At 67.9% G+C, this 112,001-nt stretch carries 115 protein-coding genes, 3 tRNA genes and 1 pseudogene (1 of these 119 running past the window's edge); 86 read left to right on the top strand and 33 right to left on the bottom strand.

Annotated elements, in window-relative coordinates; genetic code table 11:
* The 3 genes in view from hisD to ACFVWL_RS17735 are tightly spaced (at most 10 nt apart) and all read left to right on the top strand, a layout consistent with a single transcriptional unit that may run on beyond the window.
* Positions 1-24, top strand: partial view of a histidinol dehydrogenase gene (gene hisD / locus ACFVWL_RS17745; RefSeq protein WP_387185626.1) — the 3' portion only. The gene continues 1,281 nt to the left of window position 1, outside the view; only the last 24 of its 1,305 coding nucleotides appear in the window; its start codon lies beyond the left edge, outside the window; its stop codon occupies positions 22-24.
* Positions 25-34: 10 nt separating this feature from the next.
* Positions 35-505: a transcriptional regulator NrdR gene (nrdR, locus tag ACFVWL_RS17740; RefSeq protein ID WP_387185623.1), complete on the top strand. Its 471-nt coding sequence runs from the start codon at positions 35-37 to the stop codon at positions 503-505.
* Positions 506-515: 10 nt separating this feature from the next.
* Positions 516-1,553: a quinone-dependent dihydroorotate dehydrogenase gene (locus ACFVWL_RS17735; protein WP_387185621.1), complete on the top strand. Its 1,038-nt coding sequence runs from the start codon at positions 516-518 to the stop codon at positions 1,551-1,553.
* On the opposite strand, the gene ACFVWL_RS17730 is transcribed toward ACFVWL_RS17735, so the two are convergent.
* A complete protein-coding gene (locus tag ACFVWL_RS17730) occupies positions 1,528-2,100 on the bottom strand; it encodes a DUF3043 domain-containing protein (RefSeq protein WP_387185619.1) in 573 nt (190 codons plus the stop codon). The genes ACFVWL_RS17735 and ACFVWL_RS17730 overlap by 26 nt on opposite strands.
* 46 nt (positions 2,101-2,146) lie before the next feature.
* On the opposite strand from ACFVWL_RS17730, the gene ACFVWL_RS17725 reads away from it, so the two are divergent.
* The 5 genes from ACFVWL_RS17725 (at position 2,147) to ACFVWL_RS17705 (ending at position 7,201) form a co-directional block, all read left to right on the top strand.
* Entirely contained in the window at positions 2,147-3,550 is a 1,404-nt protein-coding gene (locus ACFVWL_RS17725) for a dipeptidase (RefSeq protein WP_387185617.1), read from the top strand.
* Positions 3,551-3,620: 70 nt separating this feature from the next.
* Entirely contained in the window at positions 3,621-3,983 is a 363-nt protein-coding gene (erpA, locus tag ACFVWL_RS17720) for an iron-sulfur cluster insertion protein ErpA (protein WP_017830247.1), read from the top strand.
* A gap of 140 nt (positions 3,984-4,123) precedes the next feature.
* A complete protein-coding gene (gene coxB, locus ACFVWL_RS17715) occupies positions 4,124-5,026 on the top strand; it encodes a cytochrome c oxidase subunit II (protein WP_387185613.1) in 903 nt (300 codons plus the stop codon).
* Between the two features lie 3 nt (positions 5,027-5,029).
* Positions 5,030-6,763 carry a cytochrome c oxidase subunit I gene (gene ctaD / locus ACFVWL_RS17710; RefSeq protein ID WP_387185611.1) on the top strand — a complete coding sequence of 578 codons (1,734 nt, stop codon included), beginning with the start codon at positions 5,030-5,032 and terminating at the stop codon, positions 6,761-6,763.
* 3 nt (positions 6,764-6,766) lie between these two features.
* On the top strand, positions 6,767-7,201 hold the full coding sequence (locus ACFVWL_RS17705; RefSeq protein WP_387185609.1) for a cytochrome c oxidase subunit 4: 435 nt from the start codon (positions 6,767-6,769) through the stop codon (positions 7,199-7,201).
* 69 nt (positions 7,202-7,270) lie between these two features.
* On the opposite strand, the gene ACFVWL_RS17700 is transcribed toward ACFVWL_RS17705, so the two are convergent.
* The 7 genes from ACFVWL_RS17700 to ACFVWL_RS17670 all read right to left on the bottom strand — a co-directional run bounded on the left by ACFVWL_RS17700 (position 7,271) and on the right by ACFVWL_RS17670 (position 13,108).
* Positions 7,271-7,690, bottom strand: coding sequence for a rhodanese-like domain-containing protein (locus ACFVWL_RS17700; RefSeq protein WP_387185607.1), 420 nt, complete (start codon positions 7,688-7,690; stop codon positions 7,271-7,273).
* Between the two features lie 112 nt (positions 7,691-7,802).
* Complete coding sequence (locus ACFVWL_RS17695; RefSeq protein ID WP_387185604.1) at positions 7,803-8,318, bottom strand: GNAT family N-acetyltransferase; 516 nt, start codon at positions 8,316-8,318, stop codon at positions 7,803-7,805.
* 2 nt (positions 8,319-8,320) lie between these two features.
* The gene (locus ACFVWL_RS17690) at positions 8,321-8,725 is read right to left on the bottom strand and encodes a RidA family protein (protein ID WP_387185602.1); all 405 of its coding nucleotides are present in this window, start codon (positions 8,723-8,725) and stop codon (positions 8,321-8,323) included.
* Positions 8,726-8,805: 80 nt separating this feature from the next.
* A complete protein-coding gene (locus ACFVWL_RS17685; protein ID WP_387185599.1) occupies positions 8,806-10,617 on the bottom strand; it encodes a cytochrome bc complex cytochrome b subunit in 1,812 nt (603 codons plus the stop codon).
* Complete coding sequence (locus ACFVWL_RS17680) at positions 10,614-11,690, bottom strand: ubiquinol-cytochrome c reductase iron-sulfur subunit (RefSeq protein WP_387185597.1); 1,077 nt, start codon at positions 11,688-11,690, stop codon at positions 10,614-10,616. Before ACFVWL_RS17680 ends, ACFVWL_RS17685 begins: the two co-directional genes overlap by 4 nt.
* Positions 11,691-11,726: 36 nt before the next feature.
* Positions 11,727-12,530 carry a c-type cytochrome gene (locus tag ACFVWL_RS17675; protein ID WP_387185595.1) on the bottom strand — a complete coding sequence of 268 codons (804 nt, stop codon included), beginning with the start codon at positions 12,528-12,530 and terminating at the stop codon, positions 11,727-11,729.
* 20 nt (positions 12,531-12,550) lie between these two features.
* On the bottom strand, positions 12,551-13,108 hold the full coding sequence (locus ACFVWL_RS17670; protein ID WP_205828862.1) for a heme-copper oxidase subunit III: 558 nt from the start codon (positions 13,106-13,108) through the stop codon (positions 12,551-12,553).
* Positions 13,109-13,396: 288 nt separating this feature from the next.
* Between ACFVWL_RS17670 and trpD the strand changes: the two genes are divergently transcribed.
* Together trpD and ACFVWL_RS17660 are read left to right on the top strand one after the other, a co-directional pair.
* Positions 13,397-14,467 (top strand): anthranilate phosphoribosyltransferase, encoded by a 1,071-nt coding sequence (gene trpD / locus ACFVWL_RS17665; protein WP_387185592.1) that lies wholly within the window; start codon positions 13,397-13,399, stop codon positions 14,465-14,467.
* 2 nt (positions 14,468-14,469) lie between these two features.
* Positions 14,470-15,456 (top strand): PHP domain-containing protein, encoded by a 987-nt coding sequence (locus ACFVWL_RS17660; protein ID WP_387185590.1) that lies wholly within the window; start codon positions 14,470-14,472, stop codon positions 15,454-15,456.
* Positions 15,457-15,476: 20 nt separating this feature from the next.
* Here the strand turns inward: ACFVWL_RS17660 and ACFVWL_RS17655 are convergent, their stop codons facing one another.
* Positions 15,477-16,415: a 5'-3' exonuclease H3TH domain-containing protein gene (locus ACFVWL_RS17655; RefSeq protein ID WP_387185587.1), complete on the bottom strand. Its 939-nt coding sequence runs from the start codon at positions 16,413-16,415 to the stop codon at positions 15,477-15,479.
* A gap of 89 nt (positions 16,416-16,504) precedes the next feature.
* On the opposite strand from ACFVWL_RS17655, the gene ACFVWL_RS17650 reads away from it, so the two are divergent.
* Positions 16,505-17,230: a hypothetical protein gene (locus ACFVWL_RS17650; protein ID WP_387185585.1), complete on the top strand. Its 726-nt coding sequence runs from the start codon at positions 16,505-16,507 to the stop codon at positions 17,228-17,230.
* Positions 17,231-17,248: 18 nt separating this feature from the next.
* Here the strand turns inward: ACFVWL_RS17650 and ACFVWL_RS17645 are convergent, their stop codons facing one another.
* Both ACFVWL_RS17645 and ACFVWL_RS17640 read right to left on the bottom strand, forming a co-directional pair.
* A complete protein-coding gene (locus ACFVWL_RS17645) occupies positions 17,249-18,040 on the bottom strand; it encodes a hypothetical protein (RefSeq protein WP_387185582.1) in 792 nt (263 codons plus the stop codon).
* 11 nt (positions 18,041-18,051) lie between these two features.
* Positions 18,052-18,552 carry a hypothetical protein gene (locus tag ACFVWL_RS17640; RefSeq protein ID WP_387185580.1) on the bottom strand — a complete coding sequence of 167 codons (501 nt, stop codon included), beginning with the start codon at positions 18,550-18,552 and terminating at the stop codon, positions 18,052-18,054.
* Positions 18,553-18,845: 293 nt separating this feature from the next.
* Here ACFVWL_RS17640 and rpsA point away from each other — a divergent pair, with 293 nt between their 5' ends.
* From rpsA to ACFVWL_RS17580, 12 genes are all read left to right on the top strand, one after another.
* On the top strand, positions 18,846-20,300 hold the full coding sequence (rpsA, locus tag ACFVWL_RS17635) for a 30S ribosomal protein S1 (RefSeq protein ID WP_105671380.1): 1,455 nt from the start codon (positions 18,846-18,848) through the stop codon (positions 20,298-20,300).
* A 142-nt stretch (positions 20,301-20,442) separates the two neighbouring features.
* Positions 20,443-21,291, top strand: coding sequence for an ABC transporter ATP-binding protein (locus ACFVWL_RS17630; protein WP_387185577.1), 849 nt, complete (start codon positions 20,443-20,445; stop codon positions 21,289-21,291).
* Positions 21,288-22,328 carry an aliphatic sulfonate ABC transporter substrate-binding protein gene (locus tag ACFVWL_RS17625; RefSeq protein ID WP_387185574.1) on the top strand — a complete coding sequence of 347 codons (1,041 nt, stop codon included), beginning with the start codon at positions 21,288-21,290 and terminating at the stop codon, positions 22,326-22,328. The genes ACFVWL_RS17630 and ACFVWL_RS17625 overlap by 4 nt, the downstream gene beginning before the upstream one ends.
* Positions 22,325-23,185, top strand: coding sequence for an ABC transporter permease (locus ACFVWL_RS17620; RefSeq protein WP_387185571.1), 861 nt, complete (start codon positions 22,325-22,327; stop codon positions 23,183-23,185). The genes ACFVWL_RS17625 and ACFVWL_RS17620 overlap by 4 nt, the downstream gene beginning before the upstream one ends.
* On the top strand, positions 23,176-25,191 hold the full coding sequence (acs, locus tag ACFVWL_RS17615; RefSeq protein ID WP_387185569.1) for an acetate--CoA ligase: 2,016 nt from the start codon (positions 23,176-23,178) through the stop codon (positions 25,189-25,191). The genes ACFVWL_RS17620 and acs overlap by 10 nt, the downstream gene beginning before the upstream one ends.
* 7 nt (positions 25,192-25,198) lie before the next feature.
* Complete coding sequence (locus tag ACFVWL_RS17610; protein WP_387185566.1) at positions 25,199-26,503, top strand: O-acetylhomoserine aminocarboxypropyltransferase/cysteine synthase family protein; 1,305 nt, start codon at positions 25,199-25,201, stop codon at positions 26,501-26,503.
* Positions 26,500-27,078 carry a CoA-binding protein gene (locus ACFVWL_RS17605; RefSeq protein WP_387185563.1) on the top strand — a complete coding sequence of 193 codons (579 nt, stop codon included), beginning with the start codon at positions 26,500-26,502 and terminating at the stop codon, positions 27,076-27,078. The genes ACFVWL_RS17610 and ACFVWL_RS17605 overlap by 4 nt, the downstream gene beginning before the upstream one ends.
* 32 nt (positions 27,079-27,110) lie before the next feature.
* Complete coding sequence (gene coaE, locus ACFVWL_RS17600; RefSeq protein WP_387185560.1) at positions 27,111-27,710, top strand: dephospho-CoA kinase; 600 nt, start codon at positions 27,111-27,113, stop codon at positions 27,708-27,710.
* Positions 27,707-28,924: an MFS transporter gene (locus tag ACFVWL_RS17595; RefSeq protein WP_387185557.1), complete on the top strand. Its 1,218-nt coding sequence runs from the start codon at positions 27,707-27,709 to the stop codon at positions 28,922-28,924. Before coaE ends, ACFVWL_RS17595 begins: the two co-directional genes overlap by 4 nt.
* A gap of 12 nt (positions 28,925-28,936) precedes the next feature.
* Entirely contained in the window at positions 28,937-29,728 is a 792-nt protein-coding gene (locus tag ACFVWL_RS17590; RefSeq protein WP_387185554.1) for a GNAT family N-acetyltransferase, read from the top strand.
* A 48-nt stretch (positions 29,729-29,776) separates the two neighbouring features.
* Complete coding sequence (uvrB, locus tag ACFVWL_RS17585; protein ID WP_387185551.1) at positions 29,777-31,849, top strand: excinuclease ABC subunit UvrB; 2,073 nt, start codon at positions 29,777-29,779, stop codon at positions 31,847-31,849.
* A gap of 14 nt (positions 31,850-31,863) precedes the next feature.
* The gene (locus tag ACFVWL_RS17580) at positions 31,864-32,214 is read left to right on the top strand and encodes a TfoX/Sxy family protein (RefSeq protein ID WP_387185548.1); all 351 of its coding nucleotides are present in this window, start codon (positions 31,864-31,866) and stop codon (positions 32,212-32,214) included.
* 2 nt (positions 32,215-32,216) lie between these two features.
* Here the strand turns inward: ACFVWL_RS17580 and ACFVWL_RS17575 are convergent, their stop codons facing one another.
* A complete protein-coding gene (locus ACFVWL_RS17575) occupies positions 32,217-32,459 on the bottom strand; it encodes a hypothetical protein (protein WP_387185545.1) in 243 nt (80 codons plus the stop codon).
* Between the two features lie 45 nt (positions 32,460-32,504).
* Between ACFVWL_RS17575 and ACFVWL_RS17570 the strand changes: the two genes are divergently transcribed.
* The 16 genes from ACFVWL_RS17570 (at position 32,505) to ACFVWL_RS17495 (ending at position 48,502) form a co-directional block, all read left to right on the top strand.
* The gene (locus ACFVWL_RS17570; RefSeq protein WP_387185542.1) at positions 32,505-32,948 is read left to right on the top strand and encodes a MarR family winged helix-turn-helix transcriptional regulator; all 444 of its coding nucleotides are present in this window, start codon (positions 32,505-32,507) and stop codon (positions 32,946-32,948) included.
* Between the two features lie 71 nt (positions 32,949-33,019).
* Complete coding sequence (locus tag ACFVWL_RS17565) at positions 33,020-33,778, top strand: DUF4129 domain-containing protein (RefSeq protein ID WP_387185539.1); 759 nt, start codon at positions 33,020-33,022, stop codon at positions 33,776-33,778.
* Positions 33,775-34,248 carry a hypothetical protein gene (locus ACFVWL_RS17560; protein WP_387185536.1) on the top strand — a complete coding sequence of 158 codons (474 nt, stop codon included), beginning with the start codon at positions 33,775-33,777 and terminating at the stop codon, positions 34,246-34,248. The genes ACFVWL_RS17565 and ACFVWL_RS17560 overlap by 4 nt, the downstream gene beginning before the upstream one ends.
* Positions 34,245-35,216 (top strand): AAA family ATPase, encoded by a 972-nt coding sequence (locus ACFVWL_RS17555; RefSeq protein WP_387185533.1) that lies wholly within the window; start codon positions 34,245-34,247, stop codon positions 35,214-35,216. The genes ACFVWL_RS17560 and ACFVWL_RS17555 overlap by 4 nt, the downstream gene beginning before the upstream one ends.
* On the top strand, positions 35,213-36,526 hold the full coding sequence (locus ACFVWL_RS17550; protein ID WP_387185531.1) for a DUF58 domain-containing protein: 1,314 nt from the start codon (positions 35,213-35,215) through the stop codon (positions 36,524-36,526). Before ACFVWL_RS17555 ends, ACFVWL_RS17550 begins: the two co-directional genes overlap by 4 nt.
* Positions 36,523-37,119, top strand: a complete 597-nt coding sequence (locus tag ACFVWL_RS17545; RefSeq protein ID WP_387185528.1) for a hypothetical protein — start codon at positions 36,523-36,525, stop codon at positions 37,117-37,119. Before ACFVWL_RS17550 ends, ACFVWL_RS17545 begins: the two co-directional genes overlap by 4 nt.
* A gap of 9 nt (positions 37,120-37,128) precedes the next feature.
* A complete protein-coding gene (gene uvrA / locus ACFVWL_RS17540; protein ID WP_387185525.1) occupies positions 37,129-40,017 on the top strand; it encodes an excinuclease ABC subunit UvrA in 2,889 nt (962 codons plus the stop codon).
* A complete protein-coding gene (gene uvrC / locus ACFVWL_RS17535; RefSeq protein WP_387185522.1) occupies positions 40,017-41,921 on the top strand; it encodes an excinuclease ABC subunit UvrC in 1,905 nt (634 codons plus the stop codon). The genes uvrA and uvrC overlap by 1 nt, the downstream gene beginning before the upstream one ends.
* Before the next feature lie 34 nt (positions 41,922-41,955).
* On the top strand, positions 41,956-42,828 hold the full coding sequence (rapZ, locus tag ACFVWL_RS17530) for an RNase adapter RapZ (RefSeq protein WP_387185519.1): 873 nt from the start codon (positions 41,956-41,958) through the stop codon (positions 42,826-42,828).
* A gap of 67 nt (positions 42,829-42,895) precedes the next feature.
* Positions 42,896-43,873, top strand: coding sequence for a DNA-binding protein WhiA (gene whiA / locus ACFVWL_RS17525; protein WP_017830285.1), 978 nt, complete (start codon positions 42,896-42,898; stop codon positions 43,871-43,873).
* Between the two features lie 186 nt (positions 43,874-44,059).
* Positions 44,060-44,686, top strand: a complete 627-nt coding sequence (locus tag ACFVWL_RS17520) for a superoxide dismutase (RefSeq protein ID WP_029261619.1) — start codon at positions 44,060-44,062, stop codon at positions 44,684-44,686.
* 115 nt (positions 44,687-44,801) lie between these two features.
* Positions 44,802-45,812, top strand: coding sequence for a type I glyceraldehyde-3-phosphate dehydrogenase (gene gap / locus ACFVWL_RS17515; RefSeq protein ID WP_105710159.1), 1,011 nt, complete (start codon positions 44,802-44,804; stop codon positions 45,810-45,812).
* Positions 45,813-45,822: 10 nt separating this feature from the next.
* A complete protein-coding gene (locus ACFVWL_RS17510) occupies positions 45,823-47,037 on the top strand; it encodes a phosphoglycerate kinase (protein ID WP_387185514.1) in 1,215 nt (404 codons plus the stop codon).
* Positions 47,028-47,819: a triose-phosphate isomerase gene (gene tpiA, locus ACFVWL_RS17505; RefSeq protein ID WP_387185511.1), complete on the top strand. Its 792-nt coding sequence runs from the start codon at positions 47,028-47,030 to the stop codon at positions 47,817-47,819. Before ACFVWL_RS17510 ends, tpiA begins: the two co-directional genes overlap by 10 nt.
* Positions 47,820-47,900: 81 nt before the next feature.
* Complete coding sequence (secG, locus tag ACFVWL_RS17500; RefSeq protein WP_017202783.1) at positions 47,901-48,149, top strand: preprotein translocase subunit SecG; 249 nt, start codon at positions 47,901-47,903, stop codon at positions 48,147-48,149.
* Complete coding sequence (locus ACFVWL_RS17495; protein WP_017830291.1) at positions 48,149-48,502, top strand: RNA polymerase-binding protein RbpA; 354 nt, start codon at positions 48,149-48,151, stop codon at positions 48,500-48,502. The genes secG and ACFVWL_RS17495 overlap by 1 nt, the downstream gene beginning before the upstream one ends.
* A 69-nt stretch (positions 48,503-48,571) precedes the next feature.
* Here the strand turns inward: ACFVWL_RS17495 and ACFVWL_RS17490 are convergent, their stop codons facing one another.
* Together ACFVWL_RS17490 and ACFVWL_RS17485 are read right to left on the bottom strand one after the other, a co-directional pair.
* Positions 48,572-49,771 carry a hypothetical protein gene (locus ACFVWL_RS17490; RefSeq protein WP_387185508.1) on the bottom strand — a complete coding sequence of 400 codons (1,200 nt, stop codon included), beginning with the start codon at positions 49,769-49,771 and terminating at the stop codon, positions 48,572-48,574.
* A 113-nt stretch (positions 49,772-49,884) separates the two neighbouring features.
* Positions 49,885-49,955 (bottom strand) — tRNA-Gly (locus ACFVWL_RS17485).
* 108 nt (positions 49,956-50,063) lie between these two features.
* Between ACFVWL_RS17485 and ACFVWL_RS17480 the strand changes: the two genes are divergently transcribed.
* From ACFVWL_RS17480 to ACFVWL_RS17415, 14 genes are all read left to right on the top strand, one after another.
* Positions 50,064-50,137 (top strand) — tRNA-Pro (locus tag ACFVWL_RS17480).
* Positions 50,138-50,200: 63 nt separating this feature from the next.
* Entirely contained in the window at positions 50,201-51,685 is a 1,485-nt protein-coding gene (gene tig / locus ACFVWL_RS17475) for a trigger factor (RefSeq protein WP_387185506.1), read from the top strand.
* Between the two features lie 70 nt (positions 51,686-51,755).
* Positions 51,756-52,250, top strand: coding sequence for a tetratricopeptide repeat protein (locus ACFVWL_RS17470; protein WP_387185504.1), 495 nt, complete (start codon positions 51,756-51,758; stop codon positions 52,248-52,250).
* A gap of 81 nt (positions 52,251-52,331) precedes the next feature.
* On the top strand, positions 52,332-52,928 hold the full coding sequence (locus ACFVWL_RS17465; RefSeq protein WP_017830295.1) for an ATP-dependent Clp protease proteolytic subunit: 597 nt from the start codon (positions 52,332-52,334) through the stop codon (positions 52,926-52,928).
* A 20-nt stretch (positions 52,929-52,948) separates the two neighbouring features.
* Positions 52,949-53,590 carry an ATP-dependent Clp protease proteolytic subunit gene (locus ACFVWL_RS17460; RefSeq protein WP_021201511.1) on the top strand — a complete coding sequence of 214 codons (642 nt, stop codon included), beginning with the start codon at positions 52,949-52,951 and terminating at the stop codon, positions 53,588-53,590.
* Between the two features lie 151 nt (positions 53,591-53,741).
* On the top strand, positions 53,742-54,677 hold the full coding sequence (locus tag ACFVWL_RS17455; RefSeq protein ID WP_387185501.1) for a sugar-binding transcriptional regulator: 936 nt from the start codon (positions 53,742-53,744) through the stop codon (positions 54,675-54,677).
* Positions 54,674-55,675 (top strand): deoxyribose-phosphate aldolase, encoded by a 1,002-nt coding sequence (gene deoC, locus ACFVWL_RS17450; protein WP_387185498.1) that lies wholly within the window; start codon positions 54,674-54,676, stop codon positions 55,673-55,675. The genes ACFVWL_RS17455 and deoC overlap by 4 nt, the downstream gene beginning before the upstream one ends.
* Before the next feature lie 13 nt (positions 55,676-55,688).
* The gene (locus ACFVWL_RS17445; RefSeq protein WP_387185496.1) at positions 55,689-57,131 is read left to right on the top strand and encodes an aldehyde dehydrogenase family protein; all 1,443 of its coding nucleotides are present in this window, start codon (positions 55,689-55,691) and stop codon (positions 57,129-57,131) included.
* The gene (locus ACFVWL_RS17440; RefSeq protein ID WP_387185493.1) at positions 57,128-57,979 is read left to right on the top strand and encodes an aldehyde dehydrogenase family protein; all 852 of its coding nucleotides are present in this window, start codon (positions 57,128-57,130) and stop codon (positions 57,977-57,979) included. The genes ACFVWL_RS17445 and ACFVWL_RS17440 overlap by 4 nt, the downstream gene beginning before the upstream one ends.
* Positions 57,980-57,995: 16 nt before the next feature.
* Positions 57,996-58,448 carry a DUF4304 domain-containing protein gene (locus ACFVWL_RS17435; RefSeq protein ID WP_387185490.1) on the top strand — a complete coding sequence of 151 codons (453 nt, stop codon included), beginning with the start codon at positions 57,996-57,998 and terminating at the stop codon, positions 58,446-58,448.
* Between the two features lie 157 nt (positions 58,449-58,605).
* The gene (locus ACFVWL_RS17430; RefSeq protein WP_387185487.1) at positions 58,606-58,875 is read left to right on the top strand and encodes a hypothetical protein; all 270 of its coding nucleotides are present in this window, start codon (positions 58,606-58,608) and stop codon (positions 58,873-58,875) included.
* A 370-nt stretch (positions 58,876-59,245) separates the two neighbouring features.
* Positions 59,246-59,533, top strand: a complete 288-nt coding sequence (locus ACFVWL_RS17425) for a hypothetical protein (protein WP_141386154.1) — start codon at positions 59,246-59,248, stop codon at positions 59,531-59,533.
* Positions 59,534-59,663: 130 nt separating this feature from the next.
* Positions 59,664-60,932: an ATP-dependent Clp protease ATP-binding subunit ClpX gene (gene clpX, locus ACFVWL_RS17420; RefSeq protein WP_017830302.1), complete on the top strand. Its 1,269-nt coding sequence runs from the start codon at positions 59,664-59,666 to the stop codon at positions 60,930-60,932.
* The gene (locus ACFVWL_RS17415; protein WP_387185483.1) at positions 60,929-61,465 is read left to right on the top strand and encodes an NUDIX hydrolase; all 537 of its coding nucleotides are present in this window, start codon (positions 60,929-60,931) and stop codon (positions 61,463-61,465) included. The genes clpX and ACFVWL_RS17415 overlap by 4 nt, the downstream gene beginning before the upstream one ends.
* A 71-nt stretch (positions 61,466-61,536) precedes the next feature.
* Here the strand turns inward: ACFVWL_RS17415 and ACFVWL_RS17410 are convergent, their stop codons facing one another.
* From ACFVWL_RS17410 to ACFVWL_RS17400, 3 genes are read right to left on the bottom strand one after another with little or no spacing between them, the layout of a single operon-like run.
* Positions 61,537-62,034, bottom strand: a complete 498-nt coding sequence (locus ACFVWL_RS17410) for a GyrI-like domain-containing protein (protein WP_387185481.1) — start codon at positions 62,032-62,034, stop codon at positions 61,537-61,539.
* Between the two features lie 4 nt (positions 62,035-62,038).
* Complete coding sequence (locus tag ACFVWL_RS17405) at positions 62,039-64,105, bottom strand: M3 family metallopeptidase (protein WP_387185478.1); 2,067 nt, start codon at positions 64,103-64,105, stop codon at positions 62,039-62,041.
* A 32-nt stretch (positions 64,106-64,137) separates the two neighbouring features.
* Complete coding sequence (locus ACFVWL_RS17400; RefSeq protein WP_387185475.1) at positions 64,138-65,055, bottom strand: LysR family transcriptional regulator; 918 nt, start codon at positions 65,053-65,055, stop codon at positions 64,138-64,140.
* 82 nt (positions 65,056-65,137) lie between these two features.
* On the opposite strand from ACFVWL_RS17400, the gene tdh reads away from it, so the two are divergent.
* Genes tdh through ACFVWL_RS17380 form a run of 4 tightly spaced genes read left to right on the top strand, consistent with a single transcriptional unit; the run spans position 65,138 to position 68,250 of the window.
* Positions 65,138-66,181, top strand: coding sequence for an L-threonine 3-dehydrogenase (tdh, locus tag ACFVWL_RS17395; protein ID WP_387185875.1), 1,044 nt, complete (start codon positions 65,138-65,140; stop codon positions 66,179-66,181).
* Complete coding sequence (locus tag ACFVWL_RS17390; RefSeq protein WP_387185473.1) at positions 66,181-67,359, top strand: glycine C-acetyltransferase; 1,179 nt, start codon at positions 66,181-66,183, stop codon at positions 67,357-67,359. The genes tdh and ACFVWL_RS17390 overlap by 1 nt, the downstream gene beginning before the upstream one ends.
* Positions 67,360-67,417: 58 nt before the next feature.
* Positions 67,418-68,035, top strand: coding sequence for an ArsR/SmtB family transcription factor (locus tag ACFVWL_RS17385; RefSeq protein WP_387185470.1), 618 nt, complete (start codon positions 67,418-67,420; stop codon positions 68,033-68,035).
* Entirely contained in the window at positions 68,032-68,250 is a 219-nt protein-coding gene (locus ACFVWL_RS17380) for a hypothetical protein (RefSeq protein ID WP_387185468.1), read from the top strand. Before ACFVWL_RS17385 ends, ACFVWL_RS17380 begins: the two co-directional genes overlap by 4 nt.
* A gap of 27 nt (positions 68,251-68,277) precedes the next feature.
* On the opposite strand, the gene ACFVWL_RS17375 is transcribed toward ACFVWL_RS17380, so the two are convergent.
* Both ACFVWL_RS17375 and valS read right to left on the bottom strand, forming a co-directional pair.
* Positions 68,278-68,493 (bottom strand): hypothetical protein, encoded by a 216-nt coding sequence (locus tag ACFVWL_RS17375; RefSeq protein ID WP_387185465.1) that lies wholly within the window; start codon positions 68,491-68,493, stop codon positions 68,278-68,280.
* Positions 68,493-71,108, bottom strand: coding sequence for a valine--tRNA ligase (gene valS / locus ACFVWL_RS17370; protein WP_387185463.1), 2,616 nt, complete (start codon positions 71,106-71,108; stop codon positions 68,493-68,495). The genes ACFVWL_RS17375 and valS overlap by 1 nt, the downstream gene beginning before the upstream one ends.
* Before the next feature lie 170 nt (positions 71,109-71,278).
* Between valS and ACFVWL_RS17365 the strand changes: the two genes are divergently transcribed.
* Genes ACFVWL_RS17365 through ACFVWL_RS17350 form a run of 4 tightly spaced genes read left to right on the top strand, consistent with a single transcriptional unit; the run spans position 71,279 to position 76,176 of the window.
* On the top strand, positions 71,279-72,889 hold the full coding sequence (locus ACFVWL_RS17365) for an ABC transporter substrate-binding protein (RefSeq protein WP_387185461.1): 1,611 nt from the start codon (positions 71,279-71,281) through the stop codon (positions 72,887-72,889).
* A 25-nt stretch (positions 72,890-72,914) separates the two neighbouring features.
* Positions 72,915-73,862 carry an ABC transporter permease gene (locus tag ACFVWL_RS17360; protein ID WP_387185459.1) on the top strand — a complete coding sequence of 316 codons (948 nt, stop codon included), beginning with the start codon at positions 72,915-72,917 and terminating at the stop codon, positions 73,860-73,862.
* Entirely contained in the window at positions 73,859-74,671 is an 813-nt protein-coding gene (locus tag ACFVWL_RS17355) for an ABC transporter permease (RefSeq protein ID WP_387185457.1), read from the top strand. The genes ACFVWL_RS17360 and ACFVWL_RS17355 overlap by 4 nt, the downstream gene beginning before the upstream one ends.
* Positions 74,668-76,176: a dipeptide ABC transporter ATP-binding protein gene (locus ACFVWL_RS17350; RefSeq protein ID WP_387185454.1), complete on the top strand. Its 1,509-nt coding sequence runs from the start codon at positions 74,668-74,670 to the stop codon at positions 76,174-76,176. The genes ACFVWL_RS17355 and ACFVWL_RS17350 overlap by 4 nt, the downstream gene beginning before the upstream one ends.
* Before the next feature lie 25 nt (positions 76,177-76,201).
* Here the strand turns inward: ACFVWL_RS17350 and ACFVWL_RS17345 are convergent, their stop codons facing one another.
* Positions 76,202-76,852, bottom strand: coding sequence for a pentapeptide repeat-containing protein (locus tag ACFVWL_RS17345; protein WP_387185452.1), 651 nt, complete (start codon positions 76,850-76,852; stop codon positions 76,202-76,204).
* A 313-nt stretch (positions 76,853-77,165) separates the two neighbouring features.
* Here ACFVWL_RS17345 and ileS point away from each other — a divergent pair, with 313 nt between their 5' ends.
* Genes ileS through ndk form a run of 4 tightly spaced genes read left to right on the top strand, consistent with a single transcriptional unit; the run spans position 77,166 to position 82,732 of the window.
* On the top strand, positions 77,166-80,555 hold the full coding sequence (gene ileS, locus ACFVWL_RS17340) for an isoleucine--tRNA ligase (RefSeq protein ID WP_387185449.1): 3,390 nt from the start codon (positions 77,166-77,168) through the stop codon (positions 80,553-80,555).
* A complete protein-coding gene (locus ACFVWL_RS17335; protein WP_387185446.1) occupies positions 80,552-81,904 on the top strand; it encodes a bifunctional folylpolyglutamate synthase/dihydrofolate synthase in 1,353 nt (450 codons plus the stop codon). The genes ileS and ACFVWL_RS17335 overlap by 4 nt, the downstream gene beginning before the upstream one ends.
* Complete coding sequence (locus tag ACFVWL_RS17330) at positions 81,892-82,314, top strand: DUF4233 domain-containing protein (RefSeq protein ID WP_387185444.1); 423 nt, start codon at positions 81,892-81,894, stop codon at positions 82,312-82,314. The genes ACFVWL_RS17335 and ACFVWL_RS17330 overlap by 13 nt, the downstream gene beginning before the upstream one ends.
* 1 nt (position 82,315) lies before the next feature.
* Positions 82,316-82,732 carry a nucleoside-diphosphate kinase gene (gene ndk / locus ACFVWL_RS17325; protein WP_387185442.1) on the top strand — a complete coding sequence of 139 codons (417 nt, stop codon included), beginning with the start codon at positions 82,316-82,318 and terminating at the stop codon, positions 82,730-82,732.
* Between the two features lie 74 nt (positions 82,733-82,806).
* Here ndk and ACFVWL_RS17320 read toward each other — a convergent pair whose 3' ends face one another.
* Positions 82,807-83,418 carry a vitamin K epoxide reductase family protein gene (locus ACFVWL_RS17320; protein ID WP_387185440.1) on the bottom strand — a complete coding sequence of 204 codons (612 nt, stop codon included), beginning with the start codon at positions 83,416-83,418 and terminating at the stop codon, positions 82,807-82,809.
* Between the two features lie 282 nt (positions 83,419-83,700).
* Here ACFVWL_RS17320 and ACFVWL_RS17315 point away from each other — a divergent pair, with 282 nt between their 5' ends.
* Positions 83,701-86,289 carry an Rne/Rng family ribonuclease gene (locus tag ACFVWL_RS17315; protein ID WP_387185439.1) on the top strand — a complete coding sequence of 863 codons (2,589 nt, stop codon included), beginning with the start codon at positions 83,701-83,703 and terminating at the stop codon, positions 86,287-86,289.
* Here the strand turns inward: ACFVWL_RS17315 and ACFVWL_RS17310 are convergent.
* Positions 86,254-86,520 carry a DUF4031 domain-containing protein gene (locus ACFVWL_RS17310; protein WP_387185437.1) on the bottom strand — a complete coding sequence of 89 codons (267 nt, stop codon included), beginning with the start codon at positions 86,518-86,520 and terminating at the stop codon, positions 86,254-86,256. The genes ACFVWL_RS17315 and ACFVWL_RS17310 overlap by 36 nt on opposite strands.
* 246 nt (positions 86,521-86,766) lie before the next feature.
* On the opposite strand from ACFVWL_RS17310, the gene rplU reads away from it, so the two are divergent.
* The 11 genes from rplU to ACFVWL_RS17255 all read left to right on the top strand — a co-directional run bounded on the left by rplU (position 86,767) and on the right by ACFVWL_RS17255 (position 94,576).
* The gene (rplU, locus tag ACFVWL_RS17305; protein WP_028501602.1) at positions 86,767-87,075 is read left to right on the top strand and encodes a 50S ribosomal protein L21; all 309 of its coding nucleotides are present in this window, start codon (positions 86,767-86,769) and stop codon (positions 87,073-87,075) included.
* 18 nt (positions 87,076-87,093) lie between these two features.
* Entirely contained in the window at positions 87,094-87,351 is a 258-nt protein-coding gene (gene rpmA, locus ACFVWL_RS17300; protein WP_028501603.1) for a 50S ribosomal protein L27, read from the top strand.
* Between the two features lie 100 nt (positions 87,352-87,451).
* Entirely contained in the window at positions 87,452-88,951 is a 1,500-nt protein-coding gene (gene obgE / locus ACFVWL_RS17295) for a GTPase ObgE (RefSeq protein ID WP_387185432.1), read from the top strand.
* Positions 88,948-89,733, top strand: a complete 786-nt coding sequence (gene proB, locus ACFVWL_RS17290; RefSeq protein WP_387185430.1) for a glutamate 5-kinase — start codon at positions 88,948-88,950, stop codon at positions 89,731-89,733. Before obgE ends, proB begins: the two co-directional genes overlap by 4 nt.
* Before the next feature lie 9 nt (positions 89,734-89,742).
* The gene (locus tag ACFVWL_RS17285) at positions 89,743-90,996 is read left to right on the top strand and encodes a glutamate-5-semialdehyde dehydrogenase (RefSeq protein WP_387185428.1); all 1,254 of its coding nucleotides are present in this window, start codon (positions 89,743-89,745) and stop codon (positions 90,994-90,996) included.
* A 65-nt stretch (positions 90,997-91,061) separates the two neighbouring features.
* Entirely contained in the window at positions 91,062-91,286 is a 225-nt protein-coding gene (locus ACFVWL_RS17280) for a hypothetical protein (RefSeq protein WP_021198522.1), read from the top strand.
* Positions 91,287-91,292: 6 nt separating this feature from the next.
* On the top strand, positions 91,293-91,898 hold the full coding sequence (gene nadD / locus ACFVWL_RS17275) for a nicotinate-nucleotide adenylyltransferase (RefSeq protein WP_387185425.1): 606 nt from the start codon (positions 91,293-91,295) through the stop codon (positions 91,896-91,898).
* Positions 91,895-93,076 (top strand): hypothetical protein, encoded by a 1,182-nt coding sequence (locus tag ACFVWL_RS17270; protein ID WP_387185423.1) that lies wholly within the window; start codon positions 91,895-91,897, stop codon positions 93,074-93,076. The genes nadD and ACFVWL_RS17270 overlap by 4 nt, the downstream gene beginning before the upstream one ends.
* Positions 93,076-93,459, top strand: coding sequence for a ribosome silencing factor (rsfS, locus tag ACFVWL_RS17265; protein ID WP_387185420.1), 384 nt, complete (start codon positions 93,076-93,078; stop codon positions 93,457-93,459). Before ACFVWL_RS17270 ends, rsfS begins: the two co-directional genes overlap by 1 nt.
* 1 nt (position 93,460) lies before the next feature.
* Entirely contained in the window at positions 93,461-94,150 is a 690-nt protein-coding gene (locus ACFVWL_RS17260) for an SDR family oxidoreductase (protein ID WP_387185417.1), read from the top strand.
* Positions 94,151-94,291: 141 nt separating this feature from the next.
* Positions 94,292-94,576 carry a hypothetical protein gene (locus ACFVWL_RS17255; protein WP_387185414.1) on the top strand — a complete coding sequence of 95 codons (285 nt, stop codon included), beginning with the start codon at positions 94,292-94,294 and terminating at the stop codon, positions 94,574-94,576.
* 141 nt (positions 94,577-94,717) lie between these two features.
* Here the strand turns inward: ACFVWL_RS17255 and ACFVWL_RS17250 are convergent, their stop codons facing one another.
* From ACFVWL_RS17250 to ACFVWL_RS17225, 6 genes are all read right to left on the bottom strand, one after another.
* Positions 94,718-95,356: a CueP family metal-binding protein gene (locus tag ACFVWL_RS17250; RefSeq protein ID WP_387185411.1), complete on the bottom strand. Its 639-nt coding sequence runs from the start codon at positions 95,354-95,356 to the stop codon at positions 94,718-94,720.
* A gap of 67 nt (positions 95,357-95,423) precedes the next feature.
* Entirely contained in the window at positions 95,424-96,014 is a 591-nt protein-coding gene (locus ACFVWL_RS17245) for a DUF305 domain-containing protein (RefSeq protein ID WP_387185408.1), read from the bottom strand.
* 102 nt (positions 96,015-96,116) lie between these two features.
* Positions 96,117-96,611, bottom strand: coding sequence for a hypothetical protein (locus ACFVWL_RS17240; RefSeq protein WP_387185405.1), 495 nt, complete (start codon positions 96,609-96,611; stop codon positions 96,117-96,119).
* 62 nt (positions 96,612-96,673) lie between these two features.
* Positions 96,674-96,859 carry a hypothetical protein gene (locus ACFVWL_RS17235; protein ID WP_387185403.1) on the bottom strand — a complete coding sequence of 62 codons (186 nt, stop codon included), beginning with the start codon at positions 96,857-96,859 and terminating at the stop codon, positions 96,674-96,676.
* 107 nt (positions 96,860-96,966) lie between these two features.
* Entirely contained in the window at positions 96,967-97,596 is a 630-nt protein-coding gene (locus tag ACFVWL_RS17230; RefSeq protein ID WP_387185400.1) for a hypothetical protein, read from the bottom strand.
* A gap of 101 nt (positions 97,597-97,697) precedes the next feature.
* Positions 97,698-97,770 (bottom strand) — tRNA-Ala (locus ACFVWL_RS17225).
* Positions 97,771-97,930: 160 nt separating this feature from the next.
* On the opposite strand from ACFVWL_RS17225, the gene ACFVWL_RS17220 reads away from it, so the two are divergent.
* Positions 97,931-98,998: an NAD(P)-binding domain-containing protein gene (locus tag ACFVWL_RS17220; protein WP_387185397.1), complete on the top strand. Its 1,068-nt coding sequence runs from the start codon at positions 97,931-97,933 to the stop codon at positions 98,996-98,998.
* Here the strand turns inward: ACFVWL_RS17220 and ACFVWL_RS17215 are convergent.
* Complete coding sequence (locus tag ACFVWL_RS17215; protein WP_387185394.1) at positions 98,985-100,007, bottom strand: DUF2804 domain-containing protein; 1,023 nt, start codon at positions 100,005-100,007, stop codon at positions 98,985-98,987. The genes ACFVWL_RS17220 and ACFVWL_RS17215 overlap by 14 nt on opposite strands.
* A 139-nt stretch (positions 100,008-100,146) precedes the next feature.
* On the opposite strand from ACFVWL_RS17215, the gene ACFVWL_RS17210 reads away from it, so the two are divergent.
* The 4 genes from ACFVWL_RS17210 to ACFVWL_RS17195 are packed head-to-tail and all read left to right on the top strand — an operon-like array spanning position 100,147 to position 103,405.
* Positions 100,147-100,938, top strand: a complete 792-nt coding sequence (locus ACFVWL_RS17210; protein ID WP_387185392.1) for a hypothetical protein — start codon at positions 100,147-100,149, stop codon at positions 100,936-100,938.
* Entirely contained in the window at positions 100,935-101,462 is a 528-nt protein-coding gene (locus ACFVWL_RS17205) for a hypothetical protein (protein ID WP_387185389.1), read from the top strand. Before ACFVWL_RS17210 ends, ACFVWL_RS17205 begins: the two co-directional genes overlap by 4 nt.
* A gap of 28 nt (positions 101,463-101,490) precedes the next feature.
* A complete protein-coding gene (locus ACFVWL_RS17200) occupies positions 101,491-102,165 on the top strand; it encodes an SDR family oxidoreductase (RefSeq protein WP_387185386.1) in 675 nt (224 codons plus the stop codon).
* A 25-nt stretch (positions 102,166-102,190) separates the two neighbouring features.
* Entirely contained in the window at positions 102,191-103,405 is a 1,215-nt protein-coding gene (locus ACFVWL_RS17195; protein ID WP_387185384.1) for a glycoside hydrolase family 3 N-terminal domain-containing protein, read from the top strand.
* Positions 103,406-103,408: 3 nt separating this feature from the next.
* Here ACFVWL_RS17195 and ACFVWL_RS17190 read toward each other — a convergent pair whose 3' ends face one another.
* Genes ACFVWL_RS17190 through ACFVWL_RS17180 form a run of 3 tightly spaced genes read right to left on the bottom strand, consistent with a single transcriptional unit; the run spans position 103,409 to position 105,975 of the window.
* On the bottom strand, positions 103,409-104,272 hold the full coding sequence (locus ACFVWL_RS17190; protein ID WP_387185381.1) for a 3-methyladenine DNA glycosylase: 864 nt from the start codon (positions 104,270-104,272) through the stop codon (positions 103,409-103,411).
* Between the two features lies 1 nt (position 104,273).
* On the bottom strand, positions 104,274-105,299 hold the full coding sequence (locus ACFVWL_RS17185) for an App1 family protein (RefSeq protein WP_387185378.1): 1,026 nt from the start codon (positions 105,297-105,299) through the stop codon (positions 104,274-104,276).
* A gap of 4 nt (positions 105,300-105,303) precedes the next feature.
* Complete coding sequence (locus tag ACFVWL_RS17180; RefSeq protein WP_387185376.1) at positions 105,304-105,975, bottom strand: DedA family protein; 672 nt, start codon at positions 105,973-105,975, stop codon at positions 105,304-105,306.
* A gap of 41 nt (positions 105,976-106,016) precedes the next feature.
* Between ACFVWL_RS17180 and ACFVWL_RS17175 the strand changes: the two genes are divergently transcribed.
* Together ACFVWL_RS17175 and leuS are read left to right on the top strand one after the other, a co-directional pair.
* A complete protein-coding gene (locus ACFVWL_RS17175) occupies positions 106,017-107,336 on the top strand; it encodes an anthranilate synthase component I family protein (RefSeq protein WP_387185374.1) in 1,320 nt (439 codons plus the stop codon).
* Positions 107,337-107,370: 34 nt separating this feature from the next.
* Positions 107,371-109,947 carry a leucine--tRNA ligase gene (gene leuS / locus ACFVWL_RS17170; RefSeq protein WP_387185872.1) on the top strand — a complete coding sequence of 859 codons (2,577 nt, stop codon included), beginning with the start codon at positions 107,371-107,373 and terminating at the stop codon, positions 109,945-109,947.
* Positions 109,948-110,009: 62 nt separating this feature from the next.
* On the opposite strand, the gene ACFVWL_RS17165 is transcribed toward leuS, so the two are convergent.
* The gene (locus tag ACFVWL_RS17165; RefSeq protein WP_387185371.1) at positions 110,010-110,648 is read right to left on the bottom strand and encodes a phosphatase PAP2 family protein; all 639 of its coding nucleotides are present in this window, start codon (positions 110,646-110,648) and stop codon (positions 110,010-110,012) included.
* Positions 110,649-110,833: 185 nt separating this feature from the next.
* On the opposite strand from ACFVWL_RS17165, the gene ACFVWL_RS17160 reads away from it, so the two are divergent.
* Both ACFVWL_RS17160 and ACFVWL_RS17155 read left to right on the top strand, forming a co-directional pair.
* A complete protein-coding gene (locus ACFVWL_RS17160; RefSeq protein ID WP_387185368.1) occupies positions 110,834-111,460 on the top strand; it encodes a ComEA family DNA-binding protein in 627 nt (208 codons plus the stop codon).
* Positions 111,461-111,708: 248 nt separating this feature from the next.
* Positions 111,709-112,001 (top strand): annotated as a pseudogene (locus tag ACFVWL_RS17155) (hypothetical protein); the annotation flags it as partial.

Raw genomic sequence — 112,001 nt, 5'->3', positions numbered from 1 at the left:
ATCGAGGCCCGTTTCACCGCGTAGGATCGGTCAGATGCACTGCCCCTTCTGCCGACACCCCGACTCCCGCGTCATCGATTCACGTACCAGCGACGACGGACTCTCGATCAGGCGTCGTCGACAGTGCCCCGAGTGCGGCGGCCGCTTCACCACGACCGAGACCGCGAGCCTCAACGTGATCAAGCGCTCCGGCGTGATGGAGCCGTTCAGCCGCGAGAAGGTCATCACGGGTGTACGGAAGGCCTGCCAGGGACGGCCGGTCACAGAGGGAGACCTCGCCGTGCTCGCGCAGCGCGTGGAAGAGGCGGTGCGCCAGACCGGCGTATCGCAGCTCGACACCAATGAGATCGGCCTCGCGATCCTCGGTCCGCTGCGTGATCTCGATGAGGTCGCTTTCCTGCGCTTCGCCAGTGTGTACCAGGCGTTCGATTCGCTCGAGGACTTCGAGGCCGCGATCACCGATCTGCGCGCCGACCACACGAAGCGGGAGTCCGAGGACCGGTAACCTGGCAGGGATGTATCCGCTGCTCTTCCGCGCTGTCCTCTCGCGCTTCGATCCCGAGTTCGCCCACCACGCCGGTATGGCGGTGATCCGCGTGCTCGGTGCGCCTCCGTTCTCGTGGGCCACGCATGCGATCACCCGTCCCGACCCGTCGCTCCGTGTCGAGGCGCTCGGACTCACCTTCCCGTCGCCGTTCGGCGTCGCTGCCGGTTTCGACAAGAACGCCGTGGGCGTGCGGGGACTCGCGGCTCTCGGCTTCGGGCATGTGGAAGTCGGTACCGTGACGGCCATTCCTCAGGGCGGGAACCCGAAGCCGCGGCTGTTTCGTCTCGTTGCAGACCGCGCCGTGATCAATCGCATGGGCTTCAACAACGCGGGAGCAGACGCCGCGGCGCGCAGGCTCGCACGTCTGCGTCGTGGCGCGCCCGACACGATCATCGGCGTCAACATCGGCAAGAGCCGGGTGGTCGAAGTCGAGGATGCGACGGCCGACTACGTGGCATCGGCGACCAGGCTCGCTCCGCTCGCCGACTACCTGGCCGTGAACGTCTCGTCGCCGAACACCCCGGGGCTGCGCGGACTGCAGGCCGTCGAGACGCTCGCGCCGCTGCTGCGGGCCGTCCGGGAGGCGTCGGGCGCCACCCCGCTGCTCGTCAAGATCGCACCGGACCTCTCCGATGAGGAGATCACGGCGATCGCGCAGATGGCTGTCGCCGAAGGGCTCGCAGGAATCATCGCGCACAACACCACGATCAGTCGAGACGGACTGATCACGGATGCGGCGACGGTCGAGGCCGCTGGAGCGGGAGGTCTGTCCGGCGCGCCGTTGAAGAAGCGCTCGCTCGAAGTGCTCCGCATCGTTCGGGAAGCCGTCCCCGCCGATTTCTGCGTGATCGCGGTCGGGGGAGTGGAGACTCCCACCGACGTGCAGGAACGCCTGGATGCGGGTGCCACCCTCGTGCAGGGCTACACCGCTTTCCTCTACCGCGGCCCGTTCTGGGGCCGCGAGATCAACAGAGGACTGATCAGTCGGGGTACTGGCCGCGCTTGACCTGCGGCTTCGGCAGGCGCATGAAGCGCATCTGGAGCGCGCGCATCGCGGCGTACCAGCCGAGGCCACGCTCGAGGCGCTCCTTGCCGAACTTCGCCGCGGCCTTGCGCTTGACCCGCATGCCGAGCAGGACCATGCCGCCGATGGCGATGACGAGGTAGCCCATCATCACGATGTAGGCGTAGAACGAGATGACGGTGTTCGCCGGCACGAGCGAGGCGAGGATGACCAGGACCATGACGCCCATCACGAACTCGGCCGGGTGCCAGCCCGCGTCGACGTAGTCGCGAACCCAGCGGCGCTGCGGGCCCTTGTCGCGGACCGGGAGGTACTTCTCCTCACCGGCGGCCATACCCGCCTGGGCGCGGGCGCGACGCTCGTTGAGGTCGGCCTTCGCTGCCGCCTTCGCCTCCTTGGTGTTGGCGACCAGGGGGCGGCGTCGAGCTGCCTCCTGCTCCGCACGGGTCGGCGTCGCGCGCCCCTTGCCGACGGCAGTCGTCTCGGAGGCGTCGTCGTTCGTGGAAGGGGAGGTAGGCGTAGTGGACACGGAGTTCCTCGGTTCGCTGGCGGGGGATCACCTTAAGATTACTCGCATGACCTCTCCTGTTCCTCCCCGTGAGTCCGACGCCGCCGTCCTCGAGGCCGTGGCGACCGGAATCCCTTCCGCGCTGTCGGATCTCGGCCACCTCGTGCGTATTCCGGGGATGGCCTGGCCCGCGTTCGATCAGACCCAGCTGGAACGCAGCGCGGAGGCCGTCGCCGCACTGGCAACGAACACCGGCGTGTTCGAGGAGGTGCGCATCCTCCGTGCCGCGATCCCGGGCACCGACGAGCAGGGGCAGCCGGCGGTGCTCGCCACGCGTGCGGCCCGCAACGGCAAGCCCACCATCCTGCTCTATGCGCACCACGACGTGCAGCCTCCCGGGGACGACGCTCTGTGGGAGACCCCGCCGTTCGAGCCGACGGTGCGCGACGGGCGGCTCTACGGACGCGGGGCTGCGGACGACAAGGCGGGGATCATGTCGCACATCGCCTCGATCCGCGCGGTGAGCGCGGTGCTCGGCGATGACCTCGACCTCGGCATCGCGATGTTCATCGAGGGGGAGGAGGAGTACGGGTCCCGATCGTTCGCCCAGTTCCTCTCCGACAACAAGGAAGCCCTCCGCGCCGACGCCATCGTGGTGGCGGACTCCGGCAACTGGGACTCGGTCACTCCCGGTCTCACCGTCTCCCTCCGCGGCAATGCGCGCTTCACGCTGCGCGTGCGCACTCTGGACCACGCCTCGCACTCGGGGATGTTCGGTGGCGCCGTGCCCGACGCGATGATGGCGACCGTCACGCTGCTGTCCACGCTGTGGAACGCCGACGGTTCGGTAGCGGTCGCAGGGATGACCGACCGCGATGCGCCCACCCCCGACTACACCGAGGAGACGCTCCGTGACGAGGCAGGGCTCCTGCCCGGCACCACGCCGATCGGCGACGGCACGATCCTCAGCCGCATCTGGAACAAGCCGTCGGTCACCGTGATCGGGATCGATGCCACGAGCGTGGCGGCGGCCTCCAACACTCTGCTGCCCGAGGTCACCGTCGTCATCAGCGCTCGCGTCGCTCCCGGGCAGACCGGCCAGGAGGCGTACGACGCCCTCGAGCGCCATCTCCGCGCCCACGCTCCGTTCGGTGCCGAGCTCACCTTCTCGGATGTCGACCTCGGCGACGGCTTCCTCGTGGACACCAGCGGCTGGGCTGTCGCGCTGACCCGCGACGCGATGCGCGACGGCTACGGAGTGCCCCCCGTCGATCTCGGCGTGGGCGGATCGATCCCGTTCATCGCCGATCTGGTGCGGGAGTTCCCGGCCGCGCAGATCCTGGTCACCGGCGTCGAGGACCCGCATTCCCGCGCGCACAGCCCGAACGAGTCGCTGCACCTCGACACCTTCCGCCATGCGGTCGCGACCGAGGCGCTGCTGTTGGCGCGAATGAATGAGACGCAACTCTGAGCCTCTCAGGATCAGCGGCGGTAGAATCGTCCGAGAAGCCGTGCACCTGCGGCCCGTCACAAGGAGCGACATGAGCGACACCACACTCTCCCCAGAGACCACCCGCGCACACGGCGTCACCCTGACCGACGCTGCCGCCACGAAGGTGAAGAACCTCCTCGAGCAGGAGGGCCGCGACGATCTGCGACTGCGTGTCGCCGTGCAGCCCGGCGGATGCTCGGGCCTGATTTACCAGCTCTACTTCGACGAGCGCTACCTCGAGGGCGACGAGACGGTCGACTTCGACGGCGTCGAGGTGATCATCGACAACATGAGCGTCCCGTACCTCGACGGTGCGGCGATCGACTTCAAGGACACGATCTCCGAGCAGGGGTTCACGATCGACAACCCCAACGCGGCAGGCAGCTGCGCCTGCGGAGACAGCTTCCACTGATCCTCGCTCTGCGGACTCGGCCACCGTCACCACTGGTGACGGTGGCCGTTCTGGTTCCGGAACCTGCGTGGATGGCATGAATCAGGTGTGAGGTTGCCCTAGACTTGGGTGTGCTCTGTTCGCGATCTGAAAGGTGCATCGTGCCCTCGAAACGCAGCCTTCGTTGGGCCGCCCTCCCTGTGGGAGTTGCGGCAGCCTTGGCCCTGGCGGGATGCTCTCCCACCGAGCTGAACGGCTTTCTTCCGGGCTTCGTGGAGGGTGGTCCCGCAGCCACCAACCAGACCGAGCGTGTCTCCTCACTCTGGGTCAACTCCTGGATCGTGCTTCTCGCTGTCGGCATCATCACCTGGGGTCTGATGGCCTGGGCCGCGATCGCCTACCGTCGTCGCAAGGGCCAGACCGGTCTTCCGGTGCAGATGCGGTACAACATGCCGATCGAGATCTTCTACACGATCGTGCCGCTCATCCTCGTGCTGGGCATGTTCTTCTTCACCGCCCGGGATCAGTCCGAGATCGAGGCCAAGTGGGACGAGCCCGACGTGGAGATCACCGCCATCGCGAAGCAGTGGGCGTGGGACTTCCAGTACGACGGCGATGAGAAGGACAAGTCCGACGCCGTGTGGACCATGGGCATCCAGGCCCAGCCCGACAAGGACGGCAACATCGACCAGGCGCAGCTGCCGACGCTGGTTCTGCCCGTCGACAAGAAGGTGACGATCAACCTTCAGTCGCGTGACGTCATCCACTCCTTCTGGATCATCGACTTCCTCTACAAGAAGGACATGTTCATCGGGAAGGACAACTCCTGGTCGTTCATCCCGACCCGTGAGGGCGAGTACGCCGGCAAGTGCGCCGAGCTGTGCGGTGAGTACCACTCGATGATGCTCTTCAACGTGAAGGTCGTCTCGCAGAGCGAGTACGACTCCTACCTCGCATCGCTCGAGGAGAAGGGCAACACCGGCGACATCACGAACGCCTACGACCGTCTCTCGAACTTCCCGGGGACCACCCCGAAGACCGACACAGAGGAAGGAGGGGAGTAAGTCATGTCGACCACAGAAGCTCCCCGTACCGACGAGACCCCCCGGTCGCGTCCGACCACTCTGCCCGCCCGTCAGGCCGCTCTCATGAGCTCCTCGCGAGTCGAGCAGAAGGGCAACATCGTCGTCAAGTGGATCACCTCCACCGACCACAAGACCATCGGGTACATGTACCTGATCGCCTCGGTGATGTTCTTCCTGCTCGGCGGCGTGATGGCACTCGTCATCCGTGCCGAACTGTTCGCGCCGGGAATGCAGATCATCCCGACCAAGGAGCAGTACAACCAGCTCTTCACGATGCACGGCACGATCATGCTGCTGATGTTCGCGACGCCGCTGTTCGCGGGCTTCGCCAACGCCATCCTGCCGCTGCAGATCGGTGCTCCCGACGTCGCCTTCCCGCGTCTGAACGCCTTCGCCTTCTGGCTCTTCCTCTTCGGCTCCACGATCGCTGTCGCCGGCTTCCTCACCCCGCAGGGTGCGGCATCGTTCGGATGGTTCGCCTATCAGCCGCTCGCGGGAGCATCGTTCTCGCCGGGTGCCGGTGGAAACCTCTGGATGGTCGGACTCGGCATCTCCGGTTTCGGAACGATCCTGGGTGCCGTCAACTTCATCACGACGATCATCACGATGCGCGCGCCCGGAATGACCATGTGGCGCATGCCGATCTTCTCGTGGAACACGCTCATCACGAGCCTGCTGATCCTGATGGCGTTCCCGGTGCTCGCCGCAGCCATCTTCGCCGCCGCCGCAGACCGCATCCTGGGTGCGCACATCTATGACCCGGCGAACGGTGGTGTCCTGCTCTGGCAGCACCTGTTCTGGTTCTTCGGTCACCCCGAGGTGTACATCATCGCGCTGCCGTTCTTCGGCATCGTCTCCGAGATCTTCCCGGTCTTCAGCCGCAAGCCGATCTTCGGATACAAGACCCTGGTCTACGCGACGATCGCCATCGCAGCGCTCTCGGTCGCGGTGTGGGCTCACCACATGTATGTGACGGGCTCGGTCCTGCTGCCGTTCTTCGCGCTGATGACGATGCTCATCGCTGTGCCGACGGGTGTGAAGATCTTCAACTGGATCGGCACGCTCTGGCGAGGGTCTGTGACCTTCGAGACCCCGATGGTCTTCGCCCTCGGCTTCCTCGTGTCGTTCGTCTTCGGCGGTCTGACCGGCGTCATCCTCGCGGCTCCGCCCCTGGACTTCGCCCTGTCCGACTCCTACTTCGTCGTCGCCCACTTCCACTACGTGGTGTTCGGTACCGTGGTGTTCGCCATGTTCGCGGGCTTCTACTTCTGGTGGCCGAAGTGGACCGGACGCATGCTGAACGAGCGCCTCGGGTACGTGCACTTCTGGTTGCTGTTCATCGGCTTCCACATGACGTTCCTCATCCAGCACTGGCTGGGCGTCGACGGCATGGTGCGCCGCTACGCGGACTACTCGGAGGCCGACGGCTGGACCTGGCAGAACCAGGTCTCGACGATCGGTGCGATCATCCTCGGCGCCTCGATGCTGCCGTTCTTCCTGAACGTGTGGATCACCGCACGCAAGGCTCCGAAGGTCACGGTCAACGACCCGTGGGGCTACGGCGGATCGCTCGAGTGGGCGACGTCGTGCCCGCCCCCGCGCCACAACTTCACATCGATCCCGCGCATCCGCAGCGAGCGTCCTGCGTTCGATCTGAATCACCCGGAGGCCGCGGAGTTCGCTACGACTGCTCCCGGCGAGCGAGAGGCCCACTAAGTCATGCGCGACAACGTCATTCTCTGGTGGATCCTGACGGCGTTCTTCGCCCTCGTCGGAGTCATCTACACCGGCTGGCACATCCTGGCCACTCCGAACGACAACTTCGCTATGCGGATCGAGTGGGTCGGCACGGTCGCTCTGTTCTTCGCAGCCTTCATGGCAGCGATGATCGCGTTCTACCTCGATCGCACGCACAAGGCGCAGCGGGGCGAGCTGCCGGAAGACATCCTGACCTCCGACATCGATGACGGTGACCCGGAGCTCGGCGAGTTCAGCCCGTGGTCCTGGTGGCCGATCGTTCTCGCGGCCTCGGCGGGAGTCTTCGTCGTCGGCCTCGCGGTCGGACACTTCCTCCTGCCGATCGGCCTCGCGATCTTCGTCGTCGCGATCGTCGGCTGGGTGTACGAGTACTACCGCGGCAACTTCGCCCGCTGACACACAGCGGCACTGAAGAAGGCCCCCGGATTCGTCCGGGGGCCTTCTTCGTGTGCTGACGAGCTGGACTCAGGCGCGTGTACGGATGCGTGCGATACCAGTCAGCGGATCCACGGGACGATGGTGGATGCCGTCGGCGTCTTCCACGGCGTATCCCTCCCTGACCCAGTACTCGAAGCCGCCGATCATCTCGCGGACCCTATATCCGAGGCGGGCGAACTCGAGTGCACCTTTTGCGCCGGCGTTGCACCCGGGGCTCCAGCAGTAGACGACGACGTCGGCGTTCTCCGGCACCTCGGACGGCGCGCGAGAAGCGATCTCGCTGTAATGCATGTGCACGGCACCAGCGACCCGGCCCTGGGCCCAGGCTTCGTCGGAGCGCACATCGACGACGATGATGTTCTCGCCGGCCTTGAGCGCGGCGTGAACGTCGCTGGGGTCCGTCTCGTAGGTCAGCTTGGCCGCGTAGAAGTCGGTGCGATCGATCATGCTCTCAGACTAGGCCGGGGCGCTGTCTCGTCCCCAGCGGATTCCTGTCGGTCAGCGTTCGATTGCCGTCGACGCGGAAGCACCGGACGCCCATCGCCGGCCTGGACGTCGGTCAGAGGACAGCCGTCATCTGCACGCGGGGGCCGTACTCGAAGAGTCCCAGAGCCGTTTCGACGTGCACGAGGCCTTTGAGTAGCGGTGTGTCCGGCTCGCTCGTCACGAAGCCGCACGAGCCGTAGAACGGGGCGTTCCACGGCACATCGACATAGGTGCGGAGCGTGATCTCAGGATGACCGCGACGACGCGCCTCAGCGAGCGCGGCCTCGACGAGTCCACGGCCGATGCCGCGGCGTCCGAACGCGGGAAGGACGGAGAGCTGCTCGAGATGAGCGTGGCCCTCCAGCTCAAGGACATGCACGAATCCGACGACGGCCGGGATCGTGCCGCCGTCGCTGCTGTGCTCGGCGACGAGGACGAATCCCGGAGCCGACGAGCGCTCCTGCGGGGGCGTCGGGGGAGGCCAATCGACGGCGCCGAAGCGTTCGATGAGCAGAGCGTCGGCGGCGACTTCGATCTGCTCGGTCGCCTCATCATCGGCCGGAGTGGCCGGACGTACGGAGGTCACCATGATCAGTCGGCGACGGCGGCGATCGCTTCGATCTCCACGAGTTGGTGGTCGTAGCCGAGGACAGTCACGCCCAGGAGCGTGCTGGGGGCGTCGTGCGAGCCGAAAGCGGCGTGGATGACATCCCAGGCCGTGACGAGGTCTGCCTGAGCGGAGGAGGCCACCAGTACCCTCGTGCTGATGACGTCGGTCAAGGTCGCGCCGGCGACGTGCAGAGCCTCTTCGAGCGTCTCCACGCATCTGGCAGCCTGCGCCGCGTAGTCGCCCGGTGCCGCGGTCGTCCCGTCGTCATTCAGAGGGCAGGCTCCGGCGAGGAAGATGAGTCGCGAACCCGCGGGTGCGGTCGCGGCATAGGCATAGGGAGCGTCGGCGAGGGACGTGGCGCGGATCAGCTGGACGGCGGATGACATGGTTGGATCCTCTCATTCGGGTACTAACGATGAAGGCCCCGTCCGCATGGACGAGGCCTTCATCAGTGGGGGAATGGCGACTACTCGCCCTCCTCCGACTTCTTGCGAGGCTTCTTCACCGGTTCGGTCGCGATGACCGTGCTCGGCGTGTTCGGCGTCTCGTCGACGTGGGTCTCATCGACTGTGAGCGGGGCATCAGGGAATCCCGCGCGCTCGTGGGCGCCCTGGATCTCTGCGGCCTCGGTCTCGTCGTTGTGAGCCGTGACGTGGTGCTGGTGAGCGTCTGCCGCCTCGACCTCGGCCTGCGTGAGCGGTGCGAGGCGGTCCTCGAAGAACCAACGGGAGATCGAGGAGCGGAGGTTCTCCGTCCACGGGATACGACCCTTGGCGTTCGGACGCACCACGAGGGGCTCGTAGGCATCGACATCGATGAGCTTCCAGCGGTCGTACTTGTCGACGGGCTGGTGCACCTCGATGAACTCGCCGCCCGGGAGCCGGACGATGCGGCCCGACTCGAAGCCGTGCAGCACGATCTCGCGGTCCTTCTTCTGCAGCGCGATGCAGATGCGCTTGGTGACGAAGTAACCGAGGATCGGTCCGAGGAAGAGCAGCGCCTGCAGCGTGTGGATGACACCTTCCATCGTGAGCATGAAGTGCGTCGCGATGAGGTCGGACGATGCCGCAGCCCACAGGACCGCGTAGAAGATGACACCGGCGACACCGATCGCCGTGCGCGTCGCCGCGTTGCGCGGACGCTGAGCGATGTGGTGCTCGCGCTTGTCGCCCGTGACCCACGCCTCGATGAAGGGGTAGATCGCGACGGCCACGATGAAGAGACCGAGAACCAGGACCGGCGCGATGATGCCGAACGACCAGGTGTGGTCGAGGAAGACGATGTCCCAGTTCGACGGTGCCAGACGCAGGGCACCGTCGGCGAAACCGATGTACCAGTCGGGCTGCGTGCCGGCGGAGACGGGGGACGGGTCGTACGGCCCGTAGTTCCAGATCGGGTTGATCTGGAAGAAGGTCGCGATCAGCACGATGGTGCCGAAGACGATGAACAGGTAGCCGCCCATCTTCGACATGTACACCGGCATCATCGGGTAGCCGACGACGTTGTCGTTCGTGCGGCCGGGGCCGGCGAACTGGGTGTGCTTGTTGATGATCATGAGCATCAGGTGCACCACGATCAGCGCGATCACGAGCATCGGCAGCAACAGGATGTGCAGCGTGTACAGGCGGCCGACGATGTCGGTACCGGGGAACTCTCCGCCGAAGAGGAGGAAAGAGGTCCAGGTGCCGATCAGGGGGAGACCCTTGATCATGCCGTCGATGATGCGCAGACCGTTGCCCGAGAGCAGGTCGTCGGGAAGCGAGTAGCCGGTGAAGCCCTCAGCCATCGCGAGGATGAAGAGGATGAACCCGATCACCCAGTTGAGCTCACGCGGCTTGCGGAATGCACCGGTGAAGAACACGCGGAGCATGTGCACGCCGATGCCGGCGATGAACACCAGCGCCGCCCAGTGGTGGATCTGGCGGACCAGGAGGCCACCACGCAGATCGAAGGAGATGTGCAGCGACGACTCGAGTGCCGCGGACATCTCGATACCACGCATCGGGGCGTATGCGCCGGTGTAGTGGGTCTCGACCATGGATGCCTGGAAGAAGAACGTCAGGAAGGTTCCGGAGAGGAACACGACCACGAAGCTCCACAGCGCGATCTCGCCGAGCATGAACGACCAGTGGTCGGGGAAGATCTTCCGTCCGAGCTCCTTGACGAAGCCGGAGAGGCTGGTGCGCTCATCGATGTAGTTCGACGCGGCACCGACGAAGCGACCGCCGAGGGGCGCCTTGGTGTCCTTGTCCTCTTTGGACAGCGTTGCGGTGCTCAATGGCGCTCCCAGAAGCTCGGGCCGACGGGTTCCTTGAAGTCGCTGCGTGCGACCAGGTAGCCCTCGTCATCGACGGTGATGGGCAGCTGCGGCAGCGGACGTGCCGCCGGGCCGAAGATGACCTTTGCGTGGTCCGTGACGTCGAACTGCGACTGGTGGCACGGGCACAGCAGGTGGTGGGTCTGCTGCTCGTACAGAGCCACAGGGCATCCGACGTGCGTGCAGACCTTGGAGTAGGCGACGATGCCGTCGTAGGACCAGTCCTTGCGGTCCTCGGCCTCGATCAGCTGCTCGGGGCGCAGGCGCATCATCAGAACGATGGCCTTGGCCTTCTCCTCGAGGTAGCCGTCGTGGTGGCTGAGTGTCGCGAGCTCTTCCGGGATCACGTGGAACGCGGAGCCGAGGGTGACGTCGGCGGCGCGGATCGGGGTGCCGTCGGGGTCGCGGACCAGTCGTGCGCCCTCTTCCCACATCGTGTGCTTGAGCAGCACGACCGGGTCGCCCGCGGTGGGGTCGTCCGGAGTCGAGTGCGGCGCCAGGCCACGGAAGAGCGTTACGCCGGGGATGATCGAGGCGACGATCGCGGCGAACAGCGAGTTGCGGATCATCGACCGACGTCCGAAGCCGGACTCCTCGTTCGCGTCGGAGAAGGCCTTGATGGCCGCTTCGCGCGTGGAGTCCTTGCCACGGGTGGGGTGACGGTGCTCGATGAACTCCTTGTCGGACATGAGCGCCTTGGACCAGTGGATCGCACCGATGCCGAGGGCCAGCAGCGCGAGGGCGATGCCGAGACCGATGAAGAGGTTGTTCTGTCGGATGTCGATGAGCGCGCCGCTCTCGATCGGGAACAGCATGTAGGCGGCGACCGCCCAGATGCTGCCGGCGAGCGAGAGGTAGAACAGCGTGTAGACAGTGCGGACAGCGGCCTTCTCAGCGCGCGGGTCCTTGTCGGTCATCCGCTCGCGATGCGGCGGAAGCCCGGGGTTCTGCACGGGATCGCTGACTGCGACACCCAGCCCCGGAGAGGGCTGGTAGGCCCTGTCAAGAGCCTGCGAGTCGTCGTCGTGTGCCATGGTGCTCCTCGTACGTTCCTCTTCGATGATTAAGCGTCAGTTGGACTTCGCTGTGATCCATACGGTCACGGCGACGAGCGCGCCGATACCGAAGATCCACACGAACAGGCCCTCGGAGACCGGTCCGAGCGAGCCCAGCGAGAATCCGCCGATCTGCACGGACTGCTGCTGGAAGAGCAGCGCCGAGATGATGTCTCGCTTGTCCTCGTCGGACAGGTTCATGTCGCCGAAGACCGGCATGTTCTGCGGGCCGGTGACCATGGCCGCGTACATGTGCAGCGCACTGGTCTCGCCGAGCCCCGGGGCGTACTTGCCCTCGGTGAGCGCTCCACCTGCGGCGGCTACGTTGTGGCACATCGCGCAGTTGACGCGGAACAGCTCCGCACCGTTGGACACATCGCCCTTGCCGTCGAGGATGTGGTCCGACGGGAAGGTCGGGCCGGGGGCCTCTGACTGCACGAACGACGAGATCGCGAGGATCTGGTCCTCGGTGAACTGCGGTGCCTTCTGCGGCGCCTGCGGTCCCTGCATCTGCAGCGGCATGCGGCCGGTCGACAGCTGGAACTCGGTCGCCAGCTCGCCCACGCCGTAGAGGCTGGGGCCGTTCGCGGTTCCCTGCAGGTCGAGGCCGTGGCAGGTGGCGCAGTTGGCCGTGAACAGCTTCTTGCCGTCTTCGACGGTCAGCTGCGAGGTCGCAGCCGACTGGGTGTCGGACGCAGCGAACGCGGCGGACGCTCCGGCGTACACAGCGCCGGTGATCATGAGGCCTGCTCCGATGAGCGCGGCCGCCGCCAAAGGGCTGCGACGACCGCTGGAACGGCGCTTCTTCTCTCGTGCCATCTCGGGGATCAGCTCCGCTCTTATTTCAGGAAGTAGATAACGAGGAACAGCACGATCCAGACGACGTCGACGAAGTGCCAGTAGTAGGACACCACGATCGAGGAAGTCGCCTCCTTGTGCCGGAAGTTCTTGACGGCGTATGCGCGGCCGATGACGAGCAGGAACGCGACCAGGCCACCCGTGACGTGAAGGGCGTGGAAGCCGGTCGTCAGGTAGAAGGCGGAAGCGTAGGAGTCGGCGTTGATCGGCATGCCTTCAGCGACGAGCTGTGCGTACTCCCAGACCTGACCCGAGACGAAGATCGCGCCGAGGGCGAAGGTGAGGAAGAACCACTCGACCATTCCCCAGCCGAACAGACGACGGCGTCCTGCGCCGTTCTTCTGTCCCTTGCCGATCTTGTAGGGCTGCAGGTCCTCCGCCGCGAACACGCCCATCTGGCACGTGAACGAGGAGAGCACGAGGATCGCAGTGTTCACTGCGGCGAACGGGACGTTCAGCAGCTCGGTCCGGTCTGCCCACAGCTCCGGAGAGGTGCTGCGGAGGGTGAAGTAGATCGCGAAGAGTCCCGCGAAGAACATCACCTCACTGCCGAGCCACACAATGGTGCCGACAGCTACCGGGTTGGGCCGCTTAATCGTTCTCGCCGCCGGGGCATACGTCGCTGAGGTCGTCACCCCTCCATTATGGCCGATCCGCGGGCGTGATTCTTGCACCGACGACCCTCAGATTGCCGGTCGGTGACTTAGGGGACCCTAAGAAAACACTGCGAATACCCGGTGAATCCGCGGGAAACAAGGGGTGGGGGCGAAGTGCACGTGTGTTCGGAAGCATCTGCATGTTTTCTCCGCGCCGATAGGATCGCACACATGGCTGATTCCCTGACCTGGTCCGACGTGCTCACCTCTCTGCTGGAGCGTCGCGATCTCAGCGTCTGGGAGTCGACATGGGCCATGCGGCAGATCATGCAGGGGAGCGTCACCGAGGCGCAGCTGGCCGGTTTCCTCGTCGCGCTCCGGGCCAAGGGAGAGACGATCGACGAGATCGTCGGCTTCCGGGATGCGATCCTCGAGGCCGCCGTTCCCCTCCCCGTCTCGCCTGATGTGCTCGACATCGTGGGAACAGGTGGAGACCGCGTCGGCACGGTGAACGTCTCGACCACGGCGGCGATCATCATCGGCGCCACGGGAGTCCCCGTCGTCAAGCACGGCAACCGGGCGGCGAGCTCTGCCTCCGGCTCCTCCGACGTCCTCGGAGCACTCGGCCTCGAGCTGTCGCTCGACCCCGCAGCCGTCGCGTCCATCCTCGACCGCACCGGCATCACGTTCGCATGGGCCGGCGCCTTCCACCCCGGCTTCAAGCATGCGGGTCCCGTCCGCGCCGAACTCGGGGTTCCCACCGTCTTCAACATGCTCGGACCGCTGTGCAACCCCGCCAGGGCCGAGGCCAACGCGGTCGGCGTCGCGCAGATCGAGCGCGTTCCGCTCATCACCGGTGTGTTCCGGACCCGCGGTGCGACGGCACTGGTCTTCCGTGGCGATGACGGACTCGACGAACTCACCACGACCGGGCACAGTCGCATCTGGGAAGTCACTAGAGGGGACATCCACGAGCATGACCTCGACCCCCGTGACCTCGACATCCCGATCGCCGACCTCGCCGACCTGATCGGCGGATCGCCGCAGCACAATGCGGAGGTGCTTCGGCGCACGCTGGCGGGGGAGACCGGAGCCGTGCGGGACATCGTGCTGCTCAACGCCGCGGCGGGCATCGTCGCGTTCGAGCTCTCCCAGGATGCCACCCAGGTGCAGCGTCCGATCCTGGAACGTCTGCGCGCAGGATACGACAAGGCGTCGGCGGCCGTGGACGACGGTCGTGCCCTGGCCAAGCTCGACCAATGGATCTCGGTCAGTCGCGAGCTGGCCACCCCGAAGGAGTAACCGTGGACCCCGTCGACGCGCTGCTGGAGATCGCCTCTCTGCTGGAGCGCGAGCGGGCGTCACGGTACCGAGCGAAGGCCTTTCGTCAGGCGGCGGCGACGCTGCAGGATCTTCCGGACGACGTCCGTGTCGATCCCACGCGACTGCGTGCGGCGAAGGGCATCGGCGAGTCGACGTTCACGGTGATCCGTCAGGCGCAGGCGGGACAGGTGCCGGACTACCTCGTCGAGCTGCGAGGCGACGTCGAACCCGAGCGGGTCTCGGAGCTCCGCTCGAAGCTCCGTGGCGACCTGCACGCGCACACCGACTGGTCGGACGGCACGACTCCCATCGCGGTCATGGCCGCGGCTGCCCGAGCTCTGGGCCATGAGTATCAGGCGATCACCGATCACTCGCCGCGTCTTCGAGTGGCCAGAGGGCTCTCCGCCGAGCGACTGCGGGAGCAGATGCCGTTGGTGCGTGCGGAGTCCGGCGACGGCTTCACCCTGCTGGCCGGGATCGAGGTCGACATCCTCGAAGACGGCGCCCTCGATCAGGAGGATGCCCTGCTGGGCGAACTCGACATCGTCGTCGCGTCGGTGCATTCGAAGCTGCGCATGGACTCGCGCCCGATGACCGCGCGGATGATCGCCGCGGTGTCGCACCCGAGGGTGAACGTACTCGGACACTGCACGGGTCGACTCGTTCAGGGTGAGCGCGGGACGCGTCCGCAGTCGGCATTCGATGCGGCAGCGGTCTTCGCCGCATGCGCGGACAACGGCGTGGCCGTCGAGATCAACTCACGCCCCGAGCGCCAGGATCCGCCGGATGACCTGATCGCGATCGCTCTCGAGGCAGGATGCCTGTTCTCCATCGATTCCGACGCGCACGCCCCTGGCCAGCTCTCGCTGCTCGATCACGGGGCCGAGCGTGCGGAGTGGGCGGGGATCCCGGCGTCGCGGATCGTCACGACGTGGGGGCTCTCCCGACTGCTCGCCTGGACCGAGTAGACGCCGCGGCGTCTGGCCGGTCAGCCGGCCGAGAGTGCAGCTTTCGACACCGCGGCGACCGCGCGCGTCATGGAGCCGCCGAGGTTCCACCTCTCGGAGAGAGCCGTCGCCGCGTCCACTTCGGAGGGGTCGAGCACCCGCAGCGGAATGTCGGGAGCGGTGATGGGGAGCGAAGTGGCGACCGCGACCACGGTCGGCGCGACATCGAGGTAGGCGGATGCGGCGAGCACCTTCGCCCGCACCCCCGCGCTCATGCCCTCTCCTGCTTCTGCGGCGGCGCGGATCCCCTCGAGATCGGCGTGGGTCTGCAGCAGCGTCGCAGCGGTCTTCTCGCCGACACCGGCCACACCGGGAAGGCCGTCGGAAGCATCGCCGCGCATCGTGGCGAAGTCGGCGTACTGCGAGGGGAGAACTCCGTACTTCGCCACCACCGTCGCATCGGTCACGACCTCGAGGTTGCTCATGCCGCGTGCGGTGTAGATCACGCGCACGTCGCGGGCGTCGTCGACGAGCTGGAACAGGTCGCGGTCTCCCGTGACGATGTCGACCGGCATCGTCGCATCGGTCGCAAGCGTGCCGATGACGTCGTCGGCCTCGTGCTCCGCCACTCCGATGATCGGGATCCCGATCGCGGCGAGAGTCTCCCGGATGAGCGGGATCTGCGCTTCGAGGGGGTCGGGGACCTCCTCGATGTCGGGTCCGCTCGCGATGACCTCGACCACGCGATGCGTCTTGTAGCTCGGGATGAGGTCGACGCGCCACTGCGGGCGCCAGTCGTCGTCCCAGCACGCGATCACGTGCGTGGGCTCATAGAGGGTGACGAGCTTGGCGATGATGTCGAGTAGACCGCGCGCCGCGTTGATCGGGGAGCCGTCGGGCGCCGTCACCTTGTCGGGGACGCCGTAGAAGGCGCGGAAGTAGAGGCTGGCAGTGTCGAGCAGCATGAGGCGATCGGTCACGAACGACAGTCTGGCATGGGCATGCGACGCCGGCCGGCGAGTCTCAGTCGGGTGCTGAGACGATCCGCCGGGTTGCGACACTCACGGGCATGAACGCTCCTCTTCGCATGTTCTCGTCCGTCCTCCTGGGCGGGGTGGTGCTCGTCACGGCGCTGACCGGATGCGCCATGTCGGCAGGAACGTCGCCGGTACCGGAATCGACGTCCGATCCGAACGCGTCCGATGCCACCGACGCTCCGACGGCGGCGTGGCTCGATGCGACGTCGTTGGTGGTGAAGACCTGGGGCGATGCCTGCGCGCCGCAGATCGGGGACATCGTCGCGGGGGAGCAGTCTCTCGAGATCGTGCTCGTCGCCGGGCAGGACGAGGTGTGTGCGGCAGTGCAGACGGCGCACGGGACCTACGTCGGGCTGCCGGCGGCGTTCGACTCGTCGCGCCCGGTCGAGCTGACGGTGACCGACGCCGGAGGCGAGAAGAGCGAGCTCACGCTGCCCGGACTCGACGACGGAGAGATCATCCCTGCCGATCGGATGTCGGCGCAGACTCCCGCGGCGGCATGGATCGACGACCGCGAACTCGCGATCCTCACCTGGGGGTCGTCGACGTGCATGCCGACATCCGGAACGTTCGAGGCCGTCAGCGCGACGGAGGGGGTCGTGCGGCTGGAAACGAACACGGACGGGGTCTGCACGATGGACCTGGTTCCGCAGATCACCTTCGTGCCCGCGGAGGGAGTCGATGAGGACGTGAAGCTGACGCTCGACGGCTACACCGATGCGGATGGCGCCCCGGTCATCGTGACCGTCCTGCGGTAGCTCCTCCGCAGGCGTCGCTCAGCAGCCCGGCGCCGATGGCCGCTGCTCGCAGGTGAAGGCCACGAGCGCCGTGTGAGCCTCGAAGACGCGTATCTCCCGAGCGGGGCCGGGGATCGTGAGCTCGCCGGCGATCGGGAACCAGCCGCCGCCGAGGTCGACCTCCGCGGCATAGCGGACGGTGACGTGCGCCTGGTACGTGCCGCGCTCCCGGTACACATGGCTCGTCGGGGTCGGTGTGAACGGGGCCTGGCCGAGTGTCGACCAGGTCTGTCCGCCGGTGCTCGAGGTCGCGGTCGTGCCGTCGCCGTGCACGAACTTGTAGCCGACAGGCGTGAAGCGCACGCTGAGCGGTGCGCCGAAGAGGGTTTCCGAGCGCGTATGCACGGATGCCGCTGCGACGAAGTTCGTCGGCATCCCGGCCACGCCGACATTGTCGGGCTCGCCCACGTTCGCGACCGGATCCGGCGCGAACTGCGCGAGGTCATCGATCGTGATCGCCGGAGCCACGGGGTCGTCCGTCCCCGGTGGCGGCGCTGGCGTCGGTTCCTCGTCGACCGCGGCGCGAAAGCAGCTTCGGGAGCTGTTCCAGTCGTCGAGACACGAATCGAAGTCGAACTCGTGCACGGGGAAGGCGGGTCCGGAGGGGGAAGAGGGGGTGTCTCGGCGCGGGGCGTCGTTGCGTGGGCCGCCGGAGGAAGGCTGGGTCTGTGTTCCGGTGATGACGACGGTCTGGCCGTCTGTACCGGTGAGTAGGTCACTTCCGCCATCGCTGGTACCGGAACTCGTCGTGGTGAATAGCACAAGGCTCACGCAGAGAGTGCTTAGTGGCCGGAGCATGTATCGCCTTCGACACGCTCTACTTCGTCCACGCGAAGACGGACACCATCCCATCGAAACGTCGTCTCGATCTCATAGACGTCAGGGCGGTCGGGATTGACAACGGAGGTGCCGCTTGCGTCGAGAACTGTGACACTACTCACGTCGACACAAACGATTGCGGTTACCAGTTCAGATGATTCCTTCGTCGTTTGCCCAACGAACCGAGTCACCACCGCACTACCGTCGATCGAGTACCCCTCGGCGTGCATCATCGAGAAGTTCTCTCGGTCAGCCTTCTGGACCCCTCCGCTTGAGAATGCATAAGTGCTTTCAAACGTCTCAGGGTTCGTCGGATCCACCGCGTTCAGTGCGTCGGTATAGGCCCGGTACGTCTCTTCTGCGGCGGCGAAGGCTTCTTCCTCGGAGGCGAAGGCCGCGGTCGGGGTGGGCGTCGGTGCGGGGGTCGGCGTGCAGCCCGCGAGCATCACGACGACGGCTGCCATCGTGAGGGCGCCGAAGCGACGGGATGAGGCAGGGAGACGAGTCGGCGAGATCACTCCGTCACGGTAGCCCGGAGTGCCCGGGAGCCGCCGGAGTTATCCACAGCTCGGTGCTCCGCTGAATCCGACTCCTGCAGTATCCGAACTTCTGATAGCCTTAACCGTCACTCGTGGCGTGCATGCGCGTGCCCTCGTGACGAGAAAACCAAAATCCAACTGCTGTGAAGCATGCAGTCGGCCGTGCGCGGCCGTTGCCTTGCAGCCCGAGTCTCCATTCAACAAGGACAACCCACTACATGACTACCGCAACGACCGCCCCGGCCACCAAGCAGGTCGCCATCAACGACATCGGATCTGCTGAGGACTTCCTGGCCGCGGTCGAGAAGACCCTGAAGTTCTTCAACGACGGCGACATCATCGAAGGCACGATCGTCAAGATCGACCGCGATGAGGTCCTCCTCGATGTCGGCTACAAGACCGAGGGTGTCATCCCCTCGCGCGAGCTCTCGATCAAGCACGACGTCGACCCCAACGAGGTCGTCGCTGTCGGCGATCTGGTCGAGGCCCTCGTTCTCCAGAAGGAGGACAAGGAAGGCCGTCTGATCCTCTCCAAGAAGCGCGCACAGTACGAGCGTGCCTGGGGAGACGTCGAGAAGATCAAGGAGAACGACGGCGTCGTCACCGGTACGGTCATCGAGGTCGTCAAGGGTGGACTCATCGTCGACATCGGCCTCCGTGGCTTCCTGCCGGCGTCGCTCATCGAGCTGCGTCGCGTCCGCGACCTCACGCCGTACCTCGGCCAGGAGATCGAGGCGAAGATCCTCGAGCTCGACAAGAACCGCAACAACGTCGTCCTGAGCCGCCGCGCGCTGCTCGAGCAGACGCAGTCGGAGTCGCGCACCACGTTCCTGAACAACCTGCACAAGGGTCAGGTCCGCAAGGGTGTCGTCTCGTCGATCGTCAACTTCGGTGCGTTCGTCGACCTGGGTGGCGTGGACGGCCTCGTGCACGTCTCCGAGCTGTCCTGGAAGCACATCGAGCACGCCTCCGAGGTCGTCGAGGTTGGCCAGGAGGTCACCGTCGAGATCCTCGAGGTCGACCTCGACCGCGAGCGCGTCTCCCTGTCGCTGAAGGCGACGCAGGAGGACCCGTGGCAGGTCTTCGCCCGTACCCACGCGATCGGTCAGGTCACGCCGGGTAAGGTCACCAAGCTCGTTCCGTTCGGTGCGTTCGTCCGCGTCGCAGACGGCATCGAGGGCCTCGTCCACATCTCCGAGCTCTCCAGCAAGCACGTCGAGCTGGCCGAGCAGGTCGTGTCGGTCGGCGAAGAGGTCTTCGTCAAGGTCATCGACATCGACCTCGAGCGTCGTCGCATCTCGCTGTCGCTGAAGCAGGCCAACGAGTCGGTCGACCCCAACGGCACCGAGTTCGACCCGGCTCTGTACGGCATGCTCGCCGAGTACGACGAGAACGGCGAGTACAAGTACCCGGAGGGCTTCGACGCCGAGACCGGTGCATGGAAGGAAGGCTTCGACGCCCAGCGCGAGGCATGGGAGCAGGAGTACGCTGCAGCCCAGGCTCGCTGGGAGGCGCACAAGGCTCAGGTCGTCAAGGCGGCCGAGGCCGAGGCTGCTGCCGGAGAAGACTTCGGTGGCCAGTCCTTCACCAGCGAGGTCGCCGGCGCCGGCACCCTCGCGGACGACGAGGCTCTTGCGGCTCTGCGCGAGAAGCTCTCGGGCGGCAACGCTTAGGCAGCATTCTGGAACGGGTCGTCACCTCGCCTTCGGGCGGGGGTGGCGGCCCGTTTCGCATGTCCGGACCGCGGATTCGCGCGCGTGACGCCACATTACGACCGTATTCGTAACAGTCGATCCGCTCGGCCAGCATGGGCGTATGACGACCCTCCTGCCCGCGCCGCGCACCACCGACGCGTCGACGGCGGCGGGAACCGCACAGGCGGTGCGGCTCGACGGCATCGACCGATCCTTCCCGCTGCCGAACGGACGCCGAGATGTGCTGCGCGGGGTGGACGTCGACATCGCAGCGGGCGAGATCGTGGCTGTGGTGGGGCCGTCCGGGTGCGGAAAGTCGACCCTGCTGCGCCTCGTCGGCGGTCTGGACGCGCCGACGAAAGGCACCATCCGTCTCGATGACACGGCTGTCGCCGACGTCGACGAGCGCACGGCCGTCGCATTCCAGGAGCCCCGGCTGCTCCCATGGCGCACGATCGCCCAGAACGTCGAACTCGGGCTGCCGCGGGGCACCGCTCGCCGCGCCGGACGCGAACGCGTGCGGGAACTGCTGCACCTGGTCGGCCTCGACCACGCGGCTGATCAGCGTCCCCGCGAGGTGTCCGGTGGCATGGCACAGCGCGCATCCCTCGCCAGAGCTCTCGCCCGGAACCCCGGTGTGCTCCTGCTCGACGAGCCCTTCGGAGCGCTCGACGCCCTCACGCGCCTGCGCATGCACGATCTGCTGCTGAAGATCCATGCCGCGGAGCCGACCACGGTGCTCCTCGTCACCCACGACGTCGAAGAGGCCCTCTACCTCGCCGACCGCGTCCTGCTGCTCCGCACGCTGTCGGAGCCCGGCGTCGACGAGTCCTCCATCGCCCGCACGATCTCCGTGCCGGGCCTCCGTCCCCGAGACCGCGCCGATCGTGGTCTCGCCGACCTGCGCGCCGACCTGCTCGAAGGTCTCGGCGTCGACACCCACCACCGCACCCCCGAGGAGACCCGATGAGCATCACCACCCGCCGAATCATCCCCGCGATCGCGATCGCCGGGACGATGATGCTCGTCGCCACGGGCTGCGTCGCCGGAGAGAACGCGGCGGCCACCGACGCGAAGCCCACGTCGGAGACGACCGAGTGGTCGTCCGACACGTTGTCGATCGACTTCGCGACCTACAACCCGCTGAGCCTCGTGATCCGCGACCAGGGCATCCTCGAAGACATCCTCGGTGACGACGTCACCGTCGAGTGGGTGCAGTCCGCCGGTTCCAACAAGGCGAACGAGCTGCTGCGCTCCGGGTCGGTCGACGTCGGGTCGACGGCGGGATCCGCAGCCCTCCTGGCGCGTGCGAACGGCTCGCCCATCCAGGTCATCGACATCTTCTCGCAGCCCGAATGGGCGGCGATCGTCGTCGGGCCCGACAGTGACATCTCGTCGATCGAAGACCTCAAAGGTGCCTCCGTCGCGGCGACCAAGGGCACCGATCCGTACTTCTTCCTGCTGCAGGCGCTCGAGGAGGGCGGTCTGTCGCTGTCGGACGTCGAGGTGCAGAACCTGCAGCACGCCGACGGCCGTGCGGCTCTCGACGGTGGTTCGGTCGACGCGTGGTCGGGCCTCGACCCGATCATGGCGGCGGCCGAGGCGGAATCGGGCGACAAGCTCATCTACCGCAACGTCGACTTCAACACCTACGGCTTCCTCAACGCGACCGAGGACTTCATCACGAACCACCCCGACCTCGCACAGGCCGTCGTCGACGCCTATGAGCAGGCACGGGAGTGGGCGCTGGAGAACCCCGACGAGACGGCAGCTCTTCTCGCCGAGGTGGCGGGCATCGACATCGGCGTCGCCACCACGGTGATCCAGGAGCGCTCGAACCTCGACGTGAGCGGCATCCCCGGCGACGACCAGATCGCCGTGCTCGAGAAGATCGCCCCCGTGCTCGTGGAGTCCGGCGATGTGCAAGGCGGTGAGGACTCCGTCGAGAAGGCGCTCTCCTCGATCGTGAACGCGACCTTCGCCGAGAAGGCGGTCGGCGGCGAGTGAGTGATCTCGACCAGCGAGTGACCGTCCCCGCGGATTCGCGGGACGCGCTCGACTTCGCCAAGGGCGAGCTCCGGCGCCCGGATGCCGCAGCCCGGCGCATGTGGGATCGACCGGTCGTTCGGATCGTCGCGGGACTTCTTCTTCCCGCGATCATCCTGATCGTGTGGCAGGTCGTCACGACGAACGGACTGGTCCCGCCGTACCGTCTTCCCACGCCGGCGTCGGTCTTCCAGGCGGGCGTCGAGCTGGCGGAGAACGGGCAGCTCTGGACGCACATCGCCATCTCCGTGCAGCGCGTGCTGCTCGGATTCGCGATCGGCTCCATCATCGGGCTCGCCGCAGCCGGCGTGGTGGGACTGTCCCGCCTGGGCGACGTGCTGCTCAGCCCGACGCTCGCCGCCGTCCGCGCCGTGCCGTCGCTCGCCTGGGTGCCGCTCCTGATCCTCTGGATGCAGATCGGCGAGGAGTCCAAGGTCACGCTGATCGCGATCGGGGCGTTCTTCCCCGTCTACACGACGGTCGCCTCGGCTCTTCGGCACGTCGATCCGCATCTCGTCGAAGCCGGACGCTCGTTCAGCCTGCGCGGATGGTCGCTGTTCCGCATCGTGCAGCTGCCCGCGGTCGTGCCGTCCGTCATCTCCGGACTCCGGCTCGCGCTGGCACAGGCCTGGCTGTTCCTGGTCGCCGCCGAACTCATCGCCTCATCCATGGGGCTCGGCTTCCTGCTCACCGACTCCCAGAACAGCGGGCGGGTCGACCGCATCCTGCTCTCCATCGTGCTGCTGGCGCTGCTCGGCACCCTCACCAACGGCGTCCTCGTCCTGGTGGAGAAGTACCTTCTGAGGCGATGGGTGTGAGCGTGACGGAGGCACGGTTGCAGGAGACGCGCATCTACGAACCGTCGAGCGGCTTCCCGCACCCGAACGTCACCGGGGAGGCGTATGCACGCGCCGCGGTGGATCCCGTCGCCTTCTGGCAAGATGCCGCCCGTCGCCTCGACTGGTCGGAGCCCTGGCACACCGCGCACGAGTGGGAGCCTCCGAGCGGGGACGCGGTCCCGGCGGCGCGCTGGTTCATCGGCGGCACTCTCAACGTGGCCGTCAACTGCGTCGACCGGCACGTCGAGGCCGGTCGTGGAGACAAGGTGGCCCTGCACTTCGAGGGGGAGCCGGGGGACCGGATCGCGGTCACCTACTCCGATCTGCAGCAGCGGGTCGCGCGGGCCGCCAACGCCCTCACCGCGCTCGGCATCGAGCCGGGAGACCGCGTCGTGATCTACCTGCCCGTGCTCGTGGAGACGATCGTGATCACGCTCGCCTGCGCGCGGATCGGCGCGGTGCACTCGCTCGTGTTCGGCGGATTCTCGGCGGAGGCCGTGCGCTTCCGTCTCGAGGACACCGGCGCGAAGCTGCTGGTGACGAGCGACGGCCAGTACCGTCGCGGCACCGCCACCGAGGTCAAGTCGACGGCCGATGGCGCCGCTGCCGGCCTCCGCGATCTCGAGCACGTGCTCGTGCTCCGTCGCACCGGCCAGGACGTCCCGTGGACCGAGGGGCGTGATGTCTGGTGGCACGACGTCGTCGACACGGCGTCATCCGTCCACGATGCACTGCCGTTCGAGGCCGAGCATCCGCTCTTCATCATCTACACGTCGGGCACCACCGGGAAGCCGAAGGGACTCGTGCACACCTCGGGCGGCTATCTCACACAGGCGAGCTGGGCGCACTGGGCGCACTTCGACGCGAAGCCCGACGACGTGCACTGGTGCACGGCAGACCTCGCCTGGGTGACAGCGCATACCTACGAGATCTACGGTCCGCTGTCGAACGGCCTCACGCAGGTCATCTACGAGGGGACGCCGGATTCGCCCCACAGAGAGCGGCATCTCGAGATCATCGAGCGCTATGGGGTGACCGTCTACTACACGGCGCCCACGCTGATCCGCACGTTCATGACGTGGTTCGGCGCTGCGCTGCCGGCCGGCCATGACCTCTCGACGCTTCGGCTGCTCGGTACCGTCGGTGAGGCGATCAACCCCGAGGCCTGGGTGTGGTTCCGGCGGAACTTCGGCCGCGACGAGCTTCCGGTGATCGATACGTGGTGGCAGTCCGAGACCGGCGCCGCGATGATCGCTCCGCTGCCCGGTGTCACACCCCTCAAGCCGGGCTCGGCGTCCGTCCCGCTGCCGGGGATCGACGCCGCGGTGGTCGACGCGGACGGAGACGAGGTCGAACCCGGCCGCTCGGGAACGCTCGTCATCCGCCGGCCGTGGCCCGGTATGGCCCGCACCGTCTGGGGTGATCCGGAGCGATACCGCGATGCGTACTGGTCGACGTATGCCGGGCACGGCGAGTTCGGCGGCTTCTATGTCGCCGGGGACGGCGCGACCAGGGACGCCGACGGTTACATCTGGATCCTCGGTCGCCTCGACGACGTCGTCAACGTCTCCGGCCACCGACTCTCCACGATCGAGATCGAGTCGGCTCTCGTCGCGCATGAGACGGTCGGTGAGGCGGGCTCGGCCGGGGTGTCCGATCCCGTGACCGGTCAGGCCGTCGTGGCCTTCGTGACGCCGTCCGGCCTCGCCGACGTGGCTCCGGCCGACCTGCGCGCTCAGGTCGCACAGGCGATCGGCCCCGTCGCCAAGCCGAAGCACATCGTGGTCGTGCCCGATCTTCCCAAGACCCGGTCGGGCAAGATCATGCGCCGACTCCTGGCGCAGTTGTGGGAAGGCGAGCAGGATCGCCGGGCCGGTCGCGAACCCCCGCAGCTCGGGGACACCACCTCGCTGCAGAACCCCTGGGCCGTCGAAGACATCGCCGACGTGCTCGCCACCGCTGAACTCTCGCCATCGCTGAACTGAGGACACCATGACGGAAGAACACCGCTTCGGGTTTCGCACCAGGGCACTCCACGCCGGCGGAACCCCTGACGCCTCTACCGGCGCCAGAGCGGTGCCGATCTATCAGACGACGTCGTTCGTGTTCGACGATGCGGCGGATGCGGGCAACCTCTTCGCGCTGCAGAAGTACGGCAACATCTACTCACGGATCGGGAATCCCACGGTCGCTGCTCTCGAGGAGCGCCTGGCTTCCCTCGAAGGCGGCATCGGCGCTGTCGCGACCGCCTCGGGAATGAGTGCGGAGTTCATCACGTTCGCGGCTCTCGTCGGCGCGGGCGATCATGTCGTGGCCGCCGCGCAGCTGTACGGCGGCACCGTCACGCAGTTGGATGTGACGCTGCGCCGCTTCGGCGTGGAGACGACTTTCGTGGCCTCGACCGACCCCGAAGACTTCGCCGCCGCGATCCGTCCGGAGACGAAGGTCGTCTACGTCGAGATGATCGGCAATCCCTCGGGCGAGATCGCCGACGTCGAGGGACTGGCCGCGGTCGCCCACGCCGCCGGTGTGCCGCTCGTGGTCGACGCGACGCTGGCGACCCCATACCTTGCACGTCCGCTCGAGCACGGCGCCGACATCGTGATCCACTCCGTGACGAAGTTCCTCGGCGGGCACGGAACGACACTGGGCGGCATCGTCATCGAGAAGGGCACGTTCGACTGGGGGAACGGCAAGTTCCCGCAGATGACGGAACCCGTCGACTCGTACGGCGGCATCAAGTGGTGGGACAACTTCGGCGAGTACGGCTTCCTCACAAAGCTCCGGTCCGAGCAGCTGCGCGACATCGGCCCCGCACTCAGCCCGCAGTCGGCGTTCAATCTGCTCCAGGGCATCGAGACCCTTCCGCAGCGCATCGACGCCCACCTCGCGAACGCCCGCACGGTCGCCGACTGGCTGGCCTCCGACCCGCGAGTGGCGTATGTCACCTGGGCCGGACTCGAAGGGCACCCGCATCATGAGCGCGCGGCCAAGTACCTACCGCTCGGCCCGGGTTCGGTCTTCGCGTTCGGCGTCGCCGCGCAAGACGGTCGCGCGGCGGGCGAAACCCTGATCGAGAACCTGCAGCTGGCCTCGCACCTCGCGAACATCGGCGACGCCCGCACTCTCGTCATCCATCCGGCATCGACGACGCACCGTCAGCTCACCGGGGACCAGCTCGTCGCCGCGGGCGTGCGCCCGGACCTGATCCGCATCTCGGTCGGCCTGGAAGACGCCGACGACATCATCTGGGACCTCGACCAGGCCCTCACCACCGCGACAGGAGTGAACCGATGAGCGCGACAACCTCGGGCGATGCATGCGCGCTGCCCGCAGTGACGGATGTTGCGGCCTGCGCCCTGCCCGGTGCGACACCGAGCCTGCCGGGACGGACCTGGATCGGGCCGAGCCCGCAGGAGCGCTTCGGCCTGCTGCGACGCGCCACATCGATCGCGATCGTCGGGGCCTCGAACAACCCGGCACGCGCGTCGTACTTCGTGGCGACGTACCTGCTCTCCAGCACGGCCTACGACGTGTATCTGGTGAACCCGCGCGAGACCGAGATCCTCGGACGACCCGTCTACGCGACGCTGAGCGATCTGCCCGTGGTGCCCGACATCGTGGACGTGTTCCGTCGTCATGACGACCTTTCCGGCGTCGCACAGGAGGCGGTCGAGGTGGGAGCCCAGACCCTGTGGCTGCAGCTGGGGTCGTGGAACGAGGATGCGGCGGCCATCGCGGAGGGTGCGGGGCTGGGGGTCGTCATGGACCGCTGCATCAAGATCGAACACGCCCGATTCCACGGCGGACTGCACCTGGCGGGCTTCGACACGGGGGTGATCAGCTCACGGCGCCAGCTGCTCGCGAGATGAGCAGCCCCCGCGGCGAAGCCTAGACTGGCGGCATGCCCCTCATCGCGCTCACCGGCGGCATCGCCTCCGGGAAGTCGACCATCGCCCGGCGTCTGGCGGAGCACGGCGCCATCATCGTCGATGCCGATCAGATCGTGCGCGACGTGCAGTCGCCCGGCTCTCCGGTCCTCGGGCGGATCGCGCAGACCTTCGGCGCCGACGTCATCGCGCCGGACGGCTCCCTCGACAGGGCGGCGCTGGGGGCGAAGGTCTTCGGCGACCCCGACCTCCTCACCCAGCTGAACGCGATCGTCCACCCCGCTGTGCGCGAGGAATCGCAGCGACGATTCGACGGGGCCCTCCGCGACGACCCTGACGCCGTCATCGTCTACGACGTGCCGCTTCTGGTCGAGGCGCGGGTGGATGACCCGTGGGATCTCATCGTCGTCGCGCACGCGCCGGCCGACGTGCGCCGGCAGCGGCTCGTCGAACTGCGCGGCATGGCGGAGCGCGCGGCGCAGGACCGGATCGATGCCCAGGTCTCCGATGAGCGCCGACTCGCCATCGCCGATGTCGTGATCGACACGTCCGACACCCTGGAGCGCACACTCGAGCAGACGGATGCTCTCTGGGAGCGGATCAGCGCACAGTGACCTTCGCCGGTCACGCACCGGGCTCGCGCGAGTACCGGCGTCTCATCGTCGGACTGTTCTTCGCGGGTATCGCGACGTTCGCGCAGCTCTACTCCGCGCAGGCCGTGCTGCCGCAGATCTCCGCCGATCTCTTGGTCACCCCGGCCACAGCCGCGCTGAGCGTGTCGGCGGCGACCCTCGGCCTCGCGTTGGCGGTCATCCCGTGGTCGATGGTGGCCGATCGCATCGGTCGCGTGCCGGCGATGGCCACGGGCGTTCTCACGGCCACGGTGTTCGGTCTCTCCGCGCCGCTGAGCGGGGAGATCGCCATGCTCCTCGCCCTGCGATTCGCGGAGGGGGTGGCGCTGGGGGCCGTCCCCGCAGTGGCACTCGCGTACCTGAGCGAGGAGGTCGAGGCGCGACATGCGGCCGCGGCTGCGGGGAGTTACATCGCCGGAACCACTGTCGGTGGGCTGCTCGGCCGCATCGCGTCGGGCATCGTCGGGGAAGTCGGCGGATGGCGTTCCGGCATCCTCTCCGTCGCGGTGATGTGCGCGGTGGCGGCTGTGCTGTTCCTCTGCCTCACTCCCCGTGCCAGAGGGTTCGTTCCCGGACGTCTGCGCCAGGATCGCGGGCCGGGCATCCTGGAGAAGTTGCGCGCGCCGTTGCGCTCACCGCTGCAGTGGGCGCTGTACGCGCAGGGTTTTCTTCTGATGGGCGCCTTCGTCGCGGTGTACAACTACCTCGGCTTCCACCTCTCGGCTGAGCCGTTCGCTCTGCCCACCTGGCTGGTGACGCTGCTCTTCCTGGCCTATCTGGCAGGCACGCTCTCCTCGCCGTGGGCCGGCTCGCTCGCCTCGCGGGTCGGACGATTCCCGGTGCTGCTCGTGTCGATCGGCGTGATGGCCGCGGGCGCCGCCCTGCTGCTGGTCCCGGTGGCTGCGGTCGTGCTGCTGGGGCTGGTGCTCTTCACCGCCGGGTTCTTCGGAGCCCATGCCGTGGCCTCCGGGTGGACGCCTGTCGCCGCCGGTCCCGCGAGCAGGGCACAAGCCTCATCGCTGTACTACTTCGCCTACTACGCGGGATCGAGCCTGTTCGGGTGGATGCTCGGCCTGGTGTTCGGGGGTGGGAGCTGGGAGTGGTTCGTCGCCGTCATCGTCGCGATGTGTGCGGCCGCCGCCGTGGCCGCCGTCTCTGCGCTCCGCGGGGCTCCGAGCGGTCGACCGTCTTCCTGAGAGGATCTCATCATGCAGCAGCAGTTTCTCGACGCGTATGACAGCCAGCTCCGCACCGCCGCGGAGATCGCCGGTGCTTCGAGCACAGCCGTGCACGGACCACTCCTGCTGGCGACGTTCGCCGGGGGACGCGGCTTCGTGACGTACGCGGAGCTCGGTGACGTGGATGCGGATGACGTCGCGCTGCTGGTGGATGCCGCAGCCGATCATTTCCTCAGCCTCCCTGACATCGCTGAGGTCGAGTGGAAGACCCGTGGGCACGACCGGGCGCCCGGCCTGCATGATGCTCTCGTCGACCGCGGTTTCGTGCCGGAGGATCCGGAGTCGATCATGATCGGGGAGGCGCGCCTCCTCGCGCAGCAGGTCGACATCCCCGTGCAGGTGACGATCAGGCGGAGCCGCACCGACGACGAGGTGTTCGCGGCGGGCGAGATGCAGGGGCTCGTGTTCGATGATCCCGACTGGCGCTCGAGGGCGGGGGACCTCGTGGTGCGCCTGCGCGAAGATCCCTCGACCGAGCTGTGGATCGCCGTCGTCGACGATTTGGTGATCAGTGCAGGGCGTCTCCAACCGGTGGCGGGGACGGAGTTCGCCGGGCTCTGGGGTGGCGCCACCCTGCCGCAGTGGCGCGGCCGGGGGATCTACCGCGCACTCACGGCGGAACGGGCGCGGTCGGCGCTCGCCCACGGCATCCGGTATCTCCAGTCGGACTCCACCGAGTTCTCGCGCCCGATCCTGGAACGGTCGGGACTCCTGAAGGTGTCGACGACGACACCCTACGTCTGGACTCGACCAGCGGGCTGATCCCCGTGCGACGGCCTCGATGTCGGAGGGGCGGCATACGCTGGAGGTATGCAACCCACGCGCAGTGTCCGACCCTTCGAGGTCATCAGCGAGTATGAGCCGGCGGGCGATCAGCCGAAGGCCATCGCCGATCTGGCGGCGCGCATCAACGCGGGTGAGACCGACGTCGTGCTGCTCGGCGCGACGGGTACCGGAAAGTCCGCGACGACCGCCTGGCTGGTCGAGCAGGTCCAGCGCCCGACGCTCGTGCTCGCGCACAACAAGACCCTGGCCGCGCAGCTCGCGAACGAGTTCCGCGAGCTCATGCCGAACAATGCGGTCGAGTACTTCGTCTCGTACTACGACTACTACCAGCCCGAGGCCTACGTGCCCCAGACCGACACCTTCATCGAGAAGGACTCCTCGATCAACTCCGAGGTCGAGCGACTGCGGCACTCGACGACGAACTCGCTGCTGAGTCGACGCGACGTCATCGTCGTCTCGACCGTGTCCTGCATCTATGGACTCGGAGCACCGGAAGAGTATCTTCGAGCCATGGTCGCCCTGCAGGTGGGAGAGCGCTACGACCGCGACGCGCTCATCCGCCAGTTCATCGCGATGCAGTACAACCGCAACGACGTCGATTTCTCGCGAGGCAACTTCCGGGTGCGCGGCGACACCATCGAGATCATCCCGGTGTACGAAGAGCACGCCATCCGCATCGAGCTGTTCGGTGACGAGATCGAGGCGCTGTACTCGCTCCACCCGCTCACCGGAGAGGTCATCGAGAAGCTCGACGCCGTACCCATCTTCCCGGCCTCGCACTATGTGGCCGGTACCGACGTCATCCAGCGCTCCATCGGCACGATCGAGCACGAGCTGGAAGAGCGCCTGGCCGAGTTCGAGCGCCAGGGCAAGCTCCTCGAGGCCCAGCGCCTGCGCATGCGCACCACATTCGACCTCGAGATGCTGCAGCAGCTGGGTTTCTGCTCGGGAATCGAGAACTACTCGCGCCACATGGACGGCCGCATGCCGGGGGAGCCGCCGCACACGCTGCTCGACTTCTTCCCCGACGATTTCCTCCTGGTGATCGACGAGTCGCACGTCACCGTGCCGCAGATCGGCGCCATGTACGAGGGCGACGCGTCCCGCAAGCGCACGCTCGTCGATCACGGCTTCCGCCTGCCGAGCGCGATGGACAACCGTCCGCTGCGCTGGGACGAGTTCAAGAACCGCATCGGGCAGACCGTCTACCTCTCGGCGACCCCCGGCAAGTACGAGATGGGGATCGCCGACGGCATCGTCGAGCAGATCATCCGTCCGACCGGCCTCGTCGACCCGCACATCGTGGTGAAGCCGTCGAAGGGTCAGATCGACGACCTGCTCGAGGAGATCCGTGTGCGGGTCGAGCGTGACGAGCGCGTGCTCGTCACGACCCTCACGAAGAAGATGGCGGAGGAGCTCACCGACTTCCTCGGCGAGCACGGGGTACGGGTGCGCTACCTGCACTCCGACGTCGACACGTTGCGTCGCGTGGAGCTGCTCAGCGAACTGCGCGCCGGCGTGTACGACGTGCTCGTGGGCATCAACCTCCTGCGTGAAGGCCTTGACCTTCCCGAGGTCTCCCTGGTCGCGATCCTCGATGCCGACAAGGAAGGGTTCCTGCGATCGGGCACCTCCCTGATCCAGACCATCGGTCGCGCGGCCCGAAACGTGTCCGGCGAGGTGCACATGTACGCCGACAAGATGACCGACTCGATGACGAAGGCGATCGAAGAGACCGACCGTCGCCGCGAGAAGCAGGTGGCGTACAACAAAGAGCACGGCATCGATCCGCAGCCGCTCCGCAAGCGCATCGCGGACATCACGGAAGTGCTGGCTCGTGAGGGTGCAGACACGGCGGAGATGCTGTCGGGTCGAGGTCGTGCGACGGGCAAGGGCAAGTCGCCGACACCCAACCTGCGCCGTACGGGCATCGCAGCGGAGGGGGCGCAGCAGCTCGAGGCCACGATCCAGGATCTGTCCGATCAGATGCTCGCGGCCGCGGCAGAGTTGAAGTTCGAGCTCGCCGGGCGTCTGCGCGACGAGGTGCAGGATCTCAAGAAAGAGCTCCGCGCCATGGAGCGCGCCGGACACGCATAGGCAGGGGCTGACCGATGGATGCTGCGGGGAACGAACTCGCCGACCGGGTGCGTGCCCTGTTGGGGGCGGACACCGAGATCGAAGAGCGGCGCATGTTCGGCACCAGAGCGTTCCTCGATCACGGCCACATCCTCGTCGGTGCGCGTCCTGGAGGAGTGCTGCTGGTGCGCGTCGACGACGAAAGCGGTGCCGCACTGCTCACGGAACCGGGAGCAGCCCGCGCGGTGATGGGGGCGCGCACCATGAGCTCGGGGTGGCTCGACGTGGTGCCCGGTGCCATCGAAGATGACACGGCACTCATGTTCTGGCTCGACGTCGCGCGGGAGTCGGCGGGCTCGCCGGATGAGGAGCCAGAACAGGACTGACGCTACGGGCAGTGCACCAGGGTCTTGGGTCCGGTGCGGTCGATCTCGTGCTGCGTCATCGGGGCGCCGCAGAGAGGGCAGGCGCGTTCGGCGCGTTCGGCAGCGCTGGGCGGCGGAGTCTTCTCGTACGGACCGACCGAGGCGGGTCCGGCGAACCGGATGAGGTTCGTGTTCACCCAGGAGTACAGTCCTCCTGCTTCGCGGATGCGAGTGCGGAGGGGTGGGCGTTCGGAATCCTGTGCCATGTTCGTTAGTGTACTAACTATTAGTGCAGATGTATAGTCTCCCTTGTGACAGCTTCCGACGACCTGCTCCGGCTCGAGAACCAGCTCTGCTTCGCCCTGGTGACTGCGGCGCGCAATGTCGTCGCCCTGTACCGCCCCATCCTCGAGCCGTTGGGCCTCACACATCCGCAGTATCTGGTCATGCTGGCGCTGTGGGAGCGGGCCCCGCGTACCCTCAACGACCTGGCGATCGATCTGGCCATGGAACCGGCGACCGCATCGCCCTTGGTGAAGCGGCTCGAAGCCGAGGGGCTGGTCGCGCGTCAGCGCAGCAGCGAGGATGAGCGTCGTCTGGAGATCACGCTCACGCCGACAGGTTCGGCCCTGCGTGAACGGGCGGTCGACGTTCCGCATCAGGTCATGGCGGCGGTCGGCATGGGCGTCGACGAGATCGCGGCGCTCCGGGATGGTCTCGGCCCTTTCGCCGGGCGGCGTCCTGATCTCGGCTGACGAGTCCTCCGCTTCACCGTTGCACCCCAGCGATGACCTCGAGGCGGGGGAGTGGCCCCTAGGGTGGAGGCATGTCGCGCTCCGAGCCCTCGGCCCCGGAGCAGGAGCGTGCCGGGCTGGATCGGCCATGGCTGCGGCTTCTGCTCCCGCTGATCGCGATCGCCGGCTTCTTCGCGATGATCATGTTCGCCGCGGCCGCGCAGGGGCTTCCGCAATTCGGCGGATGGTTCAACGACACCGAGGAGCGGGCGGGCGACGACGTCCTGCCCACCGCGCCGGCGGAGACCGCACCTCCACCGTTGGACCCTCCGGACGATTCACCATTGCTCGTGATCATCGGCTACATCCTTGCCGCCGTCGTGATCGCCGCTGTGCTCACGATGGCGTACTTCGGCGTGCGACTCCTGATCCGCTACCTCGTGGGGCTGTGGCGTGACCGTCCGCTCGGGCGCCGGGAGGCGACACCGGTCGATGTCCAGGTCGTGACCGCGCCCGCGACGGATGTCGAGCCGGACGATGCCAGGATTCGGCGCGGAATCGCCGAGGCGCTGCGCACGATCGAGGACCGACCCGTGCCGGGCGACAGCATCGTGGCGGCCTGGGTGGGTCTGGAGGAGTCGGCTGCGGATGCCGGTGCCGGGCGAAGCGTCAATGAGACGCCGTCGGAGTTCACCGTGCGAATCATCGGCCGACGCGCCGGAATCGCCGCCGACGTCGTCACCCTGCTCGCCCTCTACGAACACGTCCGATTCGGCGGCCACGATGCCGACGAGAGCGATCGGGCCCGAGCCTCCGAGTGTCTCCGCGGCATCCAGGAGGGGTGGCGATGAAAAGACGGATGCTGGTCTGGGGCATCGGCGGCGTTGTCGCCCTGGCAATGCTCCTCGTGCTCGGACAGCTGGGCTTCCCCGCACCGTTCGTGCTCGCGTGGGTGATTATCCTCGTGGCGGTCGTCCTCGCCTGTCGCCAGGAGTTCATCGAGATCGGACCGGTGTGGCCTCCCGAGAAGCCGAGCCGCGGCTCGCGCGGCTCCGAGGTGTCACGCATGGCCTGGGCGATCAACACTCGCACCGGTGTGGCCGGCCACGTCGTGGTGCGCAGAGTGCAGAGTGTGCTGAGGAGGCGACTCGCCCTGCACGGACTCGACCTCGACGACCCCGCACAGCACGCCCGCATCGACGCTCTCCTCGGCGAGGGAGTGCGTGACGCGCTGCACCGTCGCGAAGTGCAGCGCACCGACATCGAGATCGTGCTCGACGCGATCGACCGCATCCCGAACGACACGGAGGAAACCGGATGAGCAGCCAGGAGACCACGCAGATCGCCGATACCGGGCGTCGAATCCTCGACAGTGTCCGCGGTGCCGTCGTCGGGATGGACGAGCCTCTCACAATCGCCCTCGCGGCGATCCTCGCGGGCGGCCACGTGCTCTTCGAGGACGTTCCCGGGTTGGGCAAGACGCTCGCGGCGCGGAGTCTGGCGTCCGCGCTCGGCCTCGATTTCCGACGCCTGCAGTGCACTCCGGACATGCTCCCCGGCGATGTCACCGGCTCCTACGTCTACGCACCGGCCAGCGGCGACTTCGTCTTCCGGCCCGGCCCGATCTTCACCGGTCTGCTCCTCGCCGATGAGGTGAACCGCACCACCCCCAAGACCCAGTCGGCGATGTTGGAGGCCATGGCGGAGCATCAGGTCACGGTCGAGGGCAACAGCTTCCCGCTGCCGCTGCCGTTCCACGTGATCGCGACTTCGAACCCGATCGAGTACGAGGGCACGTACGCGCTTCCCGAGGCGCAGCTCGACCGTTTCATGGTGCGCCTCGCCGTCGGCTATCCCGAGCCGGAGGATGAGACGCGCATCATCCTGGACCGCGTGCGCCGGCAGAGTCCCGACGTCTCCGTCGACCCGGTCGTCGATGGAGCGGGTCTACTCGCGATCCAGGCGGCCGTCGAGAGGATCCATGTCGACGCCGATGTCGCCAGATACTGCGTGGAGCTGACGAAGGCCACGCGGAATGCGACCCATGTCGCCGTCGGAGCCTCGCCGCGCGGGTCGCAGTCCCTCGTGCTTCTCGGGCGCGCGCTCGCGGCGCTGGATGGTCGGGACTATGTGCGGCCGGACGACATCAAGCGCATCGCGGAACCCGTCCTCGCGCACCGCCTCACGCTGACGCCGCAGGCCTGGGCTCAGGGAGTCGACCCCCGGTCCGTCGTGGCCTCGGTGGTCGAGGCCACTCCCGTACCGCCGACCGTCGCCGCGGTGCGGTGACCGCGCCGGTCCGCGTCACGGCGCGTTCCCCTGTGCGGTGGACCCGGACGCCCGTGATCGCGATCGGGGTCGCCGCCTCGGCGATCCTTGCAGCGGTGGGTCTCGTCTTCTCACGCCCCGATGTGATCGGCATCGGGCTTCCGCTCGCCCTGGCGACGGCGTGGATGCTGATGCGGCGCCCCCGTGACTCGGCGATGTCGATCGAGCTGCGTGCGCATCCGGAGGATTCCGAAGACTCGTCGGAGGTCGTGGCGGTGGTGGACGCGGTCCTCGACGGCGACTGGCTCCAGGTCGCGATCGATCAGGAAGACATGCGGTCGGGGGTCGCGGATGTGAAGCCCGGACGTGCGATCTTCACGGCCCGCGATCGTGTGCAGCACTCCGGTCCGGTGGAGTTGCTCGGAGTGACCGTCCGTGGAGTCGCCCTCGACGGCGCATGGGTCTCGGAGGCCGGGCCCCGCGTCGTGCTGACGTGGAACACGCCGCCGAGGCACGTCCCGATCGGACGACTCCCGGTCGCGCCGCGGCTGACGGGGCTGCACGGTTCCCACGAGGGCTCGCGACCCGGCCAGGGCGGCGACTTCCGCGACATCCATCCGTTCGCGCCCGGCGACGAGCTGCGCCGGGTCGACTGGCGCGCCACGGCACGCGCCGCCCGCCGCCCCGGGGAACTTCTCGTGCGGCGCACCGCCACGCTCAGCGATTCCTCGGTGGTGATCGCGGTCGACACCGCGGAGGACCTCGGAACCGCGGTCGCGTCCTGGGGAGCGGATGACGCCGACCGATCGGGGACCACCTCGCTGGATCTCGCGCGCGAGGCGGCGCTGTCCATCGCCACCGCGGCGGTCGGCATCGGCGATCGCGTGGCGTACCACGCGTTGTCACTCCGGGGCCGCAGCCTCCCGGCCGGTGGCGGCCCGCGTCATCTCGCGCGCGTGCGCGATGTGATCGCGGCGACCGGTCAGAGCGAGGAGGACTCACGCTACCGACGGTCTCCCGTCATACCGACGGGATCCATCGTCTTCGTGCTCTCCACGTTCTTCGACGGGGTCGCCGCGCAACTGGCCACGCGGTGGCGGGCGGCGGGCCACGCCGTGGTCGCGGTCGACGTGCTCCCCAGCCCCGACGAGAGCCGGCTCACCCGTGAGCAGCGCATCGCACTGCGCACGCTGCTCGCAGAGCGCTCCGACATCCTCGTCGAGCTCCGGCACGCCGGGGTCGAGGTGGTCGCGTGGACGGATCCCGATGTCGACGTCGCGATGCGGCTCGCGGCCCTTCGACAGCAACGCGTGCGGACGGTGCGGCGATGAGGCGTGCTCTCCGTTCGTTCCGGGTGCGAGCCGCCGTTCCAGGGGTCGTCGTCCGCCTCATGGTCGTCGTGCTCGTGTGGGGAGGAGCGGTCGTGCTCGTTCCCTTCCCGCTGTGGCAGGGAGTGGCGGTGATCGCCGCGCTCCTCGCGGTCGTGCTCCCGCGATCCCTGGCAGCGTGGGTGGGCGCCGCGTGTCTCGCGTTCGGGGTGCTCCTGACCGAGCCGGATCCCGGGCGTACAGCCCTCGCCGTGCTGCTGGTCCCCGCGATCCACGTCCTCGCATCGCTCAGCCTGGTGATCCCGATCTCCTCGCATGTCGGCCTCGCCGTGCTGGGCCCGAGTCTCGCGCGCTTCCTCGTCATCCAGCTGCTGGCACAGCCCGTCGTCTTCGGGGTGTGGCTGCTGGCGCCGTCGAACATCGACCACGGGATCGTCTGGCTCGCACCGCTCGCCGCAGTGGGACTCGCGTTCGGGGTGCTGCTCGCCCTGCGGGCGGTCCGGAGGTCGGATGCGCTGCCGCAGACGGGCCCGTCGTCAGGAGCGGAACAGGGTTCCGACCGTCCTCGCGGAGCCAATGTCCGTGGCCCCTCGTAGACTTGTTCGGTGCCCATCGTCCCCGTTGCCTCCTCCGGAAAACTCAGTGTCCGCGGTGCCCGCGTCCACAACCTCAAGAACGTCGACATCGACATTCCGCGCGACTCCCTCGTCGTGTTCACCGGCCTGTCCGGATCGGGAAAGTCCAGTCTCGCGTTCGACACGATCTTCGCCGAGGGGCAGCGTCGCTACGTCGAATCGCTGAGCGCGTACGCGCGCCAGTTCCTCGGCCAGGTCGATCGACCAGACGTCGATTTCATCGAGGGCCTGAGCCCCGCCGTCTCGATCGACCAGAAGTCGACCAACCGCAACCCGCGGTCGACCGTCGGCACGATCACCGAGATCTACGACTACATGCGTCTGCTCTGGGCGCGTATCGGCATCCCGCACTGCCCCGAATGCGGTGAGCGGATCCAGCGTCAGACGGTGCAGCAGATCGCCGACCAGCTCATGGAGCTCCCCGAGCGCACGCGCTACCAGGTGGTCGCGCCGATCGTGTCGCAGAAGAAGGGCGAGTTCGTCGACCTGTTCCGCGAGCTCGGCGCGAAGGGCTACTCACGCGCGATCGTCGACGGAGATCTCATCCAGCTTGCCGAGCCGCCCACGCTGAAGAAGAGCTACAAGCACGACATCGCGGTGGTGGTCGACCGGCTGGTCGCCTCCGACGACATCCTCGGCCGCGTCACAGACTCGGTCGAGACCGCTCTCGGGCTCGCGGGCGGCGTGGTGCAGATCAACTACGTCGACGGCGAGGGCGACGACGCATGGCAGACCTTCTCCGAGAAGCTGGCCTGCCCGAACGGCCATGCCCTCACGCTCACCGAGATCGAACCGCGCACGTTCTCGTTCAACGCGCCGTTCGGCGCGTGCCCTGCATGCTCAGGCCTCGGCACGCGCATGTCGGTCGACGTCGATCTGATGCTCGGCGATGAAGACCTCTCGATCCGCGAGGGCGTCATCATCCCGTGGACCACTCAGGGCAAGGGCCTGTTCCAGTACTACGAGCGGCTGCTGGAGGGACTCTCGAACGACCTCGACTTCTCGCTCGACACCCCCTGGCGCAAACTCCACTCCGATGTGCAGAACGCGGTGCTGCGCGGTGAGAACTACAAGGTCTCCGTCAAGTGGAAGAACCGTTACGGCCGCGAGATGCGCTACACATCCGGGTTCGAGGGTGTGGTTCCGTACATCGAGCGGCAGTACCTGCAGGCCGAGTCGGACAACCAGCGCAATCGCTGGGGCGAGTACCTTCGCGAGGTGCCGTGCCCGGTGTGCGACGGCAACCGCCTCAAGCCGGAGGTCCTGGCCGTGCAGGTGCACGGTCACTCGATCGCCGAGGTCTCTCATCTCAGCCTGGCCGACGCGCGTGCGTTCATGGAGACCCTCACGCTCACCGACCGCGAGGCGAAGATCGCAGCGCAGGTGCTCCGCGAGATCCGTCTCCGCCTCGACTTCCTGCTGCAGGTCGGTCTTTCCTACCTCAACCTCAGCCGCTCGGCGGGATCCCTGTCCGGTGGAGAGGCGCAGCGCATCCGCCTGGCCACGCAGATCGGCTCCGGTCTGACCGGCGTGCTCTACGTGCTCGACGAGCCGTCGATCGGTCTGCACCAGCGTGACAACCGGCGTCTCATCGACACCCTGCTGAAGCTGCGCGACCTCGGCAACACGCTGATCGTGGTGGAGCACGACGAAGAGACCATCGAAGCGGCGGACTGGGTCGTCGATATCGGCCCCGGCGCCGGCGTCAACGGCGGTGAGGTCGTGCACTCGGGTCCGTACTCGGCGCTCCTCAATGACAGCGCGTCGATGACGGGCGAGTACCTCTCGGGTCGTCGCGAGATCCCCATGCCGACGAAGCGCCGCAAGATCGACAAGAAGCGGATGCTGAGCGTCGTGGGCGCCCGTGCGAACAACCTCCGCAACGTCACGGCCGACTTCCCCCTCGGTGTGCTCACCGCGGTCACCGGGGTCAGCGGATCCGGCAAATCGTCGCTCGTCAACGACATCCTCTACCAGGTGCTGGCGTCTCGGTTGAACGGTGCGCGCACCGTCCCCGGCAAGCACACGCGGGTGACCGGGCTCGACAACCTCGACAAGGTCGTGCACGTCGACCAGGCGCCGATCGGCCGCACCCCGAGGTCGAACCCGGCGACGTACACCGGCGTGTTCGACCGCATCCGCACGCTCTTCAGCGAGACACCGGAGGCGAAGGTCCGCGGCTACCAGCCCGGCCGATTCAGCTTCAACGTCAAGGGCGGTCGCTGCGAGGCGTGCTCGGGCGACGGCACGATCAAGATCGAGATGAACTTCCTGCCCGACGTGTACGTCGACTGCGAGGTCTGCCACGGCAAGCGCTACAACCGCGACACGCTCGCCGTGCACTACAAAGGCAAGAACATCGCCGAGGTGCTCGAGATGCCGATCGAAGAGGCAGCCGACTTCTTCGAGCCCATCCAGGCGATCCACCGCTACATGAAGACGCTCGTCGATGTCGGGCTCGGCTACGTGCGGCTCGGCCAGTCGGCGACGACGCTCTCCGGTGGCGAGGCGCAGCGCGTCAAGCTGGCGACCGAGCTCCAGCGCCGCAGCAACGGTCGCAGCATCTACGTGCTCGACGAGCCGACGACGGGGCTGCACTTCGAAGATGTCCGCAAGCTCCTCGAGGTCCTCAACGGCCTGGTCGACAAGGGCAACACCGTGATCGTCATCGAGCACAACCTCGATGTGATCAAGTCCGCCGACTGGGTGATCGACCTCGGTCCCGAGGGCGGCTCCGGCGGTGGCCAGATCATCGCCACGGGCACTCCGGAGCAGATCGCCCGCGTCGAGGCGAGCCACACCGGGTTGTTCCTCGGCGAGATCCTGGGTGAGGGGCGTTCCGCGCGGAAGGCCAGCTGATGGCTGACGTGCTGTCGTACAAGCCGCGGCCGGGGGAGATTCCCACCGACCCCGGCGTGTACCGCTTCCGTGACTCCGCCGGCCGGGTGCTGTACGTGGGCAAGGCGAAGAATCTGCGTCAGCGGCTGTCGAACTACTTCGCCCCGCTGCGCACGCTGCATGAGCGCACCCGTCGTATGGTCACCACTGCGTCTTCCGTCGAGTGGACGGTGGTGTCGACCGACGTCGACTCGCTGCAACTCGAGTACATGTGGATCAAGGAGTTCGATCCGCCGTTCAACGTGCGCTACAAGGACGACAAGTCGTACCCGTTCATGGCGGTGACGCTCGCCGACGAAGCACCACGTGTGATCGTGACACGCAACCGCAAGATCCCCGGAGCGCGGTACTTCGGTCCCTTCCCGAAGGTGTGGGCGGTGCACGAGACGATCGACCTGATGATCAAGGCTTTTCCGATCCGCACGTGCAGCGACTCCAGCTACCGACGCGCCATGCAGACCGGCAGGCCGTGCTTCCCCGGTCAGATCGGCAAGTGCGGCGGCCCGTGCTCGATGACGGTGAGCATCGAGGAGCACCGCGCCATGGTCGACGACTTCGTCGCGTTCATGGCCGGGGGAGACGAGCGCTTCACCCGCGAGCTCACGAAGCGGATGCTGGCGGCGTCCGCGGCGATGGACTACGAGGCGGCGGCGAAGTACCGCGACAAGCTCTCTGCGATCGAGGCCGTTCTCGGCAAGAGCGCGCTCGTGCTTCCCAGCGACGAAGACGCCGACCTGTTCGGTATCGCCGAAGACGAGCTCGCCGCGGCGGTGCAGCACTTCGTGATCCGCGGCGGAAGGGTGCGCGGTGTGCGTGCCCTGACGATCGAGAAGGAGATCGACATCTCCAGCGGCGAGCTCGTCGAGCAGGTGCTGCAGCAGGCTTACGGCGAGGCTCAGGACGTTCCGCGCCGCATCCTGGTTCCCACCCTGCCCGATGACGCCGCCGAGCTCGAGGTGTGGCTGCGTGATCGGCGCGGCAAGAAGGTCGAGATCGCGGTCGCACAGCGCGGCCAGCGTGCCGACCTCATGCGCACGGCGACCTTGAACGCGCAGCAGGCGCTCATCCGCCACAAGACCCGTCGCACGACCGACTATGTCGCGCGAACCCAGGCCCTCACCGACCTGCAGGAGGCGCTCGGCATGGACGAGGCGCCGCTGCGCATCGAGTGCTTCGACATCTCGCACCTCGGTGGAACGAACGTCGTGGCCTCGATGGTGGTCTTCGAGGACGGCCTTCCCCGCAAGGACCAGTACCGGTCGTTCAACATCGCCGAGACGACGGACGACACCGACTCCATGTACCAGGTGCTCCGTCGTCGGCTGGCCTATCTCGATCGTCCCGAAGAGCCCGAGACCATCGATCCGACGACCGACGAGGTCGTCGCAGAGGATGTCGGCGAGGCGACGGTGCGTCGCAAGCCCCGTTTCGCCTACCCTCCGCAGCTCCTCCTGGTCGACGGCGGTCAGCCTCAGGTGGAAGCTGCGGCCCGTGCTCTCCGTGACGCCGGACACACCGAGATCGCGGTCTGCGGCATCGCGAAGCGGCTTGAGGAGGTCTGGCTTCCCGGCGAGGACTTCCCTGTGATCCTGCCCCGTACGAGTGAAGCCCTCTACCTGCTGCAGCGCCTGCGCGACGAAGCGCACCGGTTCGCGATCACTCATCAGCGCAAGAAGCGGCGCAACGACATCGGTTCGGTGCTCGCCGAGGTGCCCGGGCTCGGTGCCTCCCGCATCAAGGTGCTGCTCAAGCACTTCGGTTCGGTCACTGCGCTCCGTGCGGCCGAGCCGGGACAGATCGAAGAAGTTCAGGGGATCGGTCCGGTGCTCGCTCAGAACATCCACACGCACCTCTCCACTCGCTAGGCTGGAGGCCGAGGGGGAGAGGGAGCACTGAGCAATGACTGACGGGGAAAAGGGCGAGTTCCTCATCGTCACGGGAATGTCCGGCGCGGGTCGGACGACGGTGGCGAACGCACTCGAGGACCTCGGCTGGTACGTCGTCGACAACCTGCCCCCGCAGATCCTGCGTCCTCTGCTGGATCTGACCGACATGGGAGGTACCGCTCTTCCCAAGGTCGCGGCAGTCGTCGATGTGCGCGGCCGAAACCTCTTCGACGACTTTCCCGGCGTAGCGCGCGCGCTACGGTCGCGTGGCTCCGTCCGGGTGCTCTTCCTGGATGCGTCCGACGACGTGCTGGTGCGCCGGTTCGAGTCCGTGCGGCGACCGCATCCGCTCCAGGGCGAAGGCACCCTGCTCGACGGCATCCGGATCGAACGCGCCCGTCTTGCGCCGATCCGGGAAGCCGCCGACCTGGTGATCGACACATCGACGCTCAACATCCACCAGCTCGCGACACAGGTATCCGACATCTTCTCCGAGGAGGGTGAAGCGCGACACCGCGTCACACTGCTCAGCTTCGGGTTCAAATACGGGCTGCCGACCGACGTCGACATCGTCGCCGACATGCGGTTCCTGCCGAACCCGTTCTGGAACGAGGAGCTACGGGGGCTGACAGGGCAGGACGAAACGGTCCGGGAGTACGTGCTCTCCCGCGAGGGGGCGATGGAGTTCCTCGACGCGTACTCCACGGCGTTGGTGCCCGTGCTCGAGGGATATCAGCGCGAGAACAAGAGCCACTCGACGATCGCGATCGGCTGCACGGGCGGAAAACACCGCTCGGTGGCGATGTCGGAGGAGCTGGCTCGGCGTCTGGCCGCGATCCCCGGCGTCGCCGTGAACGTCCGTCACCGGGACCTGGGCCGAGAGTAGCGGGCCGCCCGGCCGAGTAAGCTGGACGTTTGCGTCGCGATCCGGCGCGTGAACGTGAAGGAGTGTCGTGGCACTAACCACCGACGTCAAGGCCGAGCTGGTCAGCATCCGCAATGCACCCCCGACGGTGCGAGTCGCGGAAGTGACCGCCATCCTCCGGTTCGCCGGCGGCCTGCATTCGATCGCCGGTCGTGTGGCCGTGGAGGCCGAGGTGGATGCCGAGACTCTCGCGCGCCGCGTCGCGCGGGACCTTGCCGAGATCTACGGCGTGCGACCCGAGATCGCCCAGGTCCAGTCGAGCACCGCGAACGACGGAGCCCGCTGGGCGGTGCGTGTGATCGCACAGGGGGAGACCCTCGCCCGTCAGACAGGGCTGCTCGACCAGCGTCGGCGCCCGGTTCGCGGGCTGCCCAACCGACTCACCACCGGCTCTCGTGCCGAGGTCGCCGGGCTCTGGCGCGGTGCCTTCCTCGCCGCAGGATCCCTGAGCGAGCCCGGGCGCTCCGCCATGCTCGAGGTCGTCTGCCCGTCGTCGGAGGCGGCGATGGCTCTCGTCGGCGCGGCGCACCGGCTCGGCGTGGCCGCCAAGGCGCGTGAGGTGCGGGGCATGCCGCGCGTGGTCGTGCGCGAGGGCGAGGCCATCCGCACCATCCTGAATGAGATGGGCGCGCAGAAGACGGCGATCGCCTGGGAAGAGCTCCGTCAGCGCCGCGAGGTGCGTGCCGGGGTCAACCGCCTCGTCAACTTCGACGACGCGAACCTGCGCCGTTCCGCGCAGGCCGCCGTCGCCGCATGTGCGCGCGTCGAGCGCGCCCTCGAGATCCTGGCCGACGAGGTCCCCGATCACCTGAAGGTGGCCGGCGAACTCCGTCTCGCGCATCGCGATGCCAGCCTCGACGAGCTCGGCCACCACGCCGACCCGCCCCTGACGAAGGACGCCGTCGCCGGCCGCATCCGCCGCCTGCTCGCGATGGCCGACAAGCGCGCGCAGCAGGAGGGCATTCCCGGAACGGAAGCCGCGGTCCCCGTGGGACTCGACGTCTGACCCGCATCCTCGAACGAAGACCCGCCGCCCGGTATCCGGACGGCGGGTCTTCGTCATACGACGGAAGGATCGGGGGCGCCGCCGTGTTGTCGTCAGTAGGATGAAAGACGTCCGCTCTACGCCGCACATCGGCGGCGCGGAGGATCGGCAAGCGCCGCGGCGCGGCGCGGATTGGATGAAAGCGATATGGCGACCTACACGCTCCCCGACCTTCCCTACGACTTCGCAGCTCTCGAGCCGCACATCAGCGGCAAGATCATGGAGCTGCACCATGACAAGCACCACGCGACCTACGTCGCCGGCGCGAACACCGCGCTCGACCAGCTCGCCGAGGCCCGTGAGAGCGGCAACCTGGCGAACGTCAACAAGCTCGAGAAGGACCTCGCCTTCAACCTCGGCGGTCACGTCAACCACTCGATCTTCTGGACGAACCTGTCGCCGAACGGCGGGGGTCAGCCGGAGGGCGAGCTGAAGGCGGCTATCGACGAGTACTTCGGCTCGTTCGAGAAGTTCCAGGCGCACTTCACGGCAGCGGCGACGGGCATCCAGGGCTCCGGCTGGGCGGTCCTCAGCTGGGACTCGATCGGCTCGCGTCTGATCATCCAGCAGCTGTTCGACCAGCAGTCGAACACGGCACAGGGCACGATCCCGCTGTTCCAGCTCGACATGTGGGAGCACGCCTTCTACCTCGACTACCTCAACGTGAAGGCCGACTACGTCAAGGCCGCGTGGAACATCGCGAACTGGGAGAACGTCGCCCAGCGCCTCGAGGTCGCCCGTAAGCAGACGAACGGCCTGCTGGTACTGTCGTAATCGGGTCGCGTCCCGACGGGCTACGGCTCGTCGGGACGCCCTCTCAGCCAAAAAACCCCGCGCTTCACGCCTGCTGGAAAGCAGTGTGCAGCGCACGAGAAACAGGGAGACCTGAGTGTCTGTCAAGATCGGTATCAACGGCTTCGGCCGCATCGGACGCAACTACTTCCGCGCGGCTCTCGCGCAGGGAGCGGACCTTGAGATCGTCGCCGTCAACGACCTCACCGACAACAAGACCCTGGCGCACCTGCTGAAGTACGACTCGGTGGGCGGCGTCCTCGACGCCGAGATCAGCTACGACGACGAGAGCATCACCGTCAACGGCAAGGTCATCAAGGCCTTCGCCGAGCGTGACCCCGCCGGTCTCCCGTGGGGCGAGCTGGGTGTGGACATCGTCATCGAGTCCACCGGCTTCTTCACCAAGGCCGAGCTCGCCAAGAAGCACATCGAGGCCGGCGCGAAGAAGGTCCTCATCTCGGCTCCGGGCACCGGTGTCGACGGCACGTTCGTCATGGGCGTGAACGAGGACACGTACAACCCGGAGACGGATCACATCATCTCCAACGCGTCCTGCACCACCAACTGCCTCGCGCCGCTCGCACAGGTCTTCAACGACGCGTTCGGCATCGACCGCGGCTTCATGATGACGGCGCACGCGTACACCGCCGACCAGAACCTGCAGGACGGCCCGCACAGCGACCTCCGTCGTGCACGCGCCGCTGCGATCAACATCACCCCGGCTTCGACCGGTGCGGCAAAGGCCATCGGCGAGGTGCTCCCGGAGCTCCAGGGCAAGCTGAGCGGCTCGTCGTACCGCGTTCCGGTTCCGACCGGCTCGATCGTCGACCTCACCCTCATCACCGACCGCGAGAACCTGACGGTCGACGAGGTCAACGAGGCGTACAAGAAGGCTGCTGCCGAGGGTCGCCTCGCCGGTTACCTCCAGTACAACGAGGACCCGATCGTCTCGAGCGACATCGTGCACAACCCGCACTCGTCGATCTTCGACTCGACGCTGACCAACGTCAGCGGCAACCTGATCAAGGTCTCCAGCTGGTACGACAACGAGTGGGGCTACTCCAACCGTCTCGTCGACCTGACCGAGTACGTGGCCGAGCGCCTCTAAGCTCAGACACATGACTCTGCGCACCCTGGATACTCTGGGGTCGCTCGAGGGCAAGCGCGTCATCGTCCGTTGTGATCTCAACGTCCCCCTGCGGGATGGGATCATCACGGACGATGGCCGTGTCCGCGCCTCGCTGCCGACCCTCAACGCACTCATCAACGCGGGCGCCCGCGTCGTCGTCTGCTCTCACCTCGGTCGGCCGGATGGCGCGCCCGACCCGCAGTACAGCCTCGAGCCGGTGGCTCAGCGGCTGTCCGAGCTGCTCGGCGCCCCGGTCGCGTTCGCGCGCGACACGGTCGGCGAGTCGGCGAAGGAGGCCGTCGCCTCTCTCGAGGACGGCGGGGTCGTCGTGATCGAGAACCTGCGTTTCAATGCGGGGGAGACCTCGAAGGATGATGCCACCCGTGCCGCGTTCGCCGCGGAGCTCGCGGAGCTCGGCGACGTGCTCGTCTCCGACGGGTTCGGAGTCGTGCACCGCAAGCAGGCGAGCGTCTACGAGCTCGCCGAGCTGCTGCCGTCGGCGGCCGGCCTGCTGATCGCGGCCGAGCTCGACGTGCTCGACCGCCTGACCGAGAACCCCGAGCGTCCGTACGCGGTCGTCCTCGGCGGCTCGAAGGTCAGCGACAAGCTCGGCGTCATCTCGCACCTGCTTCCGCGGGTCGACAAGATCCTCGTCGGTGGCGGCATGCTGTTCACCTTCCTCAAGGCCCAGGGGCACGCCGTGGCCTCGAGCCTGTTGGAAGAGGACCAGCTCGAGACGGTTCGCGGCTACATCGCGGAAGCGGCCGAACGCGGTGTGGAGCTCGTGCTCCCCACCGACGTCGTCGTCGCCGCATCCTTCAGCGCGGACGCCGCGCACGAAGTCGCCGCGGCAGACGCGATCGAGTCGACGCCGTTCGGCGCCTCCGGCATCGGACTGGACATCGGCCCGGAGACGGCGGCACGTTTCGCGGAGGTCATCCGCGAGTCGAAGACCGTGTTCTGGAACGGCCCGATGGGCGTGTTCGAGTTCCCGGCGTTCGCGGCCGGCACCAAGACCGTGGCGCAGGCGCTCACCGAGGTCGACGGCCTCAGCGTCGTCGGCGGTGGCGACTCCGCCGCAGCCGTGCGTCAGCTCGGATTCTCCGACGACCAGTTCGGTCACATCTCGACCGGCGGCGGCGCGAGCCTCGAATTCCTCGAGGGCAAGAAACTACCCGGCCTGGAGGTGCTCGGATGGGCGTAGCAACCCGTACCCCGCTGATCGCGGGAAACTGGAAGATGAATCTCGACCACCTTCAGGCGGTCGCGTTCGTGCAGAAGCTGCACTGGACGTTGAAGGACGCGAAGCACGAGGACGGATCGGTCGAGGTGGCGGTCTTCCCGCCGTTCACCGACATCCGCAGCGTGCAGACGCTCATCGACGCGGACAAGATCCCGTTCGCGCTCGGTGCGCAGGATGTGTCGGCACACGACTCCGGTGCGTACACCGGCGAGATCTCCGGGGCGTTCCTGGCGAAGCTCGACGCGAAGTACGTCATCATCGGCCACTCGGAGCGTCGTGAATACCACGCCGAGGGCGACGACGTCGTGGCGGTGAAGGTCAAGGCATCGCTCACGCACGGCCTCGTGCCGGTGATCTGCGTCGGCGAGACTGCCGGCGACCTCGAGAAGTTCGGGGCCAGCGCAGTTCCGGTGTCGCAGCTCGAGGCTGCGCTCGAGGGTGTCTCGCCGAAGGCGGACATCGTCGTGGCGTACGAGCCCGTGTGGGCCATCGGCTCCGGCCAGGCGGCGACGCCGCAGCAGGCGCAGGATGTCTGCGCCGCTCTGCGAGCCGTCATCGCGAAGGTCCTGGGCGACGAGGCGGCCGCGCGCACGCGCATCCTCTACGGCGGCTCGGTGAAGTCCGGGAACATCGCCAGCTTCATGCGCGAGCCCGATGTGGACGGCGCTCTGGTCGGCGGGGCGAGCCTCGTCGTGGACGAGTTCGCTGCGATCATCCGCTTCGAGAAGCACGTCGGCGTGTGAGTGCAGCGGGGCTTCGGCCCCGCTGCACCGTATACTTGACCGTTACGGGGGCGCTCCGGCCCCAGCGAAAGGCTCTTTCTCGTGGCAATTCTCGAGTTCGTCCTGCAGGTCGTGCTGGGCATCACCAGCGTTCTGCTGACCCTCCTCATCCTCTTGCACAAAGGCCGCGGCGGTGGCCTGTCCGACATGTTCGGTGGAGGTATGACCTCCGCGGTCGGCTCTTCCGGGCTCGCGGAGCGGAACCTGAACCGCTTCACCGTCGTCCTGGCACTGACATGGTTCGTCTCCATCGTCGCGCTGGGCCTCATCACGAAATTCGAGGTCATCTGATGGCTACCGGTGGAAACGCGATCCGCGGCACCCGTGTGGGCTCCGGCCCCATGGGCGAGCAGGACCACGGATATCACGCCGACCGCATCGCGGTCTCGTACTGGGACGGACTCGGCAACGAGACCGTGCGCTACTTCGCCGCCGGTCTTCCGGAAGAGGAGATCCCGGAGACGATCGATCACCCGCAGTCCGGCCTTCCCGCCGGTCGTGACAAGGAGAACCCTCCTGCGCTCGCGAAGGCGGAGCCGTACAAGACGCATCTCGCCTACGTGAAGGAGCGTCGTACCGACGAGGAAGCCGTCCAGCTTCTCGACGACGCGCTCACGCAGCTGCGCGAGCGCCGGGGGCAGTGACCTCGGTCTGACATCGAAGAAGCCGCCGCGAGTCATCGCGGCGGCTTCTTCCGTACCCGGTGACAGCACTCAGCGGCAGCCCGCTGCCGCATCGATGTAGTTCTGCGGGGGATACCCGTACGCCCACACTCCGTTGGCGTCGTCGGTATAGCCCATGCTGATGGCCCACGCGGTGGCCCACTTCTCGATGCTGTCCTGCGTGGAGGAGTCGTACATGCTCTGGCACTTGGCGCTGATCGCATGCCCGACCTCGTGAGCCACGAGCGCCTTGCTCCGGACGGCCGGCCACTGCTCGGCGACCGAGTTCGAGAGCTGGATGGTCGCCCGTCCCGAGTCGCCCCACCACCAGGTCGTGTAGCCGCCCATGCTGCCGTTGTAGCCGGCGCCACTGACGACGGGGGCCCAGTCGAAGTCGAGAAGCACACCGGGTGCGAGGGAGCGGGCGAACGCCTCGATCTCGAGCCTGGTGTTCAGAAGCGGTCCCGCTTTCTCCGCCAGCTCTTCGTTCTCCGTCGCGACGACCTGCGCCGCAGCACCCTGCAGTGCGAGGTACACGGTCGCCGCGCCTTCGTCCACCGTCGTCGTGGTGGTGGCATCGGCGGCCGCATCGCGCAGGGCGATCACGGCTTCGTTGCGTGCCGAGGGATGAGCGGCTTCGAAACTCGGAGCGGCGGTGCCCGCGGCGGCGATCACGACAAGTCCGCTCTCCGTCACCGCGTGCCGCGCGTCTGCGACGTCGGTCGAGGCTTCGGTGAGCTCATCGGACAGTGCACCGACCGCGTGGCGTTGCTGCTCCAGTTGCGAAGTCGCGCCGAACAGCTCCCAGAACCAGTCGGGCTTCGCGCCCACGGCAGGGATCTCCGCTGCGACCACGCCCTCGGCATCGGACGCAGTGACGGTGCCGTCGTCGACTGCGGCGGCGAACCCCGTATGGACGTCGTCGGGCACGGCGATCGGCTGGTTTCCGCCGGCGATGATCCGTGCCGCCGCATCCGTGGTCGCGCGCAGGCCGGCGATCTCCTCGCGCACCTGTGCCTTCGCGGTCGATGTCGTCTGGGCGGTGCTCTCGTACTGCGACGCGGCACTGTCGTATCCGAGGTTCGCCGTCACCTGAGTGACGGCCACTGCAGCGACCAGGGCGGCTCCGCCGAGCAGGCCGACGACGAGGCCTGTGCGCTTCTTCCGGCGCGGCGTCGGTGCAGGGGCGGAGGAACCCGCGGAGAACAGGACGGGCAGCTGATGCCCGCCCTCGCGAAGCGTCTGACCCATTCGATGATGCCTTCCGGTCGGAGACTGCGTACAGCGATGCTGTCAGCGTATTCGACAGGACGGGTGGGAATGCGAGAAGGCCCCCACCGCATGGTGAAGGCCTTCTCGAACGGAGGGGCTGACGGGAATCGAACCCGCATCATTAGTTTGGAAGACTAAGGCTTTACCACTAAGCTACAGCCCCGGATCCGAACCCTGGAAAGGCTCGGTACCGACTCATCGACTATACCGGACTCTGACGCATGCTCCTGTCCGTTAGACTCGGTGGGGCTGAATCCGCGTGCGGATTCCCCGGGGCGTAGCTCAGTTTGGTAGAGCGCCCGCTTTGGGAGCGGGAGGTCGCAGGTTCAACTCCTGTCGCCCCGACACGGCCCCCACGGACCTTACAGCCGCGATTCGAAGCGGAAATCACAAGGAGAACACACCAGCATGGCGAACAGCACCGTCGAGAAGCTGACCCCGACCCGGGTCAAGCTCACCATCACGGTCACCCCGGACGACCTCAAGCCCAGCATCGCTCACGCGTACGAGCACATCGCTCAGGACGTTCAGATCCCCGGCTTCCGCAAGGGCAAGGTCCCGGCTCCGATCATCGACCAGCGCATCGGTCGCGGCGCCGTCATCGAGCACGCCGTCAACGAGGGCCTGGACAAGTTCTTCCGCGACGCGACGGTCGAGCACAAGCTGCGCGTCGTCGGCCGTCCGGCTGCCGACATCACGCAGTGGCCGAACGAGAAGGACTTCTCGGGCGACCTGCTCGTCGACATCGAGGTGGACGTCCGCCCCGAGATCGAGCTGCCCTCCTACGACGGCATCACCGTGACGGTCGACGCCGTCGAGGCAGATGACGCCGCGCTCGATGCAGAGCTCGACAACATGCGCGCCCGCTTCGGCACGCTGGTCCCGGTCGACCGTCCCGCCGCGAAGGGCGACTTCGTCGAGCTCGACCTCGTCGCCACGATCGACGGCGCCGAGATCGACCGCGCCGAGGGAGTCTCCTACGAGATCGGCTCCGGCGAGCTGCTCGAGGGCATCGACGACGCGATCGAGTCGCTCACCGCGGGTGAGGACACCACGTTCCGCTCGGCTCTCGTCGGTGGCGACCACGCCGGCTCCGAGGCCGAGGTGTCTGTCACGGTCAAGGCTGTCAAGGAGCGCGAGCTCCCCGAGGCCGACGACGACTTCGCGCAGATCGCGAGCGAGTTCGACACGATCGCCGAGCTCCGCGACAGCCTGGCCGAGCGTGTCGCTCAGCAGGGCGTCTTCACCCAGGGCTCCGCCGCGCGCGACAAGCTCGTCGAGGCGCTGCTCGAGCAGATCGAGATCCCCGTTCCGCCGCAGCTCATCGAGGACGAGGTGCACAACCACCTCGAGGGCGAAGGCCGTCTCGAGGACGAGGTGCACCGTGCCGAGGTCACCGAGGCGAGCGAGAAGCAGTTCCGCACGCAGGTCCTCCTCGACACGATCGCCGAGCAGGCCGATGTGCAGGTCTCGCAGGAGGAGCTCAGCCAGTACCTCATCCAGTCGGCTGCGCAGTACGGCATGGCTCCTCAGGAGTTCGTCGAGGCCCTCCAGTCCTCGAACCAGCTTCCGGCGCTCGTCGGTGAGGTCGCCCGCAACAAGGCGCTCGCTATCGCGCTCGGCAAGGTGAAGGTCGTCGACAGCAACGGTAAGCCCGTCGATCTGTCTGACTTCGTCGTCACCGACGATGAGTCCGAGTCCGCCGAGTCCGAGTCCGCCGAGTCCGCTGAGGCCGACGAGAAGCCGGCCAAGAAGGCTCCGGCCAAGAAGCCCGCGGCCAAGAAGGCTCCGGCGAAGAAGGCCGACGAGGCTGACGATGCTGAGAAGCCGGCTGCCAAGAAGCCCGCTGCCAAGAAGGCCCCGGCCAAGAAGGCGGCCGACAAGGCCGAGTGATCGGACACGATCCAATGAAGAGGGCGGGTGCTGCGGCATCCGCCCTCTTTTCCATCCAGGGAGGGCAGCGATGAAGACGTGGGATGAGCGCATCGACGAGGTGTGGGAGGACGCGACGGGCGAAGAGGTCGGCGACGACACGATCGCCCGCATCGACGCCCTCGCCGCCGAACGCGGACCGGACGACGCTCGTGCGGAGTTCGAGCGCGCCGGTGCGCGGGACTCCGCGGGGAGGCCGGCGGAGGCTGTCGAGCTGTACCGGCGCGCATTGGCGCTGGGGCTGGATGAGGAGCACCGCCCGCAGTGCGTCATCCAGATGGCCAGTTCGCTGCGGAATCTCGGTGAGTACGACGAAGCCCTCTCCGTCATCCGTGCCGAGGAGGAACTGTCGGCCGACGGCCCGTATCGAGATGCCATGGCCTGCGTCCACGCCCTGATCCTCGCGAGCGCGGGGCGACCTGCGCAGGGCCTGTCGGTGGCGCTGCTCGCCCTGGTGCCGCATCTCCCGCGCTACCACCGGTCGATGACGGCCTACGCGCGTGAGATCGCCGACGCCGACACCTGATATGCCGACGGCGAACACGGCCTGGGTGCCGCGTTGACGCCGGTAGATTCGAATCACTGAAACACGGAATCAGGAGCTGACATGGCTGCAGAACCCCTCCTCGCAACGAGCGTCTTCGACAGGTTGCTGAAGGACCGCATCATCTGGCTGGGGTCGGAGGTGCGCGACGAGAACGCGAACGAGATCTGCGCGAAGATCCTTCTTCTCGCGGCAGAGGACTCCGAGCGAGACATCTACCTCTACGTGAACTCACCCGGCGGGTCGATCACCGCCGGCATGGCGATCTACGACACGATGCAGTTCGTGCCGAACGACATCGTCACCGTCGGCATCGGAATGGCCGCCTCGATGGGCCAGCTGCTGCTGACCGCCGGCACGAAGGGCAAGCGGTACATCACGCCCAACGCGCGAGTGCTGCTGCACCAGCCTCACGGTGGCTTCGGCGGTACGTCCAGCGATATCCAGACCCAGGCGCAGCTCATCATGTCGATGAAGAACCGCCTCGCCGAGATCACCGCGGCGCAGACCGGCAAGTCGGTCGAGCAGATCAACGCCGACGGTGACCGCGACCGCTGGTTCACCGCCGAGGAAGCGCTCGAGTACGGCTTCGTCGACCACATCCGCGAATCGGCCTCCGACGTCATCGGCGGCGGCGGAACCGACCAGGACACCGAGTAACGGAAAGCGAAAGGACGCTCATGTACACACCCACCTTCCGCTCAGCCGGTGACCTGCCCTCCAGCCGCTATGTGCTCCCGCAGTTCGAAGAGCGCACGGCCTACGGCTTCAAGCGTCAGGACCCGTACAACAAGCTGTTCGAAGACCGCGTGATCTTCCTCGGCGTGCAGGTCGACGACGCGTCGGCCGATGATGTCATGGCGCAGCTCCTCGTCCTGGAGAGCCAGGACGCCGAGCGTGACATCACGATGTACATCAACTCGCCGGGTGGCTCGTTCACCGCGATGACGGCGATCTACGACACGATGCAGTACGTCGCGCCGCAGATCCAGACCGTGGTGCTCGGCCAGGCGGCATCCGCTGCGGCCGTGCTGCTCGCGGCCGGTGCGCCGGGCAAGCGCCTCGCGCTCCCGAACGCCCGGGTGCTCATCCACCAGCCTGCGATGGGGGAGGCCGGCCACGGCCAGGCCTCCGACATCGAGATCCAGGCCGCGGAGATCCTCCGTATGCGCACGTGGCTCGAGGAGACTCTCGCCGGGCACACCAAGCGCACTCCGGAGCAGGTGAACCGCGACATCGATCGCGACAACATCCTCTCCGCCGCGCAGGCACTCGAGTACGGCATCGTCGACCAGGTGCTCACGACGCGCAAGCGCGTCTGACCCCATCGACTCGAAGGGCGTCCGTCATCACGACGGGCGCCCTTTCGTCGTCCCGGCGGATGTGCACACGCCCGCGCTCGGAATGCGCATATGAGCAGAATGGTGCGCGAACGCTGTTCACGGCCTACTCTGGAGGAGGAAGGAGGATGCCGTGGAAGAAGATCTGCTCATGGTTCGCGTCGCCGAGCTGTACTACGACGAGGACAAGACACAGGACGAGATCGGCGGACTCCTCAAGATCTCCCGCTGGAAGGTCGGTCGTCTGCTCACGCAGGCCCGAGAACGCGGCATCGTGCGCATCGAGATCGTGCACCCGCGTGCCCGCAGGCTCGGCCTCGAGCGGCTTCTGGTCGAGAGGTTCGGACTGACGGATGCCGTCGTCGTGCCGGCGCCCGAAGGCGATGATGGCACACTCGAGCGGGTCGCGCAGGCCGCCGCAGACTTCCTCACCGCCCTCCGGCCGGTGCCCCGCACTCTCGGGGTGAGCTGGGGACGCACGCTCCGCGCCGTGGCCGAGGCTCTCCCGGACGGATGGGCGAACGGCGTGACCGTCGTCCAGCTCAACGGGGGAGTGAGCCTGAACCGCCGCTCCGGTGGCGCGGCCGGCCTCGCGGTCACGATCGCCCAGCGCGCTTCCGGGCAGGTCTCCCTGTTGCCGAGCCCCGCCATCCTCGAGCGGGTGGAGACGAAGCAGGCGATCGAGTCCGACCGCACCGTCGCCGCCGTCCTCGAAGAGGCCGCGGAGGCGCAGGCGTTCCTGTTCACCGCCGGACCTTGCGATGCCTCGTCCGCCCACGTCGAGAACGGCTACCTCAGCGTCGAGGATGTCGAAGAGCTCGCACGCCGCGGCGCGGTCGGAGACGTTCTCGGGCGCTACGTCGACGCGGAGGGCAACATCGTCGACTCGCAGCTCGATGCACGGACGGTCGGCGTCTCGCTCGACCGCCTGCGCGGAGCCGCTCGTGCGATCTTCGTCACGGCGGGCCCCGCCAAGCACGACATCGCACGCACCGTGGTCACCAGCGGCCTGTGCGGCGTTCTGGTGACCGATGAGACCACAGCACGAGCATTGTTGGAGGAACAGTGACGACCAAAGAACTCAGCCGCAGGACGGCGGTGGACGTTCTGGGCGGAGAGCCCGACGACGCCACGCTCCGGCGCTTCCTGCACGGACTTCCCGGCGTGGACGCGGTCGGCCTGGAGCAGCGCGCTGCCGGGCTCGGCACCCGTTCCATCAAGACGACGTCGAAGGCGTGGGCGCTCGACACGATCATCAAGCTGATTGACCTCACGACCCTCGAGGGTGCGGACACCCCCGGTAAAGTGCGCTCGCTCGTCGCCAAGGCGAAGAACCCCGACGCCGCCGATCCCTCGACCCCGCGGGTCGCAGCGGTCTGCGTCTACGGCGACATGGTCGGCGACGCCGTCACGGCGCTCGGCAGCCTGCACGGTGACCCCGATGACGGCCTGATCTCCGTCGCGGCCGTGGCCACGGCGTTCCCGAGCGGCCGTGCGTCGCTCGCGATCAAGCTGGCCGACACGGCCGAGGCGGTCGCCGCCGGTGCTGACGAGATCGACATGGTGATCGACCGTGGAGCCTTCCTCTCCGGTCGCTACGGTCTGGTGTTCGATCAGATCGCCCAGGTGAAGGAAGCGTGCCGTCGGGAGGACGGCTCGTACGCCTCGCTCAAGGTGATCCTGGAGACCGGTGAGCTGAACACCTACGACAACATCAAGCGCGCCTCGTGGCTCGGCATCCTGGCCGGAGGCGACTTCATCAAGACTTCGACCGGCAAGGTCCAGCCCGCCGCGACGCTCCCGACCACCCTGCTGATGCTGGAGACCGTGCGCGACTGGCACCGTGGCACAGGAGAGAAGATCGGCGTGAAGCCGGCCGGTGGCATCCGTTCCTCGAAGGACGCGGTGAAGTATCTCGTGACCGTCGCCGAGACCGTGGGCGAGGAGTGGCTCCAGCCGCACCTCTTCCGCTTCGGCGCATCCAGCCTCCTCAACGATGTGCTCCTGCAGCGTCAGAAGCTCAGCTCCGGCCACTACTCGGGCCCCGACTACGTCACGATCGACTGACGGGAAGACGAACATGTCATTTCTGGAATACGCTCCCGCACCGGAGTCCACCGCGATCCTGAACCTCAAGGACAGCTACGGCCTGTTCATCGACGGCGAGTTCGTCGACGGCTCGGGTACCCCGTTCCACACCATCTCGCCGGCGACGGAGAAGCACATCGCCGAGATCGCCTCGGCCAGTGACGAGGATGTCGACCGCGCGGTCGCCGCCGCTCGTCGCGCCTACGAGAAGACCTGGTCGAAGATGAGCGGCCGTGATCGCGGCAAGTACCTCTTCCGCATCGCGCGCCTCGTGCAGGAGCGCGCCCGCGAGCTCGCCGTCGCCGAGAGCCTCGACAACGGCAAGCCGATCAAGGAGAGTCGCGACGTCGACGTGCCGCTGGTCGCCTCGTGGTTCTTCTACTACGCGGGCTGGGCGGACAAGCTCGATCACGCCGGACTCGGCGCGAACCCCCGCGCTCTCGGCGTCGCCGGGCAGATCATCCCGTGGAACTTCCCGCTGTTGATGCTCGCATGGAAGATCGCGCCTGCACTCGCCGCCGGCAACACGGTCGTGCTCAAGCCTGCGGAGACCACGCCGCTCACGGCGCTGATCTTCGCGGAGATCCTGCAGCAGGCCGACCTTCCGGCCGGTGTCGTGAACATCGTGACGGGTGCCGGTGCCACCGGCTCCACTCTCGTCCGCCACCCGGATGTGGACAAGGTGGCCTTCACCGGTTCGACCGGTGTCGGCCGCGACATCGCACGGGCCGTGGCAGGCACCCACAAGAAGCTGACGCTGGAGCTCGGCGGCAAGGCCGCGAACATCGTGTTCGACGACGCCCCCATCGATCAGGCCATCGAAGGCATCGTGAACGGGATCTTCTTCAACCAGGGTCACGTGTGCTGCGCGGGAAGCCGCCTGCTGGTGCAGGAGTCGATCCACGATGAGGTCGTCGACCGGCTCAAGACGCGCCTGTCGATGCTGCGTCTCGGCGACCCGCTCGACAAGAACACCGACATCGGTGCGATCAACTCCGCAGCGCAGCTCGCTCGCATCCGTGAGCTCAGCGACATCGGGGAAGCCGAGGGCGCAGAGCGCTGGAGCGCGGACTGTGCGATCCCGGAGCAGGGCTTCTGGTTCGCCCCGACGATCTTCACCGGTGTCGAGGCGTCGCATCGCATCGCCCGTGATGAGGTCTTCGGCCCCGTGCTCTCGGTGCTCACCTTCCGCACACCCGCCGAGGCCATCGCGAAGGCGAACAACACGCCTTACGGCCTGTCCGCAGGCATCTGGTCCGACAAGGGATCGCGCATCCTCGCTGTGGCCGACCGCCTGCGTGCCGGTGTCATCTGGGCCAACACCTTCAACCGCTTCGACCCGTCGAGCCCGTTCGGCGGCTACAAGGAGTCCGGGTTCGGCCGCGAGGGCGGCCGCCAGGGTCTCACCGCCTACCTCAAGGGAGCCGCAGCATGAGCAAGCGACTGACCGTGCCCAAGACGTACAAGCTGGCGATCGGCGGGGCCTTCCCGCGGAGCGAGTCCGGCCGCACGTACGAGGTGCTCACCCCCAAGGGTGCCTTCCTCGCGAATGCGGCGAAGGGTTCCCGCAAGGACGCTCGCGACGCCGTCGTGGCCGCTCGTGCTGCGGTCAAGGGCTGGTCCGGTGCGACCGCCTACAACCGCGGACAGGTCCTGTACCGCGTCGCGGAGGTGCTCGAAGGCCGTCGTGCGCAGTTCGTCGAGGAGATCTCGGCGCAGGAGGGCGTCTCGGCTGCGGCCGCGGCCTCGCAGGTCGACGAAGCCATCGATCTCTGGGTCTGGTATGCCGGCTGGTGCGACAAGTACGCACAGGTGGCGGGCAACGCGAACCCCGTCTCGGGTCCGTACTTCAACATCTCCGTGCCGGAGCCGACCGGGGTCGTCGCGATCGTCGCACCCCAGGACTCGGCGCTGCTCGGTCTGGTGTCGGTCGTGGCTCCGGCTCTGGTCGCCGGGAACTCGGTGGTCGTCGTCGCGAGCGAGCAGCACCCGCTCTCGGCCATCAGCCTCGCCGAGGTACTGGCCACCAGCGACGTCCCCGGCGGAGTCGTCAACGTGCTCACGGGCTCGCCGGCGGAGATCGCTCCGTGGCTGGCCTCGCACCAGGACGTGAACGCCCTCGACCTGGCCGGTGCAGGCGCCCTCGACTGGGTCGACATGCAGATCGCTGCAGCCGAGACGCTCAAGCGCGTGCTCACTCCGGGTGAGGTCGTGGCCTCTCCGGAGCGGATCGGCGCGTTCACGGAGATCAAGACCGTCTGGCACACCAAGAGCATGGTCTGAATCGACGGAGGCGATGATGACGACCGCTCAGGATCAGGTGCGTTCGCTGCTACGTGAAGATGTTGCCCCGATCCTCCGTGCCGCGGGTTTCCGCGGCACGGAAAGGTCGTTCGCGATTCCCAACCCGGACTGGTTCGCCCAGATTGGCGTTCAGACCTCGGCGGCGAGCACAAGCATGCTCTCGAAGCTGACACTCAACGCGCAGGTCATCCCCAAGGCGTTCTGGAAAGAGGTGCGAGTCGAGCGACAGTATCCCGCCAAGCCGTCCCCGAACACACACTATGGGCGCGGTGGCGAGTTCTGGCAGGTGCGAGTAGGGGAACTCGTCGATGGCAACGACCGCTGGTGGGAGCTCGACGATCGTGGGACTCGCCGACGCCAGTTGGCTGTTGAGCTCACCGACCTGATCATCGATGTCGTGCTTCCCGCGATGATGTCGCGTATGTTGCGTCAGTCGAGCGAGTCGTGAGACGGTCTGGCACACCAAGAGTCTCGTTTGATCTGGGTGCGGTCGTCGATGGGGGGCTCACTTGGGTCTTGTGAAGCCGCCGCGGGCTGACCCATCGATCTATCCGTTCGTCGACGGACTGGGAGTGCTGTCGCGAGAGGGGCTACCCGCCGGTTATGTGGCAACGACGGTCGGTGAGTTCTGGAGCCCATCCCGTCCGCTTCGGAAGCAATGGTGGGTCTGGTACGTCGTGATCTGGCCGGACGGAACGCGAGAGCCGTCGACGGAGGACTACCCGCCGTGGTCCGCTGTTGCCGAGATGCGGAATGGCTACCTGGACGTTCAGGGTGCAGGTGCTCGCGATGGTCGCTACGACGTCTCGTTGCTCGATGCAGACGAAGCCGTGGCGGAAAGGATGCGTCTCGGCGTCTCCACCCGAGACTTCTGAGCCCTCGCCGGTGCGGCACACCAAGAGCATGGTCTGACGGACGTCGGAACGACGGAGGGCCCTGCCGTGCATCGCGCCGCAGGGCCTTCTCTCTGGAAAGGGCGTTGCGGGAGCATCACTGTGGTTTTATGACGGCATGACGATCACGCCACGTCGGAATCCGTCCGCGGTCTTGTCGCTCCTGCTCGCCGGGACACCCTTGCTCGGGGGATGCGCCGTGGTGCCGGCCGAGACGGGCGGTGCGGGGAGTCCGGCCCCGCCCACGCCCACCGTGGCGTGCCCCCAGAACGACGGTGCGGTGCTTCCCCCGGAATGCGCGCCGTACGATCCAGATCACGCCATGGCGCAGAACGATCGATATCGGGATCGCATGGAGCTCTCTGACGAGGCTGCGGCAGCAGCGGTGCAGCCGGTGGCCGACCTGCGTGTGCGTCTAGAAGCACTGCGGACGGAAGGCGAGATCTCGATCCGGGCCGTCGAGCAGGCGTTGCAGGAGATCGGCCTCCCGGGCGCCGTGGTCCGCGGTGACGAGGCTGCCGTGGAGTTCGGAGCCGGCGCGCCGGAGGGCGGGTGCGTGTTCGGCGAGGTGCGTCAGGACGCGGTCCGCGTCGAGGCGGGCGGATACATCATGGACGGAGGGTGCCTGCCCGCGCAGTGAGTCCGGATCCCACTCGCCGCAGACCAGAGCTCGCCGGTATGCGCAAAGCACTACGCGCCAATGCGGCCCGGTGTCGTATGCAGCGGTTAGGCTCGAAGGACGATCTCTGATCCCCCCTAGGAGGACGCGCATGGCACGCATCGGTGAAAGCGCTGACCTGTTCAAATGCTCTTTCTGCGGAAAGAGTCAGAAGCAGGTCCAGCAGCTCATCGCGGGCCCCGGCGTGTACATCTGCGACGAGTGCGTCGAACTGTGCAACGAGATCATCGAAGAGCGCATGGCCGAGTCGTCCGCCGACGGGGTCGCCGAATTCGAGCTTCCCAAGCCGCGTGAGATCTTCGCGTTCCTCGAGGAGTATGTCGTCGGCCAGGAGCCCGCGAAGCGCGCCCTCGCCGTCGCCGTCTACAACCACTACAAGCGCGTGCGTGCGCACGGCACCCTGCAGACCGCCGAGCAGAAGGCGGAAGAGGTCGAGATCGCCAAGAGCAACATCCTGCTCATCGGCCCGACCGGATGCGGCAAGACCTATCTCGCTCAGACGCTCGCGAAACGCCTCAACGTCCCGTTCGCCGTGGCCGATGCCACCGCGCTCACCGAGGCCGGCTACGTCGGCGAAGACGTCGAGAACATCCTCCTCAAGCTCATCCAGGCCGCGGACTACGACGTCAAGCGCGCGGAGCAGGGCATCATCTACATCGACGAGGTAGACAAGATCGCCCGTAAGGCCGAGAACCCGTCGATCACCCGCGACGTCTCGGGGGAGGGCGTGCAGCAGGCGCTCCTGAAGATCATCGAGGGCACGGTCGCCTCGGTTCCGCCGCAGGGCGGCCGCAAGCACCCGCACCAGGAGTTCCTGCAGATCGACACCTCGAACGTGCTGTTCATCGTCGCCGGAGCCTTCGCAGGCCTGGAGGACATCGTGTCGGCGCGTGTCGGCAAGCACGGCATCGGCTTCGGCGCCCCGCTGCACGACAAGGGCAAGGACCTCGACCTCTTCAGCGAGGTGCTCCCCGAAGACCTCCACAAGTTCGGGCTGATCCCCGAATTCATCGGGCGTCTTCCCGTCGTCACCTCGGTGTCGCCGCTCGACCAGTCCGCACTCATCGACATCCTCACCGGCCCGCGCAACGCGTTGGTGAAGCAGTACCAGCGCATGTTCGAGATCGACGGCGTGCAGCTCGAGTTCGAAGAGGATGCACTGCGATCGATCGCCGACCTCGCCGTCGAGCGCAAGACCGGTGCCCGCGGGCTTCGGGCGATCCTGGAAGACGTGCTCGGACCCATCATGTTCGAGATCCCGTCTGCGGAAGACGTGGCGAAGGTCATAGTCACCCGCGCGGCCGTCGACGAAGGCGCACCGCCCACCATCGTGATGGAGCGCAAGCGCAAGAGCGCATGAGTGCGGAGCCGGCTCCCTGGACGACGATCGCCCGCAGGACGGTCGTCGAAGACCGGTGGATCCGTCTGCGCGCGGACGACTGCGAAGACATCAGCGGCCGGTCGATAGCGCCGTACTACGTGCTGGAGTACGGCGACTGGATCTCGGTACTGGCCCTCGACGGGAACGACGACGCGATCGTCGTCGAGGAGTACCGTCACGGCGCCGCCATCGTGGCCATCGGCACGATCGGCGGGGGAGTGGAGCCCGGGGAGTCGCCGGAGGACGCGGCCGTCCGGGAACTCCTCGAGGAGACAGGCTTCGTGTCCGACGACCTCATCGGGCTCGGTGCGACGTGGGCCAACTTCGGCAACCACACCAACCGCGTGCACCACTTCCTCGCGCGAGGATGCAGGCGCGTCGCGGAGCAGTCGCTCGACGACGGCGAGTCGATCGCCGTGCACGTGCTGTCGCTCGACGGGCTCGGTGACCGCCTCTCGCAGAGCTACCACCAGCTCACCTGGTACAAGGCGATGGACTGGCTCGGACGATGACCGGTGCCGCGGCGTGGGGCGGGGATCGCCACACCGCTCCGCCGCAGTAGTCGGCGCTGCCTCGTCGCGGGTCAGGCGGTCTGCATGAGCAGATCGGTGCGCAGCTCCGCCGGCGCGGTGCTCGGGTCGGAGACGTAGACCTCGATCCAGACGCCTCCGGGACGGAGGCCTTCTGCCGCTGCGCGCTCGACCAGCCCTGCCCACGCGGCGCCGAGCTCTTCGTAGGAACCCAACAGGGTCGTCGCGACCGCTGGGCCTTCGGGCAGGGTCGAGGCGACGATGACGCTCCCGCTGGCGGTCGGGATGGGATGCTCGGGCGGCGACTGCACGGGGTAACCGATCTCGAGGTCGAACACGCCCATCGGATCACCGAGGTAGATCGCCAGCGCAGGGCCGGTCGGGATCAGCACGTCGCCCGCGAACGTCAGTGCGATCGCCGAGTAGCTCGCGTCGAACGCGGCCGGGAGGTCGGCGATGCGGATGCCTTTGTGTCGGATGACGGCGAGGGGGACGGCGTCGAGGTCGAGCCGGTCGGCAGGACCGAAGGGGGCGTCGGGGAATGCACTCATGCGCTCAGGGTCTCACGACCCACGAGCCCAGTCCACGGCGCTTCAGGAGCGGTTCGATGTCGGCATCGCGGCCGCGGAAGTCGCGGTAGGCCTCGAGTGGATCCTTCGAGCCGCCCACTCCGAGCAGGCGCTGGCGGAATCGGTCGCCGTTGCCTCGCGTCAGACCGCCGTTCTCGCGGAACCACTCGACGGTGTCGGCGTCGAGCACCTCGCTCCAGATGTAGGAGTAGTAGCCGGCGCTGTAGCCGCCGGAGAACACATGCGCGAAGTAGGTCGAGGAGTAGCGGGTCGGCACCGCGGGGTCATCCAGTCCGATGTCGGTCAGAGCCGCAGCCTCGAACGCGGCGACGTCGGTGACCTCCGCGTCTGTGCCCAGCCGGTGCCAGGCCTGGTCCAGCCACGCGGCAGCGAGATACTCGCTGGTCGCATGCCCCTGGTCGAAGGTCTCGGTCGCGCGGAGGCGCTCGACGATCGCCGGGTCGAGCGGCGCACCGGTCTCGTGGTGGCGCGCGTAGTTGTCGAGCACCTCCGGCCACAGGATCCACATCTCGTTCACCTGGCTCGGGAACTCGACGAAGTCGCGGAACACGTTCGTCCCGGCGAAATGCGGATAGGTCACGGTCGCGAAGAGTCCGTGCAGGGCGTGCCCGAACTCATGGAACAGCGTGGTCACCTCATCGAGGGTCAGCAGCGTCGGCTCGCCGTCTCCGGGAAGAGGCACGTTCAGGTTGTTGACGACGACGGGGGCCGTGCCGCGCAGGCGCGATTGACTCACGATCGCGTTCATCCAGGCGCCGCCGCGCTTCGAATCGCGCGTGTACAGGTCGAGCACGTACAGGCCGACCGCGGTTCCGTCGGCGTTTCGCACCTCGAAGACGCGGGCGCCGGGGTGGTACGCGGCGAGGTCATCCCGCTCGGAGAATGTGACGCCGTAGAGCCGGGTCGCCGCGAAGAAGACGCCGTCCTGCAGGACCCGCTCCGCCTCGAACCAGGGGCGCAGTGCGCTGGAGTCGATGTCATACCGGGCGGTGCGCACCCGCTCGGTGTAGAAGGCCCAGTCATGTGCCTCGACCGGGAAGGGGGCATCCTCGGTCTCGTCGACGATCGCCTGGAGTGCCGCGTGCTCGGCGCGGGCGTTCCGCGCGGACGGTGCGGCGAGGCGACGGAGCATCTGCTCGACGGCAGCCGGAGTCCCGGCGGTCTCGTCGGCGGTGACATAGGCGGCGTGCGAGTCGTAGCCGAGCAGGTTCGCGCGTTCGGCCCGCAACCGCACGATCTCGAGGAGCACGGCTCGGTTGTCGTTGGCGTTGTTTCGGGAGCCGCGGGCGAGTGACGCGGCCATGATGCGCCGTCTCGACTCCCGCACGCGCAGCTGTGCCAGTGCAGGATGCCCGGTGAAGAGCGGGAGGGTGATCAGGTACTTGCCGTCGAGCCCCCGATCCGCCGCCGCGCGCGCGGCAGCGGACAGCTCACCCGCGCTCAGCCCGTCGAGTTCATCGGGGGCATCGAACACCACGGCGAGGTCGTTGGTGTCGTTCAGCAGGTTGCGCTCGAAGGTGTTGGTCAGCGTGGACAGCTTCTGATTCAGTGCGGTCAGCTGCGCCTTGGCCTCGTCGTCGAGGCTCGCACCCGCGTGGGTCATCTCGCGGTGGTGGCGTTCCACCAGGTAGCGCTGCTCGGGGTCCAGGGCGAGGGCGTCGCGCTGCTCGTACACGTGCTGCACCCGCCAGTAGAGCTGGCTGTCGAGCGTGATCGCATCCTGGTGGGCGGCCATGAGCGGTGCGAGCTGCTCATCGATCTCCTGGATCTCGGGCGTCGCATCGGCCGAGCTCACGGTGTAGAAGGTGTGCGCCACCCGGTCGAGCAGCTCTCCGGATCGCTCCAGCGCCTCGAGCGTGTTCTCGAACGTCGGCATCGAACGCACCATCGTGATGCGCGCGATCTCGCGACGCTGCTCCTCGAACCCCGCCTGGAACGCGGGGAGATAGTGCTCGGGCCGGATCGCGCCGTAGTCGGGGAGGCCGTAGGGGAGCGTCGACGGCTGCAGCAGCGGATTCGTGGCGTCGGTCATCCTCCGAGCCTATCCACCGCGACTGCCCGCGCTCAGGAGCCGTCCTCGCTCAGGCGCGTCATCACGTCGCGCAGCGCTTCCACGACCACGCGGACCGATCGACGACGAAGTGTCTCGGGGCGGGCGAGCAGGTCGATCATCCTGTGCGTGCTCACCCCTTCGAGCGGGATGCGCATGAGGTCGCGGTCGTCGACGCTGCGAGAGGTGAAACGCGGCAGCATCCCGATCACCCCGCCGGCGGCCACCACGGCAGACACCGCGCCGTAGTCGTTGATGCGGTGCTGGATGTCGACGGGGTGATGGGCGACCGCCGACACCGCACGGAGCACGTCGTCGGGGGAGTAGCCGATGCGGCTGGTGACCCACCGCTCTCCCGCGACGTCGGCCGGTGTGAGGCTGGAGCGGCCGGCGAGCGGGTGCGAGGTCGCGACGGCGACGTCGAGGGGCTCGCGGATCAGGGTGAGGCTGCGCACACCCTGTGCGGGCCAGGGTTCGGAGTGCTCCATGCGGTGTGCGAGCACGAGGTCGTAACGCGCGGTGAGCGCGGGGAACTCGGTCTGCGCGACATCCTCGTCGGTGAGCTGCACCGTCGGCGCGTTCTCCGCGGACGACAGCTCCCGCACCAGTGCGCCGAACAGGGCCTGCCCGACACTGTGGAATCCGCTGATGCTCACGACTCCTGTCGCGGCTCCCTCGAAGTCGTCCAGGGCGTGTCGTGCTGCTGCCATCGCGTCGATCGCTTCGGCGCCCGCCGTCGCCAGCACCTCACCGGCGGGTGTGAGGGCGAGCGTGCGGCCGACCCTGCGGGTCAGCGGCGTCGGAACACCCCTCTGCAGTGCGGCGAGCTGCTGGGAGACCGCGGAGGGAGTGACCCGGAGCGCATCGGCCACCGCCGTCACGCTGCCGAGGGCGCCGAGTTCTCTCAGGATCTGCAGTTGATGGAGTTCCACGATCACAGTGTAGCTATCGCTACATCGATATTGCAGACGATGCCGATTGCTCTACAACGTCGGATGCGGTGTGATCGAGATCATGAAGGCACTGTTCAAAGGCGCACCCGGTGCGGGACTCGAGCTCGTCGAGCGCCCCGATCCGATCGCCGGCACCGACGACGTCGTCATCCGAGTGCTGCGCACGGGAATCTGCGGCACCGACCTGCACATCCTCCGCTGGGATGACTGGGCGGCGTCCGCGATCGCCGCACCGCTGATCCCCGGCCATGAGTTCTACGGGGAGGTCGTGGAAGTTGGCCCGGGCGTGCACGACATCGCGGTCGGCGACCGCGTCTCCGGCGAAGGGCACATCGTGTGCGGCACCTGTCGCAACTGCCGAGCGGGCCGCCGCCAGATGTGCATCCGGACCATCGGGCTCGGGCTGCAGCGGGACGGCGCCTTCGCCGAGTACCTGGCTCTTCCCGCTGCGAACGTGTGGGTGCACCATTCCGAGGTGACCCCCGAGCTCGGCGCGATCTTCGATCCGCTCGGCAATGCCGTCCACACCGCCCTCACGTACCCGCTCGTCGGCGAGGACGTGCTCGTCACCGGTTGCGGCCCCATCGGTCTGATGGCGATCGCGGTGGCCCGGCATGCGGGGGCACGGTTCATTACGGCGACGGATGTCAGCGCGCCCCGTCTGGAGATGGCCCGTCGGATGGGCGCCGACGAGGTCGTCGACGTCTCGGTCCGCGACATCCGCGACGCGCAGCAGACGCTCGGCATGAGGGAGGGCTTCGACATCGGATTCGAGATGAGCGGTGCGCCGTCGGCCCTCCCCGCCATGATCGACAACATGAACCACGGAGGCCGCATCGCGATGCTGGGTCTGCCGAGTGCGGGATTCGGCATCGACTGGGGCAAGCTCGTCACCCACATGCTCACGATCAAGGGCATCTACGGTCGCGAGATGTTCGAGACGTGGAACGCGATGGGGGCGATGCTGCAGACCAGCGCGACCCTGCGGGACGCCATCGGGCGCGTGATCGCCGAGGTCGTCCCTGCGCGCGACTGGGAACGCGGATTCGCCGCGGCCGAGTCGGCGGGAACGGGCAAGATCATCCTCGATTGGACGGAGCTGTGATGTACGGGACTTTTCAGAAGCATGTGTCGGACGAGCTGGCGGGCATCGAGGAGGCCGGACTCACCAAGCATGAGCGCGGCATCCGTGGACCCCAGAACGCTGAGATCACCGCGGACGGCGCCCAGGTGCTGAACTTCTGCGCGAACAACTACCTCGGCCTCGCCGACGACCCTCGTATCCTCGACGCCGCGACCGCGGCCCTGCAGGAGTGGGGTTATGGCCTCGCCAGCGTGCGCTTCATCTGCGGCACCCAGGAGCAGCACCTCGAGCTCGAGCGTCGGCTCGCCGACTTCCTCGGCACGGACGAGGCGATCCTGTACTCGTCGTGCTTCGACGCGAACGGGGGAGTGTTCGAGACGCTCTTCGCCGCCGAGGACGCGATCATCTCGGACGAGCTGAACCACGCGTCGATCATCGACGGCATCCGACTCTCGAAGGCGCGGCGGCTGCGCTACCGCAACCGTGACATGGCCGACCTCGAGGAGCAGCTGCAGGCGGCTTCCGATGCGCGCTTCCGTGTGATCGTGACGGACGGCGTGTTCTCGATGGACGGCTACATCGCACCGCTGGCCGAGATCTGCGACCTGGCCGAGCGCTACGACGCCCTGGTCTTCGTCGACGACTCGCACGCCGTGGGTTTCGTGGGCGAGAACGGCCGGGGGACGCCGGAGCTCTGTGGCGTTGCCGATCGCGTCGACATCTACACCGGGACGTTCGGCAAGGCGCTCGGCGGCGCATCCGGCGGCTACGTCGCCTCGCACGCCGAGATCGTGGCTCTGCTGCGCCAGCGTTCTCGACCGTATCTGTTCTCGAACACGCTCGCACCGGCGATCGTTGCCGGCACTCTGACCGCTCTCGACCTCGTCGAGGGATCGGCCGATCTTCGTGCGCGTCTGCGCAGCAATGCGGCACTCTTCCGCGAGCGCATGACGGCCGAGGGCTTCGACCTGCTCCCGGGGGAGCATCCGATCGTCCCCGTCATGTTCGGTGATGCGGCGAAGACGGCGCGGATCGCCCGGGAGATGCAGGAGCGGGGCGTCTACGTGACCGCGTTCAGCTTCCCTGTCGTGCCGCGCGGCCTGGCGCGGATCCGCGTGCAGCTGTCGGCGGCGCACACTCCGGAACAGGTCGAGCGCTGCGTCGCGGCCTTCGTTGCGGCACGCACCGCGATCGACTGACATTCAACTTGCAAAGAAATACTTGCAAAGAGTTCTTTGCAAGGGTATCTTTGCATGCATGACGAACGAGACGCAGGTCAGGACTCTTGACGCCAGTGCGCTGAAGGCGCTGGCGCACCCGCTCCGGGTGAAGATCTTCGATCTCCTCGCCGCGCGCGGTCCGCAGACTGCCAGTTCGCTCGCCGCACTCGTGGGGGAGACCTCGGGGTCGACCAGCTACCACCTTCGTGCGCTGGCCTCGCACGACCTCATCCGCGAGGTCGAGGGGCGAGGTACGGCGCGCGAGCGGTGGTGGGAGCGGCCCAAGGGGCGCATCGACGTGCCCGGTCCCGATGAGATGACCTCGCCCGCGAACCGTGCTGCCGCCCAGATCGTGACGTCGGAGTTCTTCCGCTTGCGTCACGAGACGCTGATGGCGTACCTCAACAGACCTCAGTCCGAGGTGCCGGAGGCCTGGCGTGATGTGGGGATCACGATCACCACGCACCTCGACATGACGCCGGAGCAGGCCATGTCGCTCCGCGAGGAACTCGAGACCATCGTCGAGAGCGCCATCGAGCGCTACCGGGGTCAGACCGGACCAGATGTGCGGCGCGTCTCGCTCCGCACCGAACTCTTCGACCTGCCGACGCCGACGGCGTCGAGGGCCGGCGACGAAACCGTGGAGGAATCATGACCAGCGCAACGCTTCACCTGGTGGCTCCGACGCAGACCGAGCGAGGCCTGCTGCGGTTGGCTGACCGCCTCACCGCGTACGTCGAGCACCGCATCTCGCGCCGTGCCGAACGACGCGAGCTCTCCCTCGACCTGCTGCGCGAGCAGCAGACCCGCCGGCAGGATCCGCGTGCAGTCGACCACGCGCTCGCTCAGCTCGGCCTGACCCGGCGCTGAGGCGCGGCCTCGTCCCCGTGGTGAGGGTCAGTCCTCGAAGGGGCGGGCGACGATCTCGCCGGACGCGGTCTGGAAGACCTCCCACCCTGCGTCGAGCTCTGCGATCGCGCGGCCTTCCAGCCAGGTGAGCGTCCAGTGCCCGGTCAGCCCCCGGGCCTCGACCTCGGCGATCGCCGGCCGCAGGGAGGCGGGGACGGAGGCCGGAGCCTCGGACCCCGCCGCCCAGCGCGTGCCGAGCTGCATCAGGAGGCCTCGACCGGGGCGAGCTCGATCGCGGTGACCGCGAAGGCCTCGGCCTCGGTGAACTCGAGGTCGGCGATGCGGCCGACGGCGCGGAGGTCATCGGCGGCGGCGCGCAGGGCATCGAGCTTCGTGGCGGGAGCAGCGATCGCCGCACGCGAGACCGGAGTCTTCTGCGAGGCCTTCGCCTCGGTCTTCGCGCGACGGATGCCGATCAGCGCTTCGCTGGCCGCAGCCAGCACCGCCGGGTCGCCGTCGATGCCGAGCGGCGTCGGCCACGCGGCCGTGTGCACGGAGCCCTCTTCGAACCAAGACCACGACTCCTCCGCCGCGAAGGACAGCACGGGAGCCAGCAGGCGGAGCAGCGTCGACAGGGCCAGACGCAGCGAGAGCGCCGCGGATGCCTGCCCCACATCGGCCTGGTTGTAGGCCCGCTCCTTCACGAGCTCGAGGTAGTCGTCGCAGAACGTCCAGAAGAAGGCCTCGGTGAGCTCCAGGGCACGAGCGGCGTCGTACCGCTCGAACGCCTTGGTGGCCTCGACCACGACACCGTCGAGAGCGGTCAGCATCGACGCATCGAGGGCGTGCGTGACCTGTGCGCCATCGGGGACGGGGAAGGACAGCACGAACTTCGCCGCGTTCAGCACCTTGATGGCCAGACGGCGACCGATCTTCACCTGCGTCGGGTTCTGCGGATCGAACGCCGCGTCCATGCCGAGGCGACTCGATGCCGCCCAGTATCGCACCGCGTCGGAGCCGTGCGCCTCGAGCACATCGGCCGGGGTGACCACGTTGCCCTTCGACTTCGACATCTTCTTGCGGTCGGGGTCGACGATGAAGCCGGAGATCGCGGCGTTGCGCCACGGCGTCCTGTCGTCTTCGAGCGTCGAGCGCAGCATGGTGGAGAACAGCCAGGTGCGGATGATGTCCTGACCCTGAGGGCGCAGGTCGAACGGAGCGGTGAGCTGCCACAGCTCCTCATCGCGCTGCCAGCCGCCCGCGAGCTGCGGCGTGAGGGACGAGGTGGCCCAGGTGTCGAGGATGTCGGCCTCGGCGTCGAAGCCGCCCGGCACGCCGCGCTGGTCCTCGGTGTACCCGGCGGGGACGTCGGTGGTCGGATCGATCGGGAGCGTCGCTGCATCCGGGGTGAGCACGCGGTCGTAGTCGCGTTCGCCGTTCTCATCGAGGGCGTACCAGAGGGGGATCGGCACGCCGAAGAAGCGCTGACGCGACACGAGCCAGTCGCCGGTCAGGCCGCCGACCCAGTTCTCGTAGCGCACACGCATGAACTCGGGGTGCCAGGCGAGCTCCTCGCCGTGGGCGATGAGCTTGTCGCGGAGTTCGCCGTCGCGGGCGCTGTTGCGGATGTACCACTGACGCGTGGAGACGATCTCGAGCGGACGGTCGCCCTTCTCGAAGAACTTCACCGCGTGGTTGAACGGCTTTCCGACCGCGGTCATGTCGCCCGTCGCCTGCAGCTTCTCGACGATGGCCTTGCGTGCGCTGAAAACGGTCTTGCCCGCGATCTCCTCGGCGTACCAGGTCGCAGCCTCGGGGTTCTCGACCGAGGTCGGAGCCTCCGGCAGGAACCGCCCGTCCAGACCGATCGTGGTCATGTTCGGCAGGGACTCGTCGTCGGTGGTGCGCAGCTCGCGCCACCAGATGATGTCGGTCACGTCGCCGAAGGTGCAGACCATCGCCGCGCCCGTGCCCTTGTCGGGCTGGGCGAGGTGGTGTCCGTGGATCTCGATCTCGGCGCCGAAGAAGGGGGTCTTCACCTTGGAGCCGATGAGGTGCTTGTGCGGTCCCTCCGGGTGGGTCACGATCGCGATGCACGCGGGGAGCAGCTCCGGACGGGTCGTGTCGATCGCGATCGATCCCGAACCGTCCGCGAAGGGGAACTCGATGGTGTGATACGCCGCCTGCTGGTCGCGGTCCTCGAGTTCGGCCTGTGCGATGGCGGAGCGGAAGTCGATGTCCCAGAGCGTCGGGGCCAGTGCCTGGTACGCCTCGCCGCGCTCGATGTTGCGCAGGAACGCGAGCTGGCTCTGGCGGATGGTGTCGTCGGAGATGGTGCGGTAGGTCTGCGTCCAGTCCACGCTCAGCCCGAGCTGGCGGAACAATGCCTCGAACTGCTTCTCGTCCTCGATCGTGAGGCGCTCGCAGAGCTCGATGAAGTTGCGGCGGCTGATCGGCTGCTGGTCGGCCGCGCGGCTCGACTTGTTGTCGCCGCCCTCGAACGGGGGCGTGAAGTCGGACGTGTAGGGCAGCGAGGGGTCGCACCGCACGCCGTAGTAGTTCTGCACCCGGCGCTCGGTGGGCAGGCCGTTGTCGTCCCATCCCATGGGGTAGAACACGGTCTTGCCGCGCATGCGCTCGAAGCGGGCCTTCACGTCGGTGTGCGTGTACGAGAACACGTGTCCGATGTGGAGGCTGCCCGACGCCGTCGGGGGAGGGGTGTCGATCGAATACACGCCCTCGCGGCCGGCCTGTGCCGCGCGCACGCGGTCGAACAGGTAGGTGCCCTGCTCTGCCCAGGCGGTATCCCACTTCGCTTCGAGGCCTTCGAGCACGGGCTTGTCGGGAATCTGGTTCTGCGTCGATTCGGAAGCAGGCATGAAGGTCTCCTCGAGCGATGTATGCGGCACTGTGTGAGCGTGCCTGAGTGTGGGTTGTGCGCAACAGTCTACCGAGCATCCCGGGGCCCGGCGGCCGTCTCAGATCGACCGGGTCCAACAATCGGCCGTAGGATGGAGGCATCCCGACCCGCTCGTCCAGAGGAATCGCCATGCCCGCAAAATCTGTGCGTCGTCTCCTGCCCTTCACGGCGCTCGCCGCTGCCGCCGCACTGGTGCTCAGCGCCTGCGCGGCCCCCGGTTCCGACAGCGAGGGCGGAGAGCTCGTGTGGTCCATCGAGGGCGCGAACCTCTCGGCCGGTCACATGGACCCGCAGGTGAGCCAGCTCGACGTCTCCGGCATGGTGCAGCGGGCGGTGCTCGACTCGCTGGTGTTCCAGGAGGAGGACGGCACGTTCAGCCCATGGCTGGCGAAGAGCTGGGAAGTGTCGCCGGACAGCACGGAATACACATTCGTCCTCCGCGACGACGTGACCTTCACCGACGGCGAGAAGTTCGATGCCGCCGCGGTCAAGGCGAACTTCGACCGCATCGTCGACCCCGAGACGGCATCGGCCCAGGCATCCAGCATGCTCGGCGCCGACTTCTACGAGGGCACCGAAGTCGTCGACGACCACACGGTCACGGTGACCTTCACGCAGCCCTACGCGCCGTTCCTGCAGGCGGCGAGCACCCCGCAGCTGGGCTTCTACTCGCCGGCTGTGCTCGAGAAGTCCGCGGACAAGCTCAAGGCGGGCGGCCCGGGCATCACCGTCGGCACCGGTCCGTTCGAGCTGACCGAGTACACGCCGGACCAGGAGATCGTGTACACCCGCAACGACGACTACGCCTGGGGTCCGCACGACGCGAAGGCGCCGACGTTCGAGACGCTTCGCGTCGAGATCCAGCCGGAGGCCTCTGTCCGCACCGGCGTCGTGACGAGCGGCGAGGCCGACCTCGCCAGCAACATCCCGCCGAACCTCGCGAAGGACCTCGGTGACGGCATCACGGTCGACTCGATCGAGTACCCGGGTCTGCCGTACTCGCTGTACCTGAACGAGAAGCACGGGGTGTTCGCCGACGAGAAGGTGCGTCAGGCATTCGCCCGCGGCATCGACGTCGACGCTGCGGTCGAGGAGATCTACTTCGGGCAGTTCCCGCGTGCATGGAGCATCCTCGGTTCGACGACCCCGGGCTACGACGCCTCGCTCGAGGGCAGCTGGCCGTTCGACCAGGATGCGGCCAACGCGCTGCTCGACGAGGCCGGATGGACGGCGCGCGACACCGACGGCATCCGCATGAAGGACGGCAAGCGGCTGTCGGTGCGGTGGATCGCCTGGACGCCGGTTCCCGATGACCGCGCCGCGCTGGCCAATGCGATCCAGTCCGACCTGAAGGGGATCGGTTTCGAGATCGAGCGCGAGGTGCTCGAGCCCGGTGCCTACAACGAGCAGTACGAGCCGAAGACCTTCGACCTGACCGACTGGGGCTTCTCCGGCGTCGACCCCGACCTTCTGCGCAACCACCTGCACACCGACGGGTTCCAGAACGCGTCGCAGGTGAGCGATCCGCAGATCGATGCGCTGCTGGAGCAGGCCGTCGCGACCAGCGACCAGGCCACGCGCAATGAGCTCTACACCCAGCTGCAGCAGTGGAACGCCACGTACACGGCGATCGTGCCGCTCTACAGCCCGTCGGCGATCACGGCTGTCGGCGACCGGGTGGAGGGCCTGGAGTACGACCTGTACGGTCGGCCGCTGTTCTACGATGTGACCGTCGGCTGATCCGTCGGCTGAGCGGAGGGCACGGGTGGTGAACGCTGCTCTCGTGCGCATCGCCGGCCTGGTCGCATCGGTCGTGGTCGTCCTGTGGGGTGCGGCGACGGTCGCCTTCCTCGCGTTCCGGGTGATCCCCGGAGACCCGGTCTCGGTGATGCTGGGGCCCCAGGCGCAGGTGAGCGAGGCGGTCAAAGACGGTATCCGAGCCGACCTCGGACTGGACAGGCCGCCGTTCGAGCAGTACCTCGGCTTCATCGGCCAGCTTGCTCGGGGAGATCTGGGGGAGTCGTACCAGCTGCGGATGCCGGTGACGGAGGTGATCGGACGCCAACTCGGGGCGACGGTGCAGCTCTCGGTGCTCGCGCTCGTGATCGCCCTGGTGCTCGCCCTCGCCGTGTCCATCTTCGTGCGAGGCACGGCGGGACGCACGGTCGCCGCGGCGGTCGAGCTGGTGGTGCTGTCCTCACCGGTGTTCTGGATCGGACTCGTCCTGCTCAGCGTCTTCGCGTTCGGGCTGGGCTGGTTCCCCGTGTCGGGAGCGCGTAACCCCGCCACTCTCGTGCTGCCGGCCATCACCCTCGCGCTCCCGGTGGCTGCGCTGCTCAGTCAGGTGCTGCGCGACGGTCTGATGCAGGCCGAGCGCATGCCGTTCGCCGAGACGGTGAGGGCACGTGGGGCGAGCCCCTCGTGGTTCACCCTGCGGCACGGGCTGCGGCACGGGGCTGCCTCCGCCGTGACGCTGGCGGCGTACCTGACCGGGTCGGTGCTCGGCGGTGCGGTGCTGGTGGAGACCGTGTTCGCCCGTCCGGGTCTTGGCCGGGTCACGCTCGCGGCGATCAGTGACCGCGACCTTCCGGTGATCACGGGGATCATCCTCCTGAGCGCCCTGGTCTTCGTCGCGGTGAGCCTCGTGGTCGAACTCGTGCATCCGCTGATCGACCCGCGCATCAGGGCGTCGCGACCCGGAGGCGTCCGATGAGGCGCGCGCAGCGAGTACTGCTGTGGGTCGCGATCCTGGCGCTGGCCGTGATCGCGTTCGCGGCGCTCTGGCCCGGCGTCCTGGCCACGCACGATCCGCTGCAGACCGATGTCCGCTCCGCCCTGCTTCCGCCGAGCGCCGAGCATCTGTTCGGCACCGACCAGAGCGGACGAGATGTCTATTCGCGCGTCGTGTACGGCGCAGGGCGCTCGCTGGGCATCGGACTCCTCGCCACCGGGGTGGCGCTCGCCGTCGGACTCGTCATCGGCGCGCTCGCCGGAGTCGCGCCGAGGGGTGTCGACACCACCGTGATGCGGGTGAACGACGTGCTGATGGCGTTCCCCGAGTTCCTCGTCGCGCTCGTCGTCGTCGCCGTGCTGGGCCCCGGACCCGTGAACATCGCGGTCGCGGTGACTCTGGCCGCTGTACCCGTGTACATGCGACTGGCGCGCGTGCAGACGCAGACCCTGCGCGTCGCCGAGCACGTCGAGGCAGCGCGCATCCTCGGTGTGCCGCGCGCGCGTGCGTTCACCCGGCACGTGGTCCCGGGGGTTCTCGGCGCGCTGAGTGTGCTCGCGACCATCGGCATCGGCTCCAGCATCCTGGCCGCCGCCGGCCTCAGCTTCCTGGGACTTGGGCCGTCGGAGCCGACGCCCGAGTGGGGGCTGATGCTCGCCGGGGGGCGAAACGTGCTGGGACAGGCCTGGTGGATCTCCCTCTTCCCCGGCATCGCGATCACGCTCACCGTGGTGTCGGCGACCGTCGTCGGACGGATCCTGCGGTCACGCGCGGACGGGAGGGCGACATGAGCGCTGCACTGGAGGTACGGGGCCTGCGGATCGCCTTCGACGGGAAGCCCGTCGTCCGGGGCGTGACCTTCACCGTCGAGCGGGGCGAGTGCGTGGCGATCGTCGGCGAGTCCGGGGCGGGCAAATCCCTCACGGCCCGCGCGCTGCTGGGGCTGACACCCGCCGATGCGGACGTCACACTCGACGAGCTCCTCGTCGATGGAACGGATGCGGTCGGACTCTCCGAGCGGGCGTGGCGAGACCTTCGCGGAACCGGGATCGCGCTCGTCTCGCAGGACGCCCTGGTCTCGCTCGACCCGCTGCGTCGGATCGGGGCGGAGGTCGCAGAGCCGCTGCTCCTGCACCGGATCGTCCGCGGACGGGCGGCGCGGGCGGGGCGGGTGCGGGAGCTCCTGGCGCGGGTGTGGATGCCCGACCCCGAACGCCGCTCCCGACAGCACCCGCACGAGCTCTCCGGCGGACTCCGGCAGCGAGCACTCATCGCCTCCGCGCTCGCCGCGGCTCCGGCTGTGCTGGTCGCGGACGAGCCGACGACCGCACTCGACGCCACCGTGCAGGCGCGGATCCTCGGACTGCTGCGCGAGATCGCCGATGCGGGCACGGCGCTCGTGTTCATCAGCCACGACTTCGCGGCGGTCCGTCGGATCGCCGACCGCGTCCTCGTGATGAAGGACGGGATCGTGGTGGAGTCCGGTCCGGTGGCCGAGGTGCTCGAGAGTCCTCGGCACGAGTACACGAAGCAGCTCATCGCCGCCACGATCCACGAACCCCGAGCCTCCGCACCCGCGGAATCTGCGCCGGTGCTGATCGCCGGCGACGTGTCGCGGAGTTTCGACGCCGTGCCCGCGGTCATCGACGCCTCGTTCACGGTGAAGGACGGACAGACGCTCGGCATCGTGGGGGAGTCAGGATCCGGCAAGACGACGCTTGCGCGCATGATCGTCGGCGTCGATGCGCCGGACAGCGGAACCCTGCGGTGGACAGCGGAGCGTCGGGTGCAGCTCGTGCACCAGAATCCGCTCGGCGCCTTCGACCCGCGCTGGACGATCGGCCGCTCGCTGCGGGAGGGGCTGGAGGCGGGCGGTGTGCCTCGACCTGAGCGGGCCGCCCGCGTCGCGGAGCTGCTCGCCGAGGTCGGTCTCGCTCCGGAGCTCGCCGACAGACGTCCGAGTGCACTCTCCGGCGGGCAGCGGCAACGGGCGGCGATCGCACGAGCGCTGGCTGCCGATCCGCAGGTGCTGGTGCTGGATGAGCCCGTCTCCGCCCTCGACCCGTCGGTGCGGGAGCGGGTGCTGCGGTTGCTCGCACGGTTGCAGCGGGAGCGGCAGCTGACGATGATCCTCGTCTCCCACGACCTCGATGTGGTCGGAGCGGTCGCCGATGAGGTGCTCGTGATGCAGGACGGACGGATCGTCGAGCAGGGCACCACCGCGGAGGTGTTCACCGCACCGCAGCACCCGTTCACGCGGGAGCTGCTCGAGGCGAGCGGGCCCGTCGGCGCGTGATCTGCGGTCAGCCTCTGCTCTTGCGTCAGTCCTTGATCTGAATGCCGATGCCTGCCGCGATGATCGGCGCCAGCTGCTGCACCTGGAACGAGGTGAGCGTTGCTCCGCGGAGGCTGTTGGCGTCGAGGTAGGCGAGGGCGTCGAGACCACGCAGATCGACGTCTTTCGCGCGCATGCCCCGCGGGTCGACCTCGTCGCTCGACGTGGCGGTGAAGCGCACACGGGTGAGCTCGGACTGCGGCATGTCGATCGTGCGGATGGCACACCCGGAGATCTCGAGATCGGTGACCTTCGCCGCGCCGAGGTTGAGGTAGTCGATGCGCACATCGCGCAGCTCGAGCTCCGAGATGTGCGCCTCGCTGAGGTCGAGCGTGCCGATGCGGCCGCCGCTGATCCGCAACCGGCGTACTCCGGCATCGCGCATACGGACCGAGGCGATGCGCACCCCGGACATGTCGACGTCGACGACGGTCGCGCCGGTGAGGTCGACGGCGTCGGCATCGGCGCTCACGACGCATTGCTCGATCGTCGAATAGGCGAGGTCGACGGTGCCGGTCAGGTCGAGCCGGGCGGCGATGAGGTCGGCGCTGCGCGCGGGCGGAGCGGACTCGAGCACGGGCGGGAGATCGGGAGCTGTGATGCGGGGAGGAGCGGGGGACTCGGGGGTGCGGGCCATGCTTCGAGCGTAGGGCGCACCGGCGACATCCCGTCCGGCGAGTGGGTGGCCGGGCGCCGGGGAGGAGCGAGGCGCCCGGAGGGGACGCGCACGCGTACACTGGAGGGAAGAGCATCGATCCGGCCATCACCGGGGAGCTCTCGGAAGAACGGCCCCGCCCCTCGGGCGGTGCTCAGTAGAACCGAGCGGGGCAGGCCCGTCACAGCCGCAGTGAGAGTGGTCGCGTCGTAAGGCGTGGCACGCGAGGTGGTACCGCGGTCCGTGAGGGTCGTCCTCGCAGGAGCATCCGCCACGACGACCACTGCGAGACACGATGACCTACCCCCGTTCCTCCTTCGGCCCCGCCGCCGACTCCGTCGCGCCCAGCCCCCGCTTCCCGCAGATCGAAGAGGAGGTGCTCGCTTTCTGGAAGACGGACGACACCTTCCGCGCCTCGATCGCGCAGCGTGAGGGTTCACCGGAGTGGGTGTTCTACGACGGCCCTCCGTTCGCGAACGGCCTGCCGCACTACGGACACCTGCTCACCGGCTACGCCAAGGACGTGTTCCCGCGCTTCCAGACGATGACCGGCCACAAGGTCGACCGTGTCTTCGGGTGGGACACGCACGGGCTCCCCGCCGAGCTCGAGGCCATGAAGCAGCTCGGGATCACCGAGAAGGCCGAGATCGAGGACATGGGCATCGACGTCTTCAACGCGAAGGCGAAGAGCTCGGTCCTGGCCTACACGCACGAGTGGCAGGACTACGTCACCCGTCAGGCACGTTGGGTCGACTTCGAGCGCGGCTACAAGACGCTCGACCTCGGCTACATGGAGAGTGTGCTCTGGGCGTTCAAGACCCTGTACGACAAGGGTCTCGCCTACGAGGGCTACCGTGTTCTCCCGTATTGCTGGAGGGATGAGACCCCGCTCAGCGCCCACGAGCTGCGCATGGACGACGACGTGTACCAGATGCGTCAGGACCCCTCCGTCACCGTCACCTTCCCGCTGACGGGTGCCAAGGCGGAAGCCCTCGGGTTGACCGGCGTCCGCGCCCTCGCCTGGACGACCACGCCCTGGACCCTTCCGACCAACGCCGCGCTCGCCGTGGGCCCGGACATCGAGTACGTCGTGGTCCCCGCGGGCCCGAACGGCGCGGCGGACGTGCATCAGGCTGCGGGAACGACGGATGCCGCGATCGAGTCGTCGGCGCACCGCTACCTGCTCGCCCGCCAGCTCCTCGGCGGATACGCCAAGGACCTCGGGTACGAGAGCGCCGAAGACGCACTCGCGGCGGTCGACGCCACGGTGCGCGGCGCCGAGCTGCAGGACGTGACGTACGACCGGTTGTTCGACTACTACGCCGACACCGAGATCTACGGGACCGAGAACGCCTGGCGCATCCTGGTCGACGAGTACGTCACCGTCAGCGACGGCACCGGCATCGTCCACCAGGCCCCGGCCTACGGCGAAGACGACCAGCGGGTCGCGGGCGCCGCCGGTATCCCCACGATCCTGTCGCTCGATGACGGCGGACGGTTCCTCCCCAACGTCACCGACGTCGCCGGTCAGCTCTGGATGGACGCGAACACGCCGCTCGTGCGCCTGATCCGCGAGAACGGTCGCCTGATCCGCCTGCAGAGCTACGAGCACTCGTATCCGCACTGCTGGCGCTGCCGCAACCCCCTGATCTACAAGGCCGTGTCGAGCTGGTTCATCCGCGTCACGGACATCAAGGACGACATGCTCGCGAACAACGAGCAGATCACCTGGGTGCCGGAGAACGTCAAGCACGGTCAGTTCGGCAAGTGGCTCGAGGGCGCGCGCGACTGGTCGATCAGCCGCAACCGCTACTGGGGTTCGCCGATCCCGATCTGGAAGAGCGACGACCCGGAGTACCCGCGCGTCGACGCCTACGGCTCGCTGGAGGATCTCGAGCGCGACTTCGGCACGCTGCCGCGCAACCCCGAGGGCGAGATCGACCTGCACCGGCCGTACATCGACGACCTGACGCGCCCGAACCCCGACGACCCCACCGGCCAGAGCACCATGCGCCGCATCGAAGACGTCTTCGACGTGTGGTTCGACTCGGGCTCCATGCCGTACGCCCAGGTGCACTACCCGTTCGAGAACCAGGAGTGGTTCGACTCGCACTCCCCGGCGGACTTCATCGTCGAGTACATCGGACAGACGCGCGGCTGGTTCTACGTGATGCACGTGCTGTCGACGGCGCTGTTCGACCGTCCGGCCTTCACGGGCGTCAGCTGCCACGGCATCGTGCTCGGCAGCGACGGCTACAAGATGTCGAAGTCGCTGCGGAACTACCCCGACGTGTCCGAGGTGCTCGACCGCGACGGCTCCGACGCGATGCGCTGGTTCCTGATGTCGAGCTCCGTGCTGCGCGGGGGGAACCTCGCGGTCACGGAGGAGGGCATCCGTTCGGGCGTGCGCGAATTCCTGCTCCCGCTGTGGAACTCGTGGTACTTCTTCGCGACCTACGCCAACGCCTCGGGTGCGGACGGCTACGAGGCCGAATGGCGCACCGACTCCACGGATGTGCTCGACCGCTACATCCTTGCCCGCCTCGGCGACCTGGTCCGTGAGGTGCGCGCCGATCTCGAGGGGCTCGACTCCACGACCGCGTCCGCGCGTCTGCGCGACTTCGCCGAGGTGCTGACCAACTGGTACATCCGCCGTTCGCGCGACCGCTTCTGGACCGGGGTGACGGAAGACCCCAAGAGCCGTGAGGCCTTCGACACCCTCTACACCGTGCTCGAGACGCTCACCCGTGTCGCGGCGCCTCTCGTGCCGCTCATCAGCGAGCGCGTGTGGCAGGGCCTGACCGGTGGCCGCAGCGTGCACCTGACCGACTGGCCCGACGAGGCGCAGTTCCCCGCGGCGGACGAGATCCGCGATGCCATGGACGCGGTGCGCGAGCTGTCGAGCGTCGGCAATGCACTGCGGAAGAAGGAGAAGCTGCGTGTGCGGCTCCCTCTCGCCCGATTCACGGTCGTCTCGCCCTCGGCGGCGCTGCTCGGCCAGTTCGAGGACATCCTCCGCGAGGAGCTGAACGTGAAGTCGGTGGAGCTCGTCCCGCTCGCCGATGACACGGCGGCGGAGTACGGCATCGCGCACCGCTTGAGCGTCAACGCCCGTGCGGCGGGTCCGCGTCTGGGCAAGGACGTGCAGAAGGCGATCCAGGCAGCGCGCTCGGGAGACTGGAGCGAGGTCTCCGGTGTCGTGACGGCAGGCGGCATCGTCCTCGAGCCGTCGGAGTACGACCTCGTGCTCGAGACCACCGGCCGCCCGGAGGGTGAGGCCCTGGCCATCGTCCCGACCGGCGGCTTCGTGCTGCTCGACACCAGGACGACCCCGGAGCTGGAGGCCGAGGGACTCGCACGCGACGTCATCCGTGCCGTGCAGGAGACCCGTAAGAACGCGGACTTCGACGTCAGTGACCGGATCCAGCTGGTCCTGCGGTTCCAGGACGATGTGGACACCAAGGCTGTCGTCTCGGCCTTCGACCTGGCCGGCATCGCGGCGGAGACCCTGGCGGAGGAGTACTTCGTGATCGACGCGCAAGGAGACTCGATCTTCGGACACGGGGCGGTTCTCGCCGCCGCCGGGGGAGTGACGCCCGAGTTCTCCGCGGTCATCTCCGCCGGCACCTATGCGAACGCCGGCGACTTCACGATCGCCGTCACCAGGATGGGAGCAGCAGCATGAGCGCCGCAGACCGGGCGGATGCCGTGTACGAGACCCTGCTGAGTCGCGCAGGAGAGCGTTGGGTGCAGCCGCGCAAGGAGCGCACGGCGCGCATCCTCGCCTTCCTCGACGACCCGCAGCGCACCTACCGCGTCGTGCACATCACGGGCACGAACGGCAAGACGTCGACCGCACGGATGATCGAGTCTCTGTTGCGGGCGCATGATCTGCGCACCGGACTGTTCACGAGCCCGCACCTGGAGCGCTTCACAGAGCGCATCATGATCGACGGCGAGCCCATCGCCGATGAGGCCGTCGCGGATGCGTGGGACGAGATCGAGCCGTTCGTCGACATCGTCGATGCCGAGCTCGAAGCCGCGGGCGACGCTCCGCTGACGTTCTTCGAGCTGCTGACCGTGCTGGCGTTCGTCGCGGTGGCCGATGCCCCGATCGACGTGCTCGTGCTCGAGGTGGGCATGGGCGGGGAATGGGACTCCACGAACACGGCAGACGGAGACGTCGCGGTGTTCGCGCCGATCGACATCGACCACGCGGATCGCCTCGGCAGCACGATCGCCGAGATCGCCGAGGTCAAGGCCGGCATCATCAAGGAGGGCGCGGCCGTGGTGTCGGCCCAGCAGCCCGCCGAGGCCGCGGAGGTGCTGCGTCGGGTGGCGGCGGAGCGCAATGCGACCATCGCGTTCGAGGGCGAGGAGTTCGGCCTCACCGAGCAGAAGCTCGCGGTCGGCGGCCAGCTGCTCACGATCCGCGGCCTGGCGGGGGAGTACACCGAGGAGTACCTCCCGCTGTACGGCGCGCACCAGGGGCACAACGCGGCCCTCGCCGTCGCGGCGGTCGAGTCGCTGATCGGCGGGGCCACGCAGCGCATCGCCGCGGACATCGTCACCGCGGGTCTGCAGGAGAGCACCTCACCGGGCCGGCTGCAGCTGCTCGGCATCGCCCCGACGGTGATCGTCGACGCCGCCCACAACCCGCACGGCGCCAAAGCGCTCGCGCAGGCCCTCGACGACAGCTTCGACTTCGACGAGTGGGGTCTGGTGCTCGGGGTGCTCGCCGACAAGGATGCCGCCGGCATCGTCGCCGAACTCGCTCCCTCGGCGGCGCACGTGTTCGCCACCGCTCCCGACTCCGATCGCGCAAGCGACGCAGATGCGATCGCCGATCTCGTCGAGCAGAACGGGCAGCGGGCCACCGTGCATCACTCGCTCGCCGATGCCGCCGATGCCGCGCGCGAATGGGCCGCATCCTCTGATCGCCGCGCGGTGATCATCGCGGGATCCGTCGTGCTCGCCGGCGAGGCGATCGCGCTGGCGCAGGACGAGGATTGGAAGGCGGGGTGGCGCGCGTGAGCGCCGAGGCGACACCTGCCCGCCGTCCGCGCCGGCAGCGCACCCTCGTGCAGAAGCTCGCACCGGTCGTGCTCGGCTTCGAGGCCATCGTGGTCTTCCTCGTCGGTCTGACGATCTTCGGGCTGCGTCAGCTCCCCGAAGGCGTCGAGCAGTGGTGGGCGATCGTCGCCGGCGCCGTGCTCGCTCTCGCGTGCATCGCGATCGCCGGGATGATCACGAAGCCCTGGGCCCTCACCGCCGGGTGGGTCGTCCAGGCCCTCGTCGCCCTTTCGGCGTTCTTCGTCCCGTCCATCCTGCTCGTCGTCCTGATTTTCGGCGGCATGTGGGCGTATGCGACCATCGGAGGGGCCCGATTGGACGCACGACGCCCCGCCGAGCCCACGACCGAGACTCAGACAGAGAGTGAATGACATGGCCACCGAAGAAACCCTCGTCCTCGTCAAGCCCGATGGTGTCGCCCGCGGCCTCACCGGCGCGATCCTCGCCCGCATCGAGGCGAAGGGCTACGCCCTCGTCGACATCCGCCTGGTCGAGCCCGACCGCGACCTGCTCGCCGAGCACTACGCCGAGCACGAGGGCAAGCCGTTCTACGAGCCGCTGATCGAGTTCATGCTCTCCGGCCCGTCTGTCGCCATCCGTCTCGCGGGCAACCGCGTGATCGAGGGCTTCCGCTCGCTCGCGGGCACGACGGATCCGACGACTGCGGCACCCGGCACGATCCGTGGCGACTTCGGTCGCGACTGGGGCCTGAAGGTGCAGCAGAACCTCGTGCACGGCTCGGACAGCCCCGAGTCGGCCGCTCGCGAGCTCGGCATCTGGTTCGACTGAGAGCCCGTCCGCATACGAAAAGCCCGTCCGCCGAATCTCGGCGGGCGGGCTTTCGTCGTGCGGGGGGGGCGAGGTCAGAACAGGATTCTGGCCATCTCGCCCAGGAAGTCGAGACCCTGCAGCTGAGCCAGGAAGATGATCAGCGCATAGGCGACGATGGTGGCCAGCGGAACCCACGGCATGAGCTTGTCGGCGCGCGCCTTGACCTTCTCATTGCTGGTGAACGTGCCGTTACGGGTCAGATGGATCATCGTCGCGAAGAAGGTGGGGATCGTCACGGCCCAGGTCACCATGCACCACGGGCACAGCACGAAGAGGTCGTACAGACTCTGTCCGATGAGCCAGCAGACGAGGCCGAAAGCGAACGTGATGCCGACGCCGAACGCCGCCCAGAACCAGCGCGGGAACCGCGCACCCGCGAGGATCGCGACGCCCACCACCAGCGGAGCCATCCAGCCGGTGAGGCCGAGGATCGGGTTGGGGAAGCCGAAGACCGACCCCTGCCACGACTCGAGGTTGGTGCTGCACTGGATGAACGGGCTCAGGTCGCAGGAGAGCGCTTCCTTCGGATTCTCCAGCAGCGCGAACTTCTCGATCGTCAGCTGGAAGGCGGCGAACCAGCCCACCACGCTCGCGATGATCAGCCAGACGGCGTAGATGACGGGGCGGGTGCGCTGCTCGCTCATACTGGGGATTATCCCAGCGACTGCTATGGATGCGGCGAGAACAGGCCGGAGAAAACGCGCTGCGACCGATGGGATGCCGCGAACGGAGCCACTTGGTGCGATAATGGCCTGTGATGCGATGAACGGCGTTGCCGCGACACGCGTCGAGCAGACTTCGGGGTCCAATGCCCCACGCGATCAGAGCCATGAGCCGGTCGCAAACCGAGTGAGTTCGCGGAACCCGCGGGTACCGCATGAGATTTCACGGAACACCGAGTGTCCCGTGCAGGGAGTAAGCCAGAGATGGCCGATGAGAACAATGACAACAACGCCCCTACCCTCGACTTCCCGGCTGACGCCGCGGGAGAGCTGACGGAGCCCACCGCTCCCGACGCAGGAGACCTCACCGGGTCCTCGGACGAGAGTGACGACAGCTCCGACGCCGCGGAAGCGGCCGAGGATGCCGCTGCCGACGACGTCGCCGCCGGCTACGCCGCGGCAGATGATGCCGCCGCTGCTGCCGACGATGCCGCTGCTGCGGCCGAGTCCGTCGCTGACGCTGTGGCTGAGGCGGAAGCCGAAGCCGCAGCTGACGTGGCCGAGTCGTCCGTCGACGCGGGGGCATCCGAGGCATCCGCATCCGACGAGGAGCGCTCCGAGGGCGCCGTCGTCGAGCAGGATGTCCCCGAGCAGGATGTCCCCGAGCGGAGTGTCACCGAGGAAACCGTCGCCGAGGAGGCTCCGGCTGCTCCCGAGGCTCCGTTGACCGCCGTCTCACTCGGTCTGCTTCCCGAGGTGTTCGTCTCGCAGGTCTCCACGCAGCTGCACTTCTACGCGCCCGAGATCGTCCCGCTGCCCGCGCGTCCGGGTCGCGAGCGCATCTTCGACCGCATCGCCGAGCGCGAGCAGCCGCAGGACGACGCTGCCGGCCGTGGCCGTGGCCGTCGCCGCCGCGGTGGCTCCGAGGGCGAAGAGCAGCGCGAAGAGCCGCGCCAGCGTCAGCGTGTCGTCGAGTACATCACGGAGCCGAAGGCCATCAAGGGGTCGACCCGTCTCGAGGCGAAGAAGCAGCGCCGCCGCGATGGACGTGACGCCGGTCGTCGTCGTCCGGTCGTGACCGAGGCCGAGTTCCTCGCGCGCCGCGAGTCCGTCGACCGCAAGATGGTCGTGCGGTCGAAGAACGGACGCACGCAGATCGGCGTCCTCGAGGACGGCGTGCTCGTCGAGCACTACGTCGCTCGCAACCAGGACGCGTCGCTCATCGGGAACGTCTATCTGGGCCGCGTGCAGAACGTGCTCCCCAGCATGGAGGCCGCCTTCGTCGACATCGGTCGCGGACGCAACGCCGTGCTCTACTCGGGCGAGGTCGACTGGGACGGCGTCGAGACCGGCAACCAGCCGCGCCGCATCGAGCTGGCACTCAAGCCCGGCGACCGTGTCCTCGTGCAGGTCACGAAGGATCCCGTGGGGCACAAGGGCGCCCGCCTCACGAGCCAGATCTCGCTTCCCGGTCGCTACCTGGTCTACGTACCCGGTGGCTCGATGAACGGCATCAGCCGCAAGCTCCCCGACAACGAGCGGGCGCGCCTCAAGCGCATCCTCAAGGAGGTGCTCCCGGAGTCCTCCGGCGTCATCGTCCGTACTGCGGCAGAGGGTGCCACCGAGGACCAGCTCACCCGCGACGTGCAGCGCCTCACCTCTCAGTGGGAGCACATCCAGAAGCAGGTCGAGAATCAGCAGGCGCCTGCGCTCCTGCACGCCGAGCCCGACCTGCTCGTGAAGATCGTCCGCGACGTCTTCAACGAGGACTTCACGAAGATGCTCATCCAGGGCGAAGATGCGCAGCAGACCATCCGCGCCTACCTCGAGAGCGTCGCCCCCGACCTGCTCGAGCGCGTCGAGGCCTATGAGGACGAGACCGATCCGTTCGACGCGTTCCGCATCACGGAGCAGATCGAGAAGGCTCTCGACCGCAAGGTGTGGCTCCCCTCCGGTGGTTCGCTCGTGATCGACCGCACCGAGGCCATGACGGTCGTCGACGTCAACACCGGCAAGTTCGTCGGCTCCGGCGGAAACCTCGAGGAGACCGTCACCAAGAACAACCTCGAGGCGGCGGAGGAGATCGTCCGACAGCTGCGTCTGCGCGACATCGGCGGCATCATCGTCGTCGACTTCATCGACATGGTGCTCGAGTCCAACCGCGACCTCGTGCTGCGTCGACTGATCGAATGCCTGAGCCGCGACCGCACGAAGCACCAGGTGGCCGAGGTCACCTCGCTCGGTCTCGTGCAGATGACACGCAAGAAGCTCGGCCTCGGACTGCTGGAGACCTTCAGCGAGGCGTGCGAGGTCTGCGCCGGTCGTGGCGTCATCGTTCATCACGACCCGGTCGTGAAGCACCGCTCCAGCAACAACAGCGGCGGTGGCAGCAACGGCGGCGGCAACGGACAGAGCGGTCGACGTCAGCGCGGCAACGGCAGCAACGGCAATGGCAACGGCAACGGTCAGAGCCAGAGCGCTCCGGCCGCTCCCGCCGTCACCCACAGCATCACCGAGGGTGCCAAGTCTGCTCTCGCACAGATCGCCGCTTCCACCATCGCCCCGGCGGTGGAGGGCGCACAGGAAGCCGAGACCGTCGATACCGCGACGGAGGCGCCTGCGGTTGCCGAGCGTCCCAAGAAGGCCCGCAAGAAGCGCAGCGGTGACCGCAAGGGCCCGAAGTCTCCTGCCGAGCAGCTGCTCGACTCCGTTCTCGATGCCCTGCCGGAGCCGAAGGCACCCGGTCAGGGACGAGGACGCCGTCGGGTGAGCACCGCGGCGCTCACCGGTACGCCCGTCTCGGTGAACAACGAGCCGTCAGCGCCGGTCGCGGCTGCGGACACGGAGTCCTGAGGCGATCAGCCGGCGCACCAGCTCCTTGCCCTTGACGTGCTGGGCACCGGCGGCGACGAGCCGGGGGACGATCTCCTCCGGCACGTCGTAGTGGTCGAGGTCGAACGCGCGTGGAGCGATGTCGTTGGCGCGCGCGAACGCGTGCAGCTCGTCGAGGCTCTCGTCGCTGACCAGGTGTGCCCACAGGCGTCCGTGGGCGGGCCAGAGCGGGTCGTCGACGAGTACGGTCACCCTGTCAGCCTATGACCGCGCCGACGGGGCGGGGCCGGAAGCAGGAGGCGAAGGGCGCCGGAGTCGGCCCGCTTTGCGACACCGACCTGCATCCGGTAAAGTAGTCCCTTGGTGCGTATGCCGCGTCGTCCTCGTCGGTCGAAGCGGAGAGCCTTGCGTTCGCGCCCGCCGTTCTGCGGCGCATGCAAGCAACAGTCTTCCCGTGAGATCTCGGAGCCGCGAGCTCCCCAACGAAACAGGTATGAAGTGGTTTACGCAGTAGTGCGCGCCGGTGGGCGGCAGGAGAAGGTCGAGGTCGGCACGATCGTTCAGCTCGACCGTGTCAAGGCTGCCCAGGGCGAGAAGATCGAGCTGGCCGCAGTGCTGCTCGTCGACGGCGCCACGGTGACCACCGACGCTGACTCGCTGGCGAAGGTCAAGGTCACGGCTGAGGTCATCGGCAACCTCCGCGGCCCGAAGATCATCATCCAGAAGTACAAGAACAAGACCGGCTACAAGAAGCGCCAGGGCCACCGTCAGGAGCTCACGCGCGTCAAGATCACCGGCATCAAGTAAGCCCGAGGGGACTAGGACATGGCACATAAAAAGGGCGCAAGCTCAACCCGTAACGGTCGTGACTCCAACGCTCAGCGCCTCGGCGTGAAGCGCTTCGGCGGTCAGCAGGTCCTCGCCGGCGAGATCATCGTCCGTCAGCGCGGCACGCACTTCCACCCCGGCGTCAACGTCGGCCGTGGCGGCGACGACACGCTGTTCGCTCTGGCCGCCGGTGCGGTCCAGTTCGGCGCGAAGGGCGGCCGCAAGGTCGTCAACATCGTCGCCGCAGCTGAGTGATCACAGCGCGACACTAGATATCCGGTTCGGGGCGGGCTTCGGCTCGCCCCGTCCGTGTATCTGCCCTCCGAAAATGCACAGCAACCCAGAGGACTAGCAAATGGTCACGTTCGTCGACACCGTCACACTGCACCTGCGTGCGGGTAAGGGCGGCAACGGCTGCGTCTCCGTGCACCGCGAGAAGTTCAAGCCGCTCGGCGGACCCGACGGCGGCAACGGTGGTGACGGCGGCGACGTCGTGCTCGTCGCCGACCCGCAGACCGGCACGCTGCTCTCGTACCACCACTCGCCGCACCGTTCCTCGGGCAACGGCGGCCCCGGGATGGGCGACCACCGCTCCGGGTTCCTGGGCGAGACGCTCGAGCTGCCCGTCCCGGTCGGCACCGTGGTGAAGAACACCGCGGGCGAAGTCCTCATCGACATGATCATCCCCGGCGAGCGGTTCGTCGTCGCCAAGGGCGGCATGGGCGGGCTCGGCAATGCCGCCCTCGCCACCCCGAAGCGCAAGGCTCCCGGCTTCGCACTGCTCGGCACTCCCGGGCATGAGGGCGACATCGTCCTCGAGCTGAAGACGGTCGCCGACATCGCCCTCGTGGGGTATCCGTCCGCTGGTAAGTCGAGCCTGATCGGCGCGATCTCCGCCGCCCGGCCCAAGATCGCGGACTACCCGTTCACGACCCTCCACCCGAACCTCGGCGTGGTCCAGGTCGGCGACTTCCGCTACACGGTCGCCGACGTGCCAGGTCTCATCGAGGGTGCGAGCGAGGGCCGAGGGCTCGGTCTCGAATTCCTCCGCCATGTCGAGCGCTGCTCTGCACTGCTGCACGTGCTCGACTGCGCGACTCTGGAGCCCGGCCGCGACCCGATCTCCGACCTCGACGTCATCCTCGCCGAGCTCGGCGCCTACGAGGTTCCCGAGGGACAGACCCCGCTGCTGGAGCGCCCGCAATTCATCGCGCTGAACAAGATCGACGTGCCCGAGGCGCGCGATCTCGCCGAACTCGTGCGCCCCGACCTCGAGGCACGCGGATTCCGTGTGTTCGAGATCTCCACCGTCTCCCACGAGGGTCTGCGTCCGCTCACCTTCGCGCTGGGCGAGCTCGTCGAGAAGGCCCGTGCCGAAGCCGCGCTCGAGACGCCGCCCGAGCGCGTCGTCATCCGGCCGCGAGGTTCCAAGAAGGACTTCAGCATCCGGGTCGAGGGCGGCACCTACGGCAACGTCTACCGCATCATGGGCGAGAAGCCGGTCCGGTGGGTGCAGCAGACCGACTTCCAGAACGAAGAGGCCGTCGGCTATCTCGCCGATCGACTCGAGAAGCTCGGTGTCGAGGATGAGCTCTTCCGCCTCGGCGCGGTGCAGGGCTCGACCGTCGTGATCGGCGAGGGCGACAGCATCGTCTTCGACTGGGAGCCCACCATGACCTCGGCGGCGGAGTTGATGAGCGCGCCCCGCGGAACCGATCCGCGTCTCGCGCCGAATGCGCGCCGGACCACGTCGGAGCGACGCGAGCAGTACTACGAGCGCATGGATGCCAAGGCCGAAGCGCGTGCCGAGGTCGAGACGCAGCGTCTCGCCGCGTACCGCGAGGACGGCGAGTGACAGCACGCACCCGCGCGGATCTCCCCACCGCGTCCCGCATCGTCGTGAAGGTCGGATCCTCTTCGATCAGCGGAGAGTCGGCCTGGCGCATCCCCGTCATCGTCGAGGCTCTGGCGGCAGCGCATGCACGCGGAGCCGAGGTCGTGCTGGTGTCATCGGGTGCGATCGCCTCCGGCATCCCCTTCCTGCGCCTGGACGCGCGTCCGACCGACCTGGCGACCCAGCAGGCCGCGGCGGCTGTGGGGCAGAACATCCTGATGTACCGGTACCAGGAATCGCTTCGTCCCTTCGACATCGTCGCAGGTCAAGTGCTCCTCACGACGGGCGATCTCGAGAACCCGACGTCGCGCTCCAATGCCCGTCGCGCGATGGAGCGGCTGCTCGGTCTGCGCACCCTGCCGATCGTCAACGAGAACGATACGGTGGCGACGCAGGAGATCCGTTTCGGCGACAACGACCGGCTCGGTGCGCTCGTCGCTCAGCTGATCCAAGCCGACGTGCTCATCCTGCTCAGCGACATCGAGTCGCTGTACACGAAGCCCCCGACGGATCCCGGCGCCGAGCCGATCGACGTGGTGGCACCGGACGCCGACCTCACCGGTCTCGAGTTCGGGGCGACCGTCGTCAACAGCGTCGGGACCGGGGGAGCAGCCACCAAGGTCTCGGCCGCTCGTCTCGCCGCCGCATCCGGTATCGGTGTGCTCGTCACCAGCGCGGACCTCGTCGAACAGGCTCTCGCCGGTGCCGAAATCGGAACCTGGTTCGAGCCCGCCACCTCATAAACTGGGCGGATGACCGACCAGACCCCGCAGGTGCGTCTCGAGCGCGCCAAAGAGGCCTCCCGCGCTACCGCCTCGCTCACGAGCGACGATAAGGCGCGTGTGCTCGAGGCGATCGCCGTCGCCCTGCTCCAGGCCGCGCCGCGCATCATCGAGGCGAACGGGCGCGACATCACCCGCGGACGCGAGGATGGCATCGGCGACTCGCTGATCGACCGGTTGCGCCTCGACGAGAAGCGGGTGGCCGCCCTCGCCGCCGCCGTGCGCGAGGTTGCCGCACTCGCAGACCCGGTCGGGCGCGTGGTCGGGGGACACCGGATGCCGAACGGCGTCGCCCTCGAGCAGGTGCGGGTGCCTTTCGGGGTGGTCGGCGCCATCTACGAGGCCCGCCCGAACGTGACGGTCGACATCGCTGCGCTCGCACTGCGCTCGGGCAATGCCGTCGTGCTGCGCGGGGGGAGTGCCGCCCGCGAGTCGAACACCGTGCTCGTCGACGTCATGCGGCGTGCGGTCGAAGACGCCGGGCTGACCGCCGAGGCGATCCAGACCGTGGACGACTTCGGTCGCGAGGGGGCGAAGGCGCTCATGCACGGCCGCGGTCTCATCGATGTGCTGGTGCCGAGGGGGAGCGCCGGCCTCATCGAAGCCGTCGTGACGGAGTCGACAGTGCCCGTCATCGAGACCGGAGCGGGCAACGTCCACATCTTCCTCGACGAGACGGCCCCGGACGACTGGGCGAGCGACATCGTCGTGAACGCCAAGGTGCAGCGCCCGAGCGTGTGCAATGCGGTGGAGACCGTGCTGGTGCATCGTCAGGCGGCCCCGCGGCTCATCCCGCTGGTGGCCAGCGCACTGCAGAGCGAGGGTGTCGCGATCCACGGTGACGACATGGTCGCCGGCCTCGTCTCGAACGTCATCCCCGCTGTCGAGGAGGACTGGGAGACCGAGTACCTGAGCCTCGACATCGCGATCAAGGTCGTCGACTCCCTCGACGAGGCGCTCGATCACATCCGTCGGTACAGCACAGGCCATACCGAGTCGATCATCACGACAGACTCGCGCAACGCGGAGCGCTTCCTCGCGGAGGTGGATTCCGCCGTCGTGATGGTGAACACGTCCACCCGTTTCACCGACGGCGGTGAGTTCGGCTTCGGTGCGGAGGTCGGCATCTCGACCCAGAAGCTGCATGCCCGGGGGCCGATGGGCCTGTCCGAGCTGACCAGCACGAAATGGCTCGCGCGTGGGTCGGGGCAGACCCGCGGCTGAGGGCTAGACTGGGGGACGCTGTACCTCACAGGATCCCGAACAGCACGCCACGAAACGGAGTCAGGATGAACCTCGTCGCACAGATCGCGATGGCCGCTGCCGAAACCGAGCACCACGGCAACGTCGCGCTCGAAACGGTGATCTTCGGAGCCATCGCTGCGGTCGTGTTCGCCTTCCTCGGGCTGGTGACCTTCTCCTACAAGAACGTCGCCAATCGCCACTCGGCCAAGGCCGAGGCCTGGGCCGCGCAGCACGGCAAGGACGGCCACGAGGCGGGACACGGCCACTAGGCCCCCATGAACGACGCTGCGACCACGCGCACCCCGCGCATCGGCGTGATGGGCGGCACGTTCGACCCCATCCATCACGGCCACCTGGTCGCAGCCAGCGAGGTCGCGAACTCCTTCGACCTCGATGAGGTCGTCTTCGTGCCCACAGGGCACCCGTGGCAGAAGTCGGGCGTCTCGCCCAGCGAGCATCGCTATCTGATGACGGTGATCGCCACCGCCTCGAACCCCCAGTTCACGGTGAGCCGGGTCGACATCGACCGCGAGGGCCCCACCTACACGATCGACACGCTGCGCGATCTGAAGCGCGATCGACCGGATGCCGACCTCTTCTTCATCACGGGAGCCGACGCCGTAGCGCAAATTCTCAGTTGGAGGGACCATGATGAGTTGTGGGAGTTGGCCCACTTCGTCGCGGTCTCACGCCCCGGACATGTCCTGAGCACCGACGGCCTCCCGAGCGACAACGTCAGCCAACTGGAAGTGCCGGCGCTGTCGATCTCGTCGACGGACTGCCGTGAACGCGTTCGCGACGATCAGCCGGTCTGGTATCTGGTCCCTGATGGGGTCGTTCAGTACATCGCGAAGCATCATCTGTATCGGAGCAAGGCATGAGTACATCGGATCAGCAGGAGCAGGGTCCGCTGACGCGAAAGCAGCTGCGGGAGATCCGGCTGACGGGTTCGACCCCGGTCATCTCCAGCGAGGAGGCCGCTGCGGCGGCTGAGGCGGCACCCCCCGCGCCGCCACTGCCGCGCGCTGCCGACCCCGTGGAGGTCGCACCGGCACCGTCGGCGCCCGTCGTCGACGACGAGAGCGGCGACGCCCCGTTGACGCGTCGTCAGGCGCGCGAGCTGGAGAAGGTCCGCACGGCGTCTGTGCCCGTGATTGCTGCCGAGGGTGCCGCGGACGATTCCGACGACGTGGAGACCGATCACGACCCGGATGAGTCGACGTTCGAGGCGGCCCCTGTCGTCGCCGAGGGCCCGGCGGAGATCGCGCCGGACGTCCCGAACCCCTCCAGGAACGAAGAACCCGGCGACGACGACGACGATGACGTCGACGACGAGGTCTCCGTCGCGCCCGTGCGCGCATCCGTCGTCGCCGACTCGGTGGGCGAAGTGCCGCTGGACGCCGTCGAGGAGCCCGCAGAACAGGCCGCGGACGAAGACGACGTGGCCTCGGCTCTCGGTCTTGCTCCCGAGGTCGCCGACGACGACGCCGGTGACGCCGACGATGTGCTCGCCGACGTGGACGATGCCGATGACGACGATGTGACCGACGAGCGTCCCACCGTCAACTCCGCTTTCGGGGAGGGGCTCCTCGCTGATGCTCCCGACCCGCACGCCCCCTTCCGCCCGTCGTTCGACGAGCTGCTCACCGTGGGCGACTCCACCGGTTCGCAGCACTCCGCGCCGAACGCCCTGATCTTCACCCCCTCTCCGGGCGAGGGGTCCCTCTCGGGCCCCGTCGCATCCACCGGCGAGATCCTCGTGACCGGTTCCTACGAACTGCCGCAGGGTATGGGCTCGCAGGGCCATGCCCTCGGAACCACCGACGGCAAGGATGTCGACGCCGTTCTCATCGACGGCGAGCTTCCCCCCGCGTCGTCGCCTACGCCGATCGCCGCCAGCTCGGCGGTCAGCACCATCAAGCCCGCCGGCGAGGTGATCCGTCCGCCGGCGCCTGAGAAGGGCAACCGGCTGATGATCACCCTGGCGATCGTCGCCGGAGGCCTCGCCCTCGCTGTCGGTGTCGTCGTCATCATCGCCATCACCACGAATGTGTTCTGATGCAATCACCTGAAACTGCCGAAGAGATGCTGCGTCTCGCAGCACAAGCCGCCATCGACAAGGGCGGTGAAGACCTCGTCGCACTCAACGTCTCCGAGCCGCTGCCGCTCGTCGACATCTTCCTGCTCGTCACCGGAAACAGCGAGCGCAACGTCGCCGCCATCGCCGACGAGATCGAGGACCGGCTGATCGAGTCGGGCCACAAGCGCGTACGGCGCGAGGGACGCGCCGAGGCCCGATGGGTGCTCCTCGACTTCGGTGACCTGATCGTGCACGTCTTCCATCAGGAGGAGCGCGTCTACTACGGCCTCGAGCGCCTCTGGAAGGACTGCCCCGTCGTGCCGATCGACGTGGCAGAGCCCGCCGCCACAGACCCGAGCTGACATGCCCACGCACCTGATCACCGGTGCGGGTTCCGGCATCGGCGCAGTCCTCGCACGCCGTCTGCTGGACCGTGGCGATGACGTGGTGGTGCTGGCCCGCGACGCCGGACGCGCCAGACAGATCGCAGAGAGCCTTCCGGGAGCATCCGTCCTGGTCGCAGATCTGGCTCAGCCGGGTCGTCTGTCGTGGGCACTGTCGAAGCAGCACCTGCCCGACCGGATCGACTCGCTCGTGCACGTCGCCGGGGTCGTCGACCTCGGTGACGTGGCCGACCTCGCTCCCGCGTTGTGGGAACAGCAGCTGGCCGTGAACCTCGTCGCTCCTGCCGAGCTCACGCGCCTTCTTCTGCCCGTTCTGCGCGTGTCTCAGGGTCAGGTCGTGTTCGTGAACTCGGGGGCGGGACTGCGTGCCAACGCCGGGTGGGCGGCATATGCGGCGTCGAAGCACGGTCTCCGGGCCCTCGCCGACGCGCTGCGGGCCGAGGAGGCGGGCCACGGTGTGCGGGTGACGTCGATCTACCCCGGGCGCACCGCCACTCCGATGCAGGAGCGTGTGCACCAGCAAGAGGGACAGGACTACGACGCCGGTCGCTTCATCACGCCCGATGCCGTCGTCACGACGATCCTCACCGCCCTCGATCTTCCGCGCGACGCGGAGATCACCGACCTCACAGTGCGTCCGGGCCGCTGAGCCGGGGGCTCAACGGACTCGTTCCGCCCCGCCTTCCGGGCGAAAACCTCGACGGCACCCTCCGCGCGTGGTGTCAAGGGGCTTCCCCGGCCGTCGTCCGTGGCGCACTCTCTATGGAGAGAGAGTCCTGGAGGGCCCCACATGTCTGAACTTCCGGATCCGCGTTTCATGCTGAATCGCATCACGACCTCGGAGTGGGTGATCAACGACCTTCGTTACTCGCCCAACGATCCTCGCCACGTGGTCGCATGCGTGTACGAGCTCGCCGACACCGAAGTCGAAGTGACCTGGTTGCGCGACCTGCCACTCGCCACCCGATATGGGACGGCTTTCGAGGTGCTCGAGGATGTCGAGCGGATGCGTGGCTCGAGCAGAGCCACACGTCCGATCTCCATTCCGCACCGGCCGCCGCTGATGGCGACCTAGCCGATCGGGCGGCTCCGACCGCCACGGAGAAGCGCACCCCACGAGCAGCGTGGGGTGCGCTTCTGCGTCTCCGCGGCGTCGACCAGCCGAGCGGGAGCCACCGGTCGGAGCAGAGGAGCTGCCGATCAGAGGAGCTGCCGATCAGAGCAGCTGCAGGTCGGTGATGCAGGTCCGGTCATCCGGCGACGTGGTCGACAGAGGCACGGTCCCGGTGAGGCCCTCGCTCTCGATGGTCAGCGTGGCGTCGACGTCTCGGGGCACCCAGATGCCGATGAAGCCGTTGTCTTGAGTGCGCCGCTTCTCGTCGACGAGCCCCGTTCCGTCATCCGCGGTGACGATGACCCGTACCTCGGTGTCGGAGAGTTCGCCGAGGCACGTCGTAAGGCTGTGGAAGTGGCACTCGTGCGTCTGCTCGCGGAACGGTGCGATCGAGACGTACACCGAGTCTTCGGGCATCGGCAGTCGGCTTTCCCGGCCGTTCTCGTCACGCAGCACGAGCGCATCGGGTTGCACGGATGCGAGCAGATCGTCCGGTCGATCCGTGACGGGCATCGCGTCGAGTCGCTCGATCACCTCTTCGACGTCGAGTCCCGCGAGATCATGCGATGCGAGCAGTTCCTGCGCTGCCGCCATCGAATCGCCGTCGGCGGTGGGGGTGAGCGCGGCGCATCCGGCCAGGGCGATGCCGGCGACGGCCAGTGCGGCGAGCGCTGCAGACAGCTTCCCTCGTCCCGTCGACGGGGAAGAAGCGGGCAAGGTGTGTGGGGCGGTGTGGTTCATGGTGTGGTCCTTCGGGGGAAGCGGGGCCGGTGCCGGTCGAGATGCGGCGGCACCGGCCCCGAACGGGTCAGAGAGCGGAGAGGAGGTCCTTCATCTCCTGGATCTCGCCTGTCTGCGCGTCGATGATCCTCTGGGCGAGTTCGACCGCTTCCGGGTCGCTCCCATCGTCGACCTGCGTCTGCGCCATCTCGACGGCGCCCTCGTGGTGCACGATCATCTGCTCGAGGAACAGCCGAGACGCTTCGGGACCATCCGCATCTCGCAGCTCGGTGAGGTCGTCTTCGCTCATCATCCCGTCGCCATGGTCCATCCCGCTCGCGTCACGATCGTCCGAGCCGACGCCCCACTCGTCCAACCAGCCCTCGAGCTGTTCGATCTCCGGGCCCTGAGCAGCCTTGATCCGCTGGGCGAGCGCGGTCACGGCGGGGTCGATCCCGCTCGCGGCGAGCACGATGTCGCTCATCTCGATCGCCTGCTCGTGGTGGACGATCATCATCGACGCGAACATGACGTCGGCATCGTCGACTCCGGCGGACGGCGACGACGCGCCGTGGTCCATGCCGGGCATGGCTCCGTCGTCGGGGCCGTCCGCACAGCCGGACAGCATGAGGACGGCGGACAGGGCGAGTGCGGCCGTTGCCGCAACACGAATCTTCATGGGTGTTCTCCAATACGCAAAGTCGTTGCGCGCACGCCGGACGGCGCGCGCATGTGTGTGAGAGGCGGGGAGCCGGGCGCGAGAGCGCAGGCTCCGGGCTGCTCAGGTTCGACTGATGCAGAGAACGTGGAGTGAGGGGGCGCGGGCGAGGAGTCGTGCCCTGACGCTGTCGGTGAAAGGCGGCCGGAACATCGCTCCCGACCAGCGACGAAGCGCAGCGGGTGCGATGAGGAGCAGGAGGGCGAGCAGAAGCGCGAGCACGCACATCATCGCCATGCCGGCGTGGTCGTCGGTGCCGCAGCCCGCGCAGGAGGTATCTGCCGCGCTCGTGGAGCTTCCGGACGGGTGGGCCTGCGGCTGTGCGTGTGCGGGTGCGTGCGCCTGAACCTGGGCTGTGCCGTGATGCGTGGATGCGGGTTCACTCACGGACATCGCCACCGTCGCCGGAGCGTCGGCCGCTGCGGTCCCGTGCAGATTCACGGTGTGCATGCCGAGCAGCCCGACGATGATCGCGGCGACGAGCAGCACGCCCGCCAAGACGCCCCGGAAGATGCTCGATGAGCCTCTTCCGTTCCGCGTTGCCGCCACCGGTGCCATGAGAGCAAGTCTAGGCGGGGAGAGCCGAGGTGACCGAGATGGCAACTGCGGCGGGGACGTGCTCAGACGTCGCTCTCGTCGTCCTCATCCGCCCCTGCCGCGACACGGTCGGCCTCGGCGCTGTCGACGAGCGCGTCATCGACATCCGCGTCGAGCACGCGGTCGCCGTCGACGTCTCTGGTCGGCACGCCGGCTGGGTCATCATCGTGGGGGATCGGAGGCACCGGAGGAATGACGGGGTTCGACATGATCGCATCCTTTCGTCGAGGTGCGTTCACGGTAGAACGGGCAGTGGGCGAGCTGAATCGGGTTGACGCGCGCGACGACGCGCGCTAATGCGAGCGGTGCAGCGTCCTCAGCCCCCGGCGGATCGGGGGTGGGGGTGATACACCGACTGGGCCTCGACGGCGGCGGTGGCGAAATCACCGTCGCCGTTGATGACGTGCCCGCGCGCCACCGCTACCCCGGTGGCGCGCCCTCGGCCCTTGAGCACGGCACCGCGGAGATCGGGATCGGCTTCGCGGTGGCTTCCCCCGCCGGTGAGTGCGACGTTCACCGCGCTGATGTCGCCGAGGATCTGCGATCCGTCCTCCAGCGTGGATGCTCCCGCGACGTCGATCGTTCCCCGGAGCCGGACCCGGTTTCCGACCGTGATCGTCGCATCGGGACGATTGGCGAGGAGAGCGACCGCGTGCGGGCCGAACTCGTTGGTGTCACCGATGTCCACACGTCCGCCGCCGGTCGCGTCGATGCGGGTGCCCTCGAAGAAGCGGTTGTCGTCACCGATGCGGAGGGAGGAGGGGACGGCGTCGATCCGGACGTTCGGGTAGAACACGTTGCCCGTGCCGATGTGCGCGTGATCGGAGATCAGAGCGGAGTACGGGTCGAGGAAGACGTTGTCGTCGTCCGCGATGAGGCGGCTCACCGTGCGGTATCCCTGGAGCGCGCGGGCTCGGTCCGCGTAGGTGAGGGGTGTCTCCGCCATGAGGCCTCCTGGTCGCATCTGCCGGGCAGTCGTTTCCGTGCCCGCACCGCCACCGCCGCCCGAGACGAAGAAAGCCCCCGGAGAACCGGGGGCTTTTTCTGTGGACCTGAGGGGACTCGAACCCCTGACCCCCTGCATGCCATGCAGGTGCGCTACCAGCTGCGCCACAGGCCCAGACGCTGTTCCGAACCAGCCGGAGCAACTTGAAAAGAGTACTACACGAATCGACGCGAGCACCAATCGGAGCGGGCATCCCGGGCGCGTCATCGCGGGGAGCGCGGTGCGGAGGGCAGCGTGGAGGAACAAGCCCGTGGTGCGGGGCGTTGAAACCGGCGTGAGCATCCTCGACAGTCTGGTGATCGGCGCAGGGCAGGCCGGCCTCTCGGCATCTTTCCACCTCTCGAGGCTGGGCATCTCGCATGTGGTCCTCGACGCCGACGAGCAGCCCGGGGGTGCCTGGCAGCATCGCTGGGACGCGCTGACGATGCGTGACGTGCACGGAGTCGCGGAGCTGCCGGGCACCCCTCCGCCCCGTGACGGTGCGCGCGCCAACGAGGCCGTGCCGGCATACTTCGCCGACTACGAGAAGAAGCACGCCCTCCCTGTGGTCCGCCCCGTGCATGTCGATCGGGTGGAGGACCAGGACGGGTTGCTCGTCGTCCGGGCCGGCGAAGGAGAGTGGATGACCCGCACCCTCGTGAATGCGACCGGCACCTGGTCGCACCCGTTCCTCCCGCATTTCCCCGGCATGGAGACATTCGTCGGCGAGCAGCTGCACACCGTCGACTATCCGGGACCGGAGCACTTCGTCGGCAAACGGGTGCTCGTGGTCGGCGGGGGCGCCTCCGCCGTGCAGTTCCTCGGTGCGCTCGCGCCGATCACCGACACGCTGTGGGTCACCCGCCGTGAGCCGGTGTGGCGCAACGACGATTTCACTCCGGAGGCGGGAGCTGCCGCTGTCGCTCTCGTGGAGCAGCGCGTCGCCGCCGGGCTTCCTCCGGAGAGCGTGGTCAGCGTCACCGGGCTCATGCTCCGCCCGCAGGAGCGGGAGGCGGAGCGCCTGGGCGCCTACGCCGACCGGCGTCCGTTGTTCGAGCGGATCGAGCCCGACGGCGTGCGCTGGGCCGACGGCAGCTTCGAGCAGGTCGACGTCATCCTGTGGGCCACGGGTTTTCGCCCCGCGATCGGTCACCTGGCCCCGCTGCATCTGCGCAGCGCCGCCGGGGGCATCCAGCTCGACCGGAACGGACGGGGAACGACTGCCGTCGTCGATCCCCGCGTGCAGTTGGTCGGCTACGGGCCGTCGGCGAGCACGATCGGCGCGAATCGGGCCGGTCGCTCGGCGGCGAAGGGGGTGCAGCGGGCGTTGCAGTCCGCGGACGTGCGGGTCACCAGCGGTTGAGCACCTCTTCTGCGAAGCCCTCGATGCCGTCGACGTGCACGCGCGTCCCGGTGTCATCGAGCACCCAACCCGACCAGATGCCGAACAGCTGATCCGTCGTGCTCGAGATCACCAGCGCGTTCGTGCGCGAGTGCTTGTCGTAGAACGGGGTGAACGTGAGGTCGGCGCTCGTCCCGTGCACATGCCACGGGCGCATGAAGCGCTGAGGGTCGTAGTCCCATACGAGCTCTTCACTGATCTTCGACAGGCGCCCGTCGACGAGAAGCGCGTTCTCGGTCGCTCCCGAGCCGTCGGTCCACTTCGAGCCGAGCTGCAGACCGATGACGCGGCCGTCGACGGCACCGCCCGCCGCAGCCCAGTTCCAGTGCACACGGTAGGGCCAGCGGCCGCGTCCGTGGTCGAGCACCGCCCAGCTGCCCGCGGGCACGTCGTGCGTGACGCCGTCGACGGTCACGCTTCCGGTGGTCGGGCGCGCCACATCCTTCACCGTGTACTGGAAGCGGGGGATGTCTCCACCCTGCCGCCACGGCACGACGACGCCGAGGGACTCGTGACCGGCGGGACGCCCGGCGAGCAGGTCGAGCGACACGCGGGGAGCGGTGCCGCGCAGACGGGTTCCGTCGAACGTCTCGTCGATGTCGATGGTGATCCGACGGGTGCGTGCTCGTGCCGGGCCCGCACCCAGAGAGCTCGGCAGCGTCGCGCTGCGACCTCCTGGCGAGATCACCGTCGTGCCGATGTCGTCACCGGTCGCACGATCGAGCACCCACACCTCGTGCAGCGCCATGTAGTCGACGCACGAGACCGTGAAGGCGATGATGTGCGACGGCGTCATCACATTCCAGTACTCCCACCGTTTGTTGCGCCCCCAGTGCCCGCGGCCGGGAATGCCCGAGGTGTCGTGAACGGGGGTTCGCGACCAACCCAGAGCATCGCGGTTCAGCGCGCCGTCGGGTGTGGTGAGCGACACGTGCGCGGTGATCTCGCGCTCGATCAGCGGTGTGGGCATCGTCGTCCTGCTGTCGGAAGGGACACCGTCTCGGGTCGGCGTCGTTGACCCGAGTGTAGAGGACGGGGTCTCGAACGATGCGGGACCCGGTACAGAACCTGTGTTCGGGAGGGAATCGGCGCCTGGATACCCTGAGTGCATGCTCCGCATCGTGTTCATCGTCGTCTGGCTGGTGCTGTCCGCCTGGCTCGTCATCTGGGCCGGGGAAGGTCTGTTCGGAGTCGACCAGAGACAGTCGATCCTTCCCTTCTCCGGCGAGGACACCCTCGGCGCCCCGATCATCATCGGCGTCGCCTGGGGGCTGCTGCTGACCTTCGGAGGGATGCTGTCGGGCCTCGGACGCCGCAAGACGGTCCGTGGAGAGGCGCAGATCGGCGTGGGCACGATCGTCGAGGTCGACCGGACCGGTCTGACCGTCAACGACGTGCCGCAGTACGACCTGTTCATCCGGGTCACCCCGAGCGCAGCAGAGGAGTTCATCGCACAGCTGCGGATGCTGGTCGAGCCCTCGGAGATCTCGAGCCTGCAGGTCGGGCTCCCCGTCCCGGTGCGATACAGCCTCACGGACCAGGACACCGTGGAACTCGCGGACCTGACGGATCCTTCGGTGCGCGACGCGATGCTGCAGTGGCGCATCGAGCGGGGGCTGATCGATCCGTCGCAGGTGCGGGCGCGCACGAGCGGGATCCCGGTGACGGCGTCCGTGCTCGAGGTGCGGCCCACCGGACGACGCCGTGAGGGGCAGAGCGAGCTCGCCCTGCGCGTGCTGATGGCGCCGGAGGGGGCGGCGACCTGGGAGGCCGACACCACCGTCTTCGTGTATCCGCAGGCCATCCCGTATCTGCAGGTCGGATCGCCCGTGTGGGCGTTCTACCGGCGTGAGGACCCGCAGACCGTCGCGGTGACGATCGAGAAGGAGGCGGGGCGATGAACCCGATGGACACCCTCATCTGGTTGGTGAACTTCCCGGCGTCGCACGGATACGCGATGGTGTTCATCGCCGGGTTCTCCATCCTCGGCCTGTTCGCGCTCTCCGCGCGGGGCGCTCTGCCCGGAGGAGAGCTGCGGGCGATCCGCGAGCGGGAGGGCCTGCTGCGGCCGGATCAGCGACCGCGCGGCCAGGCCTGGGGAGGGATCGTGCGCATCGCCGCGCGGCTGCTGGCATTCCTCATGCTCGCGTCCCTGGTGATCGGCATCCTCAGCCTGACCGGCGTACCCGTCACCCGCGCGTACATCTACGACAACGGTCGACCGACGGCGGCGACGCTCGACGGGGACTGGGTCACCTTCACGACGGCCGAGGGGGTCGAGTACACGCTGGAGAGCAACTTCTTCACTCCCGCCGTGTATCCCGACCGCGACGCCTACATCCCCGGAGGGGAGCTGATCGTCGTGCGCTACCTCCCCGGGCACCCGCAGGCCTTCGTGATCGACAGCGACCAGACCCCGCGCTGAGGTACGCGAGGGCGCGTAGGGTGAAGGCATGTCGCGAATCATCGTCTTCGGCGGCCACGGCCGTATCGCCCTTCTGCTCGCGCCGCTTCTCGTCACCCGGGGAGATGAGGTGACGGGGGTGATCCGCAACCCCGATCATTCCGCCGATGTCGAAGCCGGCGGCGCGAAAGCGCTGGTCGCCGATGTCGAGAGCATGGACGTCGAGGCGCTCGCCGAGATCATCCGCGGCCATGACGCCGTCGTCTGGTCGGCCGGTGCCGGCGGTGGATCGGCGGAGCGCACCTACGCGGTCGACCGCGATGCCGCGCAGCGCTCCATGGACGCGGCCGAACGCGCGGGCGTCCGGCGGTACGTGATGGTGTCATGGCTCGGTTCCACGGCAGATCACGGTGTTCCGCAGGATGACTCCTTCTTCCCCTACGCAGACGCCAAGTGGGCCGCAGACGAACACCTGCGCGGTACGGGCCTCGAGGGCACGATCCTCGCGCCGGGCACGCTCACCTTCGATGAGCCGACCGGCCGCATCCAGATCGATCCGGACGGTCGGGGTGCGGTGTCTCGCGCCGATGTCGCCGCCGTGATTACGGCCTCGCTGCACGAGCCGTGCACGGTCGGTCGGACGATCCGCTTCGGCAACGGCAACGGCAACGGCAACGGCGACCTCGACTCCGCGGTGCCGATCGCCGAGGCGCTGTCCTGCTGATCCCCTCCGCACCGCATCCACGACCGTGAAGTCTCGACACCGGGGATGGGCGGCCGGCGTACTCGCGCTCGCCGCGGCCGTGGGGCTCTGCGTTTCCTCGACCGCCTCGGCATCGGTCACGACCCCGACATCGCCTTCAGCCGCGCGCAGCCCCGAGACCACCGCGCCGAGCACAGGGCCGGAGAGGTTCGCCGAACCCGCGGAAGCACTGGTGCGGGAGATGACCGTCGCGGAACGGGCGTCGACAGTGGTCATGGGACACGTGGCGGGCACCGATCCGGCAGCGCTCCGCGCATACATGGAGTCGGGGCTGGGTGGTTTCATCCTCATGGGTGCCAACATCCCAGCCTCCGAAGCCGAACTGCAGGAACTCACCGCCGCGCTGACCGTCGACACCTCCCTGCCACCCCTCATCGCCGTCGACCAGGAGGGCGGCCTGGTCTCGCGAGTGAACGGCGACGACTACGCCGCCTCCACCACGCTGAAGGGGCTCCCGGCCGAGGAGACGTCCGCGGCGTTCGCTGCACGAGGTTCTCTGGTGGCGCGGGCGGGGATCACCGTGAACTTCGGCACCGTGGCCGACTACACGGCCGACCCCGCCTCGTTCATCCACGGACGTGCGCTCGGCACCGATCCCGATGCTGCGGCGGAGCGGGTGGCAGCGGCGACCACGGCGCAGGAGCAGTTCGTCGCCTCGACGCTCAAGCACTTCCCCGGCCACGGCGCGGCGCCGGGAGACTCGCACCGTGCGATTCCGAGCACGACCATGGGACTGGACGAATGGCGCGCCACCGCAGCCGTCCCGTTCGCGGCCGGTATCGACGCCGGGGCGTCCCTGCTGATGTACGGGCATCTGGCCTACACGGCCGTCGATCCGCTGCCGGCGTCTCTCTCGCCGACCTGGCATGAGATCGCGAGGGACGAGCTCGGGTTCGAGGGAGTGGCCGTGACCGACGACCTCGGCATGCTCCTGTCCTCAGGGGACCCGGCCTACGCCGACCCGGTCGCGAACGGCGTGACGGCGATCGCCGCGGGGAACGATCTGGTGCTGATGATCGCGGGTTCCGATGCGCAGACGGCCGGATCGATGGTGGCGGGCATCGCCGCGGCGGTCGATGCGGGAACCCTTCCCGCCGAGCGGCTCGAGGACGCGGCCACTCGGGTCGTCGCGCTGCGCATGCAGATCGCCGCGGCAACGGCCGGGTGGTCTCTCTGCGGCGACTGCGAGCCGGTGGGCTGACGCTCAGGCCGCCTCGCGCGCTCCGTCGCCGAGCCACGCGTTCAGCAGCGCGACTCGAAGCGCGATGCCACGATCGGCGAAGCCTCGCTGCCGGCGGACGTACTCGGCCTTGCCCTCGGGCGTTTCGATGGGTACCGGCACCACATCCCAGGCCGCGAGGTCGTAGGGTGCGGCCTGCATGTCGAGAAGACGGATATCGCGAGCGAGCTCGAAAGCATCGAGGAGGAGCTCCCCCGGGATCAGTGGCCCGAGCTTCGTCGCCCACTTGTACAGGTCCATTCCCGCGTGCAGGCAACCGGGCTGTTCGAACAGGGGCTGCTCGTCGCGGCTCAAGGACGTGCGGTTGCGGGGGACCGCCTCGGGGGTGAAGAAGCGGAACGCATCGAAGTGAGTGCAGCGCAGATCGTGGTTCTCGACGACGGCATCGGTGCCCGCCTGCCCCAGCCGCAACGGGACCGCGTGACGGTGCTCGTCTGCGCGGTACACCATCGCCCACTCGTGCAGTCCGAAACAGCCGAACTGCCCGGGGCGTGATGCCGTGCGGCGGAGCATCTTCTCGATGAGCCCCGCCAACTCCGCCTTCTCCCTGCCGAAAGCAGCGGCATCCGGAACGGTGCTTCCCGCAGACCGTCCGGGGGAGTACCAGCGCCAGTCGAGACGTTCCGCGGCCTCGTCGAGCTCGACACCGGCACCGGGATGCCAGCGACGCAGCTGTGCGGGCTTGTACGAGTAGTAGGTGAAGAGGAAGTCCCACACCGGATGCTTCTCGGCTCGGGTCGCCCGGTCGCGGTGCGCGGCCGTGAGCACATCGGCACGTTCGCGGTGCGCCGCTTCGCGGAGGAGCCAGTCCTGACGGGCGATGATCATGTCAGTGCAGGATGCCGGCTTCGCCGAGCAGGTCGCGAAGGCCGGCGCCGTCCTCGGCACTCACCCACGGGGCAGTCCCCTCGGAATGCGGCTCGTGGCCGGCCCGCCCACCGGCGAGCACAGCTTCGGCAGGGAGGAGGCGACGGATCGCGACACCCGCGACGGAGTCGGGGTACTCGTCCATGAACTGACTGTAGATCGACTCGTCGTGCTGGCCGTCGTCGCCGATCAGCAGCCATTTGACCTCGGGGAACTCGGTCGCGAGGCGGCGCAGGTTCGTCAGCTTGTGCTCACGCCCGCTGCGGAACCAGCGCTCATGCGTCGGGCCCCAGTCGGTCAGGAGCATGGAACCGGCGGGGAAGAGATGACGGCCGAGGAACCGCCACAGGGTGGGGGCGACGTTCCAGGCGCCGGTGGAGAGATAGACCATCGGCGCGCCCGGGTGCTGGCGCAGCAGCTGGTCGAGGAGCACGGCCATCCCCGGCACGGGAAGACGTGCGTGCTCGTCGAGTACGAAGGAGTTCCAGAACGCGATGAAGGGACGAGGCAGCGCCGTCACCATCACGGTGTCATCGACGTCCGACACGACGCCGAACGAGGTGCCCTCGGCCACGATGAACGCCCGTGCCTCGACAGGCTCCTGCCCCTCGACGGAGAACGTGAAGGTCTGCCACCCGGGCTCCAGGTCGACACGGATCATGGCATCGATCACGCCCCCGCGGTCGGCCGCCACCTGATGCGTGGTGTCACCGAGATGCACGCTCACGGCGGCGAAGCCCACGGGGATGCCGACGAAGCTGCGCCATCCGCGCACGCTTGCGGGCTCACCGTCTCGCGTGCGACGCTGCGGCGGCACGATCAGCACCCGGCCGACGACACGGACCCAGCCGGGACCGCCGTATCCGGGGAAGGGAAGGATCGTCGCGACACGGCCGCGACGGCGCGCACGACCTTCACGCCAGACATGGAGGCGGTGTTCGAGTCGGGCGAACCAGTGGATCCGGGGGGCTGGGGGAGCCGATGCCATTGGCTCAGTCTTTCACGTCGGCGTCGGCCTCCGCCTCCGGGGCCTCCAGGTGACGGGCCTCGATGCGCTGCAGCAGCTTCTTCCCGAGGAACGCCAGGAGCAGGAACAGTGCGATCACACCGACGAAGATGTACCCCGCGAAGTGCACGCGATCCACCAGTTCGCGGAAGCTGCCGGCGGCCAGCGACGTGACGCTCACGTACGCGGTGGCCCAGAGGACGCAGGCAGGAGCCGTCCACGCCAGGAACTTGCGGTACGGGTACTCGCTCATGCCGACGGTGAGGGGAACGAGGGAGTGCAGCACGGGGAGGAAGCGGGAGAGGAAGATCGCGATGCCCCCGCGGCGCTCGAGATAGTTCTCGGCACGCACCCAGTTGTGCTCCCCGATCCTGCGCCCCAGCCACGACACCCGGATGTGCGGGCCCAGCCATCGTCCCAACCAGAAGCCGATGCTCTCGCCGATCAGTGCGCCGATGACGACAGCGACACCCATCGCGATGCCCTCCAGAGGAGTGGCCACACCCATGGAGGCGATGATGACGATCGTGTCACCGGGAACGATGAGGCCGATCAGGATGCTCGTCTCCAGCATCACGGCGAGCCCGGCGATGAGCGTGCGGGCGACCGGGTCGATCGACTGCACGGTGTCGAGGAGCCAGATCAGGAGGTCGTCCACCCCATGAGGATACGGGAGCCACCCGGTCCTAGGCTGGAAAGGTGCCCGAACAGCTGAGTGCTCGACCGCTTCCCGCCTGGGTGGAGCCGGCAGAGGTCTTCGGGATGCTCGAACCCCGCGCGCACGATCTGTTCTGGCTCGACGCCGGAGCCGACGCCACGACGGGGTGGAGCTTCGTCGGGACGGGGGAGCGTTCGACCCTTCCGCGAGAAGTGCGCCTCGATGTCACCCCCACCGATCCCGAGCTGCCGCCGTTCACCGGGGGATGGGTGGGCTGGCTCGACTACGAGAGCGGTGCCGCCGTGGCCGGGGCGCCGGTGGACGGCTCCACAGGAGAGAAGGGCGGCTCCTGGCTGCGCGCCACCCGTGTCGTCGCCTTCGACCACACCTTGCGGCGCGCGTGGGCACTCAGCACGGATGAGGAGCTGGGGGGCTGGGCGGCCACGATCATCGGTGAGGCGCGACGACCGGGTGGCGAGCACCCGCCTGCCGCCGCACCCCCGACACGTGTCGCCCTGGCCCGACACGACCCGCGTGAGTACGCCGCACTCATCGAACGCTGCCGCGACCTCATCCGCGCAGGCACCGCCTACCAGCTGTGCCTGACCACACGCTTCACCGTGCCCGGTAGCCACGACCCCGTCGACGTCTACCGTCGGCTCCGCACCGCGACCCCGGCACATCATGGCGGATTCGTGCGGATCGGCGACCGCACCCTGTTGAGTGCCAGCCCGGAGCAGTTCCTCCATGCCGCAGGGGGAGTCATCCGCACCCGCCCCATCAAAGGCACCAGGCCCCGAAGCGCCGACCCCGTCGAAGACGCCGCGCTCGCCGCAGAGCTCGCGATGGACCGGAAGGAGCGCGCCGAGAACGTCATGATCGTCGACCTGATGCGCAATGACCTCTCGCGGGTGTGCGAGCCCGGGAGCATCCGCGTCGAGGGGCTCTGGGTCGTGGAGAGCTATCCCGCCGTGCACCAGCTCGTGAGCACGGTGAGCGGTGTCGCGGCCGAGGGGACGACGGTCGAGAGCCTGTTGGAGGCGGCCTTTCCCGCCGGGAGCATGACCGGCGCTCCGAAGCTCTCGGCGATGACCCGGCTGCACGAACTGGAGGGTGGGCCACGCGGTGTGTACGCCGGGTGCTTCGGCTACATCGGCTCCGACGGGACCCTCGATCTGGCGATGGTGATCCGCAGCATCCTGATCGAGGCGGAGCACGCCGTCGTCGGGGCCGGCGGAGGGATCACCTGGGGCTCAGTCGCCGCATCGGAGGTGGCTGAGGTCGCGACCAAGGCCCGGGCGCCTCTCGCCGCGCTCGGCGCCGGAATGCCTGCCCTCTGGCGTTCCGATATCCTGAACTGATCCCGCTTTTTCCTTCAGATTGGTCGTGCGTTCGTTGTCTGAGAACCTGTCCACCGCTCCTGCCGACGACGAGACCCCGTCGGCGCACGCCATCCAGAACAAGTGGCAGAAGTACTGGGCGGAGAACGGCACGTTCCTCACGGGCGGCGACGACGACACCCGCCCCCGGCGGTACGTGCTCGCGATGTTCCCGTACCCCTCGGGCGACCTGCACATGGGGCACGCCGAGAACTACCTCTACTCCGACATCGTGGCCCGCTTCTGGCGTCACCGCGGGCACAACGTGCTCAACCCGATCGGCTGGGACTCCTTCGGTCTGCCCGCTGAGAACGCCGCGATCCGGCAGGGGGCAGACCCGCGCGACTGGACCTACCAGAACATCGCGCAGCAGAAGGTCGGATTCGAACAGTACGGCGTCTCGTTCGACTGGAGCCGTGTACTGCACACGTCCGACCCCGAGTACTACCACTGGAACCAGTGGCTGTTCCTGAAGCTGTACGAGCGCGGGCTCGCCTACCGCAAGAAGAGCCCGGTCAACTGGTGCCCGAACGACCAGACGGTGCTGGCGAACGAGCAGGTCGTCGACGGACGCTGCGATCGCTGCGGTGCCGAGGTCATCAAGAAGAAGCTCACGCAGTGGTACTTCCGGATCACCGACTATGCGGACCGTCTGCTCGACGATCTGAACCAGCTCGAGGGATTCTGGCCGCACAAGGTGCTGCAGATGCAGCGCAACTGGATCGGCCGCTCCGTGGGCGCCGACGTGGACTTCCTGATCGAGGGGCGCGAGGAGCCGGTGACGGTGTTCTCGACGCGCCCTGACACGCTGCATGGCGCGACGTTCTTCGTAGTCGCACCGGATTCCGACCTGGCTTCGGAGCTCGCGGCCGATGCTCCTGACGAGGTGCGCCAGCGCTTCCAGACGTACCTGGAGCAGGTGCAGAAGGAGACCGACATCGATCGGCAGTCCACGGACCGTCCGAAGACCGGTGTCTTCCTCGAGCGCTACGCGATCAACCCCGTCAACGGCGAGAAGCTGCCGGTGTGGGCCGCGGACTACGTGCTGGCCGACTACGGTCACGGTGCGGTGATGGCGGTTCCCGCGCACGATCAGCGCGACCTGGACTTCGCCCGTGCGTTCGACCTGCCCGTCAAGGTGGTCGTCGACACCACGGCTCCCGTCACCGGCGCGATGCCCGTGATCGAGGTCGACGAAGAGGGTGTGCCGATCGACACCGGCGCCGCGCTCGAGGAGCAGAGCCCCGCCACCACGGGTGTCGCGCTCACGGGCGAGGGCCGCATGATCAACTCCGGTGCGCTGAACGGACTCTCCAAGCGCAATGCCATCGCGCGGGCGATCGAGCAGCTGGAGGCGACCGGAACCGGCCGTGCCGCCAAGAACTACCGTCTGCGCGACTGGCTCATCTCGCGCCAGCGGTTCTGGGGCACGCCGATCCCGATGCTGCACGCCGAAGACGGCAGCATCATCCCGGTTCCCGAGGACAAGCTCCCCGTGAAGCTGCCGAGCGTCGAAGGACTCGACCTCAAGCCCAAGGGCACGTCGCCTCTGGGTGGAGCCGAGAGCTGGGTGCGCACGACCGACCCGCAGACGGGCGACCCCGTGCTGCGCGACCCCGACACGATGGACACGTTCGTCGACAGCTCGTGGTACTTCCTGCGGTTCCTCTCACCGAACAGCGAGACCGTGGCATTCGATCCCGCTCAGGCATCGCGCTGGGCGCCGGTCGACTCGTACATCGGCGGCGTCGAGCACGCCATCTTGCACCTGCTGTACGCGCGCTTCATCACGAAGGTCCTGTTCGACATGGGGCTGATCGACTTCACCGAGCCTTTCTCGAACCTGATCAACCAGGGCATGGTGCTGCTCGACGGGCAGAAGATGTCCAAGAGCAAGGGAAATCTGGTGCTGTTCCAGGAGGAGCTCGACGCCCACGGCGCCGACGCCCTGCGCGTGGGGCTGGCGTTCGCCGGTCCTGTGGAGGACGACAAGGACTGGGCCGACGTCTCGACGACCGGCGCCCAGAAGTTCCTGGCACGCGCGATGCGCATCGCCGGCGAGGTATCCAGCCCGGTCGACGTGGTCTTCGACGGCGGCGACTCCGCCCTGCGCCGTGCGACCCACAAGCTGCTGTCCGAAGCGCCCGCACTGGTCGAGCAGACGAAGTTCAACGTGCTGGTCGCGCGCCTGATGGAGCTCGTGAACATCACCCGCAAGACGATCGACGGTGCCGCCGGTGCGGCTGACCCCGCCGTCCGCGAGGCGGCGGAGACGATCGCCGTGATGCTCGACCTCATCGCTCCGCACACGGCGGAGGAGATGTGGGAGATCCTCGGCCACGAGCCTTCCGTCGGCCTGGTGACGTGGCGCTCCGCCGACCCGGCGCTGCTGATCGAGGACACCATCACCGCCGTCGTGCAGGTGGGCGGCAAGGTGCGCGCCCAGCTCGAGGTCTCCGCCCGTATCGGCGAGTCCGAGCTCGAGGCCCTGGCACGCGCCGACGAGCGCGTGATCCGGTCGATCGGCGACCGCGAGATCGTGAAGGTCGTCGTGCGCGCTCCGAAGATCGTGAGCTTCGTCGTCAAGGGCTGATCGCCTTCTCCTCGGAGGACGATCCGGTCGGGGATCCTGCAGAGTCCGCAGGGTCCCCGATCTCATTCGTGACGTGCCGGCGATCCGGTGCGGTGGGTTCGTCGTATTCTCTCGGCCAGGGCGACGAGAACGATCGGCACCGTGACGCCGAGGACCGCCCCGAGCGCGATGTCGTGGAGGTAGTGCACGCCCTCCGCGACGCGGCCGACCGCGACCACTGCGGCGAGCACCATCGCCGACCAGGTGAGCCAGGACCGACCGACAGTCAGGGCGATGGCTGCGGCGGCACCGAACGCGAGCGTGGCGTGATTCGACGGCAGTGACCAGTCTCCCGGTGGCGGGCACTCGGTGGCGATCGCCCACACCGAGCACGGGCGCTCCTGGGCGAAGACGAGCTTTCCGCCCTCGCTCAGGAGGTACGCGAGGGCGACGCCTACCGCGGCCATCACGATCTGCGGTCGGCGATCCGGATGAGTCCACCAGGCGCGTCCGAGGGTTACGGCGGTGATCGCGGCGAGCAGCATCAGTCCGGCGTCGGAGATCAGCTCGATCCCGGGCACACCCGAGGTCGCCGAAAGGAGCCACCGCGTGCCGAGCACGCTCAGGCTGCCGGGTACCGGAATCGACAGCAGGAGGACCGCGAACCCGGTCGTGATGATCAAGGGCAGGACGCTGCGCACGGACAGACGGGTCGAGGGCATGATTCCGAACGTATGAGGTCGACGCCTGAAGAGCATCCGTCCGGAGATGTAGCCGCGTCGCTCCTGTGGTGTAGATGTGGTGAGGCCCAGGACCTTCTTCTGCACGGTGTGCGGTCTCAGGCGCTTGTCCACCGCTGCGGGCCGAGGCACCGGCCCGGGCCGAGCGGCGCGCCTAACGTGGCCGGATGGCATCTCCCCAGGCACCCCTCCCGCCTCGGCGTCGACTGCGCCTGAGCATCGGTGCGGCGGTGGTGCTGGCGCTCGTCGTGCTGTCAGCTGCCGTGGGGCTGGGCATCATGCGGGGGCAGGCTGCGCCTGTCGAATCGGTGCCGCTGACGGACACGGGTACGGGAACTGGCCCAGGCTCAGGATCTGGGCCCGAGTCGACCGGTGAGCTCTACGTGCACGTTCTGGGCGCTGTCGAGAAGCCAGGGCTCTACGTGCTCGATCTCGATGCCCGGCTCGTCGATGCGCTGGCGGCTGCGGGCGGGACGACCGCCGACGCCGACCTGACCGCGGTCAATCTCGCACGGGTACTCGAAGACGGGGAACAGATCGTCGTACCGGCAGCCGGCGCACTGGTCGGTGCTCCAGGCGGAGCGGCACCGCCACCGGGCGATGACCGGATCGACCTCAACGCCGCCGATCAGGCCGCGTTGGAGACGCTCCCGCGCATCGGTCCGGCACTTGCGGAGCGGATCATCGCCTGGCGGGAGGAAAACGGTCGGTTCACGTCGATCGACGACCTTCTCGCCGTGCCCGGGATCGGGGAGAAGCTGCTCGCGGGTATGCGTGACGGGGTGCGGGTCTGAGGCCCTGGCGATGCGCGGAGCCACGTCCTCGCCAACCACCGACGTGCACTCTCCAGTAGCCGCAAGCTCAGCGACAGGCGTAGGGGGGAAGCGCGCATCAGCGGCGACTCCCGCCCTGTGCGCGACGACGTGTGGGAGGCATTGGCGGCAAGGTTCGATCTCTGCACCGGTGGCTATTCGTTTGAGGTTGTCCGCAGCTGCCGGGATTGCTGCGACGTGTGGTCGGTGCACGCTCGTAGCGTGGCGGGATGTCGCAGCCAGGAATCCGCACGGAGAATCCTCGACCGCGCGGGAAGCCCCGTGATCTGCGACTGCTGCCGTTGGTCGTAGCGGTATGGGCGGGGGCCCTGCTGTGCGTCTTCGTCCCGCGGTGTTCGTGGTGGGTGGTGGGTGGCTGCGCCGCCGGCGCGGTGGTGATGATGCTCGCGACACGTCGTGGACCAGCTCGGCGGTTTCTCGGCGGGGGAGGCCTCGTCGTGGTGATTCTCGCCGCGATGGCAGCCACCGGCCTTACCGTCGCCCTCGCCCTCCCCACGCGCGA

The organism is Microbacterium sp. NPDC058269, from assembly GCF_042881445.1.
Taxonomy (GTDB): Bacteria; Actinomycetota; Actinomycetes; order Actinomycetales; family Microbacteriaceae; genus Microbacterium.
This window is presented reverse-complemented; position numbering and strand designations above follow the sequence as displayed.

Coding starts and splice junctions, on each gene's coding strand:
- nrdR (WP_387185623.1), top strand. CDS start 35: ATGCACTGCCCCTTCTGCCGACACCCCGACTCCCGCGTCATCGATTCA.
- ACFVWL_RS17735 (WP_387185621.1), top strand. CDS start 516: ATGTATCCGCTGCTCTTCCGCGCTGTCCTCTCGCGCTTCGATCCCGAG.
- ACFVWL_RS17725 (WP_387185617.1), top strand. CDS start 2,147: ATGACCTCTCCTGTTCCTCCCCGTGAGTCCGACGCCGCCGTCCTCGAG.
- erpA (WP_017830247.1), top strand. CDS start 3,621: ATGAGCGACACCACACTCTCCCCAGAGACCACCCGCGCACACGGCGTC.
- ctaD (WP_387185611.1), top strand. CDS start 5,030: ATGTCGACCACAGAAGCTCCCCGTACCGACGAGACCCCCCGGTCGCGT.
- ACFVWL_RS17705 (WP_387185609.1), top strand. CDS start 6,767: ATGCGCGACAACGTCATTCTCTGGTGGATCCTGACGGCGTTCTTCGCC.
- ACFVWL_RS17700 (WP_387185607.1), bottom strand. CDS start 7,690: ATGATCGATCGCACCGACTTCTACGCGGCCAAGCTGACCTACGAGACG.
- ACFVWL_RS17695 (WP_387185604.1), bottom strand. CDS start 8,318: ATGGTGACCTCCGTACGTCCGGCCACTCCGGCCGATGATGAGGCGACC.
- ACFVWL_RS17690 (WP_387185602.1), bottom strand. CDS start 8,725: ATGTCATCCGCCGTCCAGCTGATCCGCGCCACGTCCCTCGCCGACGCT.
- ACFVWL_RS17680 (WP_387185597.1), bottom strand. CDS start 11,690: ATGGCACACGACGACGACTCGCAGGCTCTTGACAGGGCCTACCAGCCC.
- ACFVWL_RS17675 (WP_387185595.1), bottom strand. CDS start 12,530: ATGGCACGAGAGAAGAAGCGCCGTTCCAGCGGTCGTCGCAGCCCTTTG.
- ACFVWL_RS17670 (WP_205828862.1), bottom strand. CDS start 13,108: ATGTTCTTCGCGGGACTCTTCGCGATCTACTTCACCCTCCGCAGCACC.
- trpD (WP_387185592.1), top strand. CDS start 13,397: ATGGCTGATTCCCTGACCTGGTCCGACGTGCTCACCTCTCTGCTGGAG.
- ACFVWL_RS17650 (WP_387185585.1), top strand. CDS start 16,505: ATGAACGCTCCTCTTCGCATGTTCTCGTCCGTCCTCCTGGGCGGGGTG.
- ACFVWL_RS17640 (WP_387185580.1), bottom strand. CDS start 18,552: ATGGCAGCCGTCGTCGTGATGCTCGCGGGCTGCACGCCGACCCCCGCA.
- rpsA (WP_105671380.1), top strand. CDS start 18,846: ATGACTACCGCAACGACCGCCCCGGCCACCAAGCAGGTCGCCATCAAC.
- ACFVWL_RS17630 (WP_387185577.1), top strand. CDS start 20,443: ATGACGACCCTCCTGCCCGCGCCGCGCACCACCGACGCGTCGACGGCG.
- ACFVWL_RS17625 (WP_387185574.1), top strand. CDS start 21,288: ATGAGCATCACCACCCGCCGAATCATCCCCGCGATCGCGATCGCCGGG.
- acs (WP_387185569.1), top strand. CDS start 23,176: ATGGGTGTGAGCGTGACGGAGGCACGGTTGCAGGAGACGCGCATCTAC.
- ACFVWL_RS17610 (WP_387185566.1), top strand. CDS start 25,199: ATGACGGAAGAACACCGCTTCGGGTTTCGCACCAGGGCACTCCACGCC.
- ACFVWL_RS17605 (WP_387185563.1), top strand. CDS start 26,500: ATGAGCGCGACAACCTCGGGCGATGCATGCGCGCTGCCCGCAGTGACG.
- coaE (WP_387185560.1), top strand. CDS start 27,111: ATGCCCCTCATCGCGCTCACCGGCGGCATCGCCTCCGGGAAGTCGACC.
- ACFVWL_RS17590 (WP_387185554.1), top strand. CDS start 28,937: ATGCAGCAGCAGTTTCTCGACGCGTATGACAGCCAGCTCCGCACCGCC.
- uvrB (WP_387185551.1), top strand. CDS start 29,777: ATGCAACCCACGCGCAGTGTCCGACCCTTCGAGGTCATCAGCGAGTAT.
- ACFVWL_RS17580 (WP_387185548.1), top strand. CDS start 31,864: ATGGATGCTGCGGGGAACGAACTCGCCGACCGGGTGCGTGCCCTGTTG.
- ACFVWL_RS17575 (WP_387185545.1), bottom strand. CDS start 32,459: ATGGCACAGGATTCCGAACGCCCACCCCTCCGCACTCGCATCCGCGAA.
- ACFVWL_RS17565 (WP_387185539.1), top strand. CDS start 33,020: ATGTCGCGCTCCGAGCCCTCGGCCCCGGAGCAGGAGCGTGCCGGGCTG.
- ACFVWL_RS17560 (WP_387185536.1), top strand. CDS start 33,775: ATGAAAAGACGGATGCTGGTCTGGGGCATCGGCGGCGTTGTCGCCCTG.
- ACFVWL_RS17555 (WP_387185533.1), top strand. CDS start 34,245: ATGAGCAGCCAGGAGACCACGCAGATCGCCGATACCGGGCGTCGAATC.
- ACFVWL_RS17545 (WP_387185528.1), top strand. CDS start 36,523: ATGAGGCGTGCTCTCCGTTCGTTCCGGGTGCGAGCCGCCGTTCCAGGG.
- uvrC (WP_387185522.1), top strand. CDS start 40,017: ATGGCTGACGTGCTGTCGTACAAGCCGCGGCCGGGGGAGATTCCCACC.
- rapZ (WP_387185519.1), top strand. CDS start 41,956: ATGACTGACGGGGAAAAGGGCGAGTTCCTCATCGTCACGGGAATGTCC.
- ACFVWL_RS17520 (WP_029261619.1), top strand. CDS start 44,060: ATGGCGACCTACACGCTCCCCGACCTTCCCTACGACTTCGCAGCTCTC.
- ACFVWL_RS17510 (WP_387185514.1), top strand. CDS start 45,823: ATGACTCTGCGCACCCTGGATACTCTGGGGTCGCTCGAGGGCAAGCGC.
- tpiA (WP_387185511.1), top strand. CDS start 47,028: ATGGGCGTAGCAACCCGTACCCCGCTGATCGCGGGAAACTGGAAGATG.
- ACFVWL_RS17495 (WP_017830291.1), top strand. CDS start 48,149: ATGGCTACCGGTGGAAACGCGATCCGCGGCACCCGTGTGGGCTCCGGC.
- ACFVWL_RS17490 (WP_387185508.1), bottom strand. CDS start 49,771: ATGGGTCAGACGCTTCGCGAGGGCGGGCATCAGCTGCCCGTCCTGTTC.
- tig (WP_387185506.1), top strand. CDS start 50,201: ATGGCGAACAGCACCGTCGAGAAGCTGACCCCGACCCGGGTCAAGCTC.
- ACFVWL_RS17470 (WP_387185504.1), top strand. CDS start 51,756: ATGAAGACGTGGGATGAGCGCATCGACGAGGTGTGGGAGGACGCGACG.
- ACFVWL_RS17465 (WP_017830295.1), top strand. CDS start 52,332: ATGGCTGCAGAACCCCTCCTCGCAACGAGCGTCTTCGACAGGTTGCTG.
- ACFVWL_RS17460 (WP_021201511.1), top strand. CDS start 52,949: ATGTACACACCCACCTTCCGCTCAGCCGGTGACCTGCCCTCCAGCCGC.
- ACFVWL_RS17445 (WP_387185496.1), top strand. CDS start 55,689: ATGTCATTTCTGGAATACGCTCCCGCACCGGAGTCCACCGCGATCCTG.
- ACFVWL_RS17440 (WP_387185493.1), top strand. CDS start 57,128: ATGAGCAAGCGACTGACCGTGCCCAAGACGTACAAGCTGGCGATCGGC.
- ACFVWL_RS17435 (WP_387185490.1), top strand. CDS start 57,996: ATGACGACCGCTCAGGATCAGGTGCGTTCGCTGCTACGTGAAGATGTT.
- ACFVWL_RS17425 (WP_141386154.1), top strand. CDS start 59,246: ATGGAGCTCTCTGACGAGGCTGCGGCAGCAGCGGTGCAGCCGGTGGCC.
- clpX (WP_017830302.1), top strand. CDS start 59,664: ATGGCACGCATCGGTGAAAGCGCTGACCTGTTCAAATGCTCTTTCTGC.
- ACFVWL_RS17415 (WP_387185483.1), top strand. CDS start 60,929: ATGAGTGCGGAGCCGGCTCCCTGGACGACGATCGCCCGCAGGACGGTC.
- ACFVWL_RS17410 (WP_387185481.1), bottom strand. CDS start 62,034: ATGAGTGCATTCCCCGACGCCCCCTTCGGTCCTGCCGACCGGCTCGAC.
- ACFVWL_RS17405 (WP_387185478.1), bottom strand. CDS start 64,105: ATGACCGACGCCACGAATCCGCTGCTGCAGCCGTCGACGCTCCCCTAC.
- tdh (WP_387185875.1), top strand. CDS start 65,138: ATGAAGGCACTGTTCAAAGGCGCACCCGGTGCGGGACTCGAGCTCGTC.
- ACFVWL_RS17390 (WP_387185473.1), top strand. CDS start 66,181: ATGTACGGGACTTTTCAGAAGCATGTGTCGGACGAGCTGGCGGGCATC.
- ACFVWL_RS17385 (WP_387185470.1), top strand. CDS start 67,418: ATGACGAACGAGACGCAGGTCAGGACTCTTGACGCCAGTGCGCTGAAG.
- ACFVWL_RS17380 (WP_387185468.1), top strand. CDS start 68,032: ATGACCAGCGCAACGCTTCACCTGGTGGCTCCGACGCAGACCGAGCGA.
- ACFVWL_RS17375 (WP_387185465.1), bottom strand. CDS start 68,493: ATGCAGCTCGGCACGCGCTGGGCGGCGGGGTCCGAGGCTCCGGCCTCC.
- valS (WP_387185463.1), bottom strand. CDS start 71,108: ATGCCTGCTTCCGAATCGACGCAGAACCAGATTCCCGACAAGCCCGTG.
- ACFVWL_RS17365 (WP_387185461.1), top strand. CDS start 71,279: ATGCCCGCAAAATCTGTGCGTCGTCTCCTGCCCTTCACGGCGCTCGCC.
- ACFVWL_RS17355 (WP_387185457.1), top strand. CDS start 73,859: ATGAGGCGCGCGCAGCGAGTACTGCTGTGGGTCGCGATCCTGGCGCTG.
- ACFVWL_RS17350 (WP_387185454.1), top strand. CDS start 74,668: ATGAGCGCTGCACTGGAGGTACGGGGCCTGCGGATCGCCTTCGACGGG.
- ACFVWL_RS17345 (WP_387185452.1), bottom strand. CDS start 76,852: ATGGCCCGCACCCCCGAGTCCCCCGCTCCTCCCCGCATCACAGCTCCC.
- ileS (WP_387185449.1), top strand. CDS start 77,166: ATGACCTACCCCCGTTCCTCCTTCGGCCCCGCCGCCGACTCCGTCGCG.
- ACFVWL_RS17335 (WP_387185446.1), top strand. CDS start 80,552: ATGAGCGCCGCAGACCGGGCGGATGCCGTGTACGAGACCCTGCTGAGT.
- ndk (WP_387185442.1), top strand. CDS start 82,316: ATGGCCACCGAAGAAACCCTCGTCCTCGTCAAGCCCGATGGTGTCGCC.
- ACFVWL_RS17320 (WP_387185440.1), bottom strand. CDS start 83,418: ATGAGCGAGCAGCGCACCCGCCCCGTCATCTACGCCGTCTGGCTGATC.
- ACFVWL_RS17315 (WP_387185439.1), top strand. CDS start 83,701: ATGGCCGATGAGAACAATGACAACAACGCCCCTACCCTCGACTTCCCG.
- rpmA (WP_028501603.1), top strand. CDS start 87,094: ATGGCACATAAAAAGGGCGCAAGCTCAACCCGTAACGGTCGTGACTCC.
- obgE (WP_387185432.1), top strand. CDS start 87,452: ATGGTCACGTTCGTCGACACCGTCACACTGCACCTGCGTGCGGGTAAG.
- ACFVWL_RS17285 (WP_387185428.1), top strand. CDS start 89,743: ATGACCGACCAGACCCCGCAGGTGCGTCTCGAGCGCGCCAAAGAGGCC.
- ACFVWL_RS17280 (WP_021198522.1), top strand. CDS start 91,062: ATGAACCTCGTCGCACAGATCGCGATGGCCGCTGCCGAAACCGAGCAC.
- nadD (WP_387185425.1), top strand. CDS start 91,293: ATGAACGACGCTGCGACCACGCGCACCCCGCGCATCGGCGTGATGGGC.
- ACFVWL_RS17270 (WP_387185423.1), top strand. CDS start 91,895: ATGAGTACATCGGATCAGCAGGAGCAGGGTCCGCTGACGCGAAAGCAG.
- rsfS (WP_387185420.1), top strand. CDS start 93,076: ATGCAATCACCTGAAACTGCCGAAGAGATGCTGCGTCTCGCAGCACAA.
- ACFVWL_RS17260 (WP_387185417.1), top strand. CDS start 93,461: ATGCCCACGCACCTGATCACCGGTGCGGGTTCCGGCATCGGCGCAGTC.
- ACFVWL_RS17255 (WP_387185414.1), top strand. CDS start 94,292: ATGTCTGAACTTCCGGATCCGCGTTTCATGCTGAATCGCATCACGACC.
- ACFVWL_RS17250 (WP_387185411.1), bottom strand. CDS start 95,356: ATGAACCACACCGCCCCACACACCTTGCCCGCTTCTTCCCCGTCGACG.
- ACFVWL_RS17245 (WP_387185408.1), bottom strand. CDS start 96,014: ATGAAGATTCGTGTTGCGGCAACGGCCGCACTCGCCCTGTCCGCCGTC.
- ACFVWL_RS17240 (WP_387185405.1), bottom strand. CDS start 96,611: ATGGCACCGGTGGCGGCAACGCGGAACGGAAGAGGCTCATCGAGCATC.
- ACFVWL_RS17235 (WP_387185403.1), bottom strand. CDS start 96,859: ATGTCGAACCCCGTCATTCCTCCGGTGCCTCCGATCCCCCACGATGAT.
- ACFVWL_RS17230 (WP_387185400.1), bottom strand. CDS start 97,596: ATGGCGGAGACACCCCTCACCTACGCGGACCGAGCCCGCGCGCTCCAG.
- ACFVWL_RS17215 (WP_387185394.1), bottom strand. CDS start 100,007: ATGCCCACACCGCTGATCGAGCGCGAGATCACCGCGCACGTGTCGCTC.
- ACFVWL_RS17210 (WP_387185392.1), top strand. CDS start 100,147: ATGCTCCGCATCGTGTTCATCGTCGTCTGGCTGGTGCTGTCCGCCTGG.
- ACFVWL_RS17205 (WP_387185389.1), top strand. CDS start 100,935: ATGAACCCGATGGACACCCTCATCTGGTTGGTGAACTTCCCGGCGTCG.
- ACFVWL_RS17200 (WP_387185386.1), top strand. CDS start 101,491: ATGTCGCGAATCATCGTCTTCGGCGGCCACGGCCGTATCGCCCTTCTG.
- ACFVWL_RS17190 (WP_387185381.1), bottom strand. CDS start 104,272: ATGATCATCGCCCGTCAGGACTGGCTCCTCCGCGAAGCGGCGCACCGC.
- ACFVWL_RS17185 (WP_387185378.1), bottom strand. CDS start 105,299: ATGGCATCGGCTCCCCCAGCCCCCCGGATCCACTGGTTCGCCCGACTC.
- ACFVWL_RS17165 (WP_387185371.1), bottom strand. CDS start 110,648: ATGCCCTCGACCCGTCTGTCCGTGCGCAGCGTCCTGCCCTTGATCATC.
- ACFVWL_RS17160 (WP_387185368.1), top strand. CDS start 110,834: ATGGCATCTCCCCAGGCACCCCTCCCGCCTCGGCGTCGACTGCGCCTG.